Raw genomic sequence first — 115,343 nt, forward strand, 5'->3', positions numbered from 1 at the left:
CTGAGCGGCACGGCAGAAGCAGGCAGCACAGTGTCTGTTTATGACGGTACTGAACTGCTGGGTACGGTCACTGTAGGTACTGATGGAAGCTGGAGTTTCACCACGCCTTCACTGGGCGATGGCGACCACAGCCTGACCACCACGGTGACGGATGCGGCGGGCAACGTCAGCCCAGCCTCTGATCCAATCAGCTTCACTGTGGATACCGTTGCACCTGAAGCGGCAACCGATCTGCAACTAGCGAACGACAGTGGCAGCCTGGTGGTGCCGATTGCGGCCGGTGGCGACACCAACGACAGCACGCCAGTGCTGAGCGGCACGGCGGAAGCGGGCAGCACCGTGTCTGTCTATGACGGCACCGCACTGCTGGGTACGGCCACCGTAGGACAGAACGGCAACTGGAGCTTCACCGTTCCAGCCCTTAATGATGGCGCACACAGCCTGACTACCACCGTGACCGATGCGGCCGGTAACGTCAGCCCGGCGTCTGAGGCTATCGTCTTTACTGTCGATACCGTGGCACCGGAAAGCGTCAGCGGGGTCACCGTGACCGACAACGTGGGCGATTCGCAGGGCCAACTGACATCGGGTGCCACTACCGATGACAACACGCCAACCTTCGCCGGTCAGGCGGAAGCGGGTGCGGTGGTCAAAGTCTACGATGGCGGCACATTGCTGGGCAGTACCTCTGTGGATACCGACGGTAGCTGGAGCTTCACGCCGAATGCTTTAAGCAACGGTGTGCACAGCTTTACCACTACCGTGACCGATGCCGCAGGCAACGTCAGCGACGCCAGCCCGACATTTAATCTGACCATTGCAGGCTCTGTACCGCCAACCAGCAGTTCACTGGTCGTTACTGATGACACCGGATCGACTCTGGTAGAGCTGGCTAATGGCGCTTCAACGCACGACAACACCCCAACCCTGAGCGGCTTTGCTGGCGCGAATGATGCCATCACGCTGTACAACGGTGACGTGGTGATTGGCAATACCACCGCCGATGCAAACGGGCAGTGGGTGTTTGATACCAGCCTGCTGCCGGATGGCACCTATGCCTTCCATGCCACGGCGACCAATGCGGTGGGCAACAGCAGTGATTCTGTGACTATCACCATTACTATCGACACCGTAGACCCAGCAGCGGCAGGTGATCAGACGCTGGTGAACGACAACGGCACCACGCCGGTTGTTATTGCGGACGGCAGTGCTACCAACGACAACACGCCAACCCTGAGCGGTACGGCAGAAGCGGGCAGCGTGGTCACCGTGTCCGATAACGGTAACGTGATCGGCAGCACAACGGCGGGCGACGACGGCAGCTGGAGCTTCACCACACCAACCCTGAGCGATGGCGATCACAGCCTGACCACCACCGTGACAGATGCAGCAGGTAACAGCAGCCCGGCCAGCGCTCCGATTGGCTTTACGGTTGATACCGTCGCACCTGAGGCGGTCAGCGGGGTCACCGTGACTGACAACGTGGGCGACAGCCAGGGCGAGCTCGCCAGTGGCGCAACCACCGATGACAACACACCAACCTTTGCCGGTCAGGCGGAAGCTGGTGCGGTGGTTAGCGTCTATGATGGCGATACCTTGCTGGGCAGCGTCACCGCAGGTCAAGACGGCAGCTGGAGCTTCACGCCGGATGCTCTGACTAACGGCGCACATAGCTTCACTACCACCGTGACCGATGCGGCAGGCAATGTTAGCGCCATCAGTCCGGCGTTTGATCTGACCATTGACGCGGGCGCACCGCCGGTAACCACGACACTGGTGGTAACTGACGATACCGGTGCAACGCTGGTGGAACTGGCGGATGGGGCGTTTACCCATGACAGCACGCCAACCCTGAGTGGTCTGGCGTCAGCAAGTGCACTGATTACGCTGTATAACGGCAATACCGTGATTGGCTTCGCCACTGCCGATACCGAAGGTAAATGGGTATTTGATACCAGTGCGTTGCCGGACGGCAGCTACGCGTTCCACGCGGTGGCGACTGACTCCGTCGGTAACAATACTGACTCTGTCACTATCAACATCACCATCGATACCGTGGCACCGGATGCGACCAGCGGGGTCACCGTGACCGACAACGTGGGCGATAGCCAGGGCGAGCTCGCCAGTGGCGCAACCACCGATGACAACACGCCAACCTTCGCCGGTCAGGCGGAAGCGGGCGGGGTGGTGAAAGTCTACGATGGCGACACCTTGCTGGGCAGCGTCACCGCAGGTCAAGACGGTAGCTGGAGCTTCACGCCGGATGCCCTGACCAACGGTGCGCACAGCTTCACTACCACCGTGACCGATGCGGCAGGCAACGTCAGCGATGCCAGCCCGGCGTTTGACCTGACCATCGCGGCGGGTGTACCGCCAACCACCAGTTCGCTGGTGGTGACCGACGACACCGGCGCAACGCTGGTAGAACTGGCAAACGGTGCATCAACCCACGACAACACCCCAACCCTGAGCGGCCTGGCGGGTGCCAATGACGCTATCACGCTGTACAACGGTGATGTGGTGATTGGCAATACCACGGCGGATGCAGACGGCCAGTGGGTATTCGATACCAGCACGCTGCCGGACGGCACCTATGCCTTCCACGCGGTAGCCACGGATGCGGCAGGCAACAGCGCGGACTCTGTCACCATTACCGTGACTATCGACACCGTGGCCCCGGAAGCGGCAGGCGATCAGACGCTGGTGAACGACAACGGCCAAACCCCAGTGACTATCGCTGACGGCAGCGCCACCAACGACAGCACGCCAACCCTGAGCGGCACGGCGGAAGCAGGCAGCGTGGTGACGGTATCCGATAACGGCAACGTGATCGGCAGCACCACGGCGGGCGACGACGGCAGCTGGAACTTCACCACCCCAGCGCTGACCGACGGCGACCACAGCCTGACCACCACCGTGACGGATGCCGCCGGTAACAGCAGCCCGGCCAGCGATCCCGTCAGCTTCACGGTAGATACCCAGGCTCCAGCGGCGGCTGGAGATATTACGCTGAGCAACAACGAAGGCAGCGCTGCTATCCCGGTTCCGGCAGGTACTGCAACCAACGATCCGACGCCAGCGCTGAGCGGTACAGCGGAGGCAGGCAGCACCGTCACCGTGACCGATAACGGCAATGTGATCGGCAGCACCACAGTCGGCAACGATGGCAGCTGGAGCTTCACCACGCCTGCACTGGGCGATGGCGACCACAGCCTCAGCACCACGGTCACTGATCCGGCTGGCAATACCAGCCCGGCCAGCGATCCGATTGGCTTCACGGTGGATACGGATACGCCGGATGCGGTCAGCGGGGTCACCGTGACCGACAACGTGGGTGACAGCCAGGGCGAACTCGCCAGTGGCGTAACCACCGACGACAACACGCCAACCTTCGCAGGTCAGGCGGAAGCGGGGACGATTGTCCGGCTCTATGACGGTGATACGCTACTGGGTAGCGCGACGGTGGGTACGGACGGCAGTTGGAGCATCACGCCAGATGCCCTGACCAACGGTGCGCACAGCTTCACTACCACCGTGACCGATGCGGCAGGCAACGTCAGCGCGGCAAGTCCGGCGTTTGACCTGACCATCGCGGCGGGTGTGCCGCCAACCACCAGCTCGCTGGTGGTGACCGACGACACCGGTTCGACGCTGGTTCAGTTGCAGAACGGTGCCTTCACCCATGATGACACCCCAACCCTGAGCGGCCTGGCGGGTGCCAATAACACCATCACGCTGTACAACGGTGATGTGGCAATTGGCAATACCACGGCGGATGCAGACGGCCAGTGGGTGTTTGATACCAGCACGCTGCCGGACGGCACCTATGCCTTCCACGCGGTGGCCACGGATGCGGCAGGCAATGACGCCGACTCCATCACCATCAATATCACTATTGATACGCTGGCACCGGATGCGGCAGGCGATCTGACGCTGACCAACAACAACGGCGCAACCCCAGTGACCATCGCTGATGGCGCGCCAACCAACGACAGTACGCCAGCTCTGAGCGGTACGGCGGAAGCGGGCAGCGTGGTAACAGTATCCGATAACGGCAACGTGATCGGCAGCACCACGGCGGGCGACGACGGCAGCTGGAGCTTCACCACCCCAGCCCTGACCGACGGCGACCACAGCCTGACCACCACCGTCAGCGATGCAGCGGGTAACATCAGTGGCACCAGCGATCCTGTCACCTTCACTCTGGATACCGTGCCACCTGCGGCGGCAACCAACCTCACGGTCACCGATGACGTCGGCGACAGCCAGGGAGTACTGACTGCCGGTGCAACCACCGACGACCGTACGTTAACGCTGGCCGGTGATGCGGAAGCTAACACCGTTGTGCAGGTTTCCGACGGCACGGTGTTGCTGGGTAGCACCACGGCGGGAACCGATGGTAGCTGGACCTTCACCACCGATGCCCTGAGTAATGGCCTGCACAGCCTGAATGTGACCGTTACCGATGCCGCAGGCAACGTTAGCCTTGCCACGACACCGTTCAACGTCACCGTCGCGGGCGATCTGCCTCCGGCGACCAACTCACTCGAAGTGACCGATGATACCGGTGCGACGCTGGTGCAGTTGGGTGAGGGTGCCAATACCCATGACAACACCCCAACCCTGAGCGGCGTGGCGAACCCTAATGATGCCATCACTATTTACAACGGTGATGTCGTTATCGGTACCACCACCGCCGATGAAAATGGTCAGTGGGTGTTTGCTACCACCACGCTGCCGGACGGTGACTATGCGTTCCACGCCCTGGCCACTGATGCAGCTGGCAACTCGGCTGATTCCGGCACCATTAACATCACCATTGATACCGTGGCACCGGATGCGGCGTCAGGCGTTACGTTGACCAATGACCAGGGCGGCACTATCCCTGCGGGCGGCGCAACAAATGACAACACGCCAACCGTCAGCGGTAGCGCAGAACCGGGCAGTACTGTGACCGTTTCTGATGGCGACACCGTGCTGGGAAGCACCACCGTGGGTGACGATGGCACCTGGACTTACACTACACCACCACTCAACGATGGTGACCACAGCCTGACGACAACAGTGACCGATCCGGCGGGCAACACCAGCCCGGCCACCGATCCTGTGGCCGTCACGGTGGATACCCAGGCACCGGCGTCTGCGGGCAATGTCCAGTTGAGCAACGATGAGGGCGACAATCCTCAACCGATTGCCAATGGCGGCTCAACCAACGACGTGACACCGGTTCTGAGCGGTACGGCGGAACCTGGCAGTACGGTCACCGTTTCTGATGGCGGCAACGTCCTGGGTTCAACCACCACCGACAGCGAGGGTAACTGGAGCTACACCACGCCTGCTCTGGATGAGGGCGATCACAGCCTGACCACCACCGTAACCGACCCGGCCGGTAATACCAGCCCGGCGAGCGTACCGGTTACCGTCACCGTAGATACCACTGCACCGGCGGCGGCGGATAACGTTGCATTGACCAATGATGCGACCGGACAGCCGATCACCGAAGGCCAGTCAACCAGCGATGTTACGCCGGTGCTGAGTGGCACAGGGGAAGTGGGCAGTACGGTAACGGTGACTGATGGTGATGCGGTACTTGGGACCACTACGGTCGATGCCGATGGCAACTGGAACTTCACTACACCGACCCTTGGCGACGGGGATCACAGCCTGTCTGCCACGGTGACTGACCCGGCCGGTAACAGTAGCGCCGCCAGCGATCCGATCAGCTTCACGGTGGATACTGCGGCACCAGCCGTAGCCAGCGAAGTGGTGCTCATCAACGACATCGACACTCCGCCAGTGCAGATTGTGAGCGGTGGCATCACCAATGACGCAACGCCAGTGCTGAGTGGCATCGGTGAAGCCGGTACCCTTGTGATTGTGTCTGATGGCGTTAACCCGCTGGGCAGCACCACCGTTAATGACGACGGCACCTGGAGCTTCACGACCCCGATTCTGGGCGAAGGGGAGCACAACCTGAGCGTCACCCTGGTGGATGCCGCAGGCAACAGCAGCCCGGCGACAACCCCTATCACCTTCACGGTCGATACGTTGCCACCGGCAACGGCGGGCGAGCTGTCGCTGGAAAACGACAACGGCAGTTCGCCACAGCCGATTGCGGAGGGAGGACTCACCAACGATGCAACGCCGCTGTTTAGCGGCAGCGCAGAAGCGGGCAGCACGGTGACCGTCAGTGATGGCGATACTGTTCTGGGGAGTGTGATTGCCGGTCCTGATGGCAGCTGGAGTTTCAGCGTGCCAGCGCTGGGCAATGGCGACCATAGCCTGAGTGCCACAGTGACCGATGCGGCAGGTAACAGCAGTTCCGCCACCACGCCGATCACCTTCACCGTCGATGCGACGGCACCTGCGACGGCGACAGACATTGTGCTCAACAATGACAATGGCACAGGTCTGGTGCTGATCGCGGATGGCAGCTACACCACAGACAACACCCCGCTGCTGAGCGGGAATGCTGAAGCAGACAGTGTGGTCACTATCCTGGATGGCACCACGGTGCTCGGCTCGGTGGTGGCTGATGGGGACGGGGTCTGGAGTTTCAATACGCCAATCCTGAGCGAAGGCAACCATAGCCTGAGCGTGACAGTGACGGATGCAGCAGGCAACGTAAGCACCGGCAGTGATGCCATCAGCTTCACGGTGGACACAGTGGCACCTGCCACGCCAGCGGATGTGGTTCTGAATAACGACAATGGCGCAACGCCAGTGGCGATTGTCACCGGCGACTACACCAACGATGCAACGCCAGTTCTGAGTGGTAGTGCGGAAGTGGGCAGCACGGTCTACGTCTATGATGGCGACGACCTGCTGGGGACCGCCAGCGTCAACGGTGACGGCAGCTGGAGCTATACCGCCAGCCTCGCCGACGGCAGCCACAGCCTCAGCGCCACGGTGGTCGATGATGCAGGTAACACCAGCCCGGCCAGTGCACCAGTCACCTTTGTGGTAGACACCGTAGCACCTGCTGCCGCGGATGCGGTATTGCTGAACAATGACGTTGGCAGTACACCGGTGGTGATTAACGATGGTGATATCACCAATGACGCAACGCCTGTCCTGAGCGGTACGGCAGAGATCGGCAGCACGGTGTACATCTATGACGGCAGTGATACGCCAATTGGGTCGCTGATTGTGGCGGACGACGGTGCCTGGAGCTTCACGCTGCCACCGCTGGGTGAAGGCGGTCACAGCATTACGACCGTGGTCACTGATGCGGCGGGTAACAGCAGCGCTGCAACAGCGGCAATCACCTTCACCGTGGATACCATTGCACCGGAGGCAGTCACCGACCTGGTGGCGGAAGATGCGGATGGCAACCCATTAAGCGGCGCAACCAGCGACAACGTCCCAGTACTGAACGGTACGGCGGAAGCCGGGGCGATTGTCACCTTGTATGACGGTGATAATCCGATTGGTTCGGTACAGGCGGATGCCACCAGCGGCGCATGGAGTTTTACCGTGCCGCAGCTGGCGGATGGCAGCCATACCCTGAGCGCACTGGCGACCGATGCCGCAGGAAACGTCAGCCCGGCGGGTAACGCCGTGACGCTGAACGTGGATGCGACAGCGCCGGAAACCTCAGACTTTACCGTGACCAACGACAATGTCACTCCAGGCGTGCTAGTACCGAATGACGGCACGACCAACGACAACACACCTCTGCTGAGCGGCAACGCGGAAGCGGGTGCTCTGGTGACCATTTACGATAACGATGTAGAGATTGGTTCGGTACAGGCCGATGCGATCACCGGCGACTGGAGCTTCAACACCAACGCGTTGGGTGAAGGTAGCCATCCGTTGAGCGTGACCGTGACCGATGCGGTGGGCAACGTTAGCTCAGCGTCAACGGTAGTCACCATCAACGTCGATACCATCGCGCCTGATGCTGTAGGTGACCTGGTGCTGAACAACAACGCCGGAGCAACGCTGGTGCCGATCGCCGATGGCGGTTCCACCAACGACACCACGCCAGAACTGACCGGTACGGCAGAAGCGGGCAGTATCGTGACGGTTTACTCCGGTGAACTGGTGCTGGGCTCTGTCAGTGTGGGTGCGGACGGTAACTGGATCTTTATTACGCCAGAAGGGACCCCAGGCACGACCTATACCCTTGACGTCACGGTCACGGATGCCGCAGGCAACGTGAGCGAACCGGCCTCGGTGACCTTTACCATCGACACCACGGCACCGGATGTGGCGGGCGATCTGGCCCTGAACAACGACCTGAATGAGACTGAAGTACCGATTGCAGTCGACAGCAGCACCCGCGATAACACGCCAGTGTTTAGCGGCACCGCTGAACCGGGCGGCATCGTGACCATCTCGGATAACGGCGTTGTGTTGGGCAGTACTGTAGCCGCAGCAGGCACCGGCGAATGGAGCTTTACCACGCCAACACTGGCTGAGGGCGACCACAGCCTGACCACGACGGTAACGGATGCGGCAGGTAACGTTGGGCCAGCAAGTGAAGGCTATGACTTTACTGTCGATACTGTGGCACCAGAGGCGATTAGCGACCTGGCGCTGAGCAACGACAATGTCACCCCAGCAACCGGCATTGCCGATGGTGCGCTGACCAATGACAACACACCGTTGTTGAGCGGCACCACCGAAGGCAATGGGATCGTCACCGTTTATGATGGCGATGTCCTGCTCGGCTCCGTGGTGGCAAATGACGCAGGTGTCTGGAGCTACAACGCCAGCCTGTCCGAAGGGCTACACACCCTGAACGTCACGGTGACCGATGCCGCAGGTAACGTCAGTGCTCCGGCTTCGATTAGCCTGGATGTTGACTCCGTGGCACCAGATGCCGTAGACAATCTCACCATCGTCAATAACAACGGCGCTGCGCCGGTCGCCATTGGCGATAACACGACGACCAACGACAACACACCGCTGATCAGCGGCAGTGCGGAAGTGGGCAGTATTGTCACTATCATTGACGCCAACCTCGGCGTACTGGGCAGCGTTGCCGTGGGTAACAGCGGCAGTTGGAGCTTCTCGCCAACGCTGGACGATGGTACTTACACCTTGACCGTTACGGTCACTGATGCGGCAGGTAATGTCAGCGATGCTACTGATCCGTTCACCTTCACCGTGGATGCCACCGATCCGAATGTCACCACGCTGATTGCCAGCGATGATAACGGCGCTACGCCGTTTGAAATCGGCGATACCGGGCTGACCAACGACAATACGCCGTTGTTGTCAGGGGCAACCACCGAGGCAAACGCGATCATTACCCTGTATGACAACGATGTGGAGATTGGTTCTACCACAGCGGATGCCGGGGGTAACTGGAGCTTTAGCCCGGCGTTACTGACCGACGGAGACCATGTCTTTACCGCCACGGTCACCGATGAGATCGGCAACGTTAGCCAGGCGTCTGCGCCATACACCATTACGGTGGATGCAACCGCACCTGATGCTGCCAGCGAGCTGCTGCTGCAAAACAACAGCAACGCAACGCCGGTAGATATTGCGAACGGTGGCCTCACCAACGACAGCACACCGCTGTTCAGCGGGGCCGCGGAAGCCAATAGTCTGGTGCGTATTTATGTCGATGGCGTGGAGCAGGGTTCTGTGACGGCCGACTCCAGCGGCGAGTGGAGCTATGTGTTCAGTCCAGCGCTGACTGACGCTACGCATACACTGTCCGCCAGCGTCACCGATGCAGCGGGTAACGTCAGCGGCTTGTCCAGCGTGACCGTCACCGTGGATACCATCGCACCGGATCAAATCACCACTTACACCGTGAATAACAACGCCGGTGCAGTGCCTGTGGCTATCCTCGATGGCGATAGCACCAACGACAGCACCCCGGTTCTGCGTGGCACCACCGGTGAGCCTGGCTCACTGATTCAGGTCTACTCAGATGGCGTGCTGGTGGGATCGGCCACCGTGGGTGATAACAACGTATGGCGTGTAGAAACCTCTGCACTGCTGGATGGTACGCACATCCTCACCATCACCGCGACGGATGCGGCTGGTAACGTAAGCACGGCGTCAGCAGACTTCACGTTAACCATCGACACCGTATTGCCAGACCCGGTTGATGACCTGGTGGTCTTCGACAATGCCGGTGCCTCAACGGGTGAGCTGGCCTATGGTGAAATCACGGATGACAGTACGCCAACGCTCTCGGGAACCGCTGAACTGAACAGCATCGTCTCTATCTATGATGGATCGACGCTGCTCGGGACTGCGGTGACTGATGCAGACGGCAACTGGACCTTCACCACTGCGGTGTTGAGCAATGGTCGCCACGACTTCACCACCACCGTCACCGATGAAGCGGGTAACGTCAGTGGTGCGGCACCGAACCCATCGTTTGCGATTAACATCGAAGCGGATCTGCCGCCTGCCACCAGCACGCTGCAAATCACCGATGACAGTGGGCCAGTACCGCTGGCGGTAGCAGACGGTGACGACACCAAAGACTCCACACCGGTTCTCACCGGCGTAACGGCCACCGGCACTTACGTCGATATTTCCATTGATGGCACCGTAGTTGCGGCCAGTGTGACGGTGGATGCGGACGGGCAGTGGAGCTATACCCCAACCACCGCGCTGTTGGATGGCACGCATACTATCTCAGTGGTGGTGATTGATGCGGTGGGTAACCCTGGTGAAACGGCCTCGGCCACGATTACCGTCGATACCCTTGCCCCAGAGGCGGTGGATAACCTGCTGGTGAGCAATAACAACGGCGCAACGCCGGTAGAAATTGCCAACGGCACGGCCACCAACGACAACACCCCTGCGGTATCGGGGACGGCGGAAGCCGGCGGCCTGGTTACCATCTACGATGGCACCACGGTGCTGGGCTCCACCGTTGCCGATGCCACCAGCGGTGCCTGGACCTTCACCAGCCCGCTGTTGAGCAACGGTGGCCACTCTATCAGCGTGACGGTAACGGATGCGGCGGGCAACGTCAGTCAGCCTTCTGCGACTACCGTCTTCCTGGTGGATACTATCGCTCCGGCTCCGGCCACTGGCCTGACGGTCAGCAACAACAACGTTACGCCAAACGTGACTGTGCCTAACGGCGGTACCACCAACGACAATACGCCAGCCGTCAGCGGCCAGGCCGAAGCCAACAGCATCGTCACCATTTATGATGGCACGCTGGTACTGGGATCGGTCGTTGCCAGCGCGACCGGCGCGTGGAGCTACACCACCACGACACTGGGCGAAGGTACTCATACCCTGAGCGCCAGAGTAACAGACGCGGCGGGTAACGTCAGTGTGGCCTCCAGCACCGCCACGGTGGTGGTGGATACCGTGGCACCAACCGGCTTGACGCTGAACGCCAGCAACAACGACGGCTCTACGCCGGTGCTGATTGCCAACGGCGGCCTGACCAACGACAGCACGCCGCTGTTGAGTGGGCAGGCAGAGGCGAACAGCGTGGTCAGAGTGTATGACGGGGCTAACCTGCTGGGTTCAGTAGTGGCAGGCAGCACCGGAGCGTGGAGTTTCATCACCACCACCGCGCTGGCGCAGGGTGCTCATACGCTGAGCGCCACCGCAACCGATGCGGCGGGTAACACCAGTACGGCTGTCACCACAACGCTGAATATCGACTCGGTAGCGCCTGGAGCCACTACGCTCACCGTGACCGATAACGTCGGTGCGATTACCGGTGCGGTCACCAGCGGCACGGCAACGGATGACAATACGCCAACCCTGAGCGGCACCGCTGAGGCAGGCAGCATTGTCACCATTGTTGATGGCAGCACGGTGCTGGGTTCTGTGGTGGCGGACGCTACCAGCGGTGCATGGACCTTCACCACCAACGCCTTGAGCGATGGCACGCATCCTCTGAGCGTGACGGTGAAAGATGCTGCGGGGAACACCAGTGCCGCCACCAGCTTCTCGCTGGTGGTCGATACCACGGCACCTGTGGCCTCAACGCTGACCATCAGCAACAACAACGTGACGCCAAACGTCACGGTCACCAACGGCGGCACCACCAACGACAACACGCCACTGCTGAGCGGCACGGCGGAAGCGGGCAGCATTGTCAAAATCTACGACAATGGCGCCTTGCTGGGTTCCGTGGTGGCGAATGCCACGACCGGGGCCTGGAGCTACATCACCTCAGCGCTGACGGATGGCACCCATCCGCTGAGCGTCACAGTGACCGATGCCGCAGGTAACGTCAGTGGGACCACCAGCGCCAGCGTGATTATCGATACGCTGGCTCCAACCGGGCTGACCTTGAGTGCCAGCAACAATAACGGCGCAACGCCAGTATTGATTGCCAACAACGGCATCACCAATGACAGCACGCCAACCCTGAATGGGGTGGCGGAAGCGGGCAGCCGTGTGGTGATCACCGAAGGCACCACGGTGATTGGTTCTACCACGGCGGGCAGCAACGGGCAGTGGAGTCTGGTGGTAACAACCGCACTGGGCCAGGGCGCGCATACGCTGAGCGCCACGGCAACCGATGCGGCAGGTAACACCAGCACGGCGGTCACCACCACCTTCACTGTGGATACCATCGCGCCAGCCGCCAGCAGTCTGACGGTCACTGATGATGTAGGACCAAATCAGGGCGCGTTGGCGAACGGCGCCTTCACGGATGACACCACACCAACCCTGAGCGGCACTGCCGAAGCGGGTAGTCTGGTAACCATCTATGACGGTACGACGGTGCTGGGTTCTGTGGCCGCTGACGCCACGACCGGCGCGTGGAACTACACCACCAATCCGTTGAGTAGCGGTGCTCATGCGCTGAACGTAACGGTCACCGATGCCGCAGGCAACACCAGCGTAGCGTCGACCACAGTGAATATCACCGTGGATACCACTGCGCCGGATGCTTCGACGCTGGTACTGACCAACGACAACGTGACGCCAAACACCACCATTGCGGCGGGGAGTTCCACCAACGACAGCACCCCACGTCTGAGCGGCGTGGCGGAGCCAGGCACGATTATCACCATTTACGACAACGGCAACGTGTTGGGCAGCACCACCACCAATGCCACTACCGGTGCATGGAGCTTTAACGTCACTACCGCGCTGACCGATGGCTTCCATCCGATCAGCGTGACCGTGACGGATGCCGCAGGTAACGTCAGCGGGACCACCACGGCATCAGTGACTGTCGATACCGTGGCACCAACCGGCCTGACGCTCTCTGCCGCGAACAATAACGGCACCACCGTAGTGGCGATTGCCAACAACGGCGTGACCAACGACAGTACGCCACTGCTGCGTGGTAATGGTGAGATCGGAGCCAAAGTGTATGTCTACGACGGCACTACGCTGCTGGGCAGCACCACGGTGACCAGTGCGGGCACCTGGAGCTTCGTCACCTCGACGCTGAGCCAGGGTCTGCACACGCTGAACGTCAACCAGGTGGATGCTGCCGGAAACATCGGTGCGACCTCTGCGGTGACGCTGACCGTAGATACCGTGGCACCGGGCGCGAGTACGTTGACGGTCTATGATGATGTGGGCACCAGTCAGGGCTTCCTGACCAGTGGTGCGGTCACGGATGACAACCGACCAACCCTGGCAGGCACGGCCGAAGCCGGTAGCATCGTTACCGTCTACGACGGCACAACCGTGCTGGGATCGGTCACGGCGAACGCCACGACCGGTGCCTGGACTTACACCACCAACGCGTTGAGCGAGGGTAACCATACGCTGAGCGTGAAGGCGACGGATGCGGCGGGTAATACCGGCGTCTCCTCAACCGCAGTCACCATTACGGTGGATACCATTGCGCCAACGGCTTCTACGCTGGCCATCACCAACAACAACGTGACGCCAAACGTCACGGTAGCAAATGGTGCCGCAACCAACGACAACACGCCGTTGTTGAGCGGGTCAGCAGAGGTGGGCAGTGTGGTCACCATTCTGGATGGCACCAACGTGCTTGGCTCGGTCACCGTAGGCAGTGCAGGGACCTGGACCTTTGTCTCCAGCGCGTTGGGCGAAGGCACGCATACCATTAACGTCAGCGTCAGAGATACTGCCGGTAACGTGAGTGGAACCACCTCGGCCACCATCATTGTGGACACCATTGCGCCAGTGGGCCTGACGGCGGCGGCGGCCAACAACAACGGCAGCACGCCAGTGGCGATTGCCAACGGCGCGGTCACCAACGACAGCACACCGCAGTTGAGCGGCAGTGGTGAAGTGGGGGCCAAAGTCAGTGTTTACGATGGCACCACGCTGCTTGGTACGACAACTGTTGCCAGCAACGGCACCTGGAGCTTCGTCACTTCGACGCTGTCGCAGGGAACCCATACGCTGGTCATCAACCAGACTGATGCGGCCGGTAACACCGGAGCCAACGTCACGCTCACGCTGACAGTGGATACGGTAGCACCGAATGCCTCAACGCTGACGGTCACCAACAACGATGCGACGCCAAACGTGACGGTGCCGAACAACGGCGCAACGCGTGATGCAACGCCGCTGTTGAGCGGTACGGCGGAAGCGGGTGGTCTGGTCACTATCTACGATGGTGCAACGCTGCTGGGTTCAGTGGTGGCGAATGCCACTACCGGGGCATGGACGTATCAAAGCGGCACGCTGAGTAACGGCACGCACACCCTGAGCGTGACGGTCACGGATGCAGCAGGCAACGTGGGCAACGCGGCAACCTCGACAGTGATTGTGGATACTGTTGCGCCGAACGCGCCAACGTCGCTGGTGGTGAATAATGCCGGGACCATCCTCACCGGTCTGGGTGAAGCGGGAACCACCGTCACGGTGCGTGATGCTGGCGGCAACGTGGTGGGTACGGGTACGGTGAACAGCGGCGGCAGCTTCTCTGTCACGCTGACCACGGCGCAGACCACCGGTGCGGCGTTGGCGGTTACGCTGACGGATGCGGCGGGCAACGTTTCTAACAGCGCCCCGGCAACCGGTGCCATCCTGATCAGTGCGGTAAATGATATTACCAACCTGAACTACACCGCGACCACGCAGACCACCCAGCACACCGTGACATCGAAATCGGCTTCCGCGCTGCTGTCAGTCGGTCTTGGGGATGTCATCAACCTCAGCGTACTGGGTAACAACCCGTACCTGTCGTTCACTGTGGGTAATGGTGAGACCCGTACGCTGGCGGTGACCGGTTCGCAAACCGGTATCTCGGTGCTGTCAACGGTCTATCTGGAGGTGTACAAACTGACGGATGCGGCCACCAACAGCTATACCAAGGTCTCTGCAACCACGCTGTTCAGTACGCTGGTTTCCATCTTCTCGGTGACGAACTCCGGTAGTACCACGGTGTCACTGAACGGTTCAGGCACCTATATCGTGTTCCTCGCCGCCAGTGGTGTGGGGCTGTTGACCACCAACACCGTCAAAACCACCAGTGACGTCTCCACCGAGCAGCTCTCTGTCTCCAGTACGGTCACCGGCAACTTGCTGACCAATGACACCAGCTCCGTGGCGGGAACCATCCCGGCCGGTACGGCGGTGACAACCATTGCAGGCCAGACGGTAGGCAGCACCGGCGTGACAACCATCACCACCGCTTACGGTACGCTGACGATTGATTCGCACGGGAACTACACCTACGTACTGAAGGCCGGTATCGACATTGCCACCCTGCCAGGTGCCGATACCTTCAGCTACTCAGTGACGGATTCCCACGGTGCGGTGACGTCTGCCACGCTGACGGTTGACCTTACCCACTCTGCGGCGCTGCTGAGTACGAACAGTCTGTTCGCTACCGCCAGCGTCGAGACGGCGGACAGTGATGCCACCTCAGCCCATGGCAGCATCTACAGCGATTCGTCTACCAGCCATACCGGCACCCTGAGCATCACCAATGAACACGGCGACACCACCACCGTGAGCAGCAGTGGTACCACTCAGGTGGCGGGTGACTACGGTACGTTGAGCATTGCGGCCAACGGTAGCTACACCTACACCCTGACCGCAGGCCTGGATGCACAGACCATCACCCACAAAGAGGAGTTCAGCTACAGCCTGGCGTCTACCAACGGCACCATTACCACCAATACGTTCACGATTGAGCTGCATCCGACAATCACCGGAACCAGTGGTAATGACACGCTGACCAGTAGCGCCTATGACGACACCATCACTTCGGGAGCAGGCACAGATACCCTGGTGTATCACCTGCTGAGCAGTGCCGATGCGACGGGCGGAAACGGTCACGATACCTGGACCGATTTCTCTGTGGCGAACGGTGACAAGATTGACGTCAGCAACCTGCTGATCGGATGGAATGATTCCACAAGTAATATTAATGATTTTGTGAAAGTGGACCATACTTCTGACGGCAACACTGTGCTATCAATTGACCGTGATGGTACGGGTACGGCTTACAGCAGTACACAGCTGATTACCCTGGAAGGCGTCAATGCAACTCTGGAGGAACTGGTACAGCAACCACACCAGATCCATAACGTTTAACGGCTGATATACCGACGCAAGGATGCAAGCACAAGGGCACAAGGAAGTGCCCATTTCTCTTACATATTGGTGGACTATCGATGGATTTGATGCAATCAAGCGCAATATATCGCCGTTCCTTCAAACTCAGCCTGCTGTGTGCTGGCATGGTTTTTTCCAGTTTTCCCCTGGTGGCTGCCGAGCCACCGTTCTCCTCGATTACCCAAATCGCGCCCGATAATCTGGCGCAGCAACAAGATCTCCCCTCGCTAACCGGTGAAATTTCTGCCCCTGCACTGGCCCGTGTCCCGGATACGCTAACCATAGGTCAGGCGATTTCCCGCGCGGTACAGTGGCACCCGGATATCGCAGAAGCAGTAGGAAAATTACAGGAACAAGGCTCACAGGTGGATGTGGCGAAGTCGAAATACTATCCGCAGGTGAGTGCCGGTATGAACAACGGCTACACCAACAGCTACACCGAAAAAGGCTACAGCCCGTCGTTTGTACTGTCGGTGTCTCAGATGCTGTATGACTTCGGAAAAGTCAGCAGTTCGGTGCGTTCCGCCGAGGCGGGCGTTGCCCAGGAGCAAGCGGAAGTGCTGGTCAGCATTGATACCGTGGCCCATGACACCGCCGCTGCGTTGATCGAAGTACAGGGCTATCAACAACTGGTTAAAATCGCCCAGCAGCAGCTCACCGCATTACAAAAAATTGGCGACCTTGCGCGGCAGCGTAACGACGAAGGCGCGGCGTCACTTTCGGATGCCACGCAAACCGATGCCCGTATTGAAGGTGCGCGCACCATTCTTACTCAGTACCAGGCCAATCTTGATCGCTGGCGCGCCACCCTTGCCACTTACCTTGGCTGGCCGCTGGTGAAAAAAGTCAGTGATGACTTCCCGCAAAAACTCATGAACTCCTGCCAGAACCTGCGTAACGATGACCGGCTGATTCCGGCGGTACTGGCTGCGTGGGCGCAGGCGCGTCAGGCGCAGGCAAAGCTGGATAACGCCAATGCGCAGATGATGCCAACCATCTCGCTGGAGCCGGAAGTCACCCGCTACCTGAACAACCACTACTCCAGCAGCGAAGTGCTGGATAAGACCCAGTATTCGGCGTTTGTTAAAGTCCAGATGCCGCTCTACCAGGGCGGCGGGCTGACCGCCGGGCGCGATGCTGCCGCCCATGCGGTGGGGGCGGCCAATGCTGCGGTGGATTCAGCACGACTGAAAGCCCGCCAGCAGTTGAACGAATCCCAGGATCAGGCGCAGAGCCTGGCCCTTAGCCTCTCGATCATGGCGCGTCAGCAGCAGTTGGGAGAGAAAACCCAGCAGCTCTATCAGGATCAGTACCTGCAACTTGGCACCCGTCCGCTGTTGGACGTGCTCAACGCCGAGCAGGAAGTGTTCCAGACGCGCTTTACCCTGCAACAAACCATTAGCCAGCTGCGCTCACTGCAACTCGACTGCCTCTACAGTACCGGGCATATGCGGTCGGCGTTCGGCCTGAATAATCAGCGAATTCAGTCGGTGGAGATCCAGCCATGACACAGATGCAGATCCCAGACAGTCCAGCCGGAAAACCCGACGAGGCGGAAAAGATACCGCTGCACGGTTGGGCCACGGCCATCATCCTGATCGCCAATCACTATCGCCTGCCGTGTTCACCCGGCATGATTCTCGCGGCCAGCGAATGGCAGGGCAAACAGACGCGTGACAAGGCGCTGCGTCATCTGGCGCGGCAAGCGGGGCTGTCGTTGCAGTTGTTTAAAGAAAATCAGTTTGAGGTTTCGAGCTGGCGCTTGCCGTTGGCGGTGGAAATGGCCGACGGTCAGGTGGGCGTCATCACCAGCTTTGATGGCGAAGATGAAGTTCGGGTCCATTTTGCCGGTGAAGAACAACCCACGCCGCTGGCCCTCGGCACGCTGTTGCCAGAGATTCGCCATGCGGCGGCTTTCCGCCCGCTGGCTTCGGGGAAAGACAGCCGTATCGATCGCTACCTTGAAGCGGCTAAACCTGACTGGCTGCGCCGCCTGGTGTTCCAGGAGATGCGGCCTTACAGCCACGTCATGCTGGCTTCTTTCCTGATTAACCTGATGGCGCTCGGCGGCATTATCTTCTCGATGCAGGTGTACGATCGGGTGATTCCGGCCCAATCCTATCCCACATTGTATGTACTGTATGGCGGCGTGATTATTACGGTGGTTTTCACCTATGTGTTACGCGTCGCGCGCGATCACGTCACGGACCTGCTGGGCAAGCGGGCGGATATGCGCGTCTCGGATCGGGTCTTTGGTCATGCGTTGCGGCTGCGTAACAGCGCCATTCCACGCTCCACCGGGACGTTTATCTCCCAGTTGCGTGAACTGGAATCGATCCGTGAAATGGTGACGTCCACCACCGTCACCGCGATTGTGGATATGCCGTTCTTCCTCTTATTCCTGCTGGTGATGGCGATCATCGCACCGCAGCTGGCGTGGATCGCGCCGGTGGCCGTATTGCTGATGATTCTGCCGGGGCTGTTTGTGCAGAAGAAGCTGGCGATCCTGGCGCACAAAAATCTCAAAGAAGCCACGCTGCGCAACGCGGTGCTGGTGGAGAGCGTGCAGGGGCTGGAGGACATCAAACTGATGCAGGCAGAAGACCGCTTCCTGCAACAGTGGAACAGCTACATTCGCATTACGGCGCAGTCGGGCGTGGAGATGCGCAAAGTGATGCACTCGCTGATCACCTGGGGGGTGACGATTCAGGGGCTGGTGTACGCCAGCGTGATTGTGGTGGGTGCGCCAATGGTAATTGATGGCGATATCACCACCGGTTCTATTGTGGCGGCTTCGCTGCTCTCCTCACGCATGATTGCGCCAATGGCCACGCTGTGCGGCGTGCTGGCGCGTTGGCAGCAGGTCAAAGCGGCGAAGACCAGCCTGGATTCCCTGATGTCTCTGCCGGTGGAAAACAGCCGGGAAGAGACGCGCATTCACTGCCCGGTGCTGTTTGGTAACTATCAGTTTACTGACGCCATGTTCCGCTATTACAACGACTCGCTGACCATCGCGCTGCGTATTAATCGTCTCACCATTAAGCAGGGCGAACGCATTGCCCTGCTGGGCCGCAACGGGGCGGGTAAATCCACCATGTTGCAGGCGCTGGCGGGCGGTGTGGAGCTGGTAGGGGGCGAAGTGAGGTTAGATAACCTCAGCCTGCCGCAAATCGATATGGCAGACGTGCGGCGCAACGTTGGGCTGATGACGCAGAATGCGCGCCTGTTCCACAGCACGCTACGTGAAAACCTGATTATGGGCGCGCCTCACGCCAGCGATGATGCGATCTTTGCCGCGCTGACTGTCAGTGGCGGGGCTGATTTTATCCGCCGCTTGCCCCTCGGGCTGGACCATCCGGTGATGGAAGGCGGGGTAGGGTTGTCTGGCGGCCAGCGTCAATCTGTGTTGCTGGCGCGTATGCTTCTGCGCGATCCCAACATTGTGCTGCTGGATGAGCCAACGGCTTCACTGGATGACCACACCGAGAAGGAGTTTATCGAACGGCTGGGCAACTGGCTCAACGGGCGCACCCTGATTGTGGCTACGCACCGTGCGGCAATCCTCACGCTGGTAGACCGTATTCTGGTGCTAAAAGAGGGGCAGTTGGTAATGGACAGCCCGAAAGATAATGCCCTGCCGCCTACGCGTCCTGCGCTCAATCGCCCGGAGGCCAGTGAAGAATGAAACAACTCGCGAAATTACAGTTAGTGGGTGCCGCACCTGGCGACAGTGCGGATGACCTTGATGCGGATTTACGTTCTGAAGCGCACTATTCTGGCTCGGTGCGGCTGATTCTGCTCAGTCTGTTACTGATGCTGGTGGCGGGGGTGTGGGCATGGTTTGGCGTGCTGGATGAAGTTTCTACCGGTACTGGCAAAGTGATCCCCAGTTCGCGTGACCAGGTGCTGGGTTCGCTGGAGGGCGGGATTGTCGCTGAGCTTTACGTGCATGAAGGGGATAAAGTGGATGCCGGGCAGATCGTGGCCAAACTTGATCCTACACGCTTTGCTTCCAGCGTTGGTGAAAGCGCTGCGCGCTATCGTGCTTCTCTGGCGGCGGCGGCACGCCTGAATGCCGAAGTGAACGATCAGCCGCTGAAATTCCCGGCGGAACTTCAGGCCTATCCGGATCTTATCGCCTCAGAAACCCGGCTGTATAAAACCCGGCGTGCGCAGCTCAATGACACCACCGGACAAATTCAGCAGTCTCTGGCGCTGGCAAATCAGGAGCTGGGTATTACGCAGCGGTTAGCGAAAACCGGCGCGGCCAGTAGCGTAGAGGTTCTGCGTTTACAACGGGATAAATCGGACCTGGAGCTGAAACTGACCGACACGCGTTCACAATATTATGTGCAGGCGCGTGAAGACCTGGCAAAAGCCACTGCCGAAGCCGACAGCCTGGCGGAAACCATTAAAGGACGCGAAGACAGCGTAACGCGTCTGACCATTCGTGCACCGGTGCGCGGCATTGTGAAAAACATCAAAGTCACCACCCGTGGCGGCGTTGTGCCACCCAACGGTGAGCTAATGACCATTGTGCCGATGGATGACCGCCTGCTGATTGAAGCGCGCGTGTCACCGCGTGACGTGGCCTTTATTCACCCCGGTCAGGAAGCGACGGTAAAAATCTCTGCCTATGACTACGCCATTTACGGCGGCATGCCGGGCAAAGTGGAAGGGATTTCGCCGGATACTATTCAGGATGAAGTAAAACCGGAAGTGTATTATTACCGCGTCTATATCCGCACTGACCACGACTACGTGCAGAATAAAGCAGGCACGCGCTTCTCTATTAGTCCCGGCATGGTGGCAACGGTGGATATTAAAACCGGTGAGAAGACGATTATGGATTATTTAATTAAACCGTTTAATAAAGCCAAAGAGGCGCTGCGCGAGCGCTAATACGGGGTGGGTTGGCTATCTGCCTGGAGGGCAGGGCAGGGCAGGTAGCCAGCCGCCATGGACGAATTTTTTGGTGGGTTTGTTCTTAAAATTGACATAAATCACATTTAAAAAAACCATAAAAATCAACGGTGTTATTTCATCCATTTGATTTTAATAGATAAAATAAGTGACACTCGTTTTTTGATTTTTGGTAGTAGCACTCCTATCCTCAAGCTAGCACATCTTCTTTTGAATCCAATCTAATCGTAAATTCACATCTAGCTTAAGCTTTTGCGCGAGGGTCTTTTTATGGGTTTTGATAACGAACAACTATCAAAAAATGAAGATGTAAATGAAGAGGCTAATGAAAGTGTAAAAGTATCGGGTAATACTAAAAACAGTAGTGACAGTCGTAAGGTAAATTTTAATCTTTTAGGATTAACGGGCGATTCTTCTAAGCAGATGGGGATTGCCGATATTAAGGCGGCAGGAACTTCTGGCCTGGGATGGTTACAGCAGTCTGACGGTGTTATGGGGCTGGTGATTAACTATGGTATGAATGTGGTCTGGAATGTAGCAGTTTCATGGATAGAACTCCAAATAGATGAATGGCGAGAAAAGCTGGACAGTTGGTCCCTGGAAAAATTAAACAGTTATTTTATCGCGCAAGGACAGGAACCGATTGCGGCAGTCAACAAGCTGACAACATCGCCGACCAACAGCAGTGCGGCTCTTACCCGCGAAGCAGAGGGTGCTGGCGTTAAACATAGCACTGAAAAAAACGTCAACGCAGTGGACTGGCCTCGTATTCAATCACTGATTAAAGAGATTTCCACTCCAGGTTCTCTGGTAAAAAGAATTGAAGCCTCCATACAGTTTATCGACCTGATTAAAAAGCTAGAATCAGATTTACACGCGAGCTTTTACGGTATGTTAATTCCAGAGGGATATAAAGATAAATCTGCTAACCATAAGATGTGGATAAATGAGTTTAAAGTTTATTTACAAACAGCGCTGCGTCTCGTCAAGGCATATGAGAAGTCGCAGACGGCGACAAGCTGGGAAAAAATGCTGGCTCTGGGGATAGATGATGTCGTTGCGAGCCTGCACCTGTTAAAAAGTAGCTTGTCAGGTAACTGGATAAAGGCCAATGCGACACGGGCGATGAAATACGTCAAAGGGAATCAGGGAGAGAATAATTCTCTCGTGGGCCAGATCCCGCAACAATGGGACTGGGATGAGATTATTTATCTTACTGAATATGGTGGGGCATTAATTAAATATTATAACGATATCCAGGAACTGCCCGCAGAGAAGAACCCCTTAGATTTTGTTTCAAAAGCACTCAGCCATAATACTCACTCCTTACCGGAACCACTGGCAGGATGGCTGCAAGCAATCGGTACTGCTTTTGATTCGTTTAGGATGAAACTAGGGCTTTTTGACCATCTTGGCACTGAGGTTCAAAAGGAATATAAAATATTCGTTAACACTGTTGAGGAAATGCAGGTGGAACCTTCTCCCTGGATAAAAATAACTTACCTTTATACTATCATTGCAAATCATTATAAGTTTTTTAATCAGTATTTAGCACCGCTTACCTCTGAGTTAACTGGATTAAATTTATCCAATAATTATTCCTGGGATCTCACAAAAGAAACATTTGCCTTGATGGAGGTGCAGGACTCACTGAACCAGTTTGACGGAATATGGGATTTCCTCCTGAATGAAGATCGTCATCGTGCATTAAAAAACAAAACCAAAAACACTGTGTTTACAAAAGAACTGGTGGGGAATTTTTCTGACCTGCGGCATAAAATGCCCGAGCAGGTACTTGGGGCGGGTGGGATTGAGATTTTAGAGAGTTACCTTCGTTATCGCAATACAGGAAATGGGCAGACAGCTGTAAATCTCACTTATGTCATTATTAAGCAACTGATGCTTACGGTTTATAGAACTGATCGGACGTTTATAATCGACATAGCCAGGTATATCAGAAATGCTGCGTCAGAATACTTTGATCCGGATAACTACACCGAGTGGAAGGAAGGAGATGGGGGGATTAAAGATGAACAGGCTATAGCTGCATTTGATTACTTATTCTATGGAGAGGGGGGTGAGATAAAACAATTCATCTCATCCGAAGTTTTATTTAAAGTGAGTGAGTCGATCATTGGGAGTAATAAATATACCGAATCGCTGCGTGCGTTTAGAAATGTCTATCAAATAATTACTATAATGCATGAAAAAGATAAAGATATAAGAACAAGGAAAATAGAGGATTTACAGGCGCTGGTAAATAGCGAGAAAGATGGCTGGAGTAGACATATTGTTGGGTTGGCCAGCTGGTTCAATTTCGTCAATGACCTGATTGAGGAAAACCCACAAACCTGGGATGTCATCAAGAACGATATCTGGGGATCATGGACGTCGTGGGGGCATTTTGATCGGGATCTGCTGGTGTCAAAAACCATCACACGTTTGCTGGTAAACCAGAAAATCAAACAAATCATTACTGATTCATTACGCCAGTCGGGCAAAAAGCTGTCACTGAAAAATACTGAAACCGTCGCCACACTGTTAATGAATTACTGGACGCATGAAAACGTCATGAACCTTGTTCAGCCACATATTCATGTTAATCAGTATGGCCTTAAAGAGGCCGCCACCGGGTTAGCGAATCTGGGCGGTTATGTCGCCAAAGGCGCGGCCAATACGGTGATTGGTGGGGTCAATTTGGCTGTAGGGGTGACCCGAGGGGCGGTCTTCCAGGCGAAAAAACTCGCTATTGCAGTGACGCGAGAACTCATCCGTAACCATACCAGTGTGTTGGCCGTGCTGGGCGTTGGGGCGGCAGCGTATCTTGCTAGTTCAGTTCCGCAAGCTGAGGCATCAAATACGGGCTATGCCGCTGTCGACCAGGCGACAGAGGACTTTGATACGCTAACGCACCTGCTACAGGACGCGGCTACGTATCTTGTCACAACAGGTTCAGGGTTTGCAGCTGGCTATGTAGGAATGCAGAGTTTCTCCAGTGCTGATAAACAAGATAATGAAAAGCTCAATAAGATGACGTTTGAGCAGCTTGAAAGGGAGAGAACCCAATATGACAATAAGAGTCTGATGGCCAATGTCATCGGTAGTCTGGCGTTGCTTATTCCCGTTGGAGATATGGCCTATAAAGGCTGGAAGATCTATAAGAAAGGTAAATCAGCAGTAAACCCAAATAACGTCTCACTTGAAGGCATTGCAGTAACTGCACCGAAAAATAATGACGCTGACAGTCAAAAAAATAACGGGGATATATTGGATGACGTTACTGTTGAAGCAGTAAAAGACCCACTGCTGGGTAATGGTGCTAATACAGCCAGTCAACCTAGCACTACATTTCTTGATGACATAGGCACAGATACGGAAAATCCGTATAACAAGCCATTATCCGAGGGAATCCGCGCTCCTAAAAAGGGCAGAGATATCCGATTTATAAAAAGAGAGCGTTGGCGTTTGCTTGCAGGTTTCGCTTCTGGATTGATTGGCGGAGCCGCATTTTCTTCTGCTGTAAAAATAAAAGAAAAGCAGGAGGTAATAAAAAGAATACTAAAATCAAGAGGCCTGTACTTTACTCTGGATGAGATTGACATATTGTTGGAATACTTGAATTCCCCGTGGGGAATTACTGATGGAAGCGAGATAGATGAACTGATTGAAACGGAATTTGATAATGAACTTAATGGAGGTGAATATATTCCCGCTTTAGACTCACCAGCGAAAGGGAACTATGATGATAATCAAATGGATATTACATCAGTAAAAGACAATCATTCCAGGAATAAAAGAAATATCCCCCCCAAAATATACGATTATTTACGTATGTTAGGAAATCTTTCCTCAGAGGAGACGGTGTCTAATTTTGGCAGTAACCCTTATGACACGGAAACATCGTCACTTTTTGTACCCTATCATATTCTGCATTGGTTTAGAGGTTATGAGAGATTATTGTTCATGAATCAGCCTCACAGGGCACAAGCATGGAAGTATATCGAAAATAATTATGATGGCAATGTGGGTCGTTATTTGGATTCGCATTCAGGCAGTAACTTTTTAAAAAGCTATGTAGGGGATATTAAAAGAATTGACCAGCTAAAAGATACATTGGAATCACTGAAAATGATGGATCATCATTATGTTCCAGATGCTGTTGAAAGAAAAATTGAAAATATTACACTAAATGATGTAATTAGCAAAATTTATGCTAAAGGCAATAATAAAGGTTTTATTGAAAGAATGTCATGTTATCATGTCACCGCTATTTCATTCTATCCAAAGTCATTATTTGATCGTATAGAAAAGAGTGGGTTTACGGAAAAAATGACTTATAGTTACATCTGGTTAAATAGGATGTCAGATGAAAGTAAATCTGCATTTGACAAAGCGGTGCAAGATAATGACCAGGCAGAGCAAAAAAAAATTCTGCTAGCAGAGCGAGAGAAGATTAATTACATTGAGAATAAAGAAGAAACACTCTCTGCTCTTGAGTTCATCCTGGGCCGCGTTAGAAAAGTTTTACTGGATTTAAAATCAGAATCATCAATCAATGACTCTTTTAATTCTAACAAAACATCGCAGTTGTTTAATGAAATTTATCCTTACTTTATAGAGGTTCTAAACGAATATACACTTGTTTCACGAGCCTCAAATATGACATTGGTTTCAATGATGAAGTCTTTCGAAAAGAAAGAGTCAGAGTCTTTTCTGAAAAGTGGGATTGGTGATTTTTTTTCAAACAATACAGAAGATACATTAAAAAATTACAGTTTTCTTCTTTGGGATCAAATAAAAATCTTTGGTAATGGGTTAAAAAAAGATATAAATGAAATTATAAAACGTAAGTTGGATGAGTCTACTACTCCCGTCTATTTGAAGGATAATATTCAGACAGAGGTTTCAGATAAAATTGCAGATATAGAGAAAAAATACTCTGATAATTTGATATTCCCGAAAAATATTTCTAGAAATTTTTTTGAATTAATAAAGTTGACGATATCTAATCATGGCTCAGCTAATCCAATTAAGATTGTTCCTGTGTCTAACATACATGCTCTAGGCGAGGCATTAATATCACGAGATAACCTGGTGGCTTTGCGGGATAAAATATTCAGAAGGATTACCTTTTGCGAAGATATTTTTGTTTCGAGAGAATATGCGGTTGTGAGAAGCAGTGGTGAGTATGATCGAGTAATGGATTTTTTGTCTAATGATATGAAGCTTTCAAAAAGTAAGTTAAGTTCCCAACTTGAAAAACATGACGTTATTTATGATGGAGTTAATGAAAAAATCACTGAAGCAGCAGCGGTGGTTTTGAAAAGAGGGGTTGCATTTGGATGGGAAAATGCGTTAAAAAGTACTATAAATACAATGTTAGATAACATACAGACAAGAGATAATATACCTGAAAATAAAAGGATAAATGCTGATACACTTGTAATGGTTAACTATAATCCAGAACCGGGGTTGGCATCAACAATTGGGAGGATTATAGCTGCACCAAATAAAGCTATACGTGATTATGATAAAACACTTCGTAATTTAAAAAACCCAGAAAATATTTTTGAAGAAAGCGTTTTAAAAGTTATTTCTTACTATCGACAAAGAAATACCCCCTTAACGCCGAAAAATAAAGGGAACTGGGCTCTACCCTATACATCTATTATTTACGAGCATGAGGAGTTAATTAAGGAAGTGTCAGAGTCTGAAGACTTTGAAACATTGCTGACAGATATTATTGATATCCTTGAAGGCGACGATGAAATAAGAAGGGTCTCCGATGATTATTTAAAAACATCTTTTGAACAACTTTTTAGCTATGCAGGTGGTAATGAAAATCAAGGTGTGAAATTTATTGATAATACGGATAATGACGGTTCGGGCGCATTAACACCAGAGGAGAAAGATGCTTTGATAGGATCTCGTGGTGTTGAAAAATATTTACAAGGCTCGCGTGGTAGTACTCATATTTATCAGGTTTCTGCTCTATATTTAAATAAGACACTTCGCGAAAACAATAAAACTGGCGACGTAATACCACGGGAATGGGGACCGATGCCAGAATACAGACATGATTTTTATAGTGTCCCTTTAGCAAACGTTTTTTTTATTCCTGTTGACAGTAGATATGATACTTCCTCAAAGTATGGATTACTCTACAATAGTGTGACAAAAACTCTTGCAAGATTGCCATTATATTGGAGGCATACTAACTGGTTCTCGTCAGGAGGTGATCTCTTTTATTCTAAAGCTTTACAAGACTTTTTGGTTAGTGCGATATCCATAAAGAATAAAAAAGAAAATTGGTTTGATAATAAGAACTCCAGATCTCCAGTAGGTTTAACGGAAAAAGCACATATTGGAATTAATATGATTTACGCACCAGGTGCTGATAACAGAGCGACTACTGATGTCCCTTTAGAACCGCTCCCGGCATTTGAATTTTCAGTTATCGATTATGAGAGTCAATTAAAAACAATTTCACATTCACAATCTTTTACTAAAATGAGGGAAGATGTTGATGCTAGTGTTATAAGTGTGGATGAGGAATTTCGTAATTACATGAAAAACTACCTTGATACTTTTATCACTTTGTTTACTCTCGCCACTTTACCCATCGCGCCTTCATTTGGTTTAACGTGGAGTTATAGTTTATTTTTAGCTTTTGATTTCCTTATCAATACTATATCTGTTTCTTTAGCATTTCAATTGTCTGAAAATAAAGATGAAGAATCAGATGCATGGAGTAATTTGATGAGAACTTATATTTTTTGGTTTGCAGGAGGTATGGGGGGTGATGCCGTTTATGAAGTTATCTCCACTGGTTTGAAGTACGCTTACAAAACCATTACAGACACGGTGGGGCGTTCAGCTAAATATAAAGTTGTAAGTGAAATGGCAAATGATCACTTATCGATTTTAAAAAATACATTAAATGAAACTATGACTATCACGAAGAGGTTAAACCTTAGAAAACTTTATAACCGTACTGCTAAATTATCTGGAAATGAAGAGCTGTTAATTCTACAAGATTTGAAAAGTTATAAATGGAGTTCGGAGGAAATAAAAACCCTGAATAGTATTGAAAAGAAACATATTGATGAAAGCGCTGAATTTGGATTTTCCCATGAGCAGGGTAGGGAAGATCTAATGAATAACACACTTATGTTTCTTCAATCTAAATTGGAAAAAAACATGCTCCCCATCGATTTGCCACTTAAATCTGCTCAGGAGTATATTACAATTTTAAATTCCAGATTAAACTTCTTCAATAATTCAGATGATTTTTTAAGATCTTTCTATGAAAAGTTTGTTTCTTATATAAATGGTGTAAAAACTGTTATTGATTATAAATACTTTAAGGATACATTCGGTTTTGATAGCACGACTACAAATATTATATTTTACAAATTTAAATCAAACATAATTAGACTAAAGGGGTATTCCAATTCATCCAGTGAAATATCTGAATCCGTATATAAAAAGATCGCGATTTTAGAAGTGGCGAAATCATTAAATATTACGTCAAAAGCTGCTACTATTATATCTCAAGCTGCAACTTATCTGGCTACTAGAGGAACGTGGTTTACGCCAACTGAAGGTGTATTGAATTTTTATTCAATATATTTTGGCGAAGAAGAAACTCAGGATGAACCAAATAAAACCTTAGATGGTAATATCCAAGAGGGCAAAGAAGATGAAGCCACAGTAAATAATAATGAAAGTGCTACAGAAGCAACCAATAGTAATGTCTCAAATTCGCTTAAGAATTACCCCAAATATGCTGAAAAGGCAGGGGTTCCTATCCATTATATTTATCCTGATGAGCAGGATGTTCCGCTAATGCTTGTTGCAGACTCTAAATTTGATAATCTATTAAATTTTGATTTTTTAAATTACGATAAAGATAGTAATTCTTTTTCGGCTCGTGTTTTAAGAGAAGCTAATTTTAGTGATAATGAGATCAGCATTAAATATCTAAGGTGGGCATCTGTTAAAAGTAGAGAGTCAGATGAAATAATTAATTTTAGCAATTCCATTCGTGTCATTTTTAGTACTGAAAGCGATATTATCTATGATGATATTTTCCCTTTTTATGGTTCGTCTTCTGGGGATTTTAGAAACTATTTAATATTCAAAATTGCATCTAGAATTAATGACGCCTCTGATGACTTCAAATTAGGAGAGTTAGAAGATGGGAAAGTTGTCGCAAAATCAAATGGCAATAAAAAACGATTTTATTTTTCTAAGAATATGCCTCCTGTCTCAATTGATATCTTGTTTATCAAGAATGCTGAAATGCCTGCTGTAAATATAAAACAAATACAGCAACAGCTTACAGATGAAGATTTCATCCAAAAAGCCGATGGTCCTACCTATCTGGATATGCGTAACCTGAAAGATTTTAATGTTGATAATAAGCTTATTTTTAGGGCCTCCGAGAATGTTACATATTATGGACGTTCTAGCCTGGATTTAATTAACAGTGTTAATTTAATTCAAGATGATTCACTTGTGGCTATCGCAGAAAGTAAGATATATATTCGTATTGATATAGGTAAATTAATAACCTTTAGTAAGGAGATCCAGTTAATAAAACCACGAGTTTGGGATCCAATAGCATATGCGGGGGATATAGCTTTTCAAATAGCCACTTTCATTAATGAAAATAACAGAGATGTTCGTCTTGGTGTCTTGATTAATGGAGTTATCAAGCCACGTCACAGTGCGAGAAACAATGTTTTTTATCAAAGTAAGTATGAATCCAGGAAGGTTAATATAACTATTACCTTTGGCATTGATCGTCTGGAAAGGACTTGATAAAACTTGATTTTAAATTAAAACACTTAATAAACAAGGAGCTGTTTTTATTGCTATATGTTACATAGGATGAGGTTTCCTTTTTATTCCCGGTGTTGATCACCCGAACAGGAAATGCTGATTGTGCCATGTGAATAATACGCAGTAACACCAGAAAACATCTGGCATTACTGCATAAGCGATTACAGCATAGCTAGCTGTAATTTGGTGAAACCAGATTAGTTGCTGGTATCAAGCTCTGGGAAGCTTTTCACCAGATCATCAATGGCTTTCATTTGCTGCAGGAAAGGTTTCAGCTTATCCAGTGGCAGGGCAGAAGGACCATCACATTTCGCTACTGCTGGTTCTGGGTGCGCTTCAATAAACAGACCAGCAATACCTACTGCCATACCGGCGCGCGCCAGTTCTGCAACTTGTGCACGACGGCCACCTGATGCCGCACCAAACGGATCGCGAGTCTGCAGCGCGTGAGTGACGTCGAAAATCACTGGGCTATTCTTACTCACGTTTTTCATTACGTTGAAGCCAAGCATATCAACAACCAGGTTATCGTAGCCGAAGTTGCTGCCACGATCGCACAGGATGATCTGATCATTCCCGCCTTCGATGAATTTATCAACGATGTTACCGACCTGGCCTGGGCTCACAAACTGTGGCTTTTTGATGTTGATGACCGCACCGGTTTTCGCCATGGCTTCAACCAGATCGGTCTGGCGTGCCAGGAATGCAGGTAACTGAATCACATCTACAACGTCTGCTACCGGCTGAGCCTGAGAGGCATCATGCACATCGGTAATGATTTTTACGCCGAAGGTCTCTTTCAGTTCCTGGAAGATGCGCATCCCTTCTTCCAGACCTGGGCCACGGTAAGAGTGGATGGAAGAACGGTTGGCTTTATCAAACGAGGCTTTAAACACGTAAGGAATGTTCAGTTCATTGGTCACCGTGACGTAATGCTCGCAGATGCGCATAGCAAGATCGCGTGACTCCAGAACGTTCATTCCCCCAAAAAGTACAAACGGCAAATCATTTGCCACACGGATATCACCAACGTTGACGATTTTTTGTGTCATAGCTCTTCCTGTTTATCTTTATTGTTGCGATTCATTTCTCGGCCAGCAGTGTAACTATTTTCACAATTTAATGCGTCATTTCTTTAAGCCTGAGTCGGTTTTTAGCGCACTTTAGAGACCATAGGGCGAAATAAAATGATTAGATTTTTTTAACTCATACAGGAGGCACGTACATTGTATTTTTCTGCATGTATTTTATACAATGTTACAAGAGAAACAGATTTTTCTGATTGGTTTGTCAGATTAACCTGTGAATGAATTTATTGCCCATTTTGACCGGATTTAGCGAGATATGGCTTACCCGCTGAATTGCTTGTGAAAAGTGGGTGTCTCGCCCCTAAAGCTCCCACAAGGCGCTTAGAATCTGCGTTTGCGCAACCGAGAAATTTCCCAAACATCTTGTGCCTTTTGTTGCGTTATGTTACATAGATAACCGAATTAATTCCGAAATCTTTTCCTCTGGTTTTGGCTGCATTGCAGAATACGATTAAAACAATAAAAAGAACCATCTGCTTTTAGCTGAAGACGCTTTATCCTTCAGTTGAGGCTACTCTTTTGCCTCAAACACGCTAATTCATGGTGACTCTGAAGGTTAATGTTTAGTTTTTTTAATGTGTGTTGGGGCGAAGCGGGTAACTTTGCTCTGACGAATAGCAATTACAACCATACAAGGGATTGGTTATGTCACAGCTTAGTTCCCCCGAAGAATTAAATAGCGACCTCATTGATTCTGTTCGCCAGACGTTAATGGTTCAGGGTGCGGGTTTACAGCATCTTGCTGAGCAACTGGATGCTGAACAGTACACCGCTGCATTAAAATTGATTTCTACCTGCAAGGGACATGTGATTGTTTCTGGCATGGGGAAATCCGGCCACGTGGGACGCAAAATGTCCGCGACGTTGGCTTCTACCGGTACACCCAGCTTTTTCATTCACCCTGCGGAGGCCTTCCACGGCGACCTCGGGATGATCACGCCTTATGACCTGCTGATTTTGATTTCTGCCAGCGGGGAAACCGACGAAGTTCTTAAACTGGTGCCTTCACTACGTGATTTTGGCAATCGGATCATTGCGATTACCAACCATGGTGATTCTACGCTAGCGAAAAACGCGGATGCGGTGCTGGAACTGAACATGACCAGCGAAACCTGCCCGAATAATCTGGCACCGACCACCTCGACCACATTGACCATGGCGATTGGGGATGCTTTAGCCATTGCCATGATCCATCAGCGTCGTTTCTTACCTGATGATTTTGCGCGCTATCATCCTGGTGGTTCATTAGGCCGGCGTCTGCTTACGCGTGTTGCCGATGTTATGCACCAGTCTGTTCCTACGGTCTCCGAAGAGGCAAGCTTCACTGAGGTTATCCACCATATCACCAGCGGCCGCCAGGGCATGGTGATGGTTGAAGACCAGCAAGGCGAGCTGGCTGGCATCATTACTGATGGTGACTTGCGTCGTTTTATGGAAAAGACCACAGACCTGAGTTCAGCCTTTGCTCGCGTTATGATGACGTGCAATCCGCTGGTACTCAAAGAAGAGACCATGATCATTGATGCCGAAGAAATGATGCAAAAACATCGTGTATCTTCGCTATTGGTTGTGAACAAAGAGAATAAAGTGACTGGATTAGTGCGTATTTTTGACTGATTCTGCGCCGGAAATGATGATAGCTACATGTTGATAACTAAAGTGAAGTCCCACGCGGTTGCGTTGCGCCGCCGCGTGCCTGCTATTACCCTGAATGATATTCACCGGCATCTGGCCAAGATCGTTATTGGTGTTCCCATGGCTGTGCTGTTGGTTTATCTGATCATTTTCAGTCAACCGCGCTATATGAGCGAATCAAAAGTTGCGATAAAACGCTCTGATGACCTCAACAGTGCAAGTCTTAACGTCGGCTTACTGCTGGGTTCTTCTACCGGGGATTCCTCGGGAGATGCGCTCTATCTGAAAGAGTACATCAACTCGCCGGACATGCTGGCTGCGCTGGATAAGCAGCTCAACTTCCATGAAGCCTTTAGCCACAGTGGGTTAGATTTTCTTAACCATCTTGGTAAAGGTGATCAGGCTGAACGCTTCCTGCAGTACTACCTGAGCCGCATTACCGTCTCTTATGACGACAAAACCGGGTTACTGGATATTCAGACTCAGGGCTTCACCCCGGCGTTTGCGCAGCAGTTTAACAAGGCGGTGCTCAAAGAGTCTGAACGCTTCATTAACGAAATGTCGCATAAGATTGCGCGTGAACAGCTTACCTTTGCCGAAGGTGAGATGAATAAAGCACGCCAGCGCCTCAATGCCAGCCAGGCACAACTGCTGGCCTACCAGAACCATAACAACGTGCTCGACCCAGAAGCTTCGGCGATGGCGGCCAGCACGCTGGTAAATACGCTGGTAGGGCAGAAGATCCAGATGGAAGCTGACCTGCGTAACCTGCTGACCTATCTGCGTGATGATGCCCCGCAGGTGATCAGCGCGAGGAATGCCATCAAGTCGTTAGAAGCGCAGATTGAAAATGAGAAGGGCAAGCTTACCGCGCCGGAAGGCCGCAGGCTTAACAGCATGGCGGTGGATTTTGACCAGATCAAATCTCAGGTGGCTTTTGATACTGAAGTTTATAAGTTAGCACTTACTTCAGTTGAGAAGACGCGTGTTGAAGCGCTGCGTAAGCTGAAAGTGCTGTCGGTGATTAGCTCGCCGCAGTTGCCGCAAGAATCGACGTACCCGAACAAACCTTATCTGATCGCCTGCTGGCTGCTGGTGTGCTGCCTGCTATTTGGATCGCTGAAATTGCTGATTGCCGTCATTGAAGACCATCGCGATTAATGCGCCCGTAGAACAACATAAGAGTTAGCCATGAAATACGTAAAATCTTTAGTCTTTCTCCTTGCCGTGCAGGCGGCGCAAGCGGGTGCGGCAGTAGGGATTAATGCCGACCCGGAACTGACGGGTGCGGCACCTTTGCCTGGCATTCTCAGCGGTCAACAACAGACCAGCAACGACAGCAGTGGTTTTGATAACACCCCAGCGCCAACAGCGCCGGTGATGCCCAGCCGCATGTTTGGTGCCCAACTGTTTAACGGCAACAGCCCGGACAGCGGTGCGACCGTCGGTTTTAACCCCGGTTATGTGATCAACCCAGGCGATACTATCCAGATCCGCCTGTGGGGCGCGTTCACCTACGACGGTGCAATGGCGGTGGACCCGAAAGGCAACATCTTCCTGCCGAACGTTGGCCCGGTCAAAGTGGCGGGGACCAGCAACGGTAACCTGAACGCGCTGGTGACGGCCAAAGTGAAAGAGGTCTATCAGGCGAACGTCAGCGTTTACGCCTCGCTGTTACAGGCGCAGCCGGTAAAAGTGTACGTCACCGGCTTTGTGCGTAACCCTGGCCTGTATGGCGGCATCACTTCGGATTCACTGCTGAACTACCTGATTAAAGCGGGCGGGGTTGATCCGGATCGCGGCAGCTATGTGGATATCACTATCAAGCGTGGCAATCGCACCCGTGCCTCCATCAACCTGTATGACTTCCTGCTGGATGGCAAACTGGGCCTGTCACAGTTTGCCGATGGCGACACCATCGTGGTTGGCCCACGTCAGCACACCTTTAGCGTGCAGGGCGATGTGTTTAACAGCTATGACTTTGAATTCCGCGACAGCTCGATTCCGGTGACGGAAGCACTGAGCTGGGCCAGACCCAAGCCGGGTGCCACTAACATCACCATCATGAGGCAGCAAGGGACGGTGAAGCGTAGTGAGTACTACCCAATCAGCTCTGCGCCGGGTCGCATGTTGCAGGATGGCGATACGCTGGTGGTGAGTTCTGACCGCTATGCCGGCACCATTCAGGTACGCATTGAAGGCGCCCATTCTGGCGAACACGCGATGATCTTGCCGTACGGTTCGACTATGCGTCAGGTATTGGCGCAGATCCGCCCGAACAGCATGTCGCAGATGAGCGCGATTCAGCTTTATCGCCAGTCTGTGGCACAGCGTCAGAAAGAGATGCTGGATCTGTCACTGCAAAAACTGGAAGAGGCTTCGCTCTCTGCGCAGTCAGCCACCAAAGAAGAAGCCAGCCTGCGTATGCAGGAAGCACAGCTGGTGAGCCGCTTTGTGGCGAAAGCCCGTCAGGCGGTGCCGCGTGGCCAGGTAGTGTTAGATCAAAACAATCTCGACAGTGTCTTGTTAGAAGATGGTGACGTGGTGAGCATTCCAGAGAAGACCTCTCTGGTGATGGTACACGGCGAAGTGCTGTTCCCGAATGCCGTATCCTGGGAGAAGGGCCTCAGCCCGGATGACTACATCAAGAAATGTGGTGGCCTGACGCAGAAAGCCAGCAACAGCAAAGTGATTGTGATCCGTCAGAACGGCGAATCTGAAGATGCAGAAGATGTGAAAACCCTGCAACCTGGCGATGAGCTGATGGTTCTGCCGAAGTACGATTCGAAGAACATCGAAGTAACGCGCGGCATCTCGACCATCCTCTACCAGTTGGCGGTGGGTGCAAAAGTAATTCTGTCCCTGTAAGGATAAGTGATGAGCAAAACAGTGATTGTTATCCCGGCGCGTTATGGTTCATCGCGCCTGCCTGGTAAGCCGCTACTGGATATTATCGGTAAGCCAATGATCCAACATGTCTATGAACGGGCGCTACAGGTGCCTGACATTGACGAAGTCTGGGTGGCTACTGATGATGAGCGGGTTAAAAACGCCGTTGAAGCGTTTAATGGCAAAGTGGTGATGACGCGTAGCGATCATGAATCCGGCACTGACCGTTTGGTTGAAGTGATGGAGCAAGTGGACGCGGATATCTACATCAACTTGCAGGGTGATGAGCCGTTAATCCGTCCTGCGGATGTTGCTCGCCTGGCAGAAGGAATGCGTGCTGATGCAGAGTTGCCAGTGGCAACGCTGTGCCACAGCATTTCTGCCAGCGAAGCGCTGGAACCGAGCTGCGTAAAAGTCGTCTTGAACACGCGGCAGGATGCGCTGTATTTCAGCCGTTCGCCAATCCCTTATCCACGTAACGAAGATAAGGTGCGATACCTGAAACACGTGGGTATTTATGCTTATCGGAAATCGGTGTTGCAGGGCTACAGCCAGTTGCCAGAAGCCATGCCGGAGCAGGCGGAATCTCTGGAACAGCTGCGTTTAATGAATGCGGGTGTTGGTATCCGTGCTTTCCAGGTTGAGCCTACGGGCCCCGGTGTTGATACACCGGCTTGCCTGGAAAAAGTGCGTGCACTGATGGCTGAAGAGGTCGTGTAGTTGTGATCGGCGTATTCTCATCGGGGATCTGGCGGATTCCTCACCTGGAAAATTTTCTCGGGCAAAAGAGCCAGAAACTGGCGCTACGTCAGACGATCACGGATGAGATCACGCAGATAGCAGTCTGGGGCTATCGCCCCAGTACGACAGTGCCTTGCGAACTTGCTGCCGCTGCCGGTAAAAGCGTCTTGCGTCTGGAGGATGGGTTTATCCGTTCTCTGGGGCTTGGCGCGACCGGCAGCCCGCCTCTTTCGATGGTGCTGGACAAAAAGGGTATTTACTACGATGCGAGCCAACCCAGCACGCTGGAATACCTGATTAAAGATGAACAGAGTACCCCGTCTTTAGCTGCGCAGGCTAAAGAGGCGATGCAGATAATTGTCGCGGAGGATCTGGCTAAATATAATCAGGCCCCTGCATTTAGCGGCGCAACTGACGCTGAAATTGTGCTGGTTGTTGATCAAACCGCGGGTGATATGTCTGTGGTGCGCGGTAATGCAGGACCAGAGGCATTTACTGCCATGTTAGATGCCGCCGTAGCTGAGAACCCCAAGGCAGAAATCTGGCTGAAAGTGCACCCTGATGTGCTTTCGGGCAAAAAAGCCGGGTATTTTGGTCCTCAGCATCAACAGGGCCGGGTTAAGCTGTTTACCGCTGATGTCAGTCCACAATCCTTACTGCGCCATGTCTCACGCGTGTATGCCGTGACTTCGCAATATGGGTTTGAAGCTCTGGTGGCGGGTAAGCCCGTGGTCTGTTTTGGCCAGCCCTGGTACGCCGGTTGGGGATTAACGGACGATCGCCATCCACAGGCGCAGCTTTTAACCGAAAGGCGCGGTACTGCCTCGCTGGTTGCATTATTTGCGGCGGCGTACTTACGTTACAGCCGTTATATCGATCCAGTGACGGGCGAAGCCTGCGATCTGTTTCGGGTGATGCAGTGGCTGTCATTACAGAAGAATCACACTGCGCAGCGCACGGGAGAACTCTGGGCACCGGGTCTTTCTTTATGGAAAGCCAGCGTCCTCAAGCCCTTTTTGCGTACCAACAGTAACCGTTTAAATTTCAGCCTCAAAAGTAGAAATGCGACGGCCTGCGTGGTATGGGGAACACGTGGTGAAGCTCGCTGGTCTGCACTGGCGCAGCAAAAAGGTCTGCCGGTATGGCGTATGGAGGATGGCTTCTTACGCTCCTCTGGGCTTGGTTCAGATTTATTGCCGCCGCTCTCTCTGGTGCTGGATAAGCAGGGTATTTACTACGATGCTACGCGTAGTAGTGACTTAGAGTCACTGCTAAAGCACAGCAGGCTCACGCAGCCTTACAAGCGCCGGGCAATCAATATCCAGCAGCAGTTAGTGGAAAAAAAACTCAGTAAATATAACCTGGGTGCAGCCTTTTCTTTGCCTGAAGCTGCTAAAAACAGACGTGTTTTATTAGTTCCGGGACAGGTTGAAGACGATGCCTCGATTCAGACCGGGACGATCAGCATCCGCGATAACCTCACGTTGTTACGTACCGTAAGGCAACGTAATCCAGACGCCTTTATCATCTACAAACCTCATCCTGACGTGTTGGTGGGCAACCGTAAGGGACATATTCCGGCGGAAGAAATAGCCAGGCTTGCCGATCTACAGGCCACCGATGCAGATGTGATCCAATGCATTCAGTTGGCTGATGAGCTCCATACCATGACCTCGCTATCGGGTTTTGAAGCGTTGTTACATGGGCGTAAGGTGTATTGCTACGGTATGCCATTTTATGCAGGGTGGGGATTGACTGTTGATGAGCATCGTTGCGAGCGACGCGATGTGACCCTGAGCATGGAAGATCTGGTTTACCAGGTGTTAATTCAGTACCCAACATATTTGAACCCACTCAGTGGGCAACCTATTGCAGTAGAAGATGCAATTACCTTGCTGCATGCAGCTCCCCGGCGTCCGATGTTTATTGAGAAGAATAAATGTAGTCGGGTATTACGTTATTCCCGTAAACTTATGATGTTTTTGAAGGTACGCTTTGGATAGTTTAATTGGCTCTTGGGTAAACGAGGTCAAAGGAAATGACTATGCATAATACCGCAATGACAACGCTGCTGGCGGGTAAAAAATACCTTCTCTTGCAAGGACCGATGGGGCCATTCTTTAGCGATTTAGCAAACTGGCTAGAATCTCTTGAACGCGAAGCGGTTAGCGTAGTGTTTAACGGAGGCGACCGTTTCTATAACCGCAAAAACAAACATTTAACTTACCAGCAGACGCCTAAAGAGTTCCCAGCCTGGCTTCGTGCTACCCATCAGGATTTTGCCTTCGATACGATTCTTTGCTTTGGTGATTGTCGCCCGCTGCATCAAGCGGCAAAACGTTGGGCGCAGTCAAAAGGGGTGCGCTTTGTCGCATTTGAGGAAGGATACCTTCGGCCACACTTCATCACCGTTGAGCAAGGTGGGGTGAATGCCTACTCTTCATTGCCACGAGATCCTGACTTTTATCGTAATTTACCCGAAGTGACATTACCGGAGGCCACACCGCTAACGCCGTCCGCGCGAAAACGTATCGGACATGCGATTTGGTATTACCTTGTTGGCTGGCGCTATCGCCATGAGTTTGCCAAATATAAGCACCATAAGTCTTTCTCACCCTGGTACGAAGCGCGTTGCTGGGTACGCGCATACTGGCGTAAAGAGTGGTATGGCATCAAACAGCGTAAAGTGCTGCCGCGCCTGACGGGTGAGCTGGATCAGAAATATTATCTGGCGATTTTGCAGGTCTACAACGACAGCCAGATTCGGCACCATAGCCCTTATGATGATGTGAGAGATTACATTAACGATGTGATTTACTCGTTTGCGACCAAAGCGCCTTCAGATAAATTCCTGGTCATCAAACACCACCCGATGGATCGTGGCCATCGGTTGTACGGCCCGTTGATTAAACAGCTGTGCAAGGAGCATAAAGTCAGCGATAGGGTCTTCTATGTCCATGATTTACCTATGCCTGCATTGCTGACCCATGCGAAAGCTGTTGTTACAATTAATAGCACGGCAGGGATTTCAGCGCTGATCCATAATAAACCATTGAAGGTGATGGGCAACGCCCTGTATGACATCAAAGGCCTTACCTATCAAGGGCACCTGCATCAGTTCTGGCAGGCTGATTTTAAACCGGACATGCGGTTGTTTAAGAAGTTTCGGGGGTACTTGATGGAAAATACGCAGGTTAATGGGGTTTATTATGGGGTATATACTATTAAAGGTTCTGTGAGTTATGATGAAAAGGTTGAATTTTTGACGAGGGATAAGCATGTTTAACTTAAAACCCTTATGTTTACTGATCTTTTCCCCTTTATGCTTTTCCAATGATAATTGTGTTTTTAATATCAACCAAGGACAAGTGAATCGTTTAAATAAAAGCTGTACATATAATGGCACGGCTGTTATTTCTCAATCTGGTACGGTATTGGATTGTAATGGGGCTGTAATTGATGGTAATGGGGAGAATAATATTGGGGTAGCTGTGATAGGGAAGGGGATTAGTAATGTTTTGATAAAAAATTGTATTATCAGAAACGAAAAGTCTACTGCTATCCGGGTGTCATCAGGAGTTCCACAGAATATTGATGAGAATAATCATAGTTTAAAATATAGTTACTCACCTAAGAAAATACTTATAGAAAACACAACAACTGAAAATTCTGGGGGGGTAAATATTTATATAGATAACTATGTCACTGACTCTGCAATAATAAATTCTAAAATAATTAATTCAAAAGGTGTTGGGGTATACCTTGATTACTCAACAAGCCATATTTTGGTTAAGGGTAATTCTTTTATAGGCAATGGTTTAAATCATCAAGGACGAGAGCTTCCAGCTTTGGCTATTGATTCATCAAGTAATAACAAAATTATCGATAACGTATTCTCACAGAACGCTGCGGGCTCAATGTTTTTATATAAAAACTGTGGTGAGCATTATTCAAGTGGAAAGTCTGCTGTAAGATGGCAAGGTTCTAATAAAAATTTAATATCAGGAAATGATTTTAATGATGAAAAAGTAGGCGTATGGATTGCAGCCAGACAATCAAAAGATCTTTCAAGTTGGGGATGTGCAGATAAAAGCATGGATCAAAATGGGAAGTATTTTGAAGATTTCGCGGATTATAATTATATCATTAGTAATAAATTTAAGAGTGTCTTAAAAGGAGTGGTAATAGAAGGCGATAATAATAAAGTTATAAATAATGATTTTATAGATTCATCAGGAAATGATATAGTTCTTCCAAGAACGAAAAAATACGAGTATTTAGGGCTTAAGCAGTCTGGTAATGATATTGTAAAATAAGATCACTAAAATTCATAAAGTGATCTTATTGTTATTATTATTGTTCTAATTTAGATAAATAGTCATTGAGTTGTTCTAAATGCCTAGGATGTCCTTCAAGCTGTGGCAGCTTTTCTCTTATCCATTTAGCTCTGTCTTGTGTGTCTAATTTTTCAGCTATTATTTTTATCACTGTAGGGGAAAGAAGTTTTGATTTGTTATAATCATCTTCCAGTTTTTCTATTACATTAGGGATACTATCAAAATCCCCTAGTAAAATCTTCTCTAAGAGACCCAAATCAAATAAAGCTCTTGCTGATGAATGTCCTGAATCAGGCAACTGTATAATATTAGTAGATGGTGCTTTTTCTTTAATTAATTTAACATGTGAGTTATCAATAATATGGTTGTTATCAACAATAACGTACGTTAAACCCTTAATGTTTTCATCAGCTATATTACTACCTTGAATTTCATTGATGGCAGCAATATCTTCCCTCCATCTATTTTCAAAAGGAACTATATCTGTGTTGACACAATATTGAGGGGAAATAGAAATAGTTAAATCTGGATTAAGACTAGAAGAGAATTTTAATGATGCATGTCCGCCAAGAGATGCACCAATTACTATCCTCTTTTTAAATTCTCGCGTTATACCATTGATTCTTTCAAGCACATCATGAATTTCAGGAAAGTTAAACCATGAGTTATTTTTTTCAATGACAAATAAAGAAGGCATATTAGCCTTTGTTAACTCCGCTTCCCATCCCCCTTTCAATGGATTAGTGTCTATAATTGCTAATCTAGCTTTGGGAAGGTGGGAATTAAACGTGATTTTAATTTCATCTTTTTTCCCGCTTCCAGGGAAAAACTTCACACAAATATTTTCATTATCAAAAATAACCAACATACAATCCACCATTAAATAATGTGCTTCAAGTGTAACTATAACTGCAGTCTACATGGTATATTTAATTAGTATAGTAAAAGTAAGGCAAAATAACAAATTGCCTTACTTTTTTACAATTATAGAGCTTCTAAACTTTCAATTGCTTCGATAGGTCGAATGCTGAATTCAGCATTCGGCTTTTTATCATCATCGTTTTTTAGACTTCCCACAATTGAAATTGTTTTGAAGCCAACAACAGCAGCAATGAAATGGTTAAAGTTTCTAAAGAAGGTAGGTGATTGAAGATTGATAACCTTTGCTTCTTTATTCGCTAAAAATGCAAGCGACATACCGGTTCTATACTCACCAATTAAAATTTTCGCAGTAGAAATAATTCGTGAGTGTGAGTTAATCTGAGTATCATTTGTCTCTAATTTTTTTACGCCATTATCGTGGCAAAAATACTCAACTACGCTGGAATTAGATAATAAAGTACGACCATTCCCTTCATCTTTTTTGTGAATAAAATATCCACCTTGAGGTTTGCTCACAACTTCAGGCGTGAATTTTCTTCTTAAGAAATTAACGGCTGCAGGAGTTATCCAGTGATTATAGTTCGCAGGTGGCTGAATAAAAACTAAGTTTTTGCAGTTGATAATGCTATTTGTTTTTTTAATTATGATTTTATCTTCACTTATACCAAAAGTGACAAGAATTTCCTTCTGGTAAATCTTGTTTTCATTGATTATAAAGTGATATTTAACATATTCTGATTTATCTAAAGTAGATAGCTTAGATAAACTTTCAAATATAAAGTGCGAGAATTCATCATCTGATGCTGTAGCTAGTAAAATAGCATTTTCAACATCAACCCCATGAGCATCAGAAGTGTCGTCTTTTAGACTCCATGTCTCTCCAGTCTGTTTAAGAGAATATTTATTTTCAATAAATTTTTTGTTATCGAAGCAGTTACTGGCTGTAATCCAATTCTGCAAAGACTCTTCATATACAACGTTATTACTTAAAACTGCTCCTTTACCGATTACTTTTGCCGATTTGACTTTTGCTACAAGCAAATTTGGTAATCGAGCTTGTTCAGATTTACTCTGAAGTTTTCCATCTACTATTTTCTGAATGTTGTAAGGAATCTTAATTGCACGATTGTAAATGAAGAAGCCTTGGCTATCTGATTTAATTAGTGAGTGAATGTCTAAATATTCATTCTGGTTTAATGAGGTAAAGCTAGCAATTTTATACATTGTTATTCTTTCTCTTTAAATTTTCGATATAGTCTAGAGACTCTTCAAAAGTTATTTTTTTATTGCTTTTAGCATCAAAGTATACGGATAATTTAATGCAAGCAGCATAAAATATTTCTTCGATGGTTCTTGTAGTTTTACGTCTCACTAACGGATACTTATCAACAGTAAGTCCCCAACCTGAGTAGAAAGGTTTACCGTAAGTTACCACTTTCAAACCCCTTAAGAGAGCTTCAAATCCTACTTGAGATGATATCGTGTAAACCTCATTACAAGAATCCAGCAATTCAGTAACAGGAACAAAGTCTGGAACAATAATTAAGTTTTCATACTCCAAGTTCAACCCGTTATCTTTTTGAGATAGAATGTTGTCCGGGTGTCTTTTAAAGTAAACTGTTTTATTTTGATTGTTTTTACACGCATCATCGATCATGTTCTGGAAGTCTTTAACATGACCGTCAGAGAAAATTATAGATGCATCATCCATTTTTTGCTCTATTACTAAAATAGAGTTATTATTTATTTTCCATCCGGTTGGGTTTGATGATGCATATTTATTGTATTTTGTTATTTTATTTTTTATTATTCTTTGGATTAGTTTTTTGCAGTAAATTATTTGATCTTCATTTAGTGAGTAATTTTCATTATTTAATGTCATTTCTAGGCGTGAAGGTTGTCGTGCATCAAAATAATATCCCATATCATCAAGGATAAATCCAAATGCTCTTCTTTCTTCTAAGGTTGTATGTTTATCATAGAATGATGCATACCCACTGAAAAAACTTACTTCAGAGAAAATTAATGGTTTATCATATAGAAATGCATATTCAATCGAATCCCAGAACATCCCTTGATTAATTCTCAATGAGTGAATGATTACGGTCTCTGCTTTTTTATTTTCTTCATACAAAATGTTTGATGTTTTAAATATAGATTTCAAATTCTCATTTTGGCCACCATCAACATCTCTACCCACTAGATTAGACTGTATGGAGCTATTAATAGGCAAGGAATCAACAAAGTCAGAAGCATTGAAATCATCTGGTAAAATTGGGCTTCGAGAGATTAGAACTTCTTTTAACTTAATATGAAGGTCGGTTTTTCTTTTCTGAACCTTTGTTGTTGGGCCAGTAGGCAAACCACCAAGGTTATTTGTTGATATTACTGTATTGCTTTTAGAATTATTTCCGGCAGTGTTAGAAAAACTTACAACGTCAATGAAACCATTGAACTTATTACTTATCTCTTCAACCAAGAGCCTTGTTTTTCTTGCTTTCTTGATACTCAAAAAGTAACCCGGGAGTACTTTTTTTAATTTAGAGTATAGGTTTCTTTTTTTGATACTTGCAGTGTTTGCGGAGATTTTATATTTATCTAAACCAGTAAATGTAGCCTCTCCAACATTAGCTTGTGGTTTTTTTGCGGGCGCTTCTTTTTTAGGCTTAATAAGAGTGCTGCCATAACCAGTTATACTGGAGTATTCGAACCATAATTCTGATTTAGGATGCTGGAGAGACATCCAAGGTTTTCTTTTTAAAGTATAATGTATGATCGATGGGTTTTTTATAGCTTCAATAACTTCTTTTTTATTAATGTTGTTCTTGTGGTTAACATAATCAGTTACCCAAGTATCTAAAAACATAGAACCATGAACATTCCATTTCACGGGCACATACTTAATTAGATCGTAAAAGAGTTCACATAGTATCTGCTGATCTCCTAACGTTATTCGATATCTATTTAAATCAATGAAGTTTAGTATGCGCTCTAAGAAATTGAATTGCCTTATAAGCTTAAGGTTTAATAACAGCACACCAGCATTGATATGTTTTCCAGTTGATGGTATACCAAATTTCTTATTATAATCAATTGATATCGAGTCTTCTACACCGGCAAATAAGTTACCTTTGAAGCTCTCGTTATATAACTTTTCAATTGAGTCAAGAATTATCAAGTCGCTATCTAAATAAAGGGCCTTTTCTACGTTCTCTGGAAGAATATCATGCATAAGCAATCTATAATATGTGGCTATAGATATGCCGTCAGATGTTTTAATTCCTTCGAAATTACTGGCATCAACATTTATGCAAGTGTAATTAAAAGGTGATATTTCTTTTAGTTTTTCGATGTTTTCGATGTGTAAAGACTCTAAATCTTTATCAAGCAAAAAGTATACATGTATTTTCTGTTTCCCTGAATAATTCTTTAAAATAGATGCTAGCGTAGTTACTGTATATGGAATGTATTTGTTGTCAGAAGCAAATACAAGATTTACTAATTCTGAGTTTGGCTCTTCTTTTACAATTCCGTTGATGATTTTTTTACTTTCTGAAGCAGCGAGGATATTTCTCATGAATTCCCTATTTTAATTAAATGTTTTTGTTGTAAACTTCGATGGCATCTTCAACGGAATTGAAGAACTCAACATTATTGTTTTTACCAATGTAAATGGCGGCATCGCAAAATTCTTTTAATGAATTTAGGCTGTGAGACACCATTAAGAAGCTCGACTCTTCGTGACGAGCTTTGAAAATCTCGGAACATTTCTTTTTAAAGTTAGCATCTCCTACTGCTGTTACTTCGTCAACTAAATAGTAGTCGAATTTAAAAGCCATGCTCAAGCCAAAACCAAGTCTTGATTTCATGCCCGAAGAATAAGTTTTTATAGGCATGTCAAAATATTTACCCAGATCTGCAAATTTTTCTACAAAATCAATTTTATCCTTTAATTCCTCTTTCTTCGAGTATAGGCGGGAAACAAATTTTACATTTTCTCTTCCAGTTAAGCTACCTTGAAATCCGCCAGAAAGGCCGACAGGCCATGATATAGTTTTATTAGTTGTTATATTTCCACTGTCTGGCCTATCTATGCCTCCAATCATACGAAGAAGTGTTGATTTTCCTGCACCGTTTCTACCTATCAATGCTACACTTTTTCCTTCAGGTAAGGTTATGTTTAAATCTTTAAAAACATAGTGTCTTCCTGCAGGTGTTCGATAAGATTTTGTCAGGTTTTTTATTTCAATCATGATGTTAACATCGCTTTTTCTCTAATCCTGTATACTGCTAATCCAATAAAAAAAGCAATTAAAGTACAAAATGCTAAATAGTAAATGCTTACGCCATCACTTTGATATGAGGGAATAATTGACTCGCGACTTAATTCCACTGCATGAACTATAGGGTTCCAAAGAAAATAGGATCTATAATCTGTTGGTATAGAGTGAAGAGGAAACATAATACATGATATGAAGTATAGAGGTTTGAGTATTATGGGCAGGAATTTTTGAGTTTCCGCAAATAAGTTCCCTATTACCATGAATATCAATCCTATTCCGATTGAGAAAAAAATTAAAAGAATCCATGATGAAATAAGTGTTAAAAGGTTAATCATGGAGAATGTTTCTCCTGACACCCACATGATCAGCATCAGAACTATATAAACGCAACTATAAATTGATGTTTCTAATACAGCACGAGCAATGATCGTATCAATTGGCTTTACTGGACGGTAATTAAACAATCCCTGATTTGCCTCAATTGCGCCAATAGATCGTGTACTGATATTGCTGAATACAAAATAAGGTATTATTCCATTTAGTAAAAAAACTGGAAATGAAACATCTGGCATAGTGCGATGCATTATATAGCCGAAAATACCTAACATAACCAACAAGTGCGCTGTAGGTTCCAGAATCGCCCAAAAATACCCTAGGCGGAACTTACCAAACCTCGTTCGGATTTCTCTTAAAAACAAGGCTTTTACAGCAGCCTGCTGGACTTCTAAACCACTTCTGGCCATTGAACATTACTCAGATAGGGAGGATTTTTTGCACGCTACCGCCCTTGGCTTAACAGCTACCAATGGACTGGGGGCAGGGCGGTAAAGAGTAGGCGAGGGAAGACCTGCAGACAGCAAGAGGGGGAAGAGGTGTTAATAACCAACTTATTAACATTCGCTCAACTTCCAGTGCTGAGCTGTAACGAGTGCATCATCCCTGATTCTTATTTATCAATGAGTTAAAAAAATAACATTAACTCAATAATCTGTTTTCCTGTTTGTCTGCAGGAAATGGCTCGTAATTTTTTGAGATAACGTTACATGCCATGTAATGGTTTTCCCAGATGTTTTCAGCTATCAATAAGCCGTTAACAATTTGCAATGCCTATAGTAGTTCTCTTAAAACATTAATGCAAATAACCTATTGATAGAAAAGAATAAAATTTAAGCAGTTCAGGCGTGGATCTCTGGACTCAGCTTTCTAATGTGAGGATATGCACTTTACTTATGCATGTAATAATTTTCACAACTAAGATTGCTTGTGTTGGTGAGCAAGGCGATAATGTTCGCAACATAACCTATGCATAATCCCTTCCTCGTCGGGCCTAACGACGCGGAGGGGATTTTTTTTGGCTATACCTGTAACACCTTTAACGTGTGGTGACCGGCAGAGCCGGTTTTCGTATCAACAGAGGACTTCTTATGTATAACACCCTGGGCAATCAGTACGACAACTCCCTGGTATCCAACGCCTTCGGTTTCATGCGTTTCCCGCTCAACTTCCAGCCATACGACAGCGATGCCGAATGGGTGATTACCGGTGTACCTTTTGATGCCGCTACCTCTGGCCGCCCTGGCAGCCGCCTTGGGCCGGGTGCGATTCGTCAAATCTCAACCAACCTGGCCTGGGAAGGTTGCCGCTGGCCGTGGGATTTCGATCTGCGTCAGCGTCTGCGCGTCGTCGATTGCGGCGATCTGGTGTATGCGTTCGGTGATTCACAGGATCTGTCCGATAAGCTGCAAGCCCATGCTGAGAAGCTGTTGGCAAACGGCAAACGTATGCTGACCTTCGGTGGCGATCATTACATCAGCCTGCCGTTGCTGCGCGCACACGCCAAGCACTTCGGTAAAATGGCGCTGGTGCACTTTGATGCGCATACCGATACCTACTCCAACGGTCCAACCTTCGACCACGGCACCATGTTCTACACTGCGCCGCAGGAAGGTTTGATCGATCCACATCATTCAGTACAGATTGGTATCCGTACTGAGTTTGATAAGAGCCTCGGCTTTAACGTGCTGGATGCCGCGCAGGTGAACGATCGCAGCGTGGATGACATTCTGGCGGAAATTAAGCGCACCGTGGGCGACCTGCCGGTTTATCTGACCTTCGATATCGACTGCCTCGACCCGGCCCACGCGCCTGGCACCGGTACGCCGGTTATCGGTGGCTTGACCAGCGATAAAGCCACCAAACTGGTGCGCGGCCTTCAGGGCATGAATATCGTCGGGATGGATCTGGTAGAAGTGGCACCAGGCTATGACCAGTCTGATATCACTGCACTGGCGGCGGCAACTCTGGCACTGGATATGCTGCACGTTCAGGCGGCAACCAAGCGTTAATCAATTATTGAGGGCAGGGCGCGACTTTGCCCTCAATTTCTATATCCTTCCAGCTTTTGATTGATTCAGCGAACGCGGGCGTCTGGCTGGGCTAGTGCTCAGTAGTCGTTGCGAACGTCCTGAGCAGCGGAATGTAGGATGCGCAGGGCAGCAATCACAACCAGAACGATGAGTATGATAACGGCAGCAGACAGCATAGGTCGTCTCCTGATGGTCTCTCGTGTAAAAAGTAGCTTGCAAGCCAATAGCCCGTTTTGTTGCCGCTCACAAATCCGCATGGCAGTTCTCTAAATTTTTCTGGCAAAAGCGGGGATCGCCTTAAGGTATTGCCTGGTGCTTGTGAGTTGGTTCACAAAACTGTGTCGAATTGCAAGAAACTTGTTTTGCCCCTACGTGATATACCTCGGCGTGTTGGTAAATATTGATTGCTGAACATTCTTGCGATGATATATTTCTCTTCGCGTTTTAGATTTTGTTTCCTTCTTGCTTTATGAATTCTTTAATTTATTAGCTGTTTATTTAAAGGGAGTGGCTAATTATGTTTTATGGAAAGAAATTGACGCTGAGTCGTGAAGAGATAAAGAATATTTTACATCGCGCAGGGGAACAGTGTTCAGCGCAAAGACGAGCAAGAGAACAGATGAGCGGCATAGATAGAATGGCCGAGGAGAATCCGTTTAGCAAATTATCCCTTTCTGTTCGCACTACTGGATCTGTGGGAGTGTTAAGTAAGCTGTTTTTACAAGTAAGCTGGTTTTTTAATGCATTGATCCACAATGTAAAATGTGACATCAGGAAACGGCGTCTTCATAAGATTTTTCGTAAGGCATATATGCAATCTAAAACCGTTAATAAGAATTTCTTCCGGGAGTGAGCTAACTCATGAAGCCAGAATCCGTTTTTAAAAAAATCGTGACTGATCCCACCAATCCTTTTCAGGTGCTTGCATATGCTGAATACAAAATGGATAAGCATGAAATAGCCGAAAGGTTTTCTCAATCAGGTCAGAGTGAACAGCAATTACAGCTTGAACTAAAGCGATTCCATGATGCAGTTTTAGATTGTCCTCGCTTGATTAAGTCATATCACTTTCGGGCATTGAATATTGGTAATGGGTTACTTGAAGGGGTAAAAGATAATCTGATAAAAACGGCCAATCAAGACTTCATCGAACGTGTATTACAGCTTCAGAAGCAGCAGCAAAGCCCTGCTTATCGCGTGATCCGATTTTTCCTGGAAGGGTTAAAAAACCTCACCGCTACCAATCTGGCGATGATCCTGTTCAGCGGCGTGTATGCACTTACGCTGAACAAAAGTGAACGGCAAAAACTGCTACCGGCAGTGACTCAATCGGTTATGGGACTGATAAACGGAGAAGTGCCAGTCATTGACAGCTATCGGCACCACACCGATAGCCTGCAAATTGTGGATTAGGCGGTGCTTAACCCGAAAAAATCATTTCCCGCCATCGGCCTTAATACGGTCGCGAATATGTTGGGCGCGTTCTGCTGAAGCAGGGTGGTCGTCAAACATACTGCTTTGTTGGCCCTGTTCCAGTTTTGCCAGCTTCTCGAAACTGGTCACTAATCCATTGGGATTGATACCGCGTTTTTTCAGCAGATCGTAAGAGTAGTCATCCGCCTGAGATTCCTGGGTTTGTGAGAACTGCGCACTGACAAAACGTGCACTCAGGTCGCCAAGCTGAGACTGAGAAAGTGAAGCCAGCGTCCCGCCGACTGAACTTACAGCATTACGCGCTGCTGCGGTCGCAAATGCCACCTGCATCGCTTTGCGCGAATGGCCCAGCGCAACGTGGCCCATCTCATGCCCTACGACTGCTTCTACTTCGTTGTCGCTCATCATGTCCATCAAGCCGCTGTAAACGCGGATGCAGCCGTTGGCCATCGCCCAGGCGTTCACGTCTTTGGTCTGGTAAACCTTGTAGTTCGCCGGAATGCCGTTGATGTTATCGCCCAGTGCGGCTGAGATACGGTTCAGGCGCTGCTGATAGCTGCTGTTGGCTGGTGCGATTTTGTTCTCTTTGTCCATCTGTTCACAGGACTGGTTGCTGAGCTGCACCACTTGATCATTACTCAGAGTATAAGCCTGAAACGCCTGTGCACCAGATTGCATCAGCGCGTTGCTGTCCATTCCTTCGCAGCCGCTCAGCAGAACGGCAGCCCCTAAAACCAGTAAAGGCATCTTCTTCATTCAAAAACCCCAAAAGCAACGGTTGGATAATCAACAACGGAATCAAAATTAAAAAACGCTCTTGCACCGAAGGCGAAGGGTAGGCGTCTTTATTGACGTCTTTAAACCTCCTGCCTGCGTGGCTATTGTGTACTCAGCGCCTGAAGGGGTTCAATCAGAGTTTGGCTCGTCTTGTTGATTTCGCTTCCTCTAATTCATTTATTCTTGTTTTGCCCGTTGAGCGCTTTCGGGTAACGTTAATCCCCCTTAACGGAATAAGCGCCTCGCTATGCACCTCGATTTTCGGCAGTTGAGAAACTTCGTCGCCCTGGTGGAACAGGGTAGCTTTGGCCAGGCGGCAGATGTGGTGTGCCTGTCGCAGTCTGCTTTCAGCCGCAGTATTCAGGCGCTGGAACAGAGCGTGGGTCATCCGCTGATTGACCGGCAAAGTAAATTTTTGCAACTCACGCCCTACGGCCACAAGCTGCTGCCCTATGCACGACGTTTTCAGGATTTAGCCCTCGAGCTGAAGGGACTGCTGCGGGAAGTGGATGATGAACAGAACGGCGAACTGCTTTTCGGCTGTGGCCCGGCACCCACGGCACGCCTGATCCCGGCGGCGGTGGCGGAGTTTAATCGCCTGACACCGCAGGCCAAAGTCAATTTTCGGGTCGATAACTGGAATGCGCTACGCATCGCGCTGGCAAGCGGTGAACTGCCGTTTGTGGTGGCGGATACCTGGCACGCGGAGCTGGATACGCAACTGCGGGTGCAGCCGCTACGCTCACAGCGCTGCTTCTTTATTTGTCATCGTAGCCACCCGCTGGCACGCCGGGAGGCAGTTACGGCACAAGAACTGATGCGCTACCCACTTGCGGCACCCTATTTACCGCCGGGGGTACGCAAAGTGCTGGCAACGCTGAGCGGCCAGGCTGATTACACACCGGCTATTCAGTGCGATCACATCTATGCGCTGCTGAGCATCCTTGCGCAAAGTCAGGCGATCAGCTTCGCCAGTGAAGACGGCTTTCAACTCTGTCGCCAGAGCCATCAACTGGTCAAGCTGGAGCTACGCGATGTGCCTGATGAGTGGCGTTTTATGCAGACCCGCTTTGGGCTGATTTCTCCCGCCCAGCAGGCGCGGACGCCGCTGGTGGATAAAATGACGGACATCATCCTGCTCACCGATGAACAGCAGCAGTGGCAGGATGAAGGCCAGGGCAGTTAACTGCCGCTCTGGGTTTTGCCACTGGCGTCATATTGTGGCCAGTGCTGCTCCAGGTGCAGCGTCTTCAAGGCGTTATCAACAAACTGGCCGTCGATCCAGGTCGCGGCATCAAAGCCTTTACGAATCAAACGGTCCTGCTGCGCCTGTTGAATGCTGGTACTGAAACTGCTGAGCAGGAAAGGGTCGCGCCGTGGCGAGGTGTCAAAGTTGAGATAATTCGTCTGCATCTCTTGCAGCAACAAATCCGCCGGTAGCTGGCTCTGTTGTGCCATCTCCTGCGCCCAGGTTTCACGCTGCTGCACATCGCTGATGGTGGCGGCATTCTGTACCAGCACATTAATGATGCTCTGCGTGATGTTCGGGTGCTGCTGAATAAACGCATCAGTACCCACAAACCCGGCCTGAGTCGTGTTCGCCAGGCCAAAATCACTGCTGCGGGCGACGATGTTAATGGCCGTGCTTTTCAGCGCCAGCAGCGATACACCGCCCCATACGGCATCGACTCTTCCCGCCGCCAGGGCGGCTTTGGCGGCATTCCAGTCGAGATTAATCACTTGCATATCCCGCTCGCTCAACCCTTTGCTGGCCAGCGTGCGGTCAAAGGAGAGCTGATCGGCCGTGCCGCGATAAACCGCCACGCGTTTGCCTTTGAGATCGGTAATCTGCTGGATGCCGGAAGCCTGGGTAGCGGCGAGCCAACAGTCAGAACCGCGACTGCCGAGCAGCAGGCGCGTCTGCAACCCGCTGGCGCGGCCAATAATTGCCGCCAGGTCGCCGAGGTAGGCGAAATCCAGCTGCTGGTTTGCCAGCGCCTCATTCACCGCCGGGCCAGCCCCTTTAAAGAACTGCCACTTTACCGTAACGCCTTGCGCTTGCAGGCTCTGCTCTAGCTGATGGCGCATAAATGCCATCCCCACGGGGCCGCCAATAAAGGGTTTATTGCCCGCGCTCTGGTCCGGGACGCCAATGCGAACGGTTAACGCCTCAGCGCTGACGGCGGTTGAGGCGAGGCAAATCAAGGCCACCGCCCACAGTCTGACATAGCGACTCACTGCTGCTCTCATCACTCACTCCTTACTGTTTTTGCGATAGCTAAGCAGGCGCTAGTGGGTTGAGATAAATACCGTTTCCGGCAAAACACAGCAGAAAAACAGCTAAATCACAGCGGGCCGGGGCTGGCGTGGCGCATGCATTTATTGCATCGGGGATATTCGTCGAATGCATTAGTCAGCGTGGGGGTAAATGCCTTTTGCTGTCGGCTTTCCCGCATCCCGAGGCCGATAGCCATGTCTTTGATGATCCTGAAACTGCGCAAGCCAAAGGCATGGTCTCTTCGTGTTAATGGCTGGTCGCTGCTGCTGCCACTCTGCCTGCTGGGGCTGTGGCAGCTCACCGCGATACGCCATTGGATGCCAGACCAGATTGTGCCTGCGCCCGCCACCGTGCTGGCAACGGGCTGGTCTCTGCTCCAGGACGATCTGCTCGCGCAGTGGTGGAGCAGCCTGCATCAACTGATTATCGGCGTGGTCCTGGGGATCATCGTGGGCAGCCTGCTGGGGCTGCTGTTTGGTTTATCTCGCCGCGCCAGTGCCTGGCTGGAACCACTGTTCTGGCTGCTGGTGCAAATCCCTACGCTGGGCTGGATCCCACTGTTTATGGTGATGTTTGGTATTGGTGATGGCCTGAAGCTGGCGGTGTTAATCAAAAGCGTGCTGGTGCCGGTGACGCTCAATACTCAACAGGCGGTGGAGAATCTGCCCGCACAGCTACGCGAAGTGGCGCAGGCCTTACGGCTTTCACCGCGTCAGCAACTAGTGCGCTTAGTGATCCCGGCTAGCCTGCCGGGCTGGTTTACCGGCTGCCAGTTGGCGCTGGCCGAGGCATGGATCTCGCTGATTGTGGTGGAACTGCTGGCCTCGTCTTCTGGCATCGGTTACCTGATGGTGTGGGGGCGTCAGCTGTTCCAGTTAGATATCGTGTTCGTCACCATTGTGGTCATCGGGCTGAGCGGCGTGCTGCTCTCCTGGCTGGCGGCGCGGTTGCAGCAGCGGGTGATCTTCTGGCCGCAAACCGCCCTGAGTGTGCAACCTCCCGGCGCGAAAGCCAGCCTACAGGGACTCGGGCTGCCGCTGCTGCTGTTGGTACTTTGGCATGTGGCCAGCCACGAGCAGTGGATTGATGTGCGCCTGTTTGCCTCGCCCGCCGCAGTGATTGCCCGATTGTATGCCGGGGTGGTGAGCGGTGAATTAAGCAGTGCGCTGGCACAAAGCTTGTTACGCATGGCGGCCGGTGCGCTGCTGGGTATCGGAGCCGGGCTGCTGGCGGGGATCGCGTTGGCGCAAAGCCCGTTCGCACGGCGCTTAATCCTGCCTTCTCTCAATGCGCTGCGTCAGGTGGCCCTGTTTGCCTGGTTACCGCTGCTTAGCGCCTGGGTCGGGAATGATAACCCCGGCAAGATCACGTTTATTGCCCTCGCGGCCTTTTTCCCCATGGCCATCAGCACCCTGAATGCGGCACTGCGTGCCAGCCCCCAGCTGATGGAAGTGGCTCAGGTGTTGCGCTTTAACCGGCTACAGCGACTGCGCTGGCTGGTGCTGCCCGGTGCTGCGCCTGGCATTTTTGCCGGGGTCAGGCTGGCGCTGATTTATGCCTGGCTCGGCAGCATCGGGGCGGAGTATTTCATGTCATCCGGCACCGGTATTGGCAGCCTGATGATCAACGCCCAACAGCTACTGGATATTCCCACCATCATGTCCGGCATGTTGCTGATTGGCCTGACGGGCGCGCTGCTTAACCAAGGTGGGCGCTTACTGGAACAACGCGCCACGCGCTGGCGTCAGCAGGAGGAACTATGAGTCTGCAAACTGCCGTGAGCTTTCGCCACGTGCGCAAACAGTGGCAGCAGATAACCGCAATCGACAACTTTAGCCTCGATATTGCCGCCGGTGAGTTGGTGGCGCTGGTTGGCAGCAGCGGCTGTGGCAAATCAACCTTGTTACGGCTGTTGGTCGGGCTGGATGGCGAGTTCGAAGGGGAAATTCAGATTGAGGGCCAGCCGATTAACGGCATCGGTGCGGATCGCGGCATCGTGTTTCAGGAACCGCGTCTGTTCCCCTGGCTGACCGTGGCGCAAAACGTCGCGTTGGGCCTGGCGAGTGAATCCCTCAGTCGGGAAGCCGGGCAGAGCCGGGTAGCGGAGATGCTCAGGCTGGTGCATCTGGCCGATTTTGCCAGCGCCTTACCGGCACAACTCTCCGGTGGCATGGCACAGCGCGTGGCGATTGCTCGTGGTCTGGTGGCTCAGCCGCGCATTCTGATGCTGGATGAGCCGTTCAGCGCGCTGGATGCGCTGACCCGTCACAGCCTGCAACAGGCGCTACTGGAAATTCATCAACGTCAGGGCACCACCACCCTGATCGTAACGCATGACGTGGAAGAGGCGGTGGCGCTGGCGGATCGCATTGTGGTGCTGTCGCCGCGACCGGGAAGGATTCGCCGCACGGTTCCACTCGACTTCCCCCATCCAAGAGAGCGTGACAGCGCCGCCTTCAGTGCCCTCTGTACGCAAATTCGCAACCTGATTGTTCAGCCCGATAAGGAGTTTTAAATGGGTCATCCTAGCGTTTATCCCACCGGTACCACGTTGTTCGATCCCGCCCAAACCTGGAGCGGATATACCCTGTTTCAGGGAACGGATACTGGCGCGGTGCTGATCGATATGAACGGCAAAGTGGTGCGTTTGTGGCCCAATCTGCACGGTTTCCCTAATAAACTGCTGCCGGATGGCAGCATTCTCGGCCACAGCGGTGAGCGCGATCCACGTTACGGCATGCAGGATATGCTGGATTTGGTGCAGGTGGATTGGGAAGGCAACGTGACGTGGCGTTTTGACCGCTACGAGCACATCAGCGATCCCGGTCAGGAACCACGCTGGATGGCGCGAGCGCACCACGACTACCAGCGCAGCGGCAATCCCGTGGGGTATTACGCGCCGGGGCTGGAGCCGCAGGTCGAGGGGGACAATACGCTGATTCTGGCCCATACCAACCTGCACAACAGCAAAATCTCAGATAAACAGCTGCTGGATGACACCATCATTGAAGTGGACTGGCAGGGCAACGTGGTGTGGGAGTGGCGCTGTAGCGACCATTTCGAAGAGCTGGGCTTTGATGATGCCGCCCGTTCAGCGCTGTGGAATAACCCCAATATGCGCAGCAGCGGTGGCGGAATGGGCGACTGGATGCACATCAACTCGATGTCCGCACTGGGGCCGAACAAGTGGTTTGATGCCGGCGACCAACGTTTCCACCCTGATAACATCATCTGGGATGCGCGTGAGTCGAACATCATTGCGATTATCGATAAGCAGAGCGGCGCGATTGTCTGGCAGCTGGGGCCGGATTACAGCACACCAGAGCTCAAACATATTGGCTGGATTATCGGCCAGCACCATGCACATATGATCCCGCAGGGGCTGCCTGGCGCGGGTAATATCCTGATTTTCGATAACGGCGGCTGGGCGGGTTATGGTGCGCCAAACCCCGCATCACCTGATGGCGTAAAGAATGCCTGGCGTGACTATTCGCGCATTCTGGAGATCAACCCGGTGACGTTGGATGTGGAGTGGCGCTACTCACCGTATGAAGCCGGTTTACCTCATCCTACCGACTCCTACCGTTTTTACAGCCCGTACATCAGCAACGCGCAGCGGCTGGAAAATGGCAATACCCTGATCAACGAGGGTTCCAACGGGCGCATTTTCGAAGTCACCGCCGATCACCAGGTCGTGTGGGAGTATATTTCGCCGTTCTGGGGCAAGTCGCTGAATAACAATATGGTGTACCGCGCTTATCGCGTGCCCTATAGCTGGGTGCCGCAATTAACTCAGCCGGAGGAGACCGCCGTGGAAGCGGTGGATGTACGCCAGCTTCGCCAGCCAGGTGCTGCACCTGCTGCTGCGCCAGAGAGCGTGGTGCAGGTGGCCGGGGTGCAGCCTTATCTCGACAGTGCCGATGCGCTGTGTGTCGCAACGGATAACTCAACGCTGCTGCGCAGCCCGAAACTGTTCCGCGTCGAGGGCAGCCGTTTTGACGTGGTAACTGAGGCCGCAGCATGGCAAGAGCAGGGTGAAGTACTGCTGCTGGTAGGCGCGGAGCGTTGTGTTCACTGCCGTGGGCTGTGGCGAGTGCTGGAGTCTGAGCCTTTAGAGGCGGTATTGAGTACGCGGCGCACCCGCTATCTGAATGCCGATCTCCATGCCGGGCTGGCGACTCAGCTTAACGTGCGTAGCCTGCCTACGCTTATCCGTTTCCGGAATGGCGAAGAGGTGCAGCGCCGCAGTGGTATTGCTGCCACCGCCGAGCTGCTGGCCTGGCTGGAATAACGCGCCTGAGTGACTTTTCACCCCGTTCATCGCAGCGGGGTGGGTTTAACCACAGCATCAGCATGGGCATTTTTTTTTCATGCAGATGCTCCCCGTCCTGCCTCCAGTAAAATCAAGCACCTGACTTGTGCCCTGGATTGTAAACAGCTTGTTTCACGCTTTCGTACGAAAGAGGAGCTGCTGAATGCAGTCAGTTGCGCACAGAATTAGCCTTTGCGGCATGTACTTTTGCCCTGATTATCATGTACATTGATGGGCGACTTTATTCTTGCCTTGTACGATAACTGATTAATTACAATAAGTTAGGTTCGGCGAGGCATCAATCCGACCTGGAGTTAAAAATGCCCTCTCGTAAAGAGCTTGCCAACGCCATTCGCGCGTTAAGTATGGATGCAGTACAGAAAGCCAAATCGGGACACCCGGGTGCCCCAATGGGCATGGCAGACATTGCCGAAGTGCTGTGGCGTGGTTTCCTGAACCACAACCCAACTAACCCGCAGTGGGCAGATCGCGACCGCTTTATTCTGTCTAACGGCCACGGCTCCATGCTGATCTACAGCCTGCTGCACCTCACCGGTTATGACCTGCCAATCAGCGAGCTGGAAAACTTCCGTCAACTGCACTCTAAAACTCCAGGTCACCCGGAATACGGCTACACCGTGGGTGTAGAAACCACCACTGGCCCACTGGGACAGGGTATTGCTAACGCCGTGGGCTTCGCGATTGCAGAGCGCACGCTGGCAGCACAGTTCAACCGTCCTGGCCATGACATCGTTGACCACAACACCTATGTGTTCATGGGCGACGGCTGCATGATGGAAGGCATCTCCCATGAAGTGTGCTCACTGGCGGGCACCCTGAAGCTGGGCAAACTGGTCGCGTTCTATGATGACAACGGTATCTCTATCGATGGTCACATTGAAGGCTGGTTCACTGACGATACCGCGAAGCGTTTCGAGTCTTACGGCTGGCACGTTATCCGTGGCGTAGATGGTCACGATGCAGCGGCAATCACCAAAGCAGTAGAAGAAGCGCAGGCGGTTACCGATAAGCCTTCACTGCTGATGTGCAAAACCATCATCGGTTTCGGTTCACCAAACAAAGCGGGTACGCACGATTCACACGGCGCACCGCTGGGTGATGAAGAGATCGCACTGACCCGTAAGCAGCTGGGCTGGAACCACGCACCATTTGAAATCCCTTCAGACATCTATGCTGAGTGGGATGCGAAAGAAGCGGGCCAGGCTAAAGAAGCAGCATGGAACGAGAAGTTCGCGGCATACGCACAGGCGTTCCCGGAGCTGGCGGCAGAGTTTACTCGTCGTAGCACCAACGCACTGCCGGCTAACTGGCAGGAAGAGTCACAGAAATTCATCGAGCAGCTGCAGGCGAACCCGGCGAAAATCGCCAGCCGTAAAGCTTCTCAGAATGCTATCGAAGCGTTCGGTAAGATCCTGCCAGAATACCTCGGCGGTTCAGCGGACCTGGCACCAAGTAACCTCACCATGTGGTCAGGTTCTAAGCCAATCAACGAAGATGCAGCCGGTAACTACATCCATTACGGCGTGCGCGAATTCGGTATGACCGCCATTGCCAACGGCATCTCACTGCACGGCGGTTTCCTGCCGTACACCGCAACCTTCCTGATGTTCGTGGAATATGCGCGTAACGCTGCGCGTATGGCTGCTCTGATGAAAATCCGTCAGGTGCTGGTCTACACCCACGACTCCATCGGTCTGGGTGAAGATGGCCCAACGCACCAGCCGGTTGAGCAGATCGCCAGCCTGCGTACTACCCCGAACATGAGCCTGTGGCGTCCATGTGACCAGGTAGAATCTGCGGTGGCGTGGAAATATGCTATTGAACGTCAGGATGGCCCATCGGCGCTGATCTTCTCTCGTCAGAACCTGGCGCAGCAGGATCGTACCGCTGAGCAGCTGGCAAACGTAGCACGCGGTGGTTATGTGCTGAAAGACAGCGCTGGCCAGCCAGAGCTGATCCTGATCGCGACCGGTTCAGAAGTTGAACTGGCGGTAGCCGCTTACGACAAGCTGACCAGCGAAGGCCGTAAAGTGCGCGTTGTGTCTATGCCATCAACCGATGCCTTCGACAAGCAGGACGCGGCTTACCGTGAATCTGTACTGCCGAAAGCGGTTGCTGCGCGTGTGGCTATCGAAGCAGGTATCGCGGATTACTGGTACAAGTACACCGGCCTGAACGGCGCTATCGTGGGTATGACCACCTTCGGTGAGTCTGCCCCTGCGGAAAAACTGTTCGATCTGTTCGGTTTCACCGTAGAAAACGTTGTCGCTAAAGCGAAAGAATTGCTGTAATTCTCGCCATTATTCCAACGGGCGGCCACTGTGCCGCCCGTTTGTTATTCCACCAGCCCGATTTTTATTCTCCCCCCGCTGCGCTTTTAATCCGCATAAATTGTGATTCAGATCTAATTTTAGCCACTTTCCTCATCGCTAATGGTTTCCGTTATTCCTGCGATCATCTACTCTGGCTGAACCGTTTCAGTCACGGTGAAAGCTCAACGCCGACCTGCTGAAAAACAGGAGAAAATTCCTGTACAAATTGGCCTGAAACGCTCAGGCTAACGGCACCTTTTTTTGCAGGACTGGCAGGGTTATGACCATTCGGGTAGCAATCAATGGCTTTGGCCGTATCGGACGCAACGTATTGCGTGCGCTGTATGAAACAGGGCGTCGCGCCGAAATTAGCGTGGTTGCGGTCAACGAACTGGCACCGGCAGAGGGCATGGCGCATCTGCTGAAGTACGACACCAGCCATGGGCGCTTTGCCTGGGATGTTCGTCAGGAAAGAGATCAGCTGTGCGTGGGTGATGACACCATCCGTATTCTGCATCTTTCTGAAATCAAGGATTTGCCGTGGGGCGATCTGAACGTTGACGTGGTGCTGGACTGCACCGGCGTGTATGGCAGCCGTGCCGATGGCGAAGCCCATTTGCAGGCCGGAGCGAAAAAAGTGCTGTTTTCCCATCCGGGTGGAAACGACCTCGATGCGACCGTAGTGTTTGGCGTGAACGAGCAGGAGCTGAAGCAGGAACATCGCATTGTGTCGAATGCCTCCTGTACCACCAACTGCATCATTCCGGTCATCAAACTGTTGGATGATGCTTTTGGTATTGAGTCCGGTACCGTGACCACCATTCACTCGGCGATGCACGATCAGCAGGTGATTGACGCCTACCACAGCGACCTGCGCCGTACCCGTGCGGCCAGCCAGTCAATCATTCCGGTGGATACGCGACTGGCGGCGGGGATTACCCGTATTTTTCCGAAATTTAACGACCGCTTTGAAGCTATAGCGGTGCGTGTGCCAACGATTAACGTCACGGCGATTGATCTCAGCGTCACGGTGAGTCAGCCTGTGGCAGCCTGTGACGTCAACGCCGTGCTGCGTTCGGCTTCGGAAGGGGCATTCCGTGGTATAGTTGACTATACGGAATTACCGTTAGTCTCTGTCGATTTTAATCACGATCCGCACAGTGCCATTGTCGATGGTACGCAGACGCGGGTCAGTGGTCAGCACCTGATCAAGACCCTGGTCTGGTGCGATAATGAGTGGGGCTTTGCTAATCGTATGATTGATACTACGTTAGCGATGGCTGCCAAAGGTTTCAGCTAAGGCGCGGTCTGCGCCAGCAAACTTAAGCGAATCAACGAGAGGGTTCACCATGTCTGTAATTAAGATGAGCGATCTGGATCTGGCTGGTAAGCGTGTTCTGATCCGTGCCGATCTGAACGTGCCAGTTAAAGAAGGAAAAGTGACGTCTGACGCACGTATCCGTGCCTCCCTGCCGACCATCGAAGCCGCGCTGAAACAGGGTGCTAAAGTGATGGTTACCTCTCACCTGGGTCGTCCGACCGAGGGTGAATACAACGAAGAGTTCTCCCTGCTGCCGGTAGTTAACTACCTGAAAGACAAGCTTAACGGCACCAAAGTGACCCTGGCTAAAGACTACCTCGAAGGCGTTGAGCTGTCTGCCGGTGAACTGGTGGTTCTGGAGAACGTGCGCTTCAACAAGGGCGAGAAAAAAGACGACGAAACCCTGTCGAAGAAATACGCAGCACTGTGTGATGTGTTCGTGATGGATGCCTTCGGTACCGCGCACCGCGCACAGGCTTCTACCCACGGCGTAGGCAAGTTTGCTCCAGTTGCTTGTGCGGGTCCGCTGCTTTCTGCTGAGCTGGAAGCCCTGGGCAAAGTGATGAGCAACCCAGAGCGCCCACTGGTTGCTGTGGTGGGCGGTTCTAAAGTATCGACCAAATTCGATGTGTTGCAGTCACTGGTGAAAATCGCGGATACCGTGATTGTCGGCGGCGGCATCGCCAACACCTTCGTGGCGATTGATAACAACGTAGGTAAATCACTCTACGAACCAGACTTCGTAGAAGCCGCGAAGAAACTGCGTGATGAGCACGGTATTCCAGTACCAACTGACTCACGCGTAGGTACCGAGTTCTCTGAAACTGCACCTGCCACCGTGAAAAAAGTGTCCGAAGTGGCTGACAATGAAGAGATCATGGACTTCGGCGACGAAACCGCACTGGCGATGGCTAACCTGCTGAAAAGCGCCAAAACCATTCTGTGGAATGGCCCGGTTGGCGTGTTTGAATTCCCTAACTTCCGCAAAGGCACCGAAATCGTTGCCAACGCCATTGCAGACAGCGACGCATTCTCTGTAGCCGGTGGCGGTGATACGCTGGCCGCGATCGATCTGTTCGGCATTGAAGATAAAATCTCCTATATTTCTACCGGTGGTGGTGCATTCCTTGAGTTCGTGGAAGGCAAAATCCTCCCTGCTGTAGCAATGTTAGAAGAACGCGCAAAACAGTAATTCTGGGGGGCAATGCTGTTGCATTGCCCTAAGCACTGCCCTCACGGGCATCCAATCCGATTCCTGCATGGAGCGGGAATTTACGGTAACCGAAACGGGACAAAACCATGTCTAAAATTTTTGATTTCGTAAAACCAGGCGTTGTCACTGGCGATGACGTACAGAAAGTTTTCCAGGTCGCGAAAGAGAACAAATTCGCGCTGCCGGCCGTTAACTGCATCGGTACTGATTCGGTGAACGCCGTACTGGAAGCCGCTGCTAAAGTAAAAGCGCCGGTTATTATCCAGTTCTCTAACGGTGGTGCTGCGTTCTTCGCCGGTAAAGGCTTCAAATCTGACGTTCCTCAGCATGCTGCTATCCTGGGTGGTATCCTGGGTGCGCAACACGTTCACCTGATGGCGGAGCACTACGGTGTGCCAGTTATCCTGCACACTGACCACTGCGCGAAGAAACTGCTGCCGTGGATCGACGGTCTGCTGGACGCAGGTGAAGAGCACTACAAGAAAACCGGTAAGCCACTGTTCTCTTCACACATGATCGACCTGTCTGAAGAGTCACTGGAAGAGAACATCGAGATCTCAAGCAAATACCTGGCGCGCATGGCGAAAATCGACATGACCCTGGAGATCGAACTGGGCTGCACCGGCGGTGAAGAAGATGGCGTAGATAACAGCCATATGGACGCTTCTGCACTGTACACCCAGCCAGAAGACGTGGATTACGCTTACGTTGAGCTGAGCAAAATCAGCCCACGTTTCACCATTGCGGCCTCTTTCGGTAACGTACACGGCGTATACAAGCCAGGTAACGTGAAGCTGACGCCAACCATCCTGCGTGATTCTCAGGAATACGTGTCTAAAAAGCACAACCTGCCGCACAACTCGCTGGACTTCGTGTTCCACGGCGGTTCCGGTTCTTCTCCTGCAGAAATCGAAGAGTCAATTGGTTACGGCGTAATCAAAATGAACATCGATACCGATACCCAATGGGCAACCTGGGACGGCATCCTGCAGTATTACAAAAAGAACGAAGACTACCTGCAAGGCCAGTTGGGTAACCCAAATGGCGTAGATAGCCCGAACAAGAAATACTACGACCCACGTGTATGGCTGCGTGCTGCGCAGGCTTCAATGGTGGTGCGTTTAGAGCAGGCATTTAAAGAACTGAATAACGTCGATACGCTGTAATTTCAGCATCATGCGATATAAAGGCTCTGCGGAGCCTTTTTTTATTCCTCTGGTTTCCCCCTCACATCCGCCTTCTGCTCATCTCTTTGCTTAAGAATAGATAAAGTTTTTTTCATTGATTTTTCATATGCATAATAGGTGTTTTTATAATTTCTGTTTTAATTCAGATGTTTGCCTGTTTTTGTTTGCATGTTTCTGGTTGGGTTTGTGTGCTTGATGCGATTGAAACATTAATTAATTTGACTATTTATCGCATGGCTGATATCACATTACGCAGTCAACGAAGTTCCTCACTGGCTCAGTACTAACCGGTTCTCACGATCGCGTCTTTTCGACGTGCGTTTGCGCACGACTTATTCATCTGGCTGAAAATCAGGAGTTGCGTATGTCTGTTCATCAGAGAGATTTTGCAGAAAATAACAGTGTTACCGCTGCGGAAATTGATATCAGTAAAAACATCTGGTTCCCGGAAAAATATGACACCCTCCGCAAACAGCTTATTCCGTCTTTCGATCTGCTCTACCAATCGGCGGTGAATACCCTTTTGATGTCAGTAAACCGGCCCGATCCGCGCATTATCGATCTTGGCGCAGGAACTGGATTGCTGAGTTTCCTGATCAAAGAAAAACTCCCGCAGGCGCGTATCACGCTGGCCGATCGTTCGGAGGCGATGCTGGCGGAAGCGCAAAAGCGTTTTCACGGTGTGGCAGACATTGATTTTGTCCGTTTTGATCTGCAACAGCCGCAGTTGCACGGCGAGTACGATGTGGTGGTGTCGGGTCTGGCGATCCATCACCTGAGCCATGAAGGTAAACGCAAACTGTTTGGGGAAATTCAGGCGGCACTGGCGCCACAAGGCGTGTTTATCAACGTGGAGCAGGTGAGTGCGCCGAATGACGTGATTGAGAAGATGTACGACATCCAGCATGAAAAGCATGTCGTGGACAGCAATACGCCACCGGCAGAGTGGCAGGCCGGACGCGAGCGTATGAAGCTGGATATCTGTGCGGAAGTTTACGACCAGCTGACCTGGCTGCGGGAAGCAGGATTCAGTGCAGCGGATTGTCTGGCAAAATCATGGCGCTTTGCCACTTACGCGGGCTGGAAGTAGGAGCGCAAGATGAGCTATTCCACCCACTCCTCGCTGTATGATGCCTTGCTGGCGATTGCGCTGGAACACGAGGACAAAGTCGCCATTACCTGTGTTTCTGGTGAGCAGGTGACGTATGGCGAACTGATGGCGCGTATCGACCTTGCTGCCGCTGGGCTGGCACAACAGGGGCTAAGTGCCGGACAATCCATTGCTCTGCTGCTGAGTAACAGCATTAACTACATCGCGCTGATTATAGCCTGTGCGAAATCGGGCATTGCTTACTACCCGGTGCTGGAAAATTTCAGTGCGGATTATATTCGTCAGTCCATTGAGGTGATTCGCCCGGCAGTGCTGGTTGTTGATGGCTCGCGCCAGATTGATCCGCAGCCGCTGGCTACTGTCGAACTGACGCAACTGTTTAGCGCGACTGTGCCGTCAGAGCCGGTGGCAGCGGCGGTGCATACCGGTGTCTTCCGCATGCTGTGGTCTTCTGGCTCTACCGGTTTCCCTAAAGTGATTGTCTGGAATCAGCATAAGCTGGTGCTGGAGCGTCAGCGTTGGATCCGTGGCATTGGTGCTGGCGAGAACGATGTGGTGTTCTGTCGTCACGCGCTGGATGTGGCTCACGCAACAGACCTGCATGTATTTACCAGTTTGCTGGCGGGGGCAAAACTGATTCTGTGCTCAGGCAAGGAGAGTGACGCCGAGATCCTGCGGCTGATTCTGCATTTCCGCCCCAGTATGATGAGTGCGCTGCCCGCACACTATCAGGCGCTGGCGGCGCTGTGTCAGGGTGAAGATCTCAGCTTTATTCGTCAGCCGTTTTGCGGCGGTAGCTACATTAATCAGCATCTGTTGCAGCAGGTTTATCAGCAGGCCGGGCTGGCGCTTAAGCAACTCTACGGTTCCACGGACTTTGGTCTGGCGATGGTCCGTCACAGCCGTGAAGTGGCGGGCGATCTTGGCATGAGCCTGTTGCCAGGCGTGCGTGCTGAGCTGTCACCCTTGCCAGGTCTGGCACACAACTGCGGTGAGCTGGTGTTGATCTCGCCTTTTACCAGCGAGGGCTATCTGGCTAATCCGGCGGCGAATGCCAAAACCTTCCGCAACGGACGCTACTTTACCGGCGATATCGCTTCACTGCGTGACGATGGCAAATACGTGATTCTGGGGCGAGTGAATGATGTGTTGATCACCACGGAAGGGGCAAAATTCAGCGCTGAACTGGATTATGTCCTGACGGCGCTGGCGGCGGAAGCGGAGGTTTTCACCCAGGTTGCACAGCCGCAGGCGGGTGAGCAGCATCTTCGCGTGGCCATTCATGCTCAGGAAGCGGCACAGTTTGCGCAGGCGCAGCATCGGGTGGAGCAGGCACTGGCCGCGTGGAATATCAGCTATGCCATTGAATCTTTGGCGCAGGTGCCGCGTACGCCAGTCGGTAAGATCGACAAGCCAAAAATTTTCGCCTGACCAGGCCATTCTGGCGCGAATTTGCGCCAGAATGCGCTTTTTCCTCCACTTAATGGCGAAAAAGTAGACGGTTTCGTCGCAAATTTGGCACATGCCCGGTTTTTTAGTTACCCTTTTGGTTTGGAGTGTCGGAGCTTCTCTGGCCGTTTTTGTTCATTCCGCGCTGCGGAACTTAACAACAGGGTAATGAAATGGAAGATTTAAATGTGGTAGACGGCATCCATAATGCCGGTGGCTGGTTAGTACGTAATCAGGCGTTGCTGCTTAGCTATGCTGTGAATATCGTTGCGGCCATCGGCATTATTGTTGTTGGCATTATCGCGGCACGTGTCATCTCGAATGGCATTAACCGCGTGATGCGGGCGCGCAGTATTGATGTGACCGTGGCGGACTTCCTCTCCTCCATGCTGCGTTATGCCATCATCGCCTTTACGCTGATTGCCGCGCTGGGCCGGGTAGGGGTGCAGACCGCTTCGGTGATTGCGGTATTGGGTGCGGCGACATTGGCCGTTGCACTGTCGTTGCAGGGTTCACTCTCCAACCTTGCCGCAGGCGTGCTGCTGGTCACCTTCCGTCCGATCCGTACCGGTGAATATGTTGATCTGGGCGGTGTGGCCGGTACGGTGCTGAACGTGCAGATTTTCTCTACCACCATGCGTTCTTCTGACGGCAAAATTGTGGTGGTGCCGAACAGCAAGATCATCTCCGGCAATATCCTCAACTATTCCCGTGAGCCGATGCGCCGCAATGAGTTTGTGATTGGTGTGGCGTACGATGCGAACGTTGACGAAGTACTCGCGCTGCTGCGTCAGGTGGTTGAAGCCGATGCGCGCGTTATTCAGGAGAAGGGCATTCAGGTTGGCCTGAACGAAATGGCACCGTCTTCCCTCAACTTCATCGTGCGTTGCTGGAGCAACAGTGGCGATCTGCAGAACGTCTACTGGGATCTGATGAAAGACTTCAAAAACGCGCTGGATGCGAAGGGGATCGGCATCCCTTATCCGCAGATGGATGTGCATCTGCATCAGGTCAAAGCGCCTGGCGCTGAAGTGGAAAAACCGCTCAGCCTGAGCAAATAACCGCAAGGGAGCCCGTCCGGCTCCCTTTTTTATCTTCGCTGCTCCCCCTCTCTTTTCACTCATGCTGAACTCAAAGATAACCGTGCACACCCAGAGTGTTCGGTACAACACCCTTTGTGTCTGCATAATTTTCTCCGGGGGATTAATGCCTTTTGATGTCACCGCGACAAAATTTTCCTCGCTATTCCAGCGGGTATCCGAAAATCCGTTTAGTCAGGCCGCCAGTTTCAGAAGGCAGCATGTCCGTTTTCAGCCCACGCCAGCACAGACATTGCTGACGTTGAGCGAAATGGATGTTAAGCAACGCCATGCTGCTTATTTCAATCTCTCCAGCGATCTGCGGGTGCAAAAACAGATGAAAATGGAACTGGCAGAACGCTATTTTATTTACGATGTCGCTTATAGCGGTAGGGATCTGCTGAATTATGTCGCTGCGATCAACGGCTGGGAGAAACCCGGTAATTTGCCGGATAATTATCGTCTGGTCGGTATACTGCACGACAGAGATAGCGAACACAGACAAGGCCATGTTTTTCCTGCGGGGAAAGTGTTTGCGCTTGAATTAAGCGATCGTCTCGGGAACCTGATCTTTTCCCGCAATTACACCCCACAAAGGGTGAATGACTCTGCTCACAGTTGGCATTTCGATATTCTGCAACAGATCCAGCGAACCGTGCCCATTTCCCTGCTGGTAAGTAAAAATCATCTGCATCTGGCGGCAGTCACGGAGCAGAGCTATAACAGCACCTCACCGCAGTTTGAAAGCGGCAGCGTGGATTCACCGTACAGAAATGTGTTTCTGGTGAAAAAAGAGAGTGATGTTTACGATGTCGCATGGCGCGTAATGGAGCCCGAGTCATCCAGAGCTTGCTTTAGCAGCATCTGGCTCAGGCGAGCAGTAGAAAAAAAAACCGTGGGCTATCGCCAGTTTGCCACCTATCTGGCGGGAGAGGTGGCCCAGACAGTCCATAATAGCTCCACGCCTGTAACCAAAGCGGCTGCCGTCCAGGTACTTTTATCAGAGAAAATCAATGATAAGGAAGGACGGTGGTTGAACAATTTCAAAGGGTATCTCAATCACTGGTTACAGCAGAAAACGCAGATTGCCGATGCACTGAATGTCACGATCGGCGCGACCTATTTTGAATCAATAAAGCCGAAATATCCCACCGTGCGCGGTGCTGCATACCGTACCGCTTCCATTATCAATCCGATAGCGGGTTCGTTACTGGACAGTCTGACGTACCATGAAAAAACCACGGTACAAACCTTCTGGCGGTTCTTACAACAGCGCAAAAATTTTTTTGAGCCGCAGGAAATGATGGTCGAAACGGTGCCTTCGGTACGTTTTCGCAGCGGCGCTAAACTTACCCAGCGAGATGATTTTCAGCAGGTGAGGTTTTCGCTGGCCGCCGCCAGTAACAGTAGTGTGATCAGGGAGTGTGTCAATAATCCCTCACTGCTGCGCGAAGCCTGGGATGAATATATTGAGGCGCTATTTGCTAATGACTGGCAGCTTGCCGCCCGTACCTACGTGATGGATCTTGCGCTTGGGGCGACACTCGATCGCGTCATCGCCGGGCAGTATCCGCAATATTCGAGCCTCAATCCTTCACAGCAACAGTCATACGCACAGCAGGCTGAAGCTATTCGTGTTGGAGAGCAGAGTGGTTTTTTGCTGCAACATCACGGTGAAGAGAATACCGTCGCTGACCGATTGATCCTGATTAGCAGTGACTGGCCTCATCACTATCTCGCCTGTAGCGTCTCGATGGGAAACAGCGTTTTTCACATCATGACGCTGACACCGGATGGCGAAAAATTTCGGGTGCCAGACAGTACCATCCCCTTTTTACAGGATTTTTTCCCCTTCAGCGGCCTGAAAAAGTTGCAAAGAATCACGGTAGCAACACCTGCGCGGGCACAACCGGTTGATGTAACAATCAGAGAAATGTTTTCCCTGGTAGAAAACAGCAATCCGGTTGTTGCTCTGGTTGAGGCGCATAAAACCGCGCGCAAAAGTATTGCACAACAGCTGTTTAACTCAGCGGCGGAAATCGCCGCATTAAACAAAATTCGCTTTTACGATCGTCTGGCTGAAATAGCCACCGATGTGGCGCTGATTATCCCATTGACCGAGCCGTTAGCCCTGGAGGCGCTGGCGCTGGAAGGCGTGACGAAAACCATCGTCGAAGGGGGACTGCAAATTACAGGAAAAGTCATTAACGCTGCCTCACTCGGTTTGCCGGTTGTCGCACAGTGGCAACGGTACAGCAACGCGGCCACCCACTCCCTACAGGCCCAGCGTGAGTTTATTCAACTGACAGAGACGCTGGAGATCAACCTGCTGCTGGCTGCCCCCCATTTTCTGCCTGCTGCATCTGAAGAAACGCGCTATCGTCAGGCAAAAGCACAGGTGCGGGCTCACAGTGATATCAGTGATGATTCACCGGCCTGTCGAACGCGTCGCTCACTGTGGCCGACGTTGTGTACCGCTGCATCGGCAAAAGCCACCAAATTTGCCGAACGCTATACCACCTCAATGCGTCAGGATGTCATGGTCAAAAGCTGCTGGGACTTCGTGATTGATATTCAACGCAAGGCGGGCATGATCACCCCACAGCAGGCATTGCAGTTACTCAAAACGCGCTCCAACAGTTTTCAGGATTTCCTGGGAAAAGATGCGTTATTGATCACCTCAACGGAGCAGATCAAATCCATTCCGCTGGGTGCCCGGCTGGGCTTTATCTCTGAAGATGCACAACATCAGGACGTGATACATCACGCGATGATCTACCTGAAAGAGGGGCGGGCAGCGGGGGTCAATAACCAATGGCTGACCACGCGTCACGATCTTCGTATTCCTGCGGTTGCCAGTCAGATTGATTTACATCTTGATGTGCGATGGGGAATAGCCGGGCCGTTGAATAGCGAAGGTCAGCCAGTCAAGTTGTATGCTCAGTCAATGCAGGATATCAGGCAGCCGGTGTTGAAGTCGGAGCTCCTGCACGAGCAGGAGCTACATATCGCGCCCACCAGAAGGCTGAAAGCGATAACGTTGAGTGAGAGCAGAAAATCTGAACTGGTGAGCGATCTCGCGGCTGGCATGTACCCCAATCATTTGACAAAAAGTTATTTTTTGCGCGGTAGTCATTCGTTGAATGCCTGGCAACACCAGACGCTGACGGAGACATTAACGCTGGTAAAAAGCATGCCGGATATAACTTTACAGGAGGCAGCAACACTCTTTCATGGTGATGCGATGACGGTTGCTGACAGTATCGCCTTGAAAGCAGGCGATTTGCTCCAGTCCCATCAATTGACCTTTTTCAGCCCGGAAATTTACGTTGCGAGTTATTTTAAGCAGTTCGCTGAAAAAGAGGTGAAGGTTATTTATCGCCTACCGGTTGCCCGTGCTGGCAGCGTAGGAAAACTCAATGTTTTGCCGCTGCACTATACCCGAATAAAAAACCATTATCTGGCTGCAAACCTGGATCATGCTGCCGCAGCTGCACAAGGGGTTAAGATTGAAGGTGTGATTCCACCCGGTCAGATTTTTCGTGTAGTGAACATTGAGGAACAGATACTTGCCCAGGAATTAGTGAAAGTGATTGAACTGGAGTATATGCTGCGGGAAGAGAGGATTCTTGCCCGCAGTTTTAATGGCATGGATTACACGCCGCCATAATTACGGATTATCTTACGCCTAGCGCGGGAATATTCCGTCCGTAGTAAATCTCACGCATCTCTTTCCAGAGCAGTCCGGTGATGCGCTGATGTTCATCTGCACTGAGATCTTCTGGTCGGGTGTTGAACAGGTAGTGTTTCAACTCGAATTTTTTAAGCAGCATCTTGGTGTGGAAGATATTTTCCTGATAGACATTCACATCCACCATGTCATACATCGCTTTCATATCGTCGGACATGAAGTTCTGAATCGAGTTAATTTCATGATCGATAAAGTGCTTGATACCGTTCACATCGCGGGTAAAGCCACGCACGCGGTAATCAATGGTGACAATATCTGATTCCAGTTGATGAATCAGATAGTTGAGGGCCTTTAGCGGTGAAATAACCCCGCAGGTGGAGACTTCGATATCAGCACGGAAGGTGCACAGCCCGCCTTCCGGGTGGCTTTCCGGGTAGGTGTGTACACAGATATGGCTTTTATCGAGGTGCGCGACCACGGAATTGGGCAGCGGGCCGGGATGCTCAGAGGTATCAATATCTTTTGGGTCGACAGGTTCTTCGCTGACCAGGATCGTGACGCTGGCACCCTGTGGCTCGTAATCCTGGCGCGCAATATTCAGGACGTTAGCGCCAATGATTGAACAGGTTTCCGACAAGATCTCTGTCAGGCGATTGGCGTTATATTGCTCATCGATATAGGCAATATAACCATCGCGTTCGGCATCGCTGTTCGCATAACAGATATCGTAGATACAAAAACTCAGGCTTTTTGTGAGGTTATTGAAGCCATGCAGCTTTAGCTTTTGCAATTTGATTTATCCCTTTTACTCAGCGGCAGGGGCCAGTGCATCCAGTAGGTACTGCGGCAAGGCAAAGCTACCCAGGTGAATCGCTGGATTGTAATAACGGCAGCGCAATCCGGCGGCGGCAAAGCGTGATGTTAAGGTGGTGAGATCCAGTTCGCGCAGGGCGGGATTATCGCTGGCCCAGGCAAACGTCATGATACCGCCATAATAGGTGGGCACCGCCGCCTGGTAAAAGCTGACATCGCTAAAGTAGTGGCTTAATTTACGATGACTGGTGACGGCTTCGTCCTGTTGCAGGAAGCAGACCCCGTTCTGGGCCACGAAAATGCCACCGGGATGCAGGGCGTTTTTACAGCCCGCATAGAATTCTGAGGTAAACAGGCTTTCACCGGGGCCAATAGGATCGGTGCAGTCAGAGATAATCACATCAAATTTCTGCTGCGTCTGGTTCACGAAGTTGACGCCATCATCAATCACCAGGGTGAAGCGGGGATCGGCATAGGCTCCAGCGCTGTGATTCGGCAGATACTGCTGGCAAAAGCTCACCACACCAGCGTCAATTTCCACCATGGTGATCGACTCTACGTCGGGGTGACGCGTGACTTCACGGAGCATGCCGCCATCGCCGCCGCCAATAATCAGCACGTTCTTTGCTGCACCGTGCGCCAGAATCGGCACGTGGGCCATCATCTCGTGGTAGATAAACTCATCGCGTTCGGTGGTTTGTACCACGCCATCCAGCGCCATGATCCGACCAAAGGCGGCATTTTCGAAGATCACCAGATCCTGATGGTCGGTTTTATCACGATAGAGGGGGTTATCGACGGAGAAGTACTGACCAAACCCGCTGTGCAGGGTTTCATTCCAGGTGGGTTTTTCGCTCATGGCGGGTGCTCTCCTCTGATGGGGACGCCAGAAAATAAGAGCGACCCATCTTAACGAAATTTATACCCGCCCGCACGGCGAAATCTTAACGGACGTAAGCCAGCAAACTCAGGGAGTCACGCGCCAGTGCTTTGCACTTCTGGCTGTTACTGATGGCGATACCGCTGAGATCTTTATAGCTGTCTTCACCCAGAGACTTCATGTTGTAGCTGCTGTAATTACTTAAATCCCAGCGATTTTGCTGAGCAAAAAACACCAGTGCCTTGCGGATTTGTGCATCCGGAAGTTCCTGATAACCACAATCGTTTTTCAGGTAGACAAATACGGCGGTTAAATCAGCCATATCCTCGGCCTCTGATTCACTCAGGGCGAAGCTGGAGGAGGAGAAGCTCAGCAGCCCCACCAGAACCATCAGCAGCCTGATGCTCTTCTTCATAATTTGTCTCAATCAGGAATAGTCGTTTGACGTTAGCATAGTTGATATAGGTATTTCGATAAATATGCGTTTTGCGTCACAGATGGCTTTTTTTTCAGTGCATTCTGTAATCGCCGCTTGACCCTACCGCAAGGGGACGGTTTAGCATTTGCATATCCATATTTATTATAAGGAAGTGATGTCATGCAACGTCGGCAATTCCTCAAATTAGGCGCTGCACTGAGTGCCGCAGGCGCTTTACCGCTGTGGAGCCGCTCTCTCATGGCTGAAACCCGGCCGCTGCTCCCGTTGCCTACGCTGCTGGAGCCAGATGGACGCGGGCACATCACCCTGACGGCGATGACCGGCACCAGCGAATTTGCTGGCAAAAAGGTGCCAACCTGGGGCTACAACGGCAATCTGCTCGGGCCAGCCCTGCGTTTGCAACGTAACCAGCCGGTGACGGTAAGCCTGTTTAATCAGCTGCCTGAAGCGACGACGGTTCACTGGCATGGGCTGGAGATCCCCGGCGAGGTCGATGGCGGTCCACAGGCACACATTGCGCCTGGTGCCTCTCGGCAGGTCACTTTTACGCCCGACCAACCCGCCGCCACTTGTTGGTTCCACCCACACCTGCATGGCCGTACTGGCTTCCAGGTGGCGCAAGGGTTGGCGGGCCTGGTGTTGCTGGAAGACAGTGAAAGCGGCAAGTTGCGCCTACCGGTGCAGTGGGGTGTGGATGACGTCCCGCTCATTTTCCAGGATAAGCAGCTCAACACCGCAGGCGATGCGATTGACTACCAGCTCGATATTATGCGCGCGGCGGTAGGCTGGTTTGGCAATATGATGCTGACCAACGGCGTGCAGTATCCGCAGCATGCCGTGCCACGCGGCTGGCTACGTCTGCGGTTACTTAACGGCTGTAATGCACGCTCGCTGCACATCGCCGCCAGTGATAAACGTCCACTGTATGTGATCGGCAGCGATGGAGGGTTACTGGCCGAACCGGTCAGCGTGAGCAGCCTGCCGCTGTTGCCGGGCGAGCGTTTCGAGGTGATGGTGGATACCTCCGATGGCAAAGCCTTTGATCTGGTGACCCTGCCGGTCGAGCAGATGGGGATGACGCTTGCTCCGTTTGATCAACCGCTGCCGTTGGTGCAGATTCTGCCGCTGCGCGTGATGGCCAGTGCCACCCTGCCGGATAAACTCGTCGACCTGCCTGCGGTTCCCGCAACCGATAAGCTCAATAGCCGTTGGCTGCAACTCTCCATGGATGCCCAACTTGACCAGCAGGGCATGCAGGCGTTGATGCAGCGCTATGGCGCACAGGCGATGGGTAAAGGTCACGATATGGCAAACAGCCACCACGACATGGCGGGAATGCAAATGGATGACGGTGCCTCAGAGATGAAAGGCATGTCAGGCATGGCAATGGATCATAGCCAGCATGGCATGGCGAATCCGCCAAAAGCCACCGGATATGATTTCCACAACGGCAATAAAATCAACGGTAAAGCCTTCGATATGCAGCACCCGGCGTTTAATGTGGCGCAGGGCAGCATGGAGAAATGGACCATTTCTGGCGAAGGCGACATGATGCTGCACCCGTTCCATATTCATGGCACACAGTTCCGCATTTTGTCGGAGAACGGTAAAGCCCCTGCGCCGCATCGCCAGGGCTGGAAGGATATGGTTAGCGTCAACGGCTGGCGCAGCGAAGTACTGGTACGCTTTAATCATGCGGCTGCCAGTGAACACGCCTATATGGCGCACTGCCATCTGCTGGAGCATGAAGACACCGGTATGATGCTGGGCTTCACCGTCGCTTAACGCACACCGCCGGGCCAGTCCCGGCGGGCTATCCTGCTGTTCCTGTAACGAGTAACGCACAGGCGCTTTTTCCCTCTTCTACGGTTGCTGTTATACTCCGCTCCTCATTGGTTCGCTGTTTGCTCGCCTCCGTGCATTCGCGACATGATTTTTCTGGTTAACGTCTGTGAGACAAAGGTTATGAAACACACTGTTGATGTGATGATCTCCACTGAAGAGATCGCCACCCGTATCGCTGAGCTGGGTAAAGCCATTACTGAACACTACCGTGAGAGCGGCAGTGAAATGGTATTAGTTGGGCTGCTGCGCGGTTCCTTTATGTTTATGGCCGATCTGTGCCGTGCGATCGATGTGCCGCATGAAGTGGACTTCATGACCGCCTCAAGCTACGGCAGTGGAATGTCATCCACGCGTGACGTGAAAATCCTTAAAGACCTCGACGAAGATATTCGCGGCAAAGATGTGCTGATCGTCGAAGATATTATCGATTCAGGTAATACACTGAGCAAAGTGCGTGAAATTCTGGCGCTGCGTGAACCAAAATCACTGGCGATTTGTACGCTGCTTGATAAGCCAGAACGCCGTGAAGTTGAAGTGCCGGTAGAATATGTCGGTTTCAGCATCCCGGATAAGTTTGTTGTTGGTTTCGGTATTGACTACGCGCAGCGCTATCGCCACCTGCCTTATATCGGTCACGTTGTTCTGCTGGACGAATAATCGCACGATCTTCCAGGTTCGCCTGTACCAACTCCGCTACAATGCGCTCCCGCCAGCATCACGCTGGCGGAAAACTTAATACAGGGTATGGATTCGTCATGACTTATGCACTGGAACTTTCCCGGCTAACTAAAACCTATTCTGGCGGCGTACAGGCGCTGAAAGGCATCGATCTTAACGTTGAAGCCGGTGATTTTTATGCGCTACTCGGGCCAAACGGTGCCGGGAAATCAACCACCATTGGCATTATCAGTTCTCTGGTCAACAAGTCTGGCGGCAATGTGCGCGTATTCGGCTATGACCTGGAAAAAGACAAGGTCAATGCGAAACGCCAGCTTGGGCTGGTACCACAAGAATTTAACTTTAACCCGTTTGAAACGGTGCTACAGATTGTGGTTAACCAGGCGGGTTACTATGGCGTAGAGCGCCGTGATGCACTGGTGCGTGCAGAGAAATATCTGACGCAGCTTGATCTGTGGGGCAAACGTAACGAACGCGCACGTATGCTTTCCGGCGGGATGAAGCGCCGTCTGATGATCGCCCGTGCGTTGATGCATGAGCCAAAGCTGCTGATTCTTGATGAGCCAACGGCCGGTGTGGATATCGAACTGCGCCGTTCCATGTGGGGCTTCCTTAAGGAGCTCAATGCACAGGGCACCACCATTATTCTGACCACGCACTACCTGGAAGAGGCGGAAATGCTGTGCCGCAACATCGGGATCATTCAGAGCGGTGAACTGGTAGAAAACACCTCCATGAAAGGGCTGCTGGCGAAGCTGAAATCCGAAACCTTTATTCTTGATCTGGCACCACACAGCCCGGTTCCCACCCTGGAAGGGTTCCAGTATCGCCTGGTCGATACCTCTACGCTGGAAGTGGAAGTCCTGCGTGAACAGGGCCTGAACAGCGTATTTAGCCAGCTTAGTGGGCAAGGGGTGCAGGTGTTGAGTATGCGCAACAAAGCGAACCGTCTGGAAGAGCTGTTTGTTAGCCTGGTGCAGGGCAAGGCAGGAGGAAAAGTATGACGCATCTTTACTGGGTAGCACTGAAAAGTATCTGGGCGAAAGAGATTAATCGCTTTGCACGTATTTGGGTGCAGACCCTGGTGCCGCCGGTTATTACCATGACGCTGTACTTTATTATTTTCGGTAATTTGATTGGTTCACGCATTGGCGATATGCATGGCTTTAGCTATATGCAGTTTATTGTGCCTGGACTGATCATGATGGCGGTGATCACCAACGCTTACGCCAATGTCGCCTCTTCATTTTTCAGTGCGAAGTTTCAGCACAATATTGAAGAGCTGCTGGTGGCTCCGGTCCCGACGCACATTATTATCGCCGGTTATGTTGGCGGTGGTGTTGCTCGTGGGCTGTGTGTCGGCATTCTGGTGACGGCAATTTCGCTGTTCTTCGTGCCTTTCCACGTTTATGACTGGGGCATGGTGGCGTTGACGCTACTGCTGACCGCGATTCTGTTCTCGCTGGCGGGCCTGCTAAATGCGGTATTTGCCCGCACATTTGATGACATCAGCCTGATTCCGACCTTTGTATTGACCCCGTTAACCTATCTGGGCGGCGTTTTTTACTCCCTGACCTTGCTACCTCCTTTCTGGCAGGCAGTGTCTAAGCTCAATCCGGTTGTGTATATGATCAGTGGATTCCGCTACGGTTTCTTAGGGATTCATGATGTCTCACTGGTGCTGAGTTTGTCGGTATTGCTGGCGTTTATTGTTGCTTTTTATGCGATTGTTTACAGCCTGATTCAAAAAGGGCGCGGCCTGCGCACTTGATATTTATTTGATTATTCAGTTTTTAAAACGAGACCATAGCCTGGTCTCGTTTTTTTATGTTTCAACATTCCCAATAAGTTTCCCAGACACTGCCTGTATTAGCCCTTGGGCTTATTTCTCACAATTCTCTCGTTAATCGTCCAGCATTTTAGCCGGCCCGATTAAATCAAAATATTCAACATCCTGTTATTGAGAAGAGAGAATTTATGCGCAAACAACTTTCCACCTGTGGGGAGCCACAATCACCTGGACGACGTTTGATGCGTCGCTTTGCGCTGGCACAGGTTGCCGTGCAGCTCGCGGTGGCGTTGACTCCGTTTTATGCCGCTACCGTGCGGGCCTCAACCGATGCACCTTTAGAAAACCCGTTGCTTGAGGGTGCAGCACAGCATGCCAGCGGGTTGGCTGAATCACGCGATGCTGAAAGCTACTTCACCCAGCAGGCCACCAGCATGGCTACTGCTCAGGTGCAAAGCTGGTTGCAGCAGTTTGGGACCGCGCGTTTCGAACTCAGCATGGATAAAAAGTTTAAAACCAACGGCGCATCGCTGGATCTGTTGGTTCCTCTCTATACAAATGATGATCGCCTGTTCTTCACCCAGACCGGTTTCCGTCACAGTGACAGCCAGAGCACCGGGAATATTGGTCTCGGCCAGCGTCATTTTGTTGATGACTGGATGCTGGGTTACAACGCCTTCTATGATCAAAACCTCAGCCAGGGGCATAAACGTTTTGGCCTCGGTGCCGAAGCCTGGCGTGACTACCTGAAACTCTCGGCTAACGGTTACTACCGCATTTCAGACTGGAAAACAGCGAAAAATTTAACCGATTACGAAGCACGCCCGGCCAATGGTTTTGATCTGCGTGCCGAGGGCTGGTTGCCGAGTATGCCGATGTTGGGCGGCCGCGTCATGTATGAGCAGTATTATGGCGATGAAGTGGCGCTGTTTGGCAAGAACAAACGGCAGAAAGACCCGAGTGCTTTCACTGGCGGCATAAGCTTAACGCCATTTCCGCTGATGACCTTTACCGCCGATCACAAAACCGGTGGCGATTACAGTGATTCGCGCGTTGGCTTACAGTTCGCTTATCAAATCGGGGTTCCGTTACATAAAAAGCTGGATAGCGATGCAGTAGGAGAGCGCCGTACTCTGGCAGGTAGCGCTCAGGATCTGGTTGAGCGTAATAACAATATTGTGCTGGAGTACCGCAAGCAGGAAGTGATCTTCGTGCGTGCCCCGTCAGATATTCATGGTATCAGCAGACAGGTCTTAACTCTGCCCGTTGAGGTTAACGCTAAATATGAGGTGAAAGATATTCAGGTCACTGGTGCTGCTTTAATTGCCGCTGGCGGTAGTATTCACCGTGGTTTTGCTAATAACTTCATGATCACCTTGCCGGATTATCAGGAAAATAGTACGAACAAATATCCGTTAACCATTGTGGCTAAGGATGCGCGTAATAACCTCTCTAACAGCGTAGCAACGACAGTAAGTGTGGATGTACCTTTCGTTGATGTGGGAAACAGTACCGTAGAGGCTAATTTGCCAGAAATTATCGCTGGCAGCGCCCCCGTCGATATTATTGTCAATCTGCGCGACAGTACGGGTACGCCAGTCACCGGAAAGGCCAGCCTGCTGAGTGCAGAGTTAAAAGAAACGCCCCTTAGAAGCACCCATCGTGCAGCGCCGGGCACAGCCAAAGCCAGTCTCAGCGCAGAAGCCACTGAGCTGGGGGAGGGAAAATATCGCTATACATTGACGCCGGGCAACAGCCCAGCCACGTTGCGGATAACCGCTAGCGTTGAGGGGAAAGCACTTGCTCCGTTCGTCATTGAGCAGGTTGCCGCCGATATCAGCGGGAATAAAATTCTTGCCAGTGACATCAGCGCGGATAAATCAAATGCGTATGCAAATGGTGAAGATGCTATCGAGTGGACCATTCAGGTGCGAAAATCCGATGGCTCGGCGGCGGGGGACGGAGTGAAAATCCTTTTTGCTACCACTCATGGTGAGCTGTCAAAAACCACAGCTGAAACGGATACTGAGGGTAAAGTCACTGTACGGCTGACAGCTAAAGCACCTGGAGAGGCAGTAGTGAGTGCTGCAATCAGTGGGCAAACGCCGGTTGCTACAGAAAATAACGTGCGTTTTATCGAAGCTGAAATATTAGATTCCATTAGCGATAGCAGTGGGAGCCAACCTGTCGTTGCAAATGGTAAACAGCTGGTTCGTTATTTCGCCAGGGTCATTGATAGTAATAACCAGGGGGTATCTGGTTTCAAGGTGAGCTGGACCTTAGACGGTGTGGGGGAGCTGAACGCAGAGAGCAGTATTACGGACAAAGATGGAGTAGCAACTATTGACCTTAGCAGTAAAAAATCAGGAATGGCGATGGTCACCGCGACCATTTATGCACAGCAGAAGACCTCTTCATCCGTTGAATTTATTGCTGATGCAAGTAACGCGAAGCTAGAGAATATAAAAGAAGAGAGTGGGGGAAGCACCATTACTTTTATTCCTGGCTTTGCGGCAAAATTCAAAGTTCGGGTAGTTGATGCTAACGGTAATGGTGTCAGAAATGAAAGCATCTACTGGGTAAGTGATAATAATTTCGAATCTGATTATATAAATACGGATGAACAGGGGTATTCAGAGTTTATTGTCAACTCCGATTATTCTGGCTCATATAGTGGAGGCGAACTGCGTGTGACTGCCCGACTGGAATCCGATCAAACACAGGAACAAAAACTCACCTTAGCCACCAGGCGTTACGTTGGTGATGAGGATGGTTATTACTGGACGATGCACACCTCGCTCCCCACTGATAATCAGTCTGTAGCGAATAGCTATTGTCAAAAAAATGGTAACGGCAGGCTGGCATCCAGAGACGATTTGGTGAAATTTGCCTCCAAAGGCCACGACTTTTATCCTTATGGTGGCGAGGGAGAACTACTGGACGTTTATTATCGCCTAAGTGACAGCTGGAAAGATAACTCAGGATATTTCTCTTCTGCAAATTACACTCAGGAGGTCGGTGAACTTTCAGGTCGTGAGGGCCAACATTACGTTTGTGTTAGTCAGTAAAAATAAATAACCTCCCTGCTGTCGATTTTCGATAGCAGGGTTTTTTATATGAACTTTTTCATCATGTCTGCCACATACCCGCACCTTCTTATTTGAGATAAATATAATGAAAGAAAAAATATTTAATGGCGTTTGTTTTTTTCATGGTATTAATAAGCTGCGAGGAAAATATGCTTTATATATTTCAGCCCTGACCATTACTTCTTTTCCAGTACTTGCGGATAATAACGCGCAACACCTTGCGCTGCTTGCACAAAATTACGCCAGTGGTAATGCGGCTGGCTATGCCACCCAGCAGGCGACCAGCCTGGCATCCAGCCAGATGCAGCAGTGGCTTGAGCAGTTCGGTAACGCGCGCGTTGAGCTGGGCGCAGACAGCAAATTTAAAACCCACTCCGGCTCGGTAGACCTGCTGTTGCCATTGTATCAGGATGATGATCATATTATTTTCGCCCAGCCAGGCTTGCGCACGCTGGACTCGCAGGTCACTGGGAATTTTGGTCTTGGACATCGTCATTTTATTGATGACTGGATGCTGGGCTACAACGCCTTTTACGATCATAACCTCAGCCGGGGGCATAAGCGCCTCGGTCTGGGTGGTGAAGTGTGGCGTGATTACCTGAAACTGTCGGTTAACAGTTACTACCGCCTGTCTGACTGGAAAGCCTCGCGTGATGTTGCTGAATATGAAGCTCGCCCGGCGAATGGTTTTGACCTGCGCGCTGAAGGTTGGCTGCCAGACTGGCCAGCTATCGGCGGTAAGCTAATGTATGAGCAGTATTACGGCAATGAAGTGGCGTTGGGCGGTAATAAAGAGAAAAGACAAAAAGATCCCAGCGCCTTTACCGGCGGTGTCAGCTATACCCCGTTTCCACTTTTAACTTTTACTGCCGATCATAAAGTCGGTAGCGGTATCAGCGATACACGTTTTGGCATGCAGGTGAGCTATCAACTTGGCGTACCAGTGGAAAAACAGCTGGACCGTATGGCGATTGATGAGCGCCGCACCTTAGCGGGTAGCGCCATGGATCTGGTAGAACGTAATAATAATATCGTGCTGGAATATCGTCAGCAGGAGCGTTTTATTCTTACCCTACCTGCCTCGATTAGCGGTGCCAGTGGCACTACGCAATCCATAGATTACACGCTGAAAAGTCGTCACGGCCTAAACCGTATTGTCTGGAATGATGCTGAGCTGCTGGCTGCGGGCGGTAAAGTCGAAGCGCTAAGCGCGGAGAGCTATCGGCTGACTCTGCCACGCTATAACTTTAGCGATAAAAATCAGTACACGCTGAGCGCTGTTGCTTACGATCGTCGTAATGTCGCTTCGGCAGTTGCCACCACACAGATCATCATTCAGGAACCGGGCGTTGATAGCGGAGCCAGTAGCGTAGATGTCGCAGATAATTTACTGGTCGCCGATGGTAAATCCTCAACGACGGTGACGGTGACGCTGCAAGCCAAAGATGGCCAACCACTGACCAATATGGCGCAGGAGATCAAGGTTGAATTACGGCAGGCAAAAGCTGTGCCGGGCCAGCAAGATGCCACGCTGGGAGAAATTCGTGAAATGAGCACCGGTCGCTACCAGTTTTCTGTTACTGCCGGAACACAACCTGGTGAGCTGACGGTAACCACTTCGGTACTCAACACCACCTTAAATCCGCTGAAAATTAACCAAATCGCCGATAGCGGATTACCGGGGATTATCGACAGCGATCTGGTGGTGATTAACGATAATGTCGTCGCCGATGGCGTAGCTACTGCCGAAGTCCGTGCGCGTGTCACCGATAAAAATGGTGATGCGGTAGAAGATCACGAAGTCCTGTTTAGTCTTTCTGGTTCTGCGCAGGTCGCGGCCGGAAGTGCTCTGAGAGGGCGAAGTGACAAAGATGGCTATGTCACTGTCAAACTGGTCAACGTAAAGGCGGAAACTGTTACGGTACGAGCCAGTACCGGAGAGGGAAAAAACACCAGTAAAGACGTGCAGTTTATCGCGGATGCCAGCAGTGCAGACATTGTCAAAGGGAGTATTACGTCAGATAAAGTCCGTGCGGTCGCAGACGGCGCTGATGGCATTATCTATACCGCGATTGTGCAGGATGCTAAAGGTAATCTGTTGAAAAACCAGCGTGTTAACTGGTCAACCACCGCAGGCGTCTTAAGTCAGAGCTTTAGCGATAGCAACGAACAGGGACAAGTAACGACGACGTTACGTAACAGCAATACCGGGCGCGTAGTGGTTTCAGCGCAGGTGAAAACCAAAGTGAATGCCGATGAAGTGCTGTTTACCGGCGATGCGAGAACAGCACGTATCGACTACCTCGAAGAAGCCAGAAAAATTATGACCGGTTCCGGCGGAGAGGAAAATATTCTAACCGCGACGGTAAAAGATGCGCAGGGACGGCCAGTTGAAGGTCAGACAGTGAGCTGGAGCGTGACAAATGGCGGTGCCGTTGAGCGCACTTCGGTGACGAACAGTGCCGGTAAGGCAATCGCTACTCTTACCGCCATTAATACTTCCAAAGCGAAAACAGACATATCAGCGATTGCTGATACGAATCTGACTTCTCTTAGCAGGCAAATCACGGTTCGTCCGGTCTATAAGGTCGGGGCTCGCTATTACTGGACTCTGTTCACTGAATTTAAAACGCAGGAGGAAGAGGAGTCTAATCGTAATTGCCGTACATATGGGGGTGGAGCAGCCGCTGATATGGAGGCGCTAGACTATTTTGCTGCAAATAAAGGGGACTTTGTGACGGTGGAACCGATTGAACGCTCACCAACCAGAGAATTTTCGTATCCGCTTTATAAAATCTTCGGTACGCGATCTGGCGTAAATGTAGGCACCGGATATTTCCGCACCATAACGTATAGTAACGGCGAGCGTGAAGTGCCTGGTAATAAAAATCAGACGCATTACAACAACAGCTATTTCTACGTGTGCGTCAAAAAATGACCCGTTAAAATGCCTCTGCTTAGCAGAGGCATTTGAGACCTAAGCCACCTGTACCGGAAGCGCCTTTGCCAGGCGCTTCATTTCATTCTGGCCTTCGAAGTAAGCGACCTTTGGCTGCCATTCGCGTGCCACAGCATCTTCTACCTGTACGTAAGAGCAGATAATCAAAATATCCCCTTCGCAGGCACAGCGTGCTGCCGCGCCATTGACCGAGATAATTTTTGAACCCGCTTCCGCAGAAATCGCGTAGGTGGAAAAACGCTGACCGTTGGTCACGTTATAGATATCGATGGCTTCATATTGCAGGATGCCGGAAGCATCCAGAAAATCCTGATCGATAGCGCAGGAGCCTTCGTAATTGAGATCGGCCTGTGTCACCGTAACGCGGTGCAGTTTGCCTTGCAAAACCGTGCGAATCATAGCGGTAATTCCTGTGTCAGAGTGACGCTTACTGCGTCAGATCAACCTGTTGGTTATCAATCAGTCGCGCTTTGCCTAACCAGCCAGCCATCAGAATTACGGCGCGCTGGCTTTCGGTGGTCAACGGCTGCAACGAGTCGGCATCACAAATCGCCAGTCCGTCCGGGCGCAGTCCTTTCTCCTGCAACGCGGTTTCGGCTTCGGCCAGAATCTCTTCGACGTGGCGTTCGCCGTTCGCCAGGCGTTCGGCAATGGCGTTCATCACCTGTGACAGACCAGGAGCCAGTTTGCGCTCTTCCGCAGTGAGATAGGCATTGCGTGAACTCAACGCCAGGCCATCTTTGGCACGCACCGTTGGCACACCGATAATTTCGATGTCAAAGCCCATATCACGCACCATTTTGCGAATGATGGCTAACTGCTGGAAGTCTTTCTCGCCGAAGCAGGCAACGTCAGGCTGAACCAGATGGAATAGCTTGCTCACCACGGTAGCAACACCACGGAAGTGGCCAGGACGGCTGGCACCTTCCAGCACTTCAGACAGCACCGGCACTTCAACATAGGTGTGGGTATCCAGACCTTCGGGATAGACTTCAGCCGGGGCTGGTGCAAAAACAATATCGACTTTGCGGCGGTTCAGCTTCTCGCAATCTTCCTGCAAGGTGCGAGGGTAACGCGCCAAATCATCAGCGTGTTCAAACTGCATCGGGTTCACGAAGATTGAGGTGACAACAATATCGCCACGCGCGCGAGCTTCATCCACCAGCGTTAAGTGGCCATCATGCAAGCTGCCCATGGTGGGCACCAACGCAATGCGTTTCCCTTGCAGGCGATGACGGCGGATTTCCTGGCGCAGCAGCGCAATAGTTTCAACAATTAACACGTTTTTCTCCTGCTTACTGGAAGCTGTGTTCAGCGCCGGGATAGAGGCCGCCTTCCACTTCGGCGATATACTGGCGAATCGCCGCGCGCGCATCGCCGGTTTCAGCGAGGAAGTTTTTCGCAAATTTCGGAATGTGGCCGCCGGTGATACCAAAAGCATCGTGCATTACCAGAATCTGGCCGTCTGTGACGTTACCGGCACCAATGCCGATCACCGGAATGGTCAATGCCTGGGTGATACGCTGTGCCACGGCTACCGGCACGCACTCCAGTACCATGAGCTGTGCGCCTGCGGCTTCAATGGCCAGCGCATCCGCCAGTAGACGCTCGGCGGCTTCGTCGCCACGTCCCTGAATTTTATAGCCGCCAAAAATGTTCACCGACTGTGGCGTCAAACCAATGTGGCCGCATACCGGCACCGCGCGCTCAGTCAGCGTGCGTACGGTTTCTGCCAGCCATGCTCCGCCTTCCAGCTTGACCATATTGGCCCCAGCACGCATCAGCTGTGCGGAACTGATACACGCCTGTTCCGGCGTGGCATAGCTCATAAAGGGGAGATCGGCTAACAGCAGTGATTGTGGTGCCCCACGGCGTACCGCAGCGGTATGGTAGGCAATATCGTCAAGGGTGACGGGCAGGGTAGACTCGTGGCCCTGTACCGTCATACCGAGAGAGTCGCCTACCAGCAGCACCTGAATGCCTTCATCGGCAAACAGACGAGCAAAACTGAAGTCATAGGCAGTCAGAGTGGCAAACTTGTGACCACTGGCTTTCCACTGGCGTAACTGAGTAATAGTGGTGGGTTTCATGACGCGCTCATTACAGCAATTTATGATGCGCGCAGTTTACTGCAATGAACACCGCAGGGATATGTCTGCGGTGCTATTCAGCTGAACCAGGGCTGAATCGTGCTGCTATCTAGCGCATCCAGCAGAGGTTTTAACGGCTTTCCGTCAGGGAAGCAGAGGGTAGGGGCAATTTCCAGCAGGGGAAGCAGCATAAACGCCCGTTGGTGCATATCGTAGTGCGGTACGGTAAGACGCTCGGTGTTAATTACCGCATCTCCGAACAGCATGATGTCGATATCCAGCGTGCGTGGTCCCCAGCGTTCCGCTTTGCGCACCCGGCCATGCTCAAGCTCAATGCGCTGTGTGTGGTCCAGCAGGGCTTCAGCACTGAGTTCGGTTTCCAGTGCGACTGCGGCATTGAGATAGTCGGGCTGATCGGGCGGGCCATAGGGAGGTGTGCGATACAGCGCTGAGGTCGCCACGCGGCGGCTCAGCGGCAGTGCATCCAGCGCCTGTAACGCCGCATCCACCTGATGCAGTGGATCGGCGAGATTACTGCCCAGCGCCAGGTAAACGCGGGTCATGAGGCGTTGTTATTGCTGTTGTTGCTACGCGCGGGGCCATTCGGACGGCGGCGCGGACGACGGGTGGTTTTACGGCGCGGAACCGGATCATCCCCGAGGGTGTTCAGCATGGTTTTTTGCTGTACCGGTGCTGCCGCCTGGAATTCACCCCACCAGTGCGTCAGACGCTGTAGCTCCTGGTTATTTTCCACTTCGGCACGCAGTGCCAGCAGATCATAAGCTGCGCGGAACTTCGGATGTTCCATCAGCTTCCAGGCGCGTTTACCGTGACGGCGTGAAATGCGCAGTTGCAGCGTCCAGATATCGCGTACCAGAGTGGTAATGCGTTTCGGGATTGCCAGAGCACGGCAGGCTTCATCCAGCGTATCGTTCATCGCCAGGGCAAAGGCTTCATACCACGGCAGACCGCTCTCTTGCGCCATTTGCTGCGCCGCTTCCATTTGCGGATACCAGAAAATAGCGGCAAACAGGAAGGCGGGATTGACGCGCATGTCGTTTTGAATGCGGTTGTCGGTGTTTTTCAGCACCTGAATAATCATGCGTTCCATCGCGCTGTCACCGGCTTCGGTGAAGTTCCGCGTAATCGTCGGGAACAGCGGCTGGAACAGCTGGAATTCACGCAGCTTAAGGTAGGTGCTGTAACCGTGACCTGCCTGCAGCAGCTTGAGTGACTCCTCGAACAGACGTGCAGGAGGAATATCATTCAGCAACGTGGCAAGGCGCGGAATTGGCTCTGCGGTTTCTGCCGCGACGCGCATATCCAGTTTGGCGGCAAATCGCACCACGCGCAGCATACGCACCGGATCTTCGCGGTAGCGGGTTTCCGGATCGCCAATCATGCGGATAATCCCCAGCTCCAGATCCTGCAAGCCGCCGACGTAATCACGCACGGTGAAATCGGCCACGCTGTAATAGAGGCTGTTGATGGTGAGATCGCGGCGTTGGGCATCATCTTCAATTGAGCCAAAGATGTTATCACGCAGCAGCATGCCGTTCTGGCCGCGCTGTGAGTTGTTGCGATCCTGCTCTTCTTCCTGATGATGACCACGGAAAGTGGCGACTTCGATCACTTCCGGGCCAAACATGACGTGCGCCAGACGGAAGCGACGACCGACCAGACGGCAGTTGCGGAACAGCTTGCGCATCTGTTCTGGCGTGGCATTGGTGGAGACATCGAAGTCTTTCGGCTGTTTGCCCAGCAGTAAATCACGTACGCCACCGCCCACCAGGTAGGCTTCAAAACCGGCTTTGTTCAGGCGATAGAGCACTTTCAGGGCATTTTCGCTGATATCTTTGCGCGAAATGTTGTGGCTCTCACGAGGGACGATCGCCATATGTTGACGCTCCGGTTCAATCACCTCTGCGGGTGCCTCCTCATCACGTTTGAGGACTTTGCGGCAAAAATTCGCTACTCGGGTAAAAATAGTACACCTCGACAGTGACATAAAAAGGGTGTTGTTAAAATCAGCGGCTAATCATAGCTTGAAGTGAACCGTTTGAGAATGCTGTTGTCAGCATGTTCCCGCGAGGGATGCCAGCAATATCCCAATGCTTCACCGCAGCAGCCAGTAATTGTGCCTGCGTTTCGTCGGCCCAGCCGTCACTGACGGGCTGACCCAGAAAGCGTAATGCGGCCACCAGTAGCGGGCGCGGATCGCCTGCTGGCAAGGCTGGCGCGTGATTCTGCTTGGATAATTTATTGCCATCTGGGTTTAACGCCAGCGGCAGATGCAGGTAATCGGGCACTGACCAACCGAGCTGTTGATACAGGGCGATTTGTCGTACGGTGGGCTCAATTAAATCCGCGCCGCGCACGATTTCCGTGACGCCTTGATAGTGATCGTCCACCACCACCGCCAGATTGTAAGCAAACAGCCCATCACGGCGATGGATAATAAAGTCTTCTTCTGCCATCCGCGCATCTACGCTTAAAAGGCCCTGCAAACCATCACCAAACTGATACACCGGCTGATGCTGGCGCAGGCGCAAAGCCGCGTGTTCCGGCCCGCGTTGCAGCGTACGGCAGTGGCCGTCATAGAAACCGCCTAACTGTTGAATGCGGCTGCGTGGGCAGGTACACCAGTAACTTTGCCGTTCCTGGCACAGCCAGTTCAGCACTTCGCGGTAGGCTTCATGGCGCTGGGACTGCCACAGCACGTCGCCATCCCAGTGCAGGCCATAATGTTCCAGTTGATGCAGGATCTGCTGTGCGGCACCGGCCACTTCTCGTGGCGGATCGATATCTTCGATGCGAACCAGCCAGCGGCCCTGTTGCGCACGCGCGTTGAGATAGCTACCCAGTGCAGCAATCAAAGAACCAAAATGGAGTTCACCAGAAGGAGAGGGTGCGAAGCGCCCAACACAGGGGGAAGAACTGTTCATCTCAGAGGTGACCGCACAGCGGGAAAACAGAGGTTTCCCCGCCGTTTGGTGATTCACAGAGGCGGCACATCAGCCAGCCATCTGCTTCTCGCGGATTTCTGCCAGCGTTTTGCAATCAATGCAAAGGTCAGCAGTTGGACGCGCTTCCAGGCGGCGAATGCCAATTTCTACACCGCAGGAATCGCAGTAGCCGAAATCGTCATCTTCCACTTTTTTCAGCGTTTTCTCGATCTTCTTGATCAGCTTACGCTCGCGGTCACGGTTACGCAGTTCAAGACTGAACTCTTCTTCCTGTGCGGCACGGTCGACCGGATCCGGGAAGTTTGCTGCTTCGTCCTGCATATGGGAAACAGTGCGGTCCACTTCATCCCGCAGTTGATTACGCCACGCTTCCAGTATTTTCTTGAAATGACCCAACTGAGCGTCATTCATATACTCTTCGCCTGGTTTAACCTGATATGGCTCTACCCCAGCGATAGCGAGAATACTCAGGGACGATGTTTTACGGTTTTGCCCTTCTTGCATGTTGTTTCTCCTGGATAACACGCACTATACCTATCATCTTCAGACTGCTGCTTCAGCTCAACATATAGCGACCATCCAACGGCTTTCTGAAGATTCTCTGGTACATCGATCCCCCAACGGGGAAAAACAGGCCGCTATAAATAGCAGAAGCAGTCAGGGTTGGCAATTATTCCTGTCAACACCTTGACAAGCCTGTGAGGAACAGCGTAATCGGCGCACGGCTCAACGCATTCTTATCACAGCAAATTGTCTGGGATATTACAATGCGATGGGCAATGACTTATTTATTAGCATGCCCGAAGTCGAAAGCGAAGCCTGATACGCCAGAAGTTCCACACCGCTCTTTTGCGCCTGGGCCAGTTGTTCTGCATACGCGGCATCGATATGCCGTGCCGGAGAGACGTCCTCAATCCCCGAGTGCAAAACAGTAAACAACAAGACTGCCCGATGGCCCGCCTGCGCAACCGTGCTCAGTTCGCGCAGGTGCTTTTGGCCTCGCAGCGTCACCGCATCCGGAAAATAGCCTTTTCCTTGCTGTAAAAGGGTTACGGACTTGACTTCAATATAGCAGTTGCGCCGACCCTCTGCTTGTAGCAGAAAATCAATTCGGCTTTTTTCACTGCCATATTTAATCTCCGCCTGGCAGCGATCATAACCGGACAATTCCGGGATGAGCTGTAATTCGAGGGCTTCCCGCACCAACTGGTTGGCGCGCAGGGTATTTACGCAGATCCAGTCACCGGCCTGAGTCTCGGTTAATTCCCAGCTGTGCGGATATTTGCGCGTCAGGCTAGTAGAGGTGGAATACCAGACGGTATCACCCGGCGTGGCGCAGCCGGTCATGGCGCCGGTATTGGCACAGTGCAGCGTAAAAGTCTCGCCAGCAGGCGTGACGACATCCGCCAGGAAGCGCTTATAGCGGGCGAGTAAACGCGCCGGTTGCAGTGGGGGATCGAACAGCATACATCTCCTTATGCGAGAGGCAGCAGCGGCCAACGGGCCAGCTGTTTATAGCGGGTGCGGCCACGGCTAAAACTGGAGGAATAAAGGCCAAAGTGCTCTACCGTGAACTGCCAGTGAAAACCGGGTGCTGGCAGTGCCACGCGCTGGGTAGCGTGACGTAACAGCGTGATATGCGGGTGAAACGGCTGAGTGCTCTGCGGGCAGCCGTGGCGCGCGGCCTGAGAACGCAGCAGGCTGGCCAGTTGCAGCAGCCCACGCGGCGCACGCTGGCAGCCCAACCACACCACGCCCGGTCGCGGCCAGTGGCCTGCATCATTTAACTCAATCTGAAAACCGGGCTGCTGAATACGTGCGGCGGCTTGCTGTAAACGCGCGGAAGTGGTGTCACTGACGTCACCTAAAAACGCCAGCGTCAGGTGCAGGTTGGCCGCTTCTACCGGTTTGCCGTCTTCAGCGGCGAACTGTTCTGCCCGCCAGTTAACGAGCTGCTGCGGCAGAGGTTTAGGCAGGCTAAGCGCAAAAAACAGGCGTTGTGTCGCCATAGCGGCTTCTCGTTAAGGCAGTGATACAATGCGCGGCATATTAACACAGGTGATAAGTGGAGTTGGCGGTGAATGATTTACCAGTGAGCGCAGTGCTACCTGAATTACTGACGGCGCTGGAACAGTCCCGGCAGGTGCTATTAGCCGCGCCCACCGGAGCGGGGAAATCCACCTGGCTGCCGCTCCAGTTGTTGCAGCAGGCGAGCCTGCCAGGGCGGATCATTATGCTGGAGCCGCGCCGGTTAGCCGCGCGCAACGTTGCTCAGCGCCTCGCGCAGCAGTTGGGGGAGCAGCCTGGCGGTACGGTGGGCTTCCGCATGCGTGGCGAAAGCTGCTGTGGGCCTGATACCCGGCTGGAAGTGGTTACTGAAGGGATTCTGACCCGCATGTTGCAGCAAGATCCTGAGCTGCAAGGGGTGAGCCTGGTGATCCTCGATGAGTTCCATGAACGCAGTTTACAGGCGGATTTGGCACTGGCACTGCTGCTGGATGTGCAGCAGGGGCTGCGTGACGATCTCAAAATTCTGCTGATGTCCGCCACGCTGGATAACGCCCGACTCTCTGCCCTGTTGCCTGACGCGCCATGGGTGATTTCTGCCGGACGCAGTTTCCCGGTAGAGCGGCGTTATGCTTCACTTCATCCTCAAACTCGCTTTGAAGAGGCGGTTGCGCGCGAAGTGGCACAGCTGCTGCGCGATGAAACGGGTTCACTGCTGCTGTTTTTACCCGGCGTGGCGGAAATTGAACGCGTAAAGCGGGAGCTGGAGAGCCGGATAGCGCAGGATGTTGACCTCACACCACTGTATGGCGCTTTGCCGCTGGCTGCTCAGCAGCGTGCGATTCAGCCTGCGGCCACAGGCCGACGCAAAGTGGTATTGGCAACCAACATTGCAGAGACCAGTCTGACCATTGAAGGTATTCGTCTGGTGGTCGACAGCGCGCTGGAACGGGCCGCGCAGTTTGATGTGCGCACCGGGGTGACGCGCCTGCAAACGCAACGGATTAGCCAGGCTTCCATGGTACAGCGCGCAGGCCGTGCAGGCCGACTGGAGGCGGGGATCTGTCTCCATCTGATACCTCTGGAGCAGGCCGAGCGGGCGGCCGCACAGAGTGAACCCGAGATTTTACACAGCGAACTCAGTCCACTGTGGCTCGATCTCCTGAGTTGGGGATGCAGCGATCCGGCTCAGCTAACCTGGATGGATGCCCCTCCACAGCGTGCGCTCTCTGCCGCACAACAAACCCTGACCCAGTTGGGCGCGCTGGATAATCAGGGCCGCTTAACGCCTCTGGGGAGCCGTATGGCGCAACTGGGGGGCGATCCGCGTCATGCGGCAATCCTGTGTGCCGCTGGCCGTGATGCGGATGCCATCGCCAGTGCCGCCTTGCTGGTGGCCATTCTGGAGGAGCCGTCCCGCAGCGGTTCTCCGGATCTGCGTGATGCGTTGCATCGGCCACAGCCCCACTGGCAAAGACGTGCCGCGCACTGGCAAAAACGGCTGGGTGCGCCACGCGGTCAGTATGATGAATCCCTGTTGCCGCGCCTGTTGGCCGCTGGATTTGCCGATCGCCTGGCACGCCGCCGTGATGACAGTGGGCGCTACCAACTCGCCAATGGGCAAGGTGCGATGCTGGATCAGCAGGAAGGATTAACCCGCCAGCCGTGGCTGATTGCGCCGCAGCTGCTACAAAGTGCAAACACGCCGGATGCGCGTATTTTACTGGCGCTGCCGGTGGATCTCGACGCGCTGCTGCTGACGTTACCGCAGCTGGTAGAGAGCCGCATTGAGGTCGAGTGGGATGAAGAGAAAGGTACACTGCGCACGTTGAAGCGCGATCAGATTGGCGCACTGGTGCTACGCAGCCAGCCGATGGCGCGGCCCGAACCGGAAATTTTACATGCGGCGATGCTGCGCTGGGTGGCGGAAAAAGGGCTGCAAGTGTTGGGCTGGAGTGATGAATCTCAGCAACTGCGCCTGCGAATGCAGTGTGCTGCCGAGTGGCTGCCGGAAGAGGAGTGGCCCGCAGTAGACGATGAATCACTGCTACACTCTCTGTCTCACTGGCTGCTGCCGCAGATGAGCCAGGTGCGCGATGTGAAAGGGCTGCAAAGCGTCAATCTTGTCAGTGCACTCTTACATTTACTCACATGGTCACAACGCCAGCGTCTGGATAGTGTACTGCCAACTCATTACACTGTGCCGACCGGAAGCCGACTGCCAATTTGTTATGCCAGTGATAAGCCACCTGCGCTGGCCGTCAGGATTCAGGAGATGTTTGGTGAGGCCTCAAATCCGGTGATTGCGGAAGGGCGTGTCCCGCTGGTGCTGGAGCTGCTATCTCCGGCCCATCGTCCCTTGCAGATCACCCGGGATCTGGCTGCCTTCTGGCGCGGTTCCTGGCGCGAAGTGCAGAAAGAGATGAAAGGGCGCTATCCCAAACATGCATGGCCGGACGATCCGGCCAATGCGCTGCCGACCCGGCGCACCAAAAAGTTTTCACCTTAAGCACGTGCAGGATCTGAAATTCAGAGGGTTCTGCGAGGCGAAATGTCCGAAAGCAGTTAGAGTAGCGGCGCAGCCGAAGCTATGCCTGGAGAAAAAATAAATGTCTGGGAACGATCGCGAACCCATTGGGCGCAAAGGAAAACAGCCCAAACCGCCCCGCACTTCTGCCGGGCGGGGTCGCCGCAGGGATGATGAAGATGATTTCGCCAGCGGCGAAGATAACGAGGAGAGGGCATCAGTGCCACGTAAAAGTAAAGCGAAGCGCCCAGCGGGCGGAAAAAAACGCCGCTGGTTAGGCTGGTTTATCAAGCTTTTCCTGGTGTTTGTGGTTGTGATGGCCGTTTGGGGCATCTATCTCGATTCTGAGATCCGCAGCCGTATCGACGGTAAAGTGTGGCAGTTGCCTGCGGCCGTCTATGGGCGCGTGGTGAGCCTCGAACCGGGCATGCCGATGAACCGCAAAGAGATGGTTGCCCTGCTGGAAGGGACGCAATATCGCGAAGTCACGCGTATTACCCGTCCTGGTGAGTTCACCGTCAAAGGGAACAGCATCGATCTGCTGCGTCGTCCGTTTGATTTCCCGGATGGTAAAGAAGGCCAAATCAATGCACGGATGACGTTCACCAATGACGGCCTGGATGAGATTAAAAACCTCGATACCGGCCGCGATTTTGGTTTCTTCCGCCTCGACCCGCGTCTTATCACGATGCTGCAATCGCCAAATGGCGAGCAGCGTCTGTTTGTGCCGCGTGCCGGCTTCCCGGATCTGCTGGTTGATACCCTGGTGGCGACCGAAGACCGCCACTTCTATGAGCATGACGGGATCAGCCCTTACTCCATTGGCCGTGCTTTCCTGGCGAACATCACCGCCGGTAAAGCGGTGCAGGGCGGAAGTACCCTGACGCAGCAGCTGGTGAAAAACCTGTTCCTCACCAACGAGCGTTCGCTGTGGCGTAAAGCGCGTGAAGCCTATATGGCGGTGATCATGGATGCGCGCTACAGCAAAGATCGCATTCTGGAGCTGTATCTCAACGAAGTGTATCTCGGCCAGGCGGGTAACGATCAGATTCGCGGCTTCCCGCTGGCGAGCCTGTATTACTTTGGCCGCCCGGTGGATGAGCTGAGCCTCGATCAGCAGGCACTGCTGGTGGGGATGGTGAAAGGGGCTTCGCTGTATAACCCGTGGCGTAATCCGCAGCTGGCGTTGCAGCGACGTAACCTGGTGCTGCGTCTGTTGCAAGAGCAGAAAATCATCGATCAGCCGCTGTATGACATGCTCTCTGCGCGTCCGCTTGGCGTTCAGCCGAAGGGCGGAGTGATTTCACCGCAGCCTGCTTTCATGCAGGTGGTACGCAGTGAGTTGCAGGCGAAGCTGGGCGATAAAGTGCAGGATCTCTCTGGCGTGAAGATCTTCACCACGCTGGACGCGATCTCGCAGGATGCGGCAGAAAAAGCGGTGATCGACGGGATTCCGGCGCTGAAAAAGCAGAAGAACCTGAAAGATCTTGAAACGGCAATGGTGGTGGTTGACCGCTTTAGCGGTGAAATCCGTGCGATGGTTGGCGGGTCTGATCCGCAGTTTGCGGGTTATAACCGTGCTATTCAGGCGCGCCGTTCCATCGGCTCACTGGCAAAACCGGCAACCTACCTGACGGCGCTGGCCCAGCCGAACAGCTATCGCCTCAATACCTGGCTGGCGGATGAGCCGATAGCGCTGAAGCAGTCTAACGGCACCGTCTGGCGTCCACAGAATGACGATCGTCGCTTCAGCGGGAAAGTCTTGCTGGTAGACGCTTTGACCAACTCCATGAACGTACCGACGGTTAACCTGGGTATGACGCTGGGGCTGGATTCGATTGTGGATACCTGGACCAAACTGGGTGTGCCGAAAGATCAGCTGCATCCGGTTCCGGCAATGCTGTTAGGTGCGCTTAACCTGACGCCAATTGAAGTCGCGCAGGCGTTCCAGTCCATTGCCAGTGGCGGTAACCGCGCACCACTCTCTGCGGTGCGTTCAGTGATTGCTGAAGACGGTACGGTGCTGTATCAAAGCTTCCCACAGGCACAGCGTGTTGAGCCTGCTCAGGCCGCTTATCTGACCTTGTATGCGATGCAGCAGGTTGCACAGCGTGGTACGGCTCATGCCCTGGGCGCGCGTTATCCAAATGCGCATCTGGCTGGTAAAACCGGTACCACCAACGACCAGATCGACAGCTGGTTTACCGGTATCGATGGCAAAGAGGTCACGGTGACGTGGGTTGGACGTGATAACAACCAGAGCACCAAGCTGTGGGGTGCAAACGGTGCAATGCAGATTTATCGTCGCTATCTGGATAATCAGGCACCGACACCGCTGGTGCTGACGCCGCCGGAAGATATCTCCACCATGAATATCGACGGTAACGGTAATTTCCTGTGCGGCGGCAGCGATGCACCGACCTGGCGCAGTCTGCCAGTGTGGGCGGTGGATCAGAACGCGCTGTGCCAACAGCAGCAGCAGATGATTCAGCAGCAACAGCAGCAGCAGGAACAGCAGTTGCAGCAGCAGCAACAGTTGCAGCAACAACAGCAAAACGAACAGAAAGACAGCAACGGTGTTGCTGGCTGGATTAAAGATATGTTCGGTAATAACTGATAGCGGTGCGAGGCACTGGCCTCGCACCCGGTTCAGCTTCATGATTCCCACAGGGCGCTTTGGCGCCCTTTTTGTTGCAGGCTATCCTTGCTTTCGCATATTATCGCGCCGACTATACGAATCATTCTCGTTATCATGTCGCCTTCTACTCCGAACAGCCAGCAGGAATCATCATGCAGCAGCACGCCAGCGAATCCACATTCACCCTGAATAACGTCAGCTTTGCAGTGCCGGGCCGAATGCTGCTGTCCCCCCTCTCACTGACGTTCCCGCCAGGCAAAGTCACGGCCTTGATCGGCCATAACGGCTCAGGCAAATCGACCCTGCTGAAAATGCTGGGCCGCCATCATGCTGCCACGGCGGGTGAAGTGCTGTTAAATGATCTGCCGGTGGAACAGTGGGCCAGTAAAGCGTTTGCGCGTCAGGTGGCGTATCTGCCGCAGCAACTGCCCGCCGCAGAAGGCATGACGGTTCGGGAGCTGGTAGCGATTGGCCGTTATCCGTGGCACGGCGCGCTGGGACGCTACGGTCAGGAAGATCGTGACCGGGTCGAAGAGGCGATAACCCTGGTGGGGCTTAAACCGTTTGCGGCCCGACTGGTGGATAGCCTTTCCGGGGGTGAACGACAACGCGCCTGGCTGGCTATGCTGGTGGCGCAAAACAGTCGCTGCCTGCTGCTGGATGAGCCGACTTCGGCGCTGGATATTGCGCATCAGGTTGAGGTATTGGCACTGATTCAACGCTTGAGCCGTGAGCGCGGGCTAACCGTGATTGCGGTTCTGCATGATATCAATATGGCGGCACGCTATTGCGACCATCTGGTGGCACTGCGCGGCGGAAAAATGATTGCCGCGGGCAGTGAAGAGGCGATTATGCAGCCCGCGGTATTGCAGGAGATTTATGGTATTCCCATGGGAATATTGCCACATCCACAGGGCGGATCGCCTGTCAGTTTTGTCTACTGAGGTCAGCCTGATGCCTGATTATCTCCGTCGTCGTTTACTGACGGCTTTTGCGCTCTCGCCGCTGCTCACGACATTCTCGTCTCGTGCAGCCTCTCCCGATCTTCAGCGCATTATCGCCCTTGAGTGGTTGCCGGTGGAATTACTGCTGGCGCTGGGTATACGCCCCTATGGCGTGGCCGATCTGCACAATTACAACGTTTGGGTGGGAAAACCGGCTTTGCCTGCAGGCGTGATTGATGTTGGATTGCGTACCGAACCCAATCTGGAGTTGATGAGCCAGATGCAGCCTTCGCTGATCCTGTATTCGAACGGCTATGGGCCAAATCCCGCGCAGTTGCAGCGTATCGCCCCCGTAGAAGGTTTTGATCTCAATGATGGTTCGGGACATCCGTTGGCGACCGCCCGTCAATCGCTTCATCGGCTGGCAAGTCTGCTCGGGCGCGAAGCGCAGGCGGAACAGCACTTGCAGGCGTTTGATGCCGAAGTGGCCGCGGCACGCCAGCGACTGGCACCTTTTGCCCAGCGTCCACTGCTGCTGATGTCGCTGATGGACAGTCGCCACGCGATTGTCTTTGGCAAAAGCAGCCTGTTTCTTGATGTCATGCAACTGCTGGGCTTAGAAAACGCCTGGCAAGGTGAGACCAATTTTTGGGGAAGTGCGGTGATTGGTATTGAACGTCTGGCAACCATCGAACATGCACAGGCGATCTGCTTTGATCATGATAATGCGGAGATGCTGCAACAAGTGCAGAGCAGCCCGCTGTGGCAATCGCTGCCGTTTATTCAGCAGCAGCGTTTTATCTCGGTGCCTGCGGTGTGGTACTACGGCGCAACGCTCTCGGCGCTGCAATTTGTCCGCGTGTTACTGCGTGCGCTGGAGGGGAAATGATGAGCCGGACACCCGTTTCAGGGTTGCTGCCGCTGGGATTACTGGCCGCTGCACTCGGTTTAACCCTGCTCAATCTGCATGAAGCCCTGCCTTATGCGCAGTGGGGTGAGGCGCTGTGGATGCCGAATATCAACAATATCCAGCAGATGGTGTTTCACTACAGCCTGTTATCGCGGCTGGTGCTCTCCTTGCTGGTTGGCGCGGGCCTCGGGTTGGCCGGGTTGCTGTTCCAGCAGCTATTACGCAACCCGCTGGCGGAACCGACCACGCTGGGGGTCTCATCCGGGGCGCAGCTGGGGTTGACGGTAGCCACACTGTGGCAGCTGCCGTGGGGATTGCATCAGTTTGCGGCCCTGGCGGGGGCGGTGTTGGTGGGCTTACTGGTGTTTGGCGTCGCCTGGGGCAAGCGCCTGTCTCCCGTCACCTTGATCCTCGCGGGGCTGGTTCTCAGCCTTTACAGCGGGGCAGTGAACCAGATTTTCGCCATTTTTAATCACGACCAGCTGCAAAACATGTTCCTCTGGAGCAGTGGTTCGTTGAACCAGGTGGACTGGAGTAATGTCAGCCAACTGTGGCCGCGCTTGCTGATCGCCCTATTACTGGCGCTGGCGCTGCTGCGGCCATTAACCCTGATGGGCCTGGATGATGGCGTGGCGCAAAATCTTGGCCTGGCGCTCAATCTGGCGCGTATTGGCGGGCTGGCTCTGGCGATTGTATTGAGTGCGCAGTTGGTGAACGTCGCCGGGATTATTGGTTTTATTGGCCTGTTTGCCCCGCTGATGGCGCGGCTGCTGGGCGGAAGGCGGTTGCTGAGCCGTATGCTGCTGGCCCCGCTGATTGGGGCGTTGATGCTGTGGCTGGCAGACCAGTGCGTGCTGTGGCTGGCGGGGCACTGGCGTGAAGTCTCCACCGGGACGTTAACTGCCTTACTGGGCGCTCCGGTGTTGTTATGGCTGTTGCCTCGCCTGCGCACCGGTTCCGTGCCACCGGCGCTGAATCAGGGCGATAAAGTGCCTGCTGAGCGTCAGTCGGTGATGCTGTGGTGCCTGATGGGCCTGCTGCTGCTGGCGCTGCTCTTCTGGCTGGCACTCAGCTTTGGGCGAGGGGCCGGGAACTGGCACTGGGCCAGCGGTGAAATGTGGCAACAACTGCTGCCGTGGCGCTTGCCGCGCGTGCTGGCGGCGCTGGCCGTGGGCATGATGCTGGGCGTGGCGGGATGCTTGATTCAGCGCCTGACCGGTAACCCGATGGCCAGCCCTGAAGTGCTGGGGATCAGCTCGGGTTCGGCGTTTGGTGTGGTCGTGATGATGTTCTTTGTTCCCGGCAATGCCACGTTGTGGCTGCTGCCTGCGGGGATTCTTAGCGCAGCGCTGACTTTGCTGGTGATTATGCTGGTTGCCAGCCGTGGCGGCTTCTCACCAGAGCGGATGTTGCTGGCGGGCATGGCCCTGAATAGCGCGTTTGTCACGGTGCTGATGTTGCTGCTGGCAAGTGGCGATCCGCGTATGGCGGGGCTGTTGAGCTGGATATCTGGCTCGACCTACAACATTACTCTGCACCAGGCCGGTGTCAGCGTACTGTGCGCAGTGGTGCTGGTTGCGCTGGCTCCGCTGGCCAGCCGCTGGTTGACGATCCTGCCGTTAGGCGGTGCGACTGCGCGTTCAACGGGGATGGCGTTAGGAACCTCGCGTGCTCTGTTGCTGCTGCTGGCTGCGGCACTGACCGCAGCCTCAACGCTGACGATTGGTCCGTTGAGCTTTATCGGCCTGATGGCTCCTCACATTGTGCGTATGCTTGGCTTCCGCCGCGCGCTGCCGCAATTGCTGGTTTCAGCGCTATTAGGCGCGGCATTGATGATCGCTGCTGACTGGTGTGGCCGCATGTTGGCATTCCCGCAGCAGATCCCGGCAGGGCTGATGGCGACCTTTATAGGCGCACCTTACTTTATCTGGCTGATGCGCCGGGCGCGCTGAGTTACCCCTGAATAACAAAGCCCGCACTGCGGGCTTTAATTGCGGTAGAGCTGGTCAGCACTTTGCACGTGATAGGGGCTGGGTGCATTGATGATCTCCAGCGCACGGTCGATTTTATTACACATCGACCAGACGAATATCACCAGGAAAATAAACCCAATAATTCTGGCGCGTTTCGAATAGCCTTTACGTAACAGGAACCAGTAAAAAATAACCGGCATAAAGGCGATGCCAAAACCCAGCTTAGTACTGACTTTACGTTCAGCCGGTTGCTCCGGGGACGAGCCACAGTTTTTGCAAGGCTGGCGAGGTTCTTCAACTTCTTTACGACACTTGTAGCAGCTAACAGATGTCACGATAAAATCCTTTTATCCAGAAAAAAGAGAACGGTACGGCTCAGGCTGACGGGCGGTTCTTTGTCGTGCCCGCCTTCATGCAGTACAACCATGAAGGCGGGCTGGGCGCTTACAGCTGCGCGAAGCAGCGGCGTGCTGCATCCACGGTGCGTTGAATATCTTCTGCGCTGTGTGCCAGAGACATAAAGCCTGCTTCGAAGGCAGAAGGCGCAAGATAAACGCCTTCTTGCAGCATCAGATGGAAGAACTTCTTGAAGCGCTCTACGTCACACTGGGTCACGTCCTGGTAGCAGGTCACTTCCGCGGCGGCGGTAAAGAAGATGCCAAACATCCCGCCGACATGGTTGATCACCAACGGGATGTTCTCTTCTTTTGCTGCCGCCAGCAAGCCTGCGGCCAACTGGTTAGTCAGCTCGGTCAGCGTCTGATGCGTGCCCGGTTGGGCAATCTGTGACAGGCAGGCAAAGCCAGCGGCCATCGCGATGGGGTTGCCGGAGAGCGTACCAGCCTGGTAAACCGGGCCGGTAGGTGCCAGCGCTTCCATCACTTCACGGCGGCCACCGAAAGCCCCCACTGGCATACCGCCACCAATGATTTTGCCAAGGCAGGTCAGGTCAGGCGTGACGCCATAGTGTGCCTGTGCGCCGCCGAGGGCGACACGGAAACCGGTCATCACTTCGTCGATAATCAGCAGGGCACCAAACTCGTCACACAGCGCACGCAGGCCCTGGAGGAAGCCAGGCTGTGGCGGGATGCAGTTCATATTGCCCGCAACGGGTTCAACGATGATACAGGCGACTTCGGTTGGATACTGAGTAAACGCCGCGCGCACGCTGTCCAGATCGTTGTAGGTGCAGGTCAGGGTATGACGTGCGAAGTCGGCCGGGACGCCAGGTGAGTTAGGCTGGCCCAGCGTCAGCGCGCCTGAACCGGCTTTCACCAGCAGGCAGTCCGCGTGACCGTGATAGCAACCTTCGAACTTGATGATCTTGTCACGGCCAGTGAAGCCACGCGCCAGACGAATGGCGCTCATGGTGGCTTCAGTACCGGAGTTCACCATGCGCACCATATCCATGCTTGGCACTAACTCGCAGACCAGCTCAGCCATTTTGACTTCCATTTCGGTAGGTGCACCGAAACTCAGGCCACGCTCAGCGGCTTCAATCACCGCATTGCGAATTTCCGCGTTGTTGTGACCCAGCACCATTGGGCCCCAGGAGCCAACATAATCGATATAGGCTTTGCCGTCGGCATCATACAGATAGGCACCGTTGGCACGTTCAATAAACAGGGGAACGCCGCCTACGCCGTTGAAAGCACGCACCGGCGAGTTTACGCCACCGGGGATCAGACGTTGGGCTGCGGTAAATAAATTTTCTGACTTACTCATCCTGGACTCCTGCTGTCCTGAGAAATTTCGCGCTATTCTACGGGAAGTGGCAGGGCGAGCCAAACCTCTCTGTAATCAGCCCACTGGCACAGAGTGCGAAAGGTGAAACTTGATTGCAACACAGGGCTGACAGATAATAAGGGCATTAAGGTCGTTTTCTGACCTGGGCGTTTACCGGAGTAAAACATGAGTGATGATGTAGCAGCACTGCCGTTGCAATTTACCGATGCCGCAGCCAAGAAGGTCAAAAACCTGATTGCTGATGAAGAGAATCCGGCACTGAAACTGCGCGTTTACATTACCGGCGGCGGTTGCAGCGGGTTCCAGTATGGCTTTACTTTCGACGATCAAATGAACGACGGCGACATGACCATCGAGAAGCAGGGCGTTTCTCTGGTGGTTGACCCAATGAGCCTGCAATATCTGGTTGGTGGTTCCGTGGATTACACCGAAGGGCTGGAAGGTTCACGCTTTGTTGTCACCAACCCCAACGCCAAAACCACCTGTGGCTGTGGTTCCTCGTTCAGTATCTGATGATTCAGGCCGCCTGGGCGGCCTGTTTACCACTCTACCGTGACTAACCTTTCTGTTATCCGGCTACTTGCATCGCCCGGATAGGCTTCGCTGGTCACGCGGGGCTGCGCACTAAAGTGCTGCCCGCAATCAATCACCGGTCTCTCAAGCGAGCTGACGGCTTGCACATTACAGCGGGAATAGATCACCAGTTGCACCGCAATTGTGCCGGTGGTGGTTGCGGCTGGCAGCGTGAAGGCCGTCAGCAGCCCGGTGATCAGGACTAATGTTCTGATCATGATAGGTACCTGGTGTAGTCAAAATGGCCCATTCGGGCGAAAGCTGAGCGACTACGTACATGCGTAATCGCTTCAGAGTCTTTATCGACAAGTTCTGATCAAACTTTAATCATTATTTTGTTGCTTCAGGATGCAGTGCGGCACAGAGCTGAGCCGCAGCCATCAGCATACGCGGACCTGGACGACTGAGCCAGTCGTCATTGATTGCAATCACGGGAACCCTGAGCTGCGGCTGCCAGAATTGCGCCACGTTTTTGGCTTGTTGTTCGCTGCCGCCAATGATAATCGCCTGCGGATGACGCATCAGTACCTGCTCGCGGCTGACTTGCGGCCAGCTCACGCGGCTGTCGGCAAACACGTTTTTACCGGCACACAGCTGAATGATGTTGTTTTGCAGCGTGTCTTTGGCGGCGGTAAACAGGGGCTGCATACCAAACTGCAAAAACACCGGCACTGCGGGGAGATGGCTATAGCGCTGGCGTAGCTGAATTTCCTGCTGGCGTAGCTGTTGCGCCTGCTCGTTTGCTTGCCCGGGATGGGGACTCCACCTGGCGAGCTTAGTCAGTGCGGCGATCATATCGCTAATACTGCCAGGATCGATCCATTCAACATCAATGCCCGTGCGCTGTAGCAGATCTAGCTGTCGGGTGGGATTCCCGCCGCGCCATGCCAGCACCACATCGGGTTTAAGTTGCAGAATGCGTTCAAGGTTAATACCTTGCCAGTTCGCCACCTGTTCGATATTTTTCGCCGCGGGCGGATAGTCTGACCAGGCGCTGACCGCAACCGGGGTGATACCTGCACTGAAAGCGAGTTCGGTGAGGTGAGGGGCAAGGGTAATCACCCTTGGTGCGGCAAACAGGCTGCCGCTCAGGAGCAGCAGCCAGCACAGCCAAAGGGATTTAGCCACGCGTGAGGTGAGTCAGCAGGTTTTCCACCATCAGTGAAGACTGAGCGGCAGCCACGCTGAGGAACTCATCAAAGCTGAGGTGCGATTCCTGATCGGCAACGTCAGAGATGGCGCGTACCACCACAAATGGCACACCGAACTGATGGCACACGTGACCAATCGCAGTGGCTTCCATTTCCACGGCAACGGCCTGTGGGAAGGTCTTACGGATACGGGCCAGCGGCTCGGCACCGTTGATAAACGCATCACCACTGACTACCAGACCACGTACGGCATTCAGATTCAGCTGTTGAATCACCTCTTCAGCCGCTTCAATCAACGCTTTGTCAGCCACAAACGCTGCCGGGCAACCTGCCATCTGGCCGGGTTCATAACCGAAAGCGGTGACATCGGCATCGTGATAACGCACTTCATCAGAGACGACGATATCGCCAACTTTCAGATTGCTCGCCAGACCACCCGCCGAACCGGTATTGATAACCACATCTGGCTTGCACAGTTGCAGCAGCAGGGTGGTGCCTAGCGCCGCAGAGGTCTTGCCAATACCTGATTTCAGCAGTGCAACCTCAACGCCGTTCAGTGTACCGGTATAGATTTCAGCGCCAGCCAGCTTATGGGTTTCACGGTTGTCGATTTTGTCACGCAGCAGAGTAACTTCCTGCTCCATCGCGCCAATGATGCCTACTTTCATAGAGAGTCTCGCTAATGTGGTGGATGTGAAGATAAAAAGTGAGGCATAGTCTAGCATGGCTCCAGCGGGATGAATTCAGCAAAATACCGGAGGGAACAATGGGAACGATTAATTTCAGGGAGAGAATCTGTTTTACCCGTCCTTATAATAATGGTGAAGATGTCCCGGTGGGGGAATATGCCATTAGCCGCCATTTCGAAAGCGATCGCGGGCGGATCATCAACTCAGCGGCCATTCGCCGCCTGCAACAGAAAACCCAGGTCTTTCCACTGGAGCGTAACGCGGCGGTGCGCTCGCGCCTGACGCATTCACTGGAAGTACAGCAAACCGGGCGCTACATCGCACGGGAAATTTTGCAGGCTTTGCGCAGCAGCGAAGGGTTAGCCCAGTACGGTCTGGAAGAGATGGCCGGGGCGTTTGAAAGTCTGGTTGAGATGGCCTGTCTGATGCACGACGTTGGCAATCCGCCTTTTGGGCATTTTGGTGAAGCGGCCATTAATGAATGGTTCAAGGAACATCTTCCGCAACTGCTTCCCACGCCGCAGCAGGCGGAGGTAAAGAACCCGCAGCAGCAGGCCGATTTTGACCGGCTAAATGCAATGATTCGTCAAGATTTGTGTAACTTCGAAGGCAACGCGCAGGCGATTCGCATCGTGCATTCGCTCCTTCAGCTGAATCTGAGCTATTCGCAGGTTGCCTGTGTGTTGAAGTATACCGCGCCGGCCTGGTGGCAGGGTGAGAAGCCAGCAGCGTTTAGCGTGTTGATGAAGAAGCCCGGCTTTTATTTGTCAGAACGTGAATATATTGCTGAATTACGCGCGGCAACCCAGTTGGAGGAGCATCATCGTTTTCCCCTGACCTATATTATGGAAGCCGCCGACGATATTTCATATTGCATTGCCGATCTGGATGACGCGATTGAGAAAGAGATTTTTGATGTCGAGACGCTTTATCGTTACCTCACGGAAAACTGGGGGGAGATAAAACCCGGCGATGTTTTCAGCCGGACGATTGGGCAGGCATGGCAGGAAGCTAAAACAAAAAATCGCCGTAGCACAAACGATCAGTTTTTTATGTCGCTGCGTGTCAACGTGCAATCGTTATTAGTGAGTTATGCCGTTAAGCGTTTTATCGACAATCTACCTGCTATTTTCAACGGCGACTTTAATCATGCGTTATTAGAAGATGAAGGTGAAGAGGGGCGTTTACTGCAATTATTTAAAACGGTGGCGCGTCGGCACGTATTTAACCATTCGGAAGTGGAGCAGTTGGAGCTACAGGGCTATCGCGTGATTCGGGGGCTGCTGGAGATTTACCAGCCGCTGATGAAACTCAGCAGCCAACAGTTTCAGCAGTTAATGGCAGAGGATTATCTCGCTAAGCATCCCATTGAGACGCGTCTGTTTCATAAGCTCTCGGGTAAGCATCGGCGGGCTTATCAGGCTAAAATGGAAACACTGGCCACCCTTCCGGTTTATCAGTATCTGCTGTGGGAGCGTTATTATCGCTTCAGGTTGATTCAGGATTACATTAGCGGGATGACCGATTTGTATGCCTGGGATGAGTACCGGCGTTTAATGGCAGTGGAATAGTCTGAGTTTTGTAAAGATGCGGCATAAATTTTTACCTTTGACCAAAACTTTCTCAGGAACTTCACGGTAAAACGTAAATCTCAACCTGAGACCGCAGCAATGGTCTGGACGTTATATTCAGAAGAGACAAAGACAAATGAAAAAAAGCACATTAATGTTGAGTGCGCTGGCGCTGAGTCTTGGCATGGCGCTGACTCCGGTTACGGTTTTTGCCGCTGAGAGTGCCTCTTCCTCCAGCCAACAGCTGCCAAGCCTGGCCCCGATGCTGGAAAAAGTGATGCCTTCGGTGGTGAGTATCAGTGTTGAAGGCAGCACCACGGTGAAAACGCCGCGTTTGCCACAGCAGTTCCAGCAATTCTTTGGCGATAACTCGCCGCTGTGCCAGGACGGTTCTCCGTTCCAGAGCTCTCCGGTCTGCCAGCAGGGCGGTGCCGGTGGCGGTGACGGCGGTTCCAACACCCAGCAGGAAAAATTCCGCGCGCTGGGCTCTGGCGTGGTGATTAATGCCGATAAGGGCTATGTGGTTACCAATAACCACGTGGTAGAAAATGCCACCAAAATTCAGGTGCAGCTGAGCGATGGCCGTCGTTACGATGCCAAAGTGATCGGCAAAGATCCGCTGTCTGACATTGCGCTGATCCAACTGAAAGATGCGAAAAACCTGACTGCCATTAAAGTGGCCGACTCCGATAATCTGCGCGTGGGTGACTATACCGTCGCCATCGGTAACCCGTATGGCCTGGGTGAAACCGTGACTTCCGGTATCGTGTCGGCGCTGGGTCGTAGTGGTTTGAATGTTGAAAATTACGAGAACTTTATCCAGACCGATGCCGCGATCAACCGGGGTAACTCAGGGGGCGCGCTGGTCAACCTCAACGGTGAGCTGATTGGTATTAATACCGCGATTCTGGCACCAGACGGCGGCAATATCGGTATCGGCTTTGCTATCCCGAGTAACATGGTGAAAAACCTGTCAGCGCAGATGGTCGAATACGGCCAGGTGAAACGCGGTGAACTGGGCATTATGGGCACTGAGTTGAACTCTGAGCTGGCAAAAGCGATGAACGTTGATGCGCAGCGCGGTGCGTTTGTCAGCCAGGTGCTGCCGAACTCTGCGGCGGCGAAAGCCGGTATCAAAGCCGGGGACGTGGTGGTTTCACTCAATAATCGTCCTCTGAGCAGCTTTGCTGCCCTGCGTGCTGAAGTGGGTTCATTGCCAGTGGGCACCAAGCTGGAACTGGGTCTGCTGCGTGATGGCAAACCGGTGCAAGTGACCGTTGAGCTGCAACAGAGCACCGCAGACAAAGTACAGTCTGCCAATATTTATACCGGCATTGAAGGCGCAGAGCTGAGCAACAGCAGCACTGCTGGCCAGAAAGGCGTTCAGGTCGACAGCGTTAAACCGGGCACCGCCGCTGCACGCATCGGTCTGAAGAAAGGTGATGTGATTGTCGGTGTTAACCAGCAGTCCATCGCTAACCTCGGCGAACTGCGTAAAATCCTCGACGCTAAGCCATCGGTACTGGCGCTGAACATTAAGCGCGCCGATAGCAATCTTTACCTGCTGATGCAGTAATTTCCCTTTAGCGTACTCAAGGCGAACTCCGGTTCGCCTTTTTTCTGTCATACTTAACCCCGTAAAGAGTGTGACCTTTGCCACATATCCCGCATAAACTTTGAGGTTAAACGCAGCCGCGTTATGCCAGGGTTTTTGTGGGCGCGTATGCTTTGTGTTTGCTGTTTTTTCGGGAGTGAGAAATGGCTCGCTATCACCTGGATGCTCGTCTGGCTCAGGATATTATTGCCCGTACCGTCAGGGTTATTGATTGTGAAGTACTGGTTGTGGATGTCAGAGGCCGGATCATTGGCAGTAGCGACCGCGAGCAGATTGGGGAATTACATGAAGGCGCGCTACGTTTGCTGGCGCAGAGTCATCTCCCTTCCCATGAGTCCGATGCGGCTTTTTTTACTCAACAGTCCGAAGTTTGTCTGCCACTGCATCTCGACAGCGAACTGGCTGGCGTGATTGTCCTACGCGGTGAGTCTGGTTCTTTGCGCCAGTACGCTGAGCTGGTGGCCATGACGGCCGAAATGATGCTGGTGCAGGCACATCGCCTGAATGCGCAGCAGCAAGAGAGTCGACAGCGCGAAGAGTTAGTGCTGAGCCTGATTCATCACGATCAGCTAGCGCCTTCGTTGCTGGTCTGGGCCGATTTACTCGGTATTGACCCCTGGTTGCCGCGCGTGGCGATTGTGATTGAAGTGGAGAGTGACGTGCAGGATGCCGATGCTGTGTTATCGGCATTGCAACAGTTGCAGCACCTCCCGCATTCACTCGAAGCCGGGGATTTGAGCACGCTGGTCTCGTTGACTGAGCTGGTGGTGCTGCGGCCTGCACTCAACAGCGCGGGCGAGTTTGATGCGGATAGCCATCGCCAGCGGATTGAGCACTGGCAAAGCCTGTTGCAGGATCAATCTCCGCTGCGTGTCCGCTTCGCGTTGGGGAACTATTTCACGGGTGCTGGCAGCGTTGCGCGCTCCTGGCGCACCGCGCGTACCACTTTGCGAGTGGGTAAGCAGCGTCAGCCCGAGGCGCATGGTTTCTTCTATCAGGATTTAGTCCTACCCGTGTTGCTGGATAATTTACGGGGTGGCTGGCAGGCCAACGAGCTGGCACGGCCACTCTCTCGTCTGAAAGAACTCGACAGCAACGGGCTGTTGCGCCGCACGCTGATTACCTGGTTTCGCTTTAACGTACAGCCTAGCGCGACTGCGCGTGCGTTATCTATCCATCGTAATACGCTGGAGTACCGGCTTAATCGGGTATCGGAGCTGACCGGTCTGGATCTGACCGATTTTGATGATCGCCTGTTGCTGTATGTGGCGCTGCAACTGGATGAGTAATATCCCGTGCGGCTTGTTTGACAGAGGGCGATCAAACAAGCCGCACGGCAATAAGCGGGGATGGCGGGGCGCACATCCCTGGCAAGATTAACGGCCGTTACGCGTCAGCTGTTCCAGATCGGATTCGATTTCGGCGATCTTGTTCGCGACAACGCTTTCGAGGTGATGCAGATCGGCGAGGATCTTACGTTTCAGATCCACTTCAACCTGATCGCGCTGGCACAGCTGATCCAGCTCATCGATGATGTAACGCAGATTCGGGCTGATCTCCTGCACTTCTTTGTAGCCCTGGTTGGCGTGATCGGACACCACGGTTTTGCGCTGGCGTGGGTATTTGAATTTTACGCTTTTGGCAAAAAACTCGCCTTTGTCTTTGCGGAAGTAGATTTTCAGGATGTCGTTATTGGCTTCCTGACGCAGGCTATAGCGGTCGATATCATCCGGATTGGTGATGCCGAGACTCTTCAGATTGTCATACATAATTTCATTCCATCATCATTGAGAGGCGCGCAATTGCACTCTGCTACCCAATAACTGTAGCTCTAAATTTCACAATGACAGCGCGCGGGGAGTTAGCTGGCGCGGATTATGACCTGGATAAAAAACAAACGCAGCAGTTAATTTGCGCAGCGAAGCAGGTTGGCGGGATATTCACGTAAAGAAAAGATGACGGGTTGTAAACAACCCGTCGGAGAGGCTTAGTCGATGGTGCGCAGCAGTTCGTTGATACCGGTTTTCGCGAGGGTTTTCGCGTCAACTTTCTTCACGATCACGGCACAGTACAGGCTGTAGCTGCCATCTTTAGAAGGCAGGTTACCTGAAACCACCACGGAGCCAGCAGGTACGCGGCCGTAGTGAACTTCGCCAGTTTCACGGTCAAAGATTTTGGTGCTCTGGCCGATGTAAACGCCCATTGAGATCACAGAACCTTCTTCAACGATGACACCTTCAACGATCTCTGAACGTGCACCGATGAAGCAGTTATCTTCGATGATGGTTGGGTTAGCCTGCAGTGGCTCCAGTACGCCGCCGATGCCAACGCCGCCAGACAGGTGAACGTTTTTACCAATCTGAGCACATGAACCTACTGTCGCCCAGGTATCAACCATGGTGCCTTCATCAACGTAGGCGCCGATGTTGACGTAAGAAGGCATCAGTACGGTGTTACGTGCAATAAATGCACCCTGACGAACCGCTGCCGGTGGCACCACGCGGAAGCCAGCTTCTTTGAAGCGAGCATCATCCCAGCCAGCGAATTTCATTGGAACTTTGTCGTAGAAACGCGTTTCTGCGCCTTCCATGACCTGATTGTCATTGATGCGGAAAGAGAGCAGCACGGCTTTCTTCAGCCACTGATGCGTTACCCACTGGCCGTCGATCTTTTCAGAGACGCGCAGTGCACCACTGTCCAGCAGGGCAATAACCTGGTTAATGGCTTCACGCGTAACGGTATCAACGCTGGTTGGCGTGATATCGGCACGGCGCTCGAAGGCAGTTTCAATAACGCTCTGTAACTGTTGCATAATTATTTCCTGAGTCTGTCTTAGCGAATGTCCGGCCTGTACCGGACGTGAATCTCGATCACACTTTATCGTTTGGATTAAGGGCTTCTGTCAACCGTTGTTGCAATACCGCCTGCATTTTAGCGTCAAGTGCACGGCGTTCGCTATTTGCCAGAATAAACAAATCCTCTACGCGTTCACCGATGGTGCTGATCCGCGCGCCATGGAGCGAGACGCCTAAATCAGCGAACACTTCACCCACGCGAGCCAGCAAACCAGGCTGGTCTAACGCCACCAGTTCAAGGTAGCTACGTCTGTCAGTGTGACCAGGCAAGAAGTTCACTTCGGTGTCTACGCTGAAGTGTTTCAGACGTGAAGAGGCGCGGCGCGTGCGCGGCGGCACCCACTCGGTATGGGCAATAGATTGTTCCAGCGCCTGAATAATCATCAGATGGCGATCCGCCGCCAGTGGGCTGCCATCCGGCTCCAGCACAATAAACGTGTCCATTGCCATACCATCCCGGCTGGTAAAGATTTGCGCATCGTGCACGCTGAGATTACGCCGATCAAGTTCACCCGCAACGGCGGCAAACAGGTAGGGCCGGTCTGGGCTCCAGATGAAGATTTCCGTGCCGCCGCGCGTGGCTTGCGGGCTAACCAACACCAGCGGTTTATTCAGGTCATGATCCATCAGATGGCGTGCGTGCCACGCTAGCTGGTTCGGCGTGTGGCGCAGGAAATATTCGGCCCGGCAGCGTCGCCAGATTTCATTCAGGCGCTCTTCGTTGATGTTATCCATGCGCAACAGGGCCAGTGCCTGTAGGCGGTGATGGCGGACGCGATCGCGCAGGTCTGGGCTGTTTTCCATACCGCGACGCAGCTGTTTTTCGGTGGCGAAGAACAGCTCGCGCAGCAGGCTCTGTTTCCAGCTGTTCCACAAGCTCTCATTGGTGGCGCAGATGTCGGCCACGGTTAAACACACCAGATAGCGCAGGCGGTTTTCGTTTTGCATCACTTCAGCAAACTGCTGAATTTCGGTCGGGTCCTGAATGTCGCGACGTTGTGCGGTGACAGACATTAACAGGTGATGACGTACCAGCCAGGCAACCAGTTGCATCTCGCGTGAGTTCAGCCCATGCAGCTCTGCGAATTCAATGGCATCTTGCGCGCCGAGAATGGAGTGATCGCCGTGGCGGCCCTTCGCAATATCGTGCAGCAGAGCAGCCATGAGCAGCAACTCTTGCTGGGGCAAGCGTGGCCAGAGCTCAACACACAGCGGGTGCATCGGGCGGGTGGCTTCATCCGCGAAGCTTTCCAGCTTTTGCAGTACGCGGATGGTGTGTTCATCCACGGTGTAGGCATGGAACAGATCAAACTGCATCTGACCCACAATATGCCCCCACAGCGGGGTGTAAGCCCATAGCACGCTGTGACGGTGCATCGGCACCAGCGCACGGCGCACCGCACCCGGATGACGCAAAATCGCCATAAACAGCTGGCGCGCTTCCGGGATCTGACACAGCGGCTGCGCCAGGTGGCGACGCGCGAAGCGAAGGTGCCGTAGCGTTGTGGAGTAGATCCCGCTGATATTTTCGTTACGCACCATCACGTAGAACATGCGCAAAATTGACTCTGGCTCGCGGACAAACAGCGTTTCATCGCGCAGGTCAATCAGGCTGCCACGTAGCTGGAACTCATCGTCCAGTGGACGTGGCTTTTCCGTGGTGGAGAGCGCCAGAATGGCCTCATCAAACAGCTGGAGCAGCATGTGATTCAGCTCGCCAATGCGGTGCGTAACGCGGTAGAAATCCTTCATCATACGTTCAACCGGCTCGTTGCCTTCGCCCTGGTATTTCAGGCGTTGTGCCACGGTCAGCTGGCGATCAAACAGCAGGCGGTTGTCATAGCGAGTGAGGGTGAGATGCAGCGCAAAACGGATACGCCAGAGAAAGAGCTGACACTCGTTCAGTTCATTACGCTCTGCTTCGGTCAGAAAGCCAAAACCCACCATCTCACTTAAGGTGGTGGCACCAAAGTGCCGCCGCGCGACCCACTGCAGCATATGAATATCGCGCAGCCCGCCGGGGCTGCTTTTGATGTCCGGTTCCAGATTGTAGCTGGTGCCGTGATAGCGCTGATGGCGTTCATTTTGCTCATCAATTTTTGCGGCAAAGAACTGGGCTGAAGGCCAGAAGCCATCGCTGAAGACGTTTTTCTGCATCTCAAGGAACAGCGCAACATCCCCGCTTAACATGCGGGACTCCACCAGGTTGGTGGCGATGGTGAGGTCAGAGAGGCCTTCCAGCAGGCACTCTTCGAGCGTACGTACGCTGTGGCCCACTTCCAGTTTGAGATCCCACATCAGGGTTAACAGGGCACTGGTCTGCGCTGCGGCTTGCTCATCCAGTGGTGTGCGGCTGAGGATCAGAATATCGATATCCGACAGGGGGTGTAGCTCGCCTCGGCCATAACCGCCTACCGCGACCAGCGTAATCGCAGGCAGGGTATCGAAGCCAAAAAAGCGCCACAGGCGGCGTAACAGGCGGTCAATATAGCGGGTACGAGCAGCGATGAGATTTTCCACGGGCTCACCCGCATCAAACGCGGTGGCCAGCAGATGGTTGAAGTGTTCCAGCCGCTGTTTGAGCTGATCCCGTGTCAGGCTGTCATCATCCCAGTGGGCCGCAGAGTCTTTTAACCCTTTTCTTACTTCATCAGTGAGGATCGCGCTCATTCAGTATTCCTGGTCAAATGACATAAAAAAACCGGCTCGCGGCCGGCTTTTAGTTAATCAGGAGAAGATCACCCCTCGTTGACTAACACTCTTTCGATGGTGTCGTCGCTGCGCAGGGTGAGGATCTCACAGCCGTTATCAGTCACCACAATAGTATGCTCGTATTGCGCCGACAAGCTGCGATCCTTGGTTTTCACCGTCCAGCCATCCTTCATGGTACGGATGCGGTAATCACCGGCATTGACCATTGGCTCTACGGTAAACGTCATGCCCGCCTGCAGCACGACGCCGCCATCATCGGTGTCGTAGTGCAGAACCTGTGGCTCTTCGTGGAAACCTTTACCAATGCCGTGGCCACAGTATTCGCGCACCACAGAGAAGTTCTGTGCTTCAACGAATTGCTGAATGGCGCGACCCAGTTCACGCAGGCGGATGCCTGGCTTCACCAGACGCAGTGACAGATAAAGACTCTCTTGAGTAATGCGGCAGAGGCGCTCACCCAGAATGGTCGGTTTACCCACGATGAACATTTTTGACGTGTCGCCGTGGTATTCGTCTTTAATCACGGTGACATCAATGTTGACGATATCGCCATCTTTTAACAGACGGTCATCACTTGGGATGCCGTGACAGACCACTTCATTGATAGAGATACAAACGGATTTCGGGAAGCCGTGATAGCCCAGGCAAGCAGAGATGGCTTGCTGCTGCTGAGTAATGTGCTCATGGCACAGGCGATCCAGCTCGGCGGTGGAAATGCCAGGCTTAACGTGTGGAGCGATCATCTCCAGCACTTCGGCCGCCAGGCGGCCAGCCACGCGCATTTTTTCGATTTCTTCAGGGGTCTTGAGTGAGATTGCCATTAAATTCATCCGCAGTGCCGCTTTTTTGGGCAATAATTAATGCTGTGCTGTTATGTTAGCAGTCTGAAAAAGGGCTGCCAAACAGTTCACAGCCTGCGGACGTCAGGTGAACAATGATTGGCGTATTACTGCTCATTATGGTATAAAGCGCGCCGACGATTCTCTGTGCGGTCGTAAGACTTCGCAGGAAACGCAATCTGAGTAATGTGTGCTGCACACCGTTGGTGCGTAGCCATTACCAAAAATCTCAATTGTGTCTTAAAACACACATGTATCGACACATACGCCGGGGTGCCTTGAAAGAGGTCGGTTGTATGGGATACATGGAGGCCCAACCCCAATCTTACTTTAGAGGTAATCATGGCAACTGTTTCAATGCGCGACATGCTCAAGGCTGGTGTACACTTCGGTCACCAGACCCGTTACTGGAACCCGAAAATGAAGCCATTCATCTTCGGCGCTCGTAACAAGGTTCACATCATCAACCTCGAGCAGACTGTACCAATGTTCAACGAAGCTCTGGCTGAGTTGCAGAAGATCTCTTCACGTAAAGGCAAAATCCTTTTCGTTGGTACTAAGCGCGCTGCTGCCGAAGCTATCAAAGAGTCAGCTCTGAGCTGTGACCAGTACTTCGTTAACCACCGCTGGTTGGGTGGTATGCTGACCAACTGGAAAACCGTTCGTCAGTCAATCAAACGTCTGAAAGATCTGGAAACTCAGTCTCAGGACGGTACTTTCGACAAACTGACCAAGAAAGAAGCACTGATGCGTGCTCGTGAACTGGCCAAGCTGGAAAACAGCCTGGGCGGTATCAAAGACATGGGCGGTCTGCCGGATGCACTGTTCGTAGTTGACGCTGATCACGAACACATCGCGATCAAAGAAGCAAACAACCTGGGTATCCCAGTATTTGCTATCGTTGATACCAACTCTGATCCAGACGGTGTTGATTTCGTTATCCCAGGTAACGACGATGCAATCCGTGCTGTAAGCCTGTACCTGACTGCCGTTGCGACCACCGTGCGCGAAGGCCGTTCACAGGACCTGGCTGAGCAGGCTGAAGAAGCTGCCTTAGAAGGTTAATAAGGTTTGCTCTTTCTGAGAGCCCTTAGACTTCAGATGTGATCTGCTAAGGGGCCGCGAAGGCCCCTTTATTTTATCTCACCCTGTCACGCGGGCTGTGGTTCGCGGGGCAGAGTAAATTTTCCGCAACAAGTTTCTGACAGTGTGAATACACCCAGAGACGAATCGAGGATTATGGAATGGCTGAAATTACCGCAGCACTGGTAAAAGAACTGCGTGAGCGTACTGGCGCAGGCATGATGGACTGCAAAAAAGCGCTGACTGAAGCGAGCGGCGACATCGAGCTGGCAATTGAGAACATGCGTAAATCTGGCGCAATCAAAGCCGCTAAGAAAGCAGGCAACGTTGCTGCTGATGGCGTGATCAAAACCAAAATCGTTGACGGTTATGGCGTGATTCTGGAAGTAAACTGCCAGACTGACTTCGTAGCAAAAGATGGCGGTTTCCAGGCGTTTGCTGACAAAGTTCTGGATGCAGCAACTGCTGGCAAAATCACCGACGTTGAAGTTCTGAAAGCGCAGTTCGAAGAAGAGCGCGTTGCACTGGTTGCTAAAATCGGTGAGAACATCAACATCCGTCGTGTTGCTCTCCTGGAAGGTGCAGAGCTGAACTCTTACCAGCACGGCGCACGTATCGGCGTTCTGGTTTCTACCACTGGTGCTAACGAAGAACTGAGCAAGCAAGTTGCAATGCACGTTGCTGCAAGCAAGCCAGAATTCGTTAAGCCAGAAGACGTTTCTGCAGACGTGGTAGCGAAAGAGTACCAGATCCAGCTGGACATCGCGATCGAGTCAGGCAAGCCTAAAGAAATCGCTGAGAAAATGGTTGAAGGCCGTATGAAGAAATTCACCGGCGAAGTTTCTCTGACTGGTCAGGCTTTCGTTATCGATCCTGCTAAAACCGTTGGTCAGGCTCTGAAAGAGCAGGGCGCAGACGTGATTAACTTCATCCGCTTCGAAGTGGGTGAAGGCATTGAGAAAGTTGAAGCTGACTTCGCAGCAGAAGTTGCTGCAATGTCTAAGCAGTCTTAATGCTCTGAAAGAACCGCCAGAAGGCGGTTCTTTTTTGTCTGTGGTTGGCTCCAGCCAATTATCAGATTTTTTTCAGTCTCCTCCCACTAGCAATTCCGTTGCACTAAGTGGATGATTGACCAGATTTATTGCTCCTATTCATCATATCTTCCAGGAAGAATCGACCATGGCGACCAACGCGAAACCTGTTTATCAACGTATCCTGTTAAAACTGAGTGGCGAAGCCCTTCAAGGCGCTGAAGGTTTTGGCATTGACGCAAGCGTATTAGACCGTATGGCGCAGGAGGTCAAAGAGCTGGTTGAATTGGGTATTCAGGT

The 115,343-nt window shown here is 52.2% G+C and carries 73 protein-coding genes (1 of these 73 running past the window's edge); 44 read left to right on the forward strand and 29 right to left on the reverse strand.

Annotated features, from left to right (window positions below; all coding sequences use genetic code 11):
* The 5 genes from B880_RS25130 to B880_RS0115995 all read left to right on the forward strand — a co-directional run bounded on the left by B880_RS25130 (window position 1) and on the right by B880_RS0115995 (window position 30,204).
* The gene (locus B880_RS25130) at window positions 1–16,434 is read left to right on the forward strand and encodes an Ig-like domain-containing protein (protein WP_272947538.1); all 16,434 of its coding nucleotides are present in this window, start codon (window positions 1–3) and stop codon (window positions 16,432–16,434) included.
* Between the two features lie 80 nt (window positions 16,435–16,514).
* Complete coding sequence (locus B880_RS0115980) at window positions 16,515–17,963, forward strand: TolC family outer membrane protein (protein ID WP_017348449.1); 1,449 nt, start codon at window positions 16,515–16,517, stop codon at window positions 17,961–17,963.
* Window positions 17,960–20,140 (forward strand): type I secretion system permease/ATPase, encoded by a 2,181-nt coding sequence (locus B880_RS0115985; protein WP_017348450.1) that lies wholly within the window; start codon window positions 17,960–17,962, stop codon window positions 20,138–20,140. Before B880_RS0115980 ends, B880_RS0115985 begins: the two co-directional genes overlap by 4 nt.
* Window positions 20,137–21,357: an HlyD family type I secretion periplasmic adaptor subunit gene (locus B880_RS0115990; protein WP_017348451.1), complete on the forward strand. Its 1,221-nt coding sequence runs from the start codon at window positions 20,137–20,139 to the stop codon at window positions 21,355–21,357. The genes B880_RS0115985 and B880_RS0115990 overlap by 4 nt, the downstream gene beginning before the upstream one ends.
* 291 nt (window positions 21,358–21,648) lie before the next feature.
* Entirely contained in the window at window positions 21,649–30,204 is an 8,556-nt protein-coding gene (locus B880_RS0115995; protein ID WP_017348452.1) for a hypothetical protein, read from the forward strand.
* A 218-nt stretch (window positions 30,205–30,422) separates the two neighbouring features.
* Here the strand turns inward: B880_RS0115995 and kdsA are convergent, their stop codons facing one another.
* Complete coding sequence (kdsA, locus tag B880_RS0116000; RefSeq protein ID WP_017348453.1) at window positions 30,423–31,277, reverse strand: 3-deoxy-8-phosphooctulonate synthase; 855 nt, start codon at window positions 31,275–31,277, stop codon at window positions 30,423–30,425.
* 681 nt (window positions 31,278–31,958) lie between these two features.
* Here kdsA and B880_RS0116005 point away from each other — a divergent pair.
* Genes B880_RS0116005 through B880_RS25135 form a run of 7 tightly spaced genes read left to right on the forward strand, consistent with a single transcriptional unit; the run spans window position 31,959 to window position 40,894 of the window.
* Window positions 31,959–32,930: a KpsF/GutQ family sugar-phosphate isomerase gene (locus tag B880_RS0116005; protein ID WP_017348454.1), complete on the forward strand. Its 972-nt coding sequence runs from the start codon at window positions 31,959–31,961 to the stop codon at window positions 32,928–32,930.
* A gap of 30 nt (window positions 32,931–32,960) precedes the next feature.
* Window positions 32,961–34,109 (forward strand): capsule biosynthesis protein, encoded by a 1,149-nt coding sequence (locus tag B880_RS0116010; RefSeq protein WP_026042705.1) that lies wholly within the window; start codon window positions 32,961–32,963, stop codon window positions 34,107–34,109.
* A gap of 30 nt (window positions 34,110–34,139) precedes the next feature.
* Window positions 34,140–35,816, forward strand: coding sequence for a polysaccharide biosynthesis/export family protein (locus tag B880_RS0116015; RefSeq protein ID WP_017348456.1), 1,677 nt, complete (start codon window positions 34,140–34,142; stop codon window positions 35,814–35,816).
* A gap of 9 nt (window positions 35,817–35,825) precedes the next feature.
* Window positions 35,826–36,557 (forward strand): 3-deoxy-manno-octulosonate cytidylyltransferase, encoded by a 732-nt coding sequence (gene kdsB / locus B880_RS0116020; protein ID WP_017348457.1) that lies wholly within the window; start codon window positions 35,826–35,828, stop codon window positions 36,555–36,557.
* Window positions 36,558–36,559: 2 nt separating this feature from the next.
* Entirely contained in the window at window positions 36,560–38,581 is a 2,022-nt protein-coding gene (locus B880_RS0116025) for a capsular polysaccharide biosynthesis protein (protein ID WP_017348458.1), read from the forward strand.
* A gap of 41 nt (window positions 38,582–38,622) precedes the next feature.
* Complete coding sequence (locus B880_RS0116030; RefSeq protein ID WP_017348459.1) at window positions 38,623–39,864, forward strand: capsule biosynthesis protein; 1,242 nt, start codon at window positions 38,623–38,625, stop codon at window positions 39,862–39,864.
* Window positions 39,857–40,894 carry a right-handed parallel beta-helix repeat-containing protein gene (locus B880_RS25135; protein WP_017348460.1) on the forward strand — a complete coding sequence of 346 codons (1,038 nt, stop codon included), beginning with the start codon at window positions 39,857–39,859 and terminating at the stop codon, window positions 40,892–40,894. The genes B880_RS0116030 and B880_RS25135 overlap by 8 nt, the downstream gene beginning before the upstream one ends.
* A gap of 37 nt (window positions 40,895–40,931) precedes the next feature.
* Here B880_RS25135 and B880_RS0116040 read toward each other — a convergent pair whose 3' ends face one another.
* The 5 genes from B880_RS0116040 to B880_RS0116060 all read right to left on the reverse strand — a co-directional run bounded on the left by B880_RS0116040 (window position 40,932) and on the right by B880_RS0116060 (window position 46,823).
* On the reverse strand, window positions 40,932–41,783 hold the full coding sequence (locus B880_RS0116040; RefSeq protein WP_017348461.1) for a hypothetical protein: 852 nt from the start codon (window positions 41,781–41,783) through the stop codon (window positions 40,932–40,934).
* 116 nt (window positions 41,784–41,899) lie between these two features.
* Window positions 41,900–43,021, reverse strand: coding sequence for a glycosyltransferase 61 family protein (locus tag B880_RS0116045; protein WP_017348462.1), 1,122 nt, complete (start codon window positions 43,019–43,021; stop codon window positions 41,900–41,902).
* The gene (locus B880_RS0116050) at window positions 43,014–45,374 is read right to left on the reverse strand and encodes a glycosyltransferase (RefSeq protein WP_017348463.1); all 2,361 of its coding nucleotides are present in this window, start codon (window positions 45,372–45,374) and stop codon (window positions 43,014–43,016) included. The genes B880_RS0116045 and B880_RS0116050 overlap by 8 nt, the downstream gene beginning before the upstream one ends.
* Window positions 45,375–45,390: 16 nt before the next feature.
* Window positions 45,391–46,050 (reverse strand): ABC transporter ATP-binding protein, encoded by a 660-nt coding sequence (locus B880_RS0116055; RefSeq protein ID WP_026042706.1) that lies wholly within the window; start codon window positions 46,048–46,050, stop codon window positions 45,391–45,393.
* A complete protein-coding gene (locus B880_RS0116060; protein WP_017348465.1) occupies window positions 46,047–46,823 on the reverse strand; it encodes an ABC transporter permease in 777 nt (258 codons plus the stop codon). Before B880_RS0116060 ends, B880_RS0116055 begins: the two co-directional genes overlap by 4 nt.
* 681 nt (window positions 46,824–47,504) lie before the next feature.
* On the opposite strand from B880_RS0116060, the gene speB reads away from it, so the two are divergent.
* On the forward strand, window positions 47,505–48,425 hold the full coding sequence (gene speB, locus B880_RS0116065; RefSeq protein ID WP_017348466.1) for an agmatinase: 921 nt from the start codon (window positions 47,505–47,507) through the stop codon (window positions 48,423–48,425).
* 882 nt (window positions 48,426–49,307) lie between these two features.
* Window positions 49,308–49,859 (forward strand): hypothetical protein, encoded by a 552-nt coding sequence (locus tag B880_RS0116080; RefSeq protein WP_017348469.1) that lies wholly within the window; start codon window positions 49,308–49,310, stop codon window positions 49,857–49,859.
* A 21-nt stretch (window positions 49,860–49,880) separates the two neighbouring features.
* On the opposite strand, the gene B880_RS0116085 is transcribed toward B880_RS0116080, so the two are convergent.
* Entirely contained in the window at window positions 49,881–50,636 is a 756-nt protein-coding gene (locus B880_RS0116085; protein WP_026042707.1) for a M48 family metallopeptidase, read from the reverse strand.
* Window positions 50,637–50,904: 268 nt separating this feature from the next.
* Here B880_RS0116085 and B880_RS0116090 point away from each other — a divergent pair, with 268 nt between their 5' ends.
* Complete coding sequence (locus B880_RS0116090) at window positions 50,905–51,843, forward strand: LysR family transcriptional regulator (protein ID WP_017348471.1); 939 nt, start codon at window positions 50,905–50,907, stop codon at window positions 51,841–51,843.
* Here the strand turns inward: B880_RS0116090 and B880_RS0116095 are convergent.
* The gene (locus B880_RS0116095) at window positions 51,840–52,910 is read right to left on the reverse strand and encodes an ABC transporter substrate-binding protein (RefSeq protein WP_026042708.1); all 1,071 of its coding nucleotides are present in this window, start codon (window positions 52,908–52,910) and stop codon (window positions 51,840–51,842) included. The genes B880_RS0116090 and B880_RS0116095 overlap by 4 nt on opposite strands.
* A gap of 219 nt (window positions 52,911–53,129) precedes the next feature.
* Between B880_RS0116095 and B880_RS0116100 the strand changes: the two genes are divergently transcribed.
* The 11 genes from B880_RS0116100 (at window position 53,130) to B880_RS0116150 (ending at window position 70,610) form a co-directional block, all read left to right on the forward strand.
* On the forward strand, window positions 53,130–54,698 hold the full coding sequence (locus B880_RS0116100) for an ABC transporter permease (protein ID WP_017348473.1): 1,569 nt from the start codon (window positions 53,130–53,132) through the stop codon (window positions 54,696–54,698).
* The gene (locus tag B880_RS0116105; protein WP_017348474.1) at window positions 54,695–55,450 is read left to right on the forward strand and encodes an ABC transporter ATP-binding protein; all 756 of its coding nucleotides are present in this window, start codon (window positions 54,695–54,697) and stop codon (window positions 55,448–55,450) included. The genes B880_RS0116100 and B880_RS0116105 overlap by 4 nt, the downstream gene beginning before the upstream one ends.
* Window positions 55,451–57,226, forward strand: coding sequence for an aryl-sulfate sulfotransferase (locus B880_RS0116110; RefSeq protein WP_017348475.1), 1,776 nt, complete (start codon window positions 55,451–55,453; stop codon window positions 57,224–57,226).
* A 341-nt stretch (window positions 57,227–57,567) separates the two neighbouring features.
* A complete protein-coding gene (tkt, locus tag B880_RS0116115) occupies window positions 57,568–59,559 on the forward strand; it encodes a transketolase (protein ID WP_017348476.1) in 1,992 nt (663 codons plus the stop codon).
* Between the two features lie 301 nt (window positions 59,560–59,860).
* The gene (epd, locus tag B880_RS0116120) at window positions 59,861–60,880 is read left to right on the forward strand and encodes an erythrose-4-phosphate dehydrogenase (protein ID WP_017348477.1); all 1,020 of its coding nucleotides are present in this window, start codon (window positions 59,861–59,863) and stop codon (window positions 60,878–60,880) included.
* Window positions 60,881–60,929: 49 nt separating this feature from the next.
* Window positions 60,930–62,093, forward strand: coding sequence for a phosphoglycerate kinase (pgk, locus tag B880_RS0116125; RefSeq protein WP_017348478.1), 1,164 nt, complete (start codon window positions 60,930–60,932; stop codon window positions 62,091–62,093).
* 107 nt (window positions 62,094–62,200) lie between these two features.
* Window positions 62,201–63,280 (forward strand): class II fructose-bisphosphate aldolase, encoded by a 1,080-nt coding sequence (gene fbaA, locus B880_RS0116130; RefSeq protein ID WP_017348479.1) that lies wholly within the window; start codon window positions 62,201–62,203, stop codon window positions 63,278–63,280.
* Window positions 63,281–63,665: 385 nt separating this feature from the next.
* Complete coding sequence (locus tag B880_RS0116135) at window positions 63,666–64,391, forward strand: class I SAM-dependent methyltransferase (RefSeq protein WP_017348480.1); 726 nt, start codon at window positions 63,666–63,668, stop codon at window positions 64,389–64,391.
* A gap of 9 nt (window positions 64,392–64,400) precedes the next feature.
* Window positions 64,401–65,843 carry a class I adenylate-forming enzyme family protein gene (locus B880_RS0116140; RefSeq protein ID WP_017348481.1) on the forward strand — a complete coding sequence of 481 codons (1,443 nt, stop codon included), beginning with the start codon at window positions 64,401–64,403 and terminating at the stop codon, window positions 65,841–65,843.
* 191 nt (window positions 65,844–66,034) lie between these two features.
* The gene (gene mscS / locus B880_RS0116145; RefSeq protein WP_017348482.1) at window positions 66,035–66,922 is read left to right on the forward strand and encodes a small-conductance mechanosensitive channel MscS; all 888 of its coding nucleotides are present in this window, start codon (window positions 66,035–66,037) and stop codon (window positions 66,920–66,922) included.
* A 145-nt stretch (window positions 66,923–67,067) separates the two neighbouring features.
* Window positions 67,068–70,610 carry a hypothetical protein gene (locus B880_RS0116150; protein WP_017348483.1) on the forward strand — a complete coding sequence of 1,181 codons (3,543 nt, stop codon included), beginning with the start codon at window positions 67,068–67,070 and terminating at the stop codon, window positions 70,608–70,610.
* Window positions 70,611–70,617: 7 nt separating this feature from the next.
* On the opposite strand, the gene speD is transcribed toward B880_RS0116150, so the two are convergent.
* The 3 genes from speD to B880_RS0116165 all read right to left on the reverse strand — a co-directional run bounded on the left by speD (window position 70,618) and on the right by B880_RS0116165 (window position 72,739).
* A complete protein-coding gene (gene speD / locus B880_RS0116155; RefSeq protein WP_017348484.1) occupies window positions 70,618–71,421 on the reverse strand; it encodes an adenosylmethionine decarboxylase in 804 nt (267 codons plus the stop codon).
* A 15-nt stretch (window positions 71,422–71,436) separates the two neighbouring features.
* A complete protein-coding gene (gene speE, locus B880_RS0116160; protein WP_017348485.1) occupies window positions 71,437–72,303 on the reverse strand; it encodes a polyamine aminopropyltransferase in 867 nt (288 codons plus the stop codon).
* Between the two features lie 85 nt (window positions 72,304–72,388).
* Window positions 72,389–72,739, reverse strand: a complete 351-nt coding sequence (locus tag B880_RS0116165) for a YacC family pilotin-like protein (protein WP_017348486.1) — start codon at window positions 72,737–72,739, stop codon at window positions 72,389–72,391.
* Window positions 72,740–72,922: 183 nt separating this feature from the next.
* Here B880_RS0116165 and cueO point away from each other — a divergent pair, with 183 nt between their 5' ends.
* From cueO to B880_RS0116195, 6 genes are all read left to right on the forward strand, one after another.
* Window positions 72,923–74,548, forward strand: coding sequence for a multicopper oxidase CueO (gene cueO / locus B880_RS0116170; protein ID WP_017348487.1), 1,626 nt, complete (start codon window positions 72,923–72,925; stop codon window positions 74,546–74,548).
* A 180-nt stretch (window positions 74,549–74,728) separates the two neighbouring features.
* Window positions 74,729–75,265 (forward strand): hypoxanthine phosphoribosyltransferase, encoded by a 537-nt coding sequence (hpt, locus tag B880_RS0116175; protein ID WP_017348488.1) that lies wholly within the window; start codon window positions 74,729–74,731, stop codon window positions 75,263–75,265.
* A gap of 98 nt (window positions 75,266–75,363) precedes the next feature.
* Entirely contained in the window at window positions 75,364–76,290 is a 927-nt protein-coding gene (locus B880_RS0116180; RefSeq protein WP_017348489.1) for an ABC transporter ATP-binding protein, read from the forward strand.
* Window positions 76,287–77,057 (forward strand): ABC transporter permease, encoded by a 771-nt coding sequence (locus tag B880_RS0116185; protein ID WP_017348490.1) that lies wholly within the window; start codon window positions 76,287–76,289, stop codon window positions 77,055–77,057. Before B880_RS0116180 ends, B880_RS0116185 begins: the two co-directional genes overlap by 4 nt.
* A gap of 206 nt (window positions 77,058–77,263) precedes the next feature.
* On the forward strand, window positions 77,264–80,143 hold the full coding sequence (locus B880_RS25665) for an inverse autotransporter beta domain-containing protein (RefSeq protein ID WP_083482097.1): 2,880 nt from the start codon (window positions 77,264–77,266) through the stop codon (window positions 80,141–80,143).
* Window positions 80,144–80,249: 106 nt separating this feature from the next.
* The gene (locus B880_RS0116195) at window positions 80,250–83,102 is read left to right on the forward strand and encodes an inverse autotransporter beta domain-containing protein (protein WP_017348492.1); all 2,853 of its coding nucleotides are present in this window, start codon (window positions 80,250–80,252) and stop codon (window positions 83,100–83,102) included.
* Window positions 83,103–83,141: 39 nt separating this feature from the next.
* On the opposite strand, the gene panD is transcribed toward B880_RS0116195, so the two are convergent.
* From panD to thpR, 9 genes are all read right to left on the reverse strand, one after another.
* The gene (gene panD, locus B880_RS0116200) at window positions 83,142–83,522 is read right to left on the reverse strand and encodes an aspartate 1-decarboxylase (RefSeq protein WP_017348493.1); all 381 of its coding nucleotides are present in this window, start codon (window positions 83,520–83,522) and stop codon (window positions 83,142–83,144) included.
* 28 nt (window positions 83,523–83,550) lie between these two features.
* Window positions 83,551–84,405 (reverse strand): pantoate--beta-alanine ligase, encoded by an 855-nt coding sequence (gene panC, locus B880_RS0116205; protein ID WP_017348494.1) that lies wholly within the window; start codon window positions 84,403–84,405, stop codon window positions 83,551–83,553.
* A 13-nt stretch (window positions 84,406–84,418) separates the two neighbouring features.
* A complete protein-coding gene (gene panB, locus B880_RS0116210) occupies window positions 84,419–85,213 on the reverse strand; it encodes a 3-methyl-2-oxobutanoate hydroxymethyltransferase (RefSeq protein ID WP_017348495.1) in 795 nt (264 codons plus the stop codon).
* 77 nt (window positions 85,214–85,290) lie between these two features.
* The gene (gene folK, locus B880_RS0116215) at window positions 85,291–85,776 is read right to left on the reverse strand and encodes a 2-amino-4-hydroxy-6-hydroxymethyldihydropteridine diphosphokinase (RefSeq protein ID WP_017348496.1); all 486 of its coding nucleotides are present in this window, start codon (window positions 85,774–85,776) and stop codon (window positions 85,291–85,293) included.
* Entirely contained in the window at window positions 85,773–87,200 is a 1,428-nt protein-coding gene (gene pcnB / locus B880_RS0116220; protein ID WP_237761022.1) for a polynucleotide adenylyltransferase PcnB, read from the reverse strand. The genes folK and pcnB overlap by 4 nt, the downstream gene beginning before the upstream one ends.
* A 40-nt stretch (window positions 87,201–87,240) precedes the next feature.
* On the reverse strand, window positions 87,241–88,158 hold the full coding sequence (gene gluQRS / locus B880_RS0116225; protein WP_036646215.1) for a tRNA glutamyl-Q(34) synthetase GluQRS: 918 nt from the start codon (window positions 88,156–88,158) through the stop codon (window positions 87,241–87,243).
* A 69-nt stretch (window positions 88,159–88,227) separates the two neighbouring features.
* Window positions 88,228–88,683 carry an RNA polymerase-binding protein DksA gene (gene dksA / locus B880_RS0116230; RefSeq protein WP_017348499.1) on the reverse strand — a complete coding sequence of 152 codons (456 nt, stop codon included), beginning with the start codon at window positions 88,681–88,683 and terminating at the stop codon, window positions 88,228–88,230.
* A gap of 258 nt (window positions 88,684–88,941) precedes the next feature.
* Window positions 88,942–89,646 carry a DNA/RNA nuclease SfsA gene (sfsA, locus tag B880_RS0116235; protein ID WP_017348500.1) on the reverse strand — a complete coding sequence of 235 codons (705 nt, stop codon included), beginning with the start codon at window positions 89,644–89,646 and terminating at the stop codon, window positions 88,942–88,944.
* Window positions 89,647–89,654: 8 nt separating this feature from the next.
* On the reverse strand, window positions 89,655–90,188 hold the full coding sequence (gene thpR / locus B880_RS0116240; protein WP_017348501.1) for an RNA 2',3'-cyclic phosphodiesterase: 534 nt from the start codon (window positions 90,186–90,188) through the stop codon (window positions 89,655–89,657).
* Between the two features lie 68 nt (window positions 90,189–90,256).
* On the opposite strand from thpR, the gene hrpB reads away from it, so the two are divergent.
* The 5 genes from hrpB (at window position 90,257) to fhuB (ending at window position 99,157) form a co-directional block, all read left to right on the forward strand.
* Window positions 90,257–92,695 (forward strand): ATP-dependent helicase HrpB, encoded by a 2,439-nt coding sequence (gene hrpB, locus B880_RS0116245; RefSeq protein WP_036646218.1) that lies wholly within the window; start codon window positions 90,257–90,259, stop codon window positions 92,693–92,695.
* Between the two features lie 100 nt (window positions 92,696–92,795).
* On the forward strand, window positions 92,796–95,330 hold the full coding sequence (gene mrcB, locus B880_RS0116250; RefSeq protein ID WP_017348503.1) for a bifunctional glycosyl transferase/transpeptidase: 2,535 nt from the start codon (window positions 92,796–92,798) through the stop codon (window positions 95,328–95,330).
* Window positions 95,331–95,503: 173 nt separating this feature from the next.
* Complete coding sequence (gene fhuC / locus B880_RS0116255; RefSeq protein ID WP_017348504.1) at window positions 95,504–96,295, forward strand: Fe3+-hydroxamate ABC transporter ATP-binding protein FhuC; 792 nt, start codon at window positions 95,504–95,506, stop codon at window positions 96,293–96,295.
* Between the two features lie 10 nt (window positions 96,296–96,305).
* A complete protein-coding gene (fhuD, locus tag B880_RS0116260; protein ID WP_017348505.1) occupies window positions 96,306–97,184 on the forward strand; it encodes a Fe(3+)-hydroxamate ABC transporter substrate-binding protein FhuD in 879 nt (292 codons plus the stop codon).
* Window positions 97,181–99,157 (forward strand): Fe(3+)-hydroxamate ABC transporter permease FhuB, encoded by a 1,977-nt coding sequence (gene fhuB, locus B880_RS0116265; RefSeq protein ID WP_017348506.1) that lies wholly within the window; start codon window positions 97,181–97,183, stop codon window positions 99,155–99,157. Before fhuD ends, fhuB begins: the two co-directional genes overlap by 4 nt.
* A 35-nt stretch (window positions 99,158–99,192) precedes the next feature.
* Here the strand turns inward: fhuB and B880_RS0116270 are convergent, their stop codons facing one another.
* Together B880_RS0116270 and hemL are read right to left on the reverse strand one after the other, a co-directional pair.
* Window positions 99,193–99,513, reverse strand: a complete 321-nt coding sequence (locus B880_RS0116270; protein WP_017348507.1) for a hypothetical protein — start codon at window positions 99,511–99,513, stop codon at window positions 99,193–99,195.
* A gap of 109 nt (window positions 99,514–99,622) precedes the next feature.
* On the reverse strand, window positions 99,623–100,903 hold the full coding sequence (hemL, locus tag B880_RS0116275) for a glutamate-1-semialdehyde 2,1-aminomutase (RefSeq protein ID WP_017348508.1): 1,281 nt from the start codon (window positions 100,901–100,903) through the stop codon (window positions 99,623–99,625).
* 186 nt (window positions 100,904–101,089) lie between these two features.
* On the opposite strand from hemL, the gene erpA reads away from it, so the two are divergent.
* The gene (erpA, locus tag B880_RS0116280; protein WP_017348509.1) at window positions 101,090–101,437 is read left to right on the forward strand and encodes an iron-sulfur cluster insertion protein ErpA; all 348 of its coding nucleotides are present in this window, start codon (window positions 101,090–101,092) and stop codon (window positions 101,435–101,437) included.
* 26 nt (window positions 101,438–101,463) lie between these two features.
* Here erpA and B880_RS0116285 read toward each other — a convergent pair whose 3' ends face one another.
* The 3 genes from B880_RS0116285 to mtnN all read right to left on the reverse strand — a co-directional run bounded on the left by B880_RS0116285 (window position 101,464) and on the right by mtnN (window position 103,316).
* Window positions 101,464–101,715, reverse strand: coding sequence for a hypothetical protein (locus B880_RS0116285; RefSeq protein WP_017348510.1), 252 nt, complete (start codon window positions 101,713–101,715; stop codon window positions 101,464–101,466).
* 112 nt (window positions 101,716–101,827) lie between these two features.
* A complete protein-coding gene (gene btuF, locus B880_RS0116290; RefSeq protein WP_017348511.1) occupies window positions 101,828–102,625 on the reverse strand; it encodes a vitamin B12 ABC transporter substrate-binding protein BtuF in 798 nt (265 codons plus the stop codon).
* Window positions 102,618–103,316 carry a 5'-methylthioadenosine/S-adenosylhomocysteine nucleosidase gene (gene mtnN, locus B880_RS0116295; protein ID WP_017348512.1) on the reverse strand — a complete coding sequence of 233 codons (699 nt, stop codon included), beginning with the start codon at window positions 103,314–103,316 and terminating at the stop codon, window positions 102,618–102,620. The genes btuF and mtnN overlap by 8 nt, the downstream gene beginning before the upstream one ends.
* A 98-nt stretch (window positions 103,317–103,414) precedes the next feature.
* On the opposite strand from mtnN, the gene dgt reads away from it, so the two are divergent.
* The 3 genes from dgt (at window position 103,415) to B880_RS0116310 (ending at window position 107,812) form a co-directional block, all read left to right on the forward strand.
* Complete coding sequence (gene dgt, locus B880_RS0116300; protein WP_017348513.1) at window positions 103,415–104,908, forward strand: dGTPase; 1,494 nt, start codon at window positions 103,415–103,417, stop codon at window positions 104,906–104,908.
* A 136-nt stretch (window positions 104,909–105,044) separates the two neighbouring features.
* Window positions 105,045–106,484 (forward strand): serine endoprotease DegP, encoded by a 1,440-nt coding sequence (degP, locus tag B880_RS0116305; RefSeq protein ID WP_017348514.1) that lies wholly within the window; start codon window positions 105,045–105,047, stop codon window positions 106,482–106,484.
* A 182-nt stretch (window positions 106,485–106,666) separates the two neighbouring features.
* Window positions 106,667–107,812 (forward strand): sugar diacid recognition domain-containing protein, encoded by a 1,146-nt coding sequence (locus B880_RS0116310; protein WP_017348515.1) that lies wholly within the window; start codon window positions 106,667–106,669, stop codon window positions 107,810–107,812.
* 87 nt (window positions 107,813–107,899) lie between these two features.
* Here B880_RS0116310 and B880_RS0116315 read toward each other — a convergent pair whose 3' ends face one another.
* From B880_RS0116315 to map, 4 genes are all read right to left on the reverse strand, one after another.
* On the reverse strand, window positions 107,900–108,292 hold the full coding sequence (locus B880_RS0116315) for a DUF3461 family protein (RefSeq protein WP_017348516.1): 393 nt from the start codon (window positions 108,290–108,292) through the stop codon (window positions 107,900–107,902).
* Window positions 108,293–108,510: 218 nt separating this feature from the next.
* Complete coding sequence (gene dapD / locus B880_RS0116320) at window positions 108,511–109,335, reverse strand: 2,3,4,5-tetrahydropyridine-2,6-dicarboxylate N-succinyltransferase (RefSeq protein WP_017348517.1); 825 nt, start codon at window positions 109,333–109,335, stop codon at window positions 108,511–108,513.
* 58 nt (window positions 109,336–109,393) lie between these two features.
* Entirely contained in the window at window positions 109,394–112,048 is a 2,655-nt protein-coding gene (gene glnD / locus B880_RS0116325) for a bifunctional uridylyltransferase/uridylyl-removing protein GlnD (protein ID WP_017348518.1), read from the reverse strand.
* A 68-nt stretch (window positions 112,049–112,116) separates the two neighbouring features.
* The gene (map, locus tag B880_RS0116330) at window positions 112,117–112,911 is read right to left on the reverse strand and encodes a type I methionyl aminopeptidase (protein WP_017348519.1); all 795 of its coding nucleotides are present in this window, start codon (window positions 112,909–112,911) and stop codon (window positions 112,117–112,119) included.
* 360 nt (window positions 112,912–113,271) lie between these two features.
* Between map and rpsB the strand changes: the two genes are divergently transcribed.
* The 3 genes from rpsB to pyrH all read left to right on the forward strand — a co-directional run.
* Window positions 113,272–113,994 (forward strand): 30S ribosomal protein S2, encoded by a 723-nt coding sequence (gene rpsB, locus B880_RS25145; RefSeq protein WP_036646198.1) that lies wholly within the window; start codon window positions 113,272–113,274, stop codon window positions 113,992–113,994.
* A 179-nt stretch (window positions 113,995–114,173) separates the two neighbouring features.
* Window positions 114,174–115,025, forward strand: a complete 852-nt coding sequence (tsf, locus tag B880_RS0116340) for a translation elongation factor Ts (RefSeq protein WP_017348521.1) — start codon at window positions 114,174–114,176, stop codon at window positions 115,023–115,025.
* 166 nt (window positions 115,026–115,191) lie between these two features.
* Window positions 115,192–115,343 carry the start of a UMP kinase gene (gene pyrH / locus B880_RS0116345; RefSeq protein ID WP_017348522.1) on the forward strand. The gene runs 574 nt beyond the window's last position, so the window shows 152 of its 726 coding nt (coding positions 1–152); the start codon lies at window positions 115,192–115,194; its stop codon lies off the right edge, out of view.

Origin of the sequence: Pantoea sp. A4, assembly GCF_000295955.2 — a bacterium.
Taxonomy (GTDB): Bacteria; Pseudomonadota; Gammaproteobacteria; order Enterobacterales; family Enterobacteriaceae; genus Pantoea; species Pantoea multigeneris.

Coding starts and splice junctions, on each gene's coding strand:
- B880_RS0115980 (WP_017348449.1), top strand. CDS start 16,515: ATGGATTTGATGCAATCAAGCGCAATATATCGCCGTTCCTTCAAACTC.
- B880_RS0115985 (WP_017348450.1), top strand. CDS start 17,960: ATGACACAGATGCAGATCCCAGACAGTCCAGCCGGAAAACCCGACGAG.
- B880_RS0115990 (WP_017348451.1), top strand. CDS start 20,137: ATGAAACAACTCGCGAAATTACAGTTAGTGGGTGCCGCACCTGGCGAC.
- B880_RS0115995 (WP_017348452.1), top strand. CDS start 21,649: ATGGGTTTTGATAACGAACAACTATCAAAAAATGAAGATGTAAATGAA.
- kdsA (WP_017348453.1), bottom strand. CDS start 31,277: ATGACACAAAAAATCGTCAACGTTGGTGATATCCGTGTGGCAAATGAT.
- B880_RS0116005 (WP_017348454.1), top strand. CDS start 31,959: ATGTCACAGCTTAGTTCCCCCGAAGAATTAAATAGCGACCTCATTGAT.
- B880_RS0116015 (WP_017348456.1), top strand. CDS start 34,140: ATGAAATACGTAAAATCTTTAGTCTTTCTCCTTGCCGTGCAGGCGGCG.
- kdsB (WP_017348457.1), top strand. CDS start 35,826: ATGAGCAAAACAGTGATTGTTATCCCGGCGCGTTATGGTTCATCGCGC.
- B880_RS0116030 (WP_017348459.1), top strand. CDS start 38,623: ATGCATAATACCGCAATGACAACGCTGCTGGCGGGTAAAAAATACCTT.
- B880_RS25135 (WP_017348460.1), top strand. CDS start 39,857: ATGTTTAACTTAAAACCCTTATGTTTACTGATCTTTTCCCCTTTATGC.
- B880_RS0116040 (WP_017348461.1), bottom strand. CDS start 41,783: ATGTTGGTTATTTTTGATAATGAAAATATTTGTGTGAAGTTTTTCCCT.
- B880_RS0116045 (WP_017348462.1), bottom strand. CDS start 43,021: ATGTATAAAATTGCTAGCTTTACCTCATTAAACCAGAATGAATATTTA.
- B880_RS0116050 (WP_017348463.1), bottom strand. CDS start 45,374: ATGAGAAATATCCTCGCTGCTTCAGAAAGTAAAAAAATCATCAACGGA.
- B880_RS0116055 (WP_026042706.1), bottom strand. CDS start 46,050: ATGATTGAAATAAAAAACCTGACAAAATCTTATCGAACACCTGCAGGA.
- B880_RS0116060 (WP_017348465.1), bottom strand. CDS start 46,823: ATGGCCAGAAGTGGTTTAGAAGTCCAGCAGGCTGCTGTAAAAGCCTTG.
- speB (WP_017348466.1), top strand. CDS start 47,505: ATGTATAACACCCTGGGCAATCAGTACGACAACTCCCTGGTATCCAAC.
- B880_RS0116080 (WP_017348469.1), top strand. CDS start 49,308: ATGAAGCCAGAATCCGTTTTTAAAAAAATCGTGACTGATCCCACCAAT.
- B880_RS0116085 (WP_026042707.1), bottom strand. CDS start 50,636: ATGAAGAAGATGCCTTTACTGGTTTTAGGGGCTGCCGTTCTGCTGAGC.
- B880_RS0116090 (WP_017348471.1), top strand. CDS start 50,905: ATGCACCTCGATTTTCGGCAGTTGAGAAACTTCGTCGCCCTGGTGGAA.
- B880_RS0116100 (WP_017348473.1), top strand. CDS start 53,130: ATGTCTTTGATGATCCTGAAACTGCGCAAGCCAAAGGCATGGTCTCTT.
- B880_RS0116105 (WP_017348474.1), top strand. CDS start 54,695: ATGAGTCTGCAAACTGCCGTGAGCTTTCGCCACGTGCGCAAACAGTGG.
- B880_RS0116110 (WP_017348475.1), top strand. CDS start 55,451: ATGGGTCATCCTAGCGTTTATCCCACCGGTACCACGTTGTTCGATCCC.
- tkt (WP_017348476.1), top strand. CDS start 57,568: ATGCCCTCTCGTAAAGAGCTTGCCAACGCCATTCGCGCGTTAAGTATG.
- epd (WP_017348477.1), top strand. CDS start 59,861: ATGACCATTCGGGTAGCAATCAATGGCTTTGGCCGTATCGGACGCAAC.
- pgk (WP_017348478.1), top strand. CDS start 60,930: ATGTCTGTAATTAAGATGAGCGATCTGGATCTGGCTGGTAAGCGTGTT.
- fbaA (WP_017348479.1), top strand. CDS start 62,201: ATGTCTAAAATTTTTGATTTCGTAAAACCAGGCGTTGTCACTGGCGAT.
- B880_RS0116135 (WP_017348480.1), top strand. CDS start 63,666: ATGTCTGTTCATCAGAGAGATTTTGCAGAAAATAACAGTGTTACCGCT.
- B880_RS0116140 (WP_017348481.1), top strand. CDS start 64,401: ATGAGCTATTCCACCCACTCCTCGCTGTATGATGCCTTGCTGGCGATT.
- mscS (WP_017348482.1), top strand. CDS start 66,035: ATGGAAGATTTAAATGTGGTAGACGGCATCCATAATGCCGGTGGCTGG.
- B880_RS0116150 (WP_017348483.1), top strand. CDS start 67,068: ATGCCTTTTGATGTCACCGCGACAAAATTTTCCTCGCTATTCCAGCGG.
- speE (WP_017348485.1), bottom strand. CDS start 72,303: ATGAGCGAAAAACCCACCTGGAATGAAACCCTGCACAGCGGGTTTGGT.
- B880_RS0116165 (WP_017348486.1), bottom strand. CDS start 72,739: ATGAAGAAGAGCATCAGGCTGCTGATGGTTCTGGTGGGGCTGCTGAGC.
- cueO (WP_017348487.1), top strand. CDS start 72,923: ATGCAACGTCGGCAATTCCTCAAATTAGGCGCTGCACTGAGTGCCGCA.
- hpt (WP_017348488.1), top strand. CDS start 74,729: ATGAAACACACTGTTGATGTGATGATCTCCACTGAAGAGATCGCCACC.
- B880_RS0116180 (WP_017348489.1), top strand. CDS start 75,364: ATGACTTATGCACTGGAACTTTCCCGGCTAACTAAAACCTATTCTGGC.
- B880_RS0116185 (WP_017348490.1), top strand. CDS start 76,287: ATGACGCATCTTTACTGGGTAGCACTGAAAAGTATCTGGGCGAAAGAG.
- B880_RS25665 (WP_083482097.1), top strand. CDS start 77,264: ATGCGCAAACAACTTTCCACCTGTGGGGAGCCACAATCACCTGGACGA.
- B880_RS0116195 (WP_017348492.1), top strand. CDS start 80,250: ATGAAAGAAAAAATATTTAATGGCGTTTGTTTTTTTCATGGTATTAAT.
- panD (WP_017348493.1), bottom strand. CDS start 83,522: ATGATTCGCACGGTTTTGCAAGGCAAACTGCACCGCGTTACGGTGACA.
- panB (WP_017348495.1), bottom strand. CDS start 85,213: ATGAAACCCACCACTATTACTCAGTTACGCCAGTGGAAAGCCAGTGGT.
- folK (WP_017348496.1), bottom strand. CDS start 85,776: ATGACCCGCGTTTACCTGGCGCTGGGCAGTAATCTCGCCGATCCACTG.
- gluQRS (WP_036646215.1), bottom strand. CDS start 88,158: ATGAACAGTTCTTCCCCCTGTGTTGGGCGCTTCGCACCCTCTCCTTCT.
- dksA (WP_017348499.1), bottom strand. CDS start 88,683: ATGCAAGAAGGGCAAAACCGTAAAACATCGTCCCTGAGTATTCTCGCT.
- sfsA (WP_017348500.1), bottom strand. CDS start 89,646: ATGCTGTTCGATCCCCCACTGCAACCGGCGCGTTTACTCGCCCGCTAT.
- thpR (WP_017348501.1), bottom strand. CDS start 90,188: ATGGCGACACAACGCCTGTTTTTTGCGCTTAGCCTGCCTAAACCTCTG.
- mrcB (WP_017348503.1), top strand. CDS start 92,796: ATGTCTGGGAACGATCGCGAACCCATTGGGCGCAAAGGAAAACAGCCC.
- fhuC (WP_017348504.1), top strand. CDS start 95,504: ATGCAGCAGCACGCCAGCGAATCCACATTCACCCTGAATAACGTCAGC.
- fhuD (WP_017348505.1), top strand. CDS start 96,306: ATGCCTGATTATCTCCGTCGTCGTTTACTGACGGCTTTTGCGCTCTCG.
- fhuB (WP_017348506.1), top strand. CDS start 97,181: ATGATGAGCCGGACACCCGTTTCAGGGTTGCTGCCGCTGGGATTACTG.
- hemL (WP_017348508.1), bottom strand. CDS start 100,903: ATGAGTAAGTCAGAAAATTTATTTACCGCAGCCCAACGTCTGATCCCC.
- erpA (WP_017348509.1), top strand. CDS start 101,090: ATGAGTGATGATGTAGCAGCACTGCCGTTGCAATTTACCGATGCCGCA.
- B880_RS0116285 (WP_017348510.1), bottom strand. CDS start 101,715: ATGATCAGAACATTAGTCCTGATCACCGGGCTGCTGACGGCCTTCACG.
- mtnN (WP_017348512.1), bottom strand. CDS start 103,316: ATGAAAGTAGGCATCATTGGCGCGATGGAGCAGGAAGTTACTCTGCTG.
- dgt (WP_017348513.1), top strand. CDS start 103,415: ATGGGAACGATTAATTTCAGGGAGAGAATCTGTTTTACCCGTCCTTAT.
- degP (WP_017348514.1), top strand. CDS start 105,045: ATGAAAAAAAGCACATTAATGTTGAGTGCGCTGGCGCTGAGTCTTGGC.
- B880_RS0116310 (WP_017348515.1), top strand. CDS start 106,667: ATGGCTCGCTATCACCTGGATGCTCGTCTGGCTCAGGATATTATTGCC.
- B880_RS0116315 (WP_017348516.1), bottom strand. CDS start 108,292: ATGTATGACAATCTGAAGAGTCTCGGCATCACCAATCCGGATGATATC.
- dapD (WP_017348517.1), bottom strand. CDS start 109,335: ATGCAACAGTTACAGAGCGTTATTGAAACTGCCTTCGAGCGCCGTGCC.
- glnD (WP_017348518.1), bottom strand. CDS start 112,048: ATGAGCGCGATCCTCACTGATGAAGTAAGAAAAGGGTTAAAAGACTCT.
- map (WP_017348519.1), bottom strand. CDS start 112,911: ATGGCAATCTCACTCAAGACCCCTGAAGAAATCGAAAAAATGCGCGTG.
- rpsB (WP_036646198.1), top strand. CDS start 113,272: ATGGCAACTGTTTCAATGCGCGACATGCTCAAGGCTGGTGTACACTTC.
- tsf (WP_017348521.1), top strand. CDS start 114,174: ATGGCTGAAATTACCGCAGCACTGGTAAAAGAACTGCGTGAGCGTACT.